We start from the raw sequence: 88193 nt of genomic DNA on the forward strand, positions 1-88193 counted from the left end.
AACGAGTCGCTGTGATCGGCGCTGGTCTCGGTCATCTCGTCTCTCTCTCCACGTGACCATGGGCCCGCGATCCCCGCTGTCGTCCGGTCGACACCGTCCGGGCTCCTTGTTGTCGTCTCGACAGTAGTCAACGCGGCCCGCCCCTAGCGACCACTCGACCCGCCTCGAGGAGATCGCCCGAAAACCGGGCGTGTCGCCTCGGCGTCCGGACGCGCCTCGGTCGCCGGTCGGTTTCCGTCGTGTTGCCCGCCGGAGAACTCGTGAGCAATACGGCGCGAGCGGATGACATCCCGGTCCCGGGTGGTTAACCTCCGAGAAAGGAAACCGATCGAGTGCGCTCGGGGGTCACGGGGCGCACCCGGTTGCTCCGCTCCATGCCGAAATCGGGAGAGCGCGTTGATATTTCACAAAGCATCCGCGTTGACGGCGGCGGTTCTGCTCGCCGCGGGCCTCGGGCTGTCGGCCTGTTCGTCGGACGATTCCGTCGACGCGGGCGTCTTCACGACCTACGCGGGCGAACCGCAGAATCCGCTGGTACCGACCAATACCAACGAGAACATGGGCGGTCGCGTGGTCGACCGTCTCTTCGCGGGACTGAAGTACTACGACAACAAGGGCGAAGCCCACGACGAGGTGGCCGAGTCGATCAGCACCACCGATCGCAAGAACTATCGGATCGTTCTGAAGCCGGACTGGAAGTTCACCGACGGTTCGCCCGTCACCGCGAAATCCTTCGTGGACGCGTGGAATTACGGCGCGTTGAGCACCAACGCCCAGTTGCAGAGCTACGTCTTCACCCCCATCGTGGGATTCGACGAAGTGTCGGCCGCCAACCCTGCCGTGCAGACCATGTCGGGGCTGAAGGTCGTCGACGACCGCACGTTCACCGTCGAGTTGAAACAGCCCTCCATCGATTTCGAGACCGCGCTCGGGTACGCGCCGTTCTATCCGCTGCCCGAGGTCGCGTTCAAGGATATGAAGGCGTTCGGCGAGAACCCGATCGGCAACGGCCCCTACGCTTTCGCCGCCGACGGCGCGTGGGAGCACAACGTCAAGATCGACCTGAAGGCCAACCCCGACTATCGCGGCGGCCGACCCGCGAAGAACGATGGCCTGCGGTTCGTGATGTACCAATCCCTCGACACGGCCTATTCGGATCTGCTCGCGGGCAATCTCGACACCCTCGACACCATTCCCGACAGCGCCCTGACCACCTACCAGGCCGATCTCGGTGACCGCGCGATCCTCGCCGACACCGCCCAGAACCAGCACATCGGCGTCCAACCCACCGTCCCGCATTTCGGCGGGGAGGAAGGACTGCTGCGTCGCCGGGCGATCTCGATGGCGATCAACCGGGAACAGATCTCCCAGACCATCTTCAACGGCACCAGGACGCCCGCGCGTGATTTCACCGCGAGCACGCTGCCCGGATTCAACGGCAATCTGCCGGGCTCGGAAGTGCTGCGCTACAACCCGGACGAGGCCAAGCGACTGTGGGCCCAGGCCGACGCCATCGCACCCTGGTCGGGCCGCTACGAGATCGCCTACAACTCCGACGGCGGGCATCAGGCCTGGATCGAAGCGGTCGCCAACAGCGTCAAGAACACCCTCGGCATCGACGCGATCGGCGCGCCCTACCCGACCTTCAAGAACATCCGCGACCTGATCAATTCCGAGACCATCGGGAAATCGTTCCGCTACGGCTGGCAGGGCGACTACCCGACCATGCTGCAATTCCTGACCTCCCAGTACTACAGCTACTCCGAGACCAACAACGTCGGATACGACAGTCCGGCCTTCGACCGACTGCTCGATGCCGCACTGGCCGCGCCCAGCCTCGAGGAATCGCATCGGATCGTCGGGGAGGCGCAGGCCCTGTTGCTGCGCGATATGGCCGATATCCCGGTGCTGGATTATCGGGCCGCCGCGGGCCGCTCGGATCGGGTGACCAAGGCCGAACTGTCCTGGAACGGACTGTTCGACTTCGAGAACATCGAGAAGTAGCCGCCGAGTCGGGAGGGCATATGGCCTGGTACGTCCTGCGGCGTCTGCTCCAGATGATCCCGGTCTTCCTCGGGGCGACGCTGCTCATCTACGCACTGGTCTTCCTCGTCCCCGGCGATCCGATCGCCGCGTTGGCGGGCGACAAACCGATGACGCCCGCCGTGGAGGCGCAACTGCGGGCGCGCTACCACTTGGACGAACCGTTCTTCGTGCAGTACCTGCTGTACCTGAAAGGGATTCTCACCTTCGATTTCGGTACCGCGTTCTCGGGGCGGCCGGTGAGCGAGGAATTGGCGCGCGCCTTTCCCGTCACCATCAAACTCTCGCTGCTCGCGGTCCTGATCGAGGGCGTCTTCGGTGTGTTCTTCGGCCTGGTGGCCGGACTGCGCAAGGGACGGCTCTTCGATTCGACCCTGCTGGTCGTCAGCCTGGTCATCATCGCCGTGCCGGTCTTCGTCGTCGGCTTCCTCGCCCAATTCCTGTTGGGCGTGAAATGGGGGATCGCGCCGGTCACCGTCACCGGGAACGCGAGTCTGTCCGAACTGATCGTTCCCGCGTTCGTGCTCGGCTCGCTGTCGTTCGCCTACGTCCTGCGGTTGACGCGCAATTCGGTGGCCGAGAACATGTCCGCCGACTACGTGCGCACCGCCACCGCGAAAGGACTGAGCCGCAGGCGCGTGGTCACCGTCCACATCCTGCGCAATTCCATGATCCCGGTGGTCACCTTCCTCGGCGCGGACCTGGGCGCGTTGATCGGCGGCGCGATCGTCACCGAGGGCATCTTCAACATTCCCGGCGTCGGCGGCACGCTGTTCCAGGCCATCAAACGCGGGGAACCGCCGACGGTGGTCTCCTTCGTCACCGTGCTGGTGGTGATCTTCCTGGTCGCGAACCTGGTCGTCGACCTGCTCTACGCCGCACTCGACCCGAGGATTCGCTATGCCTGAACTCGGCGAGGAGCCGCGCCCGCGTCAGGAGCATTTCGTCGCCCCGCCGGAGGAGGTGGCGGTTTTGGCGACCGACCGCGTCGTGGACACCGGCGCGCCCACGTCGCTGTGGCGGGAGGCGTGGCTGCGCCTGCGCCGCAACCCGATCTTCGTCGTCGCGGCGCTGCTGATCCTGGTCGTGTTCGCCGTGGTGCTGTGGCCCGGATTGTTCACCGACCTCGACCCGCGCTACTGCCACGGCGATTTCAGCATGGACCCGCGCGGTCCCGGACACCCCTTCGGGTTCGACAAACAGGGCTGTGACATCTACGCGCGCACCGTCCACGGCGCGCGCGCCTCGGTGCTGTGCGGACTCGGCGCGGCGACGCTGTTCCTGGTCATCGGCGGCACACTCGGCGCGGTGGCCGGGTTCTACGGCGGCATCCTGGACTCCGTCGTCTCCCGCGTCGCGGAGATCTTCTTCGCCGTCCCGCTCATGCTCGCCGCGATCGTGCTCATGCAACTGCTCGACCAGCGCACGATCTGGACCGTCGTGCTGATCCTGGCCTCCTTCACCTGGCCGCAGGCCGCGCGCATCGCCCGCGCGGCCGTGATCGAGGCCAAGAACAGCGAATATGTCACCGCCGCGACGGCACTGGGCGTCTCCCGGTTCCGCGTCCTGCTGCGGCACGTCCTGCCCAACGCGGCCGGACCGCTGATCGTGGTGACCACCATCTGGCTCGGCGCGTTCATCGTCACCGAGGCGACGCTGTCCTACCTCGGCGTCGGCCTGCCGCGCACGATCGTCTCCTGGGGTTCCGACATCAGCACCAACCAGGTCCAATTGCGCGGCGGCTCACCGATCCTGTTCTACCCGGCCGCCGCGCTGGCCCTGACCGTGTTCGGCTTCATCCTGCTCGGCGACGCCCTGCGCGACGCGCTCGACCCGAAGGCGAGGAAGCGGTGACCCAGCGCCCCCTGCTCGAGATCGACGACCTCACCGTGTGTTTCGGTTCCGGAGCCGACCGGGTGCCCGCGGTGCGCGGCGTCGGGCTCACCGTCTATCCCGGCCAGACCGTCGCGATCGTGGGGGAGTCCGGGTCCGGCAAGACCACCACCGCCCACGCGATCATCGACCTGCTGCCCGCGGGCGGCGCGGTCACCGGCGGGTCCATCCGCTTCGACGGCCGCGACCTCACCGAGGTCACCGCCAAGGAGATGGTCTCGGTACGCGGCCGGGAGATCGGACTCGTCCCGCAGGACCCGATGTCGAACCTGAACCCGGTGTGGAAGATCGGGTTCCAGATCACCGAGGCGCTGCGCGCGCACGGCATCGCCACCGGCCGCGCGGCCCGGCAGCGCGCGGTGGAACTGCTGGTCGAGGCCGGAATGCCGGACGCGGAACGCCGCGTCGACCAGTACCCGCACGAATTCTCCGGCGGGATGCGCCAGCGCGCGCTCATCGCCATCGGCCTGGCCTGCCGTCCGCGCCTGCTCATCGCCGACGAACCCACCTCGGCGCTCGACGTCACCGTGCAACGGCAGATCCTCGACCACCTCGACGGCCTGACCACCGACCTCGGCACCGCCGTCCTGCTCATCACCCACGATCTCGGGTTGGCCGCCGAACGGGCCGAACACGTCGTGGTCATGTACCGGGGGCAGGTCGTGGAATCCGGTCCGGCGCGCGAGATCCTGCGCGACCCGCGCCATGCCTACACGCGCAAACTCGTGGGCTCGGCCCCGTCGCTGGCCTCGCAGCGCATGTCCGCGGTGCGCGAACGGATCACGGTGCGCGAGCGGGCCGTCCGGGTGGCCGAAGCGGAGGCGGTGTCCGATGCCGATGCCGACGTGCTCGTCGCCCGGAATCTGACCAAGGTGTTTCGCATCCGAGGCAGCGTCCCGTGGAAGTCCACCGACTTCACCGCCGTCGACGACGTCTCCTTCCGACTGCGCCGCGGCACCACCACCGCGATCGTCGGCGAGTCCGGCTCCGGGAAGTCCACCGTCGCGCGGATGCTGCTCGGGCTGCTCGAGCCCACCTCGGGGTCGGCCGAATTCGACGGGCGCGCGATCGCGAGCCTGGATCGCAAGGGCACGTTGGGTTTTCGTCGTCGCGTGCAACCGGTGTTCCAGGACCCTTACGGATCGCTGGACCCGCTGTATTCGATCTACCGGACCATCGAGGAACCGCTGCGCACCCACGGCATCGGCAACGCCGAGCAGCGCCGCGCCACCGTGGCCGACCTGTTGGAGAAGGTGTCGCTGCCCGCCTCGGTGATGCGCCGCTATCCGCACGAACTGTCCGGCGGCCAGCGGCAGCGGGTAGCGGTCGCACGCGCTCTGGCCCTCGCGCCCGAGGTCGTGATCTGCGACGAAGCCGTCTCCGCGCTCGACGTGCTGGTCCAGGCCCAGATCCTGACCCTGCTCAATGACTTGCAGGCCGAACTCGGGCTGTCCTACGTCTTCATCTCCCACGATCTCGCCGTCGTCCGGCAGATCGCCGACGACGTGCTGGTCATGCAGTCGGGGCGGGTCGTGGAGGCCGCGAGCACCGCCGAGGTCTTCGACTCCCCGCGCGAGGACTACACCCGGCGACTGCTCGACGCGATCCCCGGGCGCGACCTGTCGCGGAGTTGACCTCGCGCGGCGGCTAGCCTCGTATCCCGTGACCGACCCGCTGCAACCCCTGGTCGACCTGCCCGGCGTCCGTGACGCCGCCGACCGCGCCCGCGACGCGCTGGCCGCCGTGCACCGGCACAAGGCCAACCGGCGCGGGTGGCCGACCACCGCCGCCGAGGCCGCGGTGCGGGCCGCGCGCTCCTCGGCCGCCATCGACGGCGGCAGCACCGACATCCCCGCCGACGGACGGGTCGAGGACCCGCTTCTGGCCGGGTCGCTGCGGGTGGGTCAAGCGCTCGATGGCGACGCCCTGCGCAACCTCGTCGCGGTGTGGCAGCGCGCGCCCTTGCAGGCGTTGGCCCGGTTGCACCTGCTCGCCGCCGCCGACCTCGTCACCGACGAACAACTGCTGGGCAGGCCGCGCGCCGACGCCGGAGTCTCGCAACGGCTGGATCTGCTGGCCCAGACCGTGCTGGCCAGTACGGCGCCCGCGCCGGTCGTAGCGGCCGTCGTGCACGGTGAACTGTTGGCGCTGCGCCCGTTCGGCGCCGGTGACGGCATCGTCGCGCGGGCGGCCTCGCGCCTGGTCACGGTGGCCAGCGGACTCGACCCGCACTCGCTGGGCGTGCCCGAGGTGTTCTGGCTGCGCAGGCGTCAGGCGTACCTGGACGCGGCCGCGGGCTTCGCCACGGGGGACGCCGACGCGGTGGGGGGCTGGACGATCCTGTGCTGCGGGGCGCTCGAGGACGGGGCGCGGGAGGCGACCTCCATCGCCGACTCCGCCACCGGTTAGGGCCCGGACACATCGAAGCGGGCGGCGTTGTCGTCGACGACCTCACCGCCCGCTAGCACGGATCACCCGGTTACCAAGCGTGCTGTGTGGGTTGTGGTTCTCGGCCTCGGCGATTCTCCGAACTCCGCCGGTTGCTCCCCGCAACCTGTGCGAGGCTCTCGCCGCCGGAACTCGGATCTCGCAGGCCCACAACGCTTCTGCCCTTGTCGCGGCGTGCTCCGCGTGGGTGCCTGGTGTCCGTGCTGGGAAGGGTGGGTCGGGAGACGAAACCTTCTCTTCCGGTCTTGCCCTGGCCTTCCGTCCTTCCGTAGCTACCTTTCTACACTGTGACGGGCCTCACTTCAACCCCTGGTCAGACCCGGAAAACACGGCGTGTCCATCGGTGTTTCGTGGTTCAATGCCCGCGCGCGCAAAATTCTCCGGGAGGCCGGCTACCGTAGGGCATCCGAGGTCTCGCGGCGGCTGTCCCTCAACGCCTTCCGCGCAACAGTCGGTAGGTCAGCGCACCCGCCAGGATTGCGCTCACGCCCAGCGCGGCCGTCGCCGCCACCGTCGTCGTCGAGGGAGCCTGGAACCGCGACCACAGCGACACCGGGTTGGAGAACGTGAGGACGGGCCACCCCCGTGCCGTCGCCTCGCGGCGCAACCCCCGGTCCGGATTCACCGCCGTCGGATGCCCCACCGCGCTCAGCATCGGCACGTCGGTCACCGAGTCGGAGTAGGCGTAGCAGCGCGAGAGGTCGTAACCCTCACTGGCCGCCAGCTTTTCGATCGCGGTGACCTTGCCTTCGCCGTAGCAGTAGAACTCGACTCCGCCGGTGTACTTGCCGTCGCGCACCACCATGCGCGTGGCCGCCGTGTGGGCCGCGCCCAGCGCCTCGGCGATCGGCCCGACGATCTCCTCGCCCGAGGCCGAGACGATCACGACGTCGTGGCCGCGGATGCGATGATCGGCGATCAGATCCGCGGCCTCCGCGTAGATCAGCGGGTCGACCAATTCGTGCAAGGTCTCGGCCACAATGGATTTCACCTGCTCGACGTCCCACCCCGCGCACAGGTTCGTCAGGTTGGCGCGCATGCGCTCCATCTGGTCGTGGTCGGCCCCGGAGAGCATGTAGAGGAAGTGCGCGTAACTGCTCTCCAGCACCGCGCGGCGATTGATGAGGCCCTGCGCGAAGAAGGGCTTGCTGAACACGTAGGCGCTCGATTTCGCGATCACCGTCTTGTCCAGGTCGAAGAACGCGGCGACGCGTGCGCCCTCGCGCGGCCCGCCGTCGAAGCTGTCCCGCGCGGTGATCCGCGCGGTCCGTTCCGGTGCCGTTTCGTGGTCGCCCTCACCCGTCACGCGTCCAAGGATAGGCGGTCGCGGCCCACCCGCTCGCCGCACGCGCGACGGGCCCGGATCGCCGGGTTCCACAGCCGGCTCCCAGGAGTTTGCCGGCGAGACGCCGGGCCGGTGGCGACGACAAACTCCTCCCGCGACAGACTTGCGTTGTGGGCGGGAGATGGGTGTAGTATTGCTGGCACCTGGACATAGTCCAGGCGCGTTCAGCCCGACCCCCCGGGGCTGAACCCGACGGCCCCAGCCTCCTCCCCCCCCGGCTGGGGCCGTCCTCTATTTCGAAGACTTCCGGGCCCGTTCTCCGGTCCTGATTCATCCACACCCCGCGAGTTATCCACATTCGGCATATCGGCCCTGTCGCCGTCTCTCGCGGTCGATCAGGCTGACCTGCATGGATCCCCAACCGGAGCGGATGGGCGGCTTACGGCCCGTTCTCGTGCTGATCGGCGATACGCGACTGCGCGAAGAGGTGCGCCGCATCGCCGCCGCGGCCGAACGCGAACTGCTCGAATCCAAGCCTCCCGCGGGCCGGCACAGCTGGGCCACGGCACCCCTGGTGATCCTCGACACAACCGCCGCGGCCGTCGGGGCCGAGGCCGGATACCTGCGCCGGACGGGTGTCGTCCTGGTGACCGAGGGGGAGCCCGAACTGTCCGATTGGCGGGCCGCGGCGGCCGTCGGAGCCGAGGCGGTGATCGCGCTGCCCGGTGCCGCGGTGGCCCTCATCGAGAAGTTTGCTGAGCACGGTGAGAGCCGCGCGGGCGGCGGTGTCGTGATCGCTGTCGCCGGTGCCTGCGGCGGCGCCGGAGCCTCGGTGCTCGCGGCCGCCACGGCCCTGCGCTCGGCCGCCGAACGCTTCCGCGCGCACACCCTTTTGGTCGACGGCGCACCGCTCGGCGGCGGCCTCGACCTGCTGCTCGGCCTGGAAAACACCGCAGGCCCGCGCTGGTCGGACCTGGTCGTCGACGAGGGCAGGGTCTCCGCGTCCGCCCTGCACGACGCGCTGCCCTCGGCCGCGTCCGGCCTGGCCGTCCTCGCCTGCGGGCGCGGCGGTGCCGGTCGATTGCCGGGCGAGCTCACCCCCGCCGCGGTGCATGCCGTCCTCGAAGCAGGCCGTGCCGCAGGCGATCTCGTCATCTGCGACGTCTCGGGGGAGCGCGGAGCGCACGCCGACCGGATGATCGACAGCGCCGATCTGGTCGTGCTCGTGGTGCAGGCGCGGCTGCGGGCGGTCGCCGCCGCGGGTGCGGTCGCGGCGCATCTGCGCCATCGAAATCCCAATCAGGGCTTGGTCGTCCGGGGTCCGGCCCCCGGCGGCCTGCGCGGCGCCGAGGTGGCCGACCTGCTCGACCTGCCGCTGTTGGCCGCCGTCCGCGCCGAGGCCGGTCTCGCGGCCCGCCTCGAACGCGGGGGCCTCACCCTGCGTCGCGGTCCGCTGCGCGACGCCGCCGACGCGGTGTTGTCCGTGGTCAGCCCCACCGCGGTCGGGAGCAGCCGATGAATCGGGTAACCACGCTGCGCGCGAACGGATTCGAGAGCGCAAGGGGTGTGACGAAGAACGCACCCGAGGTTGCCGGGCCGCCGAAACCGGTCTTCGGGCACGGCTGCCGAGGCTGCCGGAACCGCTTCGCGGGCGTCCGCGAGGTCGGCCGGTGAGCACCGTCGTCACCGCCGAACTCCTCGACCGGGTCCGCGAACGCCTCGCGGGCGGCGACACCGATCCCGACCCGGCCCGTGTCGCCGCCGCCCTGCGCGCCGAAGCGGGCGGCGTCCTCGGCGACACCGACCTGCTGCACGCGCTGCGCACCTTGCAGACCGAGATGACGGGCGCGGGCGTCCTCGAACCCCTGCTGCACGATCCCGCCGTCGCCGACGTACTCGTCACCGGGCCGGAAGCCGTGTGGATCGATCGCGGGCGCGGCGTGGAGCGCACCGGCGTCACCTTCCCCGACGAAGCGGCGGTCCGCCGCCTCGCCCAGCGCCTCGCCCTCGCCGCCGGACGCCGCCTCGACGACGCGCAACCCTGGGTCGACGGTCGACTCCCGGGAAATGAAGCGGCACTCGGCGATTCGTTCGGCGTGCGATTGCACGCGGTGCTCGCGCCGATCGCCCACGGCGGCACCTGCCTGTCACTGCGCGTCCTGCGCCCCGCCACCCAGGGGCTCACCGCCCTGTGCGCGTCCGGTTCCATCCCCGCCGACACCGCCCGCCTGCTGCGCGACATCGTCCGCGCCCGAGCGGCTTTCCTCGTCTCCGGAGGCACCGGATCGGGAAAGACAACCCTCCTGTCCGCCCTGCTCGCCGAAGTCGGCCCCGCCGAACGCCTCATCTGCGTCGAGGACGCCGCCGAACTCGCACCCCCGCATCCGCACGTCGTGCGCCTGGTCGCCCGCACCGCGAACGTCGAGGGCGCGGGCGCGGTCACCGTCCGCGACTTGGTCCGCCAAGCCCTGCGCATGCGTCCGGACCGCATCGTCGTCGGCGAAGTCCGCGGCGCCGAGGTCGTCGACCTGCTCACCGCCCTCAACACGGGTCACGACGGCGGCGCCTGCACCGTCCACGCCAACTCGCCTCGCGAAGTCCCCGCCCGCCTCGAAGCCCTCGCCGCCCTCGGCGGTATGGACGCGCGCGCCCTGCACAGCCAACTCGCCGCAGCGATCCAAGTGGTCCTGCACGTCCACCGCACACCCTCCGGTTCTCGAGCCCTGCGCGAAATCGGTCTCCTCGAGAGGGAACCCGACGGCTCTATCCGCGTCGTCCCCGCCTGGCGGGCCGACAACACACCCGCCCCTGCGGCATCCGCCCTGGAATCGCTTCTCGCCGAACGGATTAACCCGTGACGGCGCGGACGGTAGAGACGACGACGCGGACAGCGTGCCGAACAGGCCGTGTATCAGCCGTAGCCGGGCCGATCCGGCGTCGGGTCGCTGAGGGCAGCCCCGTGTGGCGTCGGGGTCAGCCATCGCACCGCGCATCGGTCGACGTGTTGTCCCGGTTCGGCCGGACTGTCCGCATCGAGAGGACGATCCTGCGCGGCCTCGCCGGGGTCGTCGCTGCGCGGTCGGACTTCCCAGGTCATCGACCGGAGTCGTGTCGTCAGGTCGTGCGTGAGAGGAACCGGGAGTGAGCGGGCTCATGGCATTGCCGCTGGTGGCGGTCGCGCTGCTCGTCGCACCACGTGGCCTCGCCGAACGACGCCGTGAGCACCTGCTCGGCGGGGTCCGCGCTCGGCGGCGGATATCGCGCCGCACCACCTTCGCGGTGGCGGCGGCCGTCGGTGGGGCAGTGGCCGCCACGTCGGGCGCTGGCGCGCTGATCGCGGCCGCGATCCTGGCCGCCACGATCACGGTGCGCGTCCGCCGGGTCCGCGCCGACGGTGCGTGGACGACCGAGAGCGCCCACCTCCTGGAAGCCCTGGAAACCGTCATCGGGGAACTCCGCGTAGGCGCGCACCCCAGCGCCGCCGCCCTGACGGCGGCCCACGAGACGGCCGGTGACGCCGCCCGTGGCTTCGCGATCGCCGCCGCCCGTGGCAGGCTCGGCGGCCGTGCCGCCGACGGCCTCCGCAGCCCCGATTCGGTGGTCGCGACCGAACTCGGCCGCGTCGCCGACGCCTGGCTGGTCGCCGACGACCACGGCCTCGCCCTGGCCGAACTCCTCACCGCCGCCCGTACCGACCTCACCGGTCGCATCCGATTCCGCACCCGCACCACCGCGGCCCTCGCGGGTCCACGCGCCACCGCCACGGTCCTGGCCGGACTTCCCCTGCTCGGGATCGGCCTGGGCCAACTCATGGGCGCGAACCCGATCGCGGTCCTCTTCGGGCAGGGCGTGGGCACGGTCCTCCTCCCGCTCGGGGTGGGCTTGGCCTGCGCGGGCCTGCTGTGGACGGACGCCATCACGCGAAAGGTCCTGCGATGAACCGCCTCGCCGGCTCGAAGGTTCGCGCGTGTCGACCGCCGGACACGCGATGGCCGTCCCGTAGGTCCGCGATGGTCGCGCACCCCGACCGCCGGGCCACCGCGCGATCGCCTCGAACGAACGGAACCAAGGCGCTTCGACGGAGCGCCGACCGACCCCTGCCACCGGACGGAGGTATCGGTGCCTACGGCGACATGGGCACTCGCGCTGGTCGTAGCCGCTCTGCTGGTCGTGCCCGCGCGTGCGTCAGCGTTGCGCAGGATCTCTCGCCCGCCCGACAGCGATCCCTCCGACCGTGTAGTGCCGGCAACCGAGGAACCGGACCCGCTGGCCACGGCGGCAGTCCTCGATCTGCTCGCGGCCTGTCTGCGCGCCGGTATGCCGATGGCGAGCGCGGCCCGGGCGGTCGCGCGCGGCGCGCCGGAGCCACTGCGCGGCTCACTCGCGCGCGCCGCCGACCTGCTGTCGCTCGGCACGGACCCGGCGGACGCCTGGTCGCACGTCGCCCGCGAAGTGCGCGGCGCACCTGGCGCGGGCGAGGTCGAATCCCTGGCTCGGATGGCCCGCCGCTCCGCGCGGTCCGGCTCGTCGCTGGCCACGGGAGTGAGCGAACTGGCCGACCAGCACCGAGCCGCAATCCGGGACCGAACGGCGGCGCGGGCCGAACGGGCGGGAGTTCTGATCAGCGGCCCCCTCGGCCTCTGTTTCCTCCCGGCCTTTCTCTGCCTGGGCATCGTCCCGGTGGTGATCGGCCTGGCGGGCCGCGTACTCGGCGGCGGACTGCTGTGACCGACGAACGAACTCGCTCGCGCGGACCGTCCGCGCGAGCCCGAACAGGAGAGGGACGCGGTGCGAATGCAGGTGGGGAACTGGAGAACCGCACAACCGACACGACCGAAGACCCCGACCATCTCGGTACCGGCCCGTGCCGACGACAACCCGCAGGAGGACCAACTGCCACGCCCCCGCACCCCGGAAGCCGACGTCACCCGAGCCCCGAACCCTCCGGCCACGACATCGGCGGCTTCCGGTCCGCCGAGTACGTCGGTGCCACCGGCACACGAGGACGAGAGTGGGGACTCGATGTCACCGGCAAACCCGACCGACACCGGCGAGAGGCAAGCGACGCCGGCAGTCTCCGATCCTTCGCTGATCTCGGCACCGCATCCGTCGGCCGAGGGTGGAGATGCGGCGTCGAAGACGCGGGCGAGCGCTGCCGCAACGGCGGGGAGATCGACGGGTGCGGCGGCGGCCCTGGGTACACCGAGGGGGAGGGCTGTGGTGACGGTGCGTGTGACGTGCTCGGCCGACGTGTCGGTCGCGGGGACCTGCTCGCGGGAACGAGCGCGGCGGCGTGTCGCACGGATACCGACCGGGTGCGAGATGTCGGTCTGTCGGGCGATCGCCGTGCTTCTGGTACTCGTGTCGCGGTGGGTGCCTCTGGAGAGGGCGAGGCTGCGCTCGGCGAAGTTCGTGATTCGATTGCGGCGTGCGGCGCGCTCGGCTTCGCGTTGCGGAGTTCGTGCGACTTCGGCACGGGGGAGTTTCTCGTTCTCGGCCCGGATACGCCTGCCGCTGTGCGAGATTCGCCGGCGGTTGATGCGGTTCGGGCCGGACGAGTCCGGCATGAGCACGGCGGAATACGCGATCGGCACCATCGCGGCGGCGGCGTTCGGGGCGGTGCTCTACGGCGTGGTCACCGGGGACTCGATCGTGGACGCGTTGACGAAGATCATCGACAAAGCGCTCTCCACCAGCGTCTGAGCGGCGACAAACATCGTTGTAGTACAACGGTTCTCGTGGGTGACGGTGGTGCCGTGACGGTGGAGGCGGCGATCGCGGTCGCGGCGATCGTCGTCGCCGTCGTCTGCTGTCTGGGTGCGCTCCTCGCGGTGTCGGCGCAGATCCGCTGCGTCGACGCCGCGAGGGAAGCGGCCAGACTCGGTGCGCGCGGCGACGAGTCCTCAGCTGTCGCGGCTGCCCGCGCCGTCGCACCGAAAGGGGCCGAGGTCACCTTGCGCGGGGAGGGCAACCGCGTAGTCGCGTCCGTCACCGCCGACACCCCACTGCTACCACTCCTGGAGCTCAGGGCCGACGCGGTGGCGGTCCGGGAACCGGGTGTGCGATGAGTCGCGCGCCCGAGAGTCAGTCGTCCGAGGTCCACGTGCCCCTCCCGAAGCTGTCACCACCCCCGCGAGTGTCCACCTCGCCTTCCGGCCCGCCCAGAAACCAGATGTCCTCACCGCACGCCCCCCGCGAGCGAATCGCTGGGGGTCGCGCCGCCCCCAGTCGGACCGCTGGCAGCCGAGTATTGGCTGGTCGGCCCGATCCCAATGGCGCTGTTGATGGTCGAGCCCTCAGAAGACGAACTGCTCATGTCCGCGTCGCTGCCGGTAGGACTGCGGACGACCGGTTCGCCGATGCCCAGGTGGTCCAGGTGCCCGGAACGCTGACCGCGGAAGCGGGATGCAGAAGGCGTGTTGCCGCAGATCGGGTCGTCGGAAGGCTGATCGCCGACGATCGCGCGCGTCGGAGCCGAGTCGCTGGAGGCTGGACCGCCGCAGGTCGGCTGGTCGGAAACGTGCTCGCCGGTGGTCGGGTCGGCGGAAGGTCGGCCGTCGAGGGCCGGGCCGCCACTGGCCGGGATGTCGGAGATCGGAGCGCCGAGGATCGGGCTCGTGAGAGCGGTGTCGCGACGGTGTTCGGGTGTCTGGCGTTGATCGCGTTGCTCGCCGTGACGGCGATGTTCGTTCAGGTCGGTGCGGTGGTGGTAGCGCGGCATCGTGCGCAGTCCGTGGCGGACTTGGGGGCGTTGGCGGTGGCTGGTGCGTTGACCTCGGGGGTGGCCGCCGGGTGTGCCGAAGGGGAGACGCTGGTGCGGTCGGCGGGGATGCGGATTCGCGCGTGTGCGGTGGCGGAGTGGGATGCCACGGTGATTGTCGAAGGCGATGTACCAATTGGGCTGCTGGGTGCGCGGACTGTCCGCGCGGTTGCCCGAGCGGGCCCTGTCGAGGATGAACACTGACCGGCTCGTACACGCACTCACCAGTGTTAGTTCCAGCCGGGGCAATCGGTAATTCGGATGGTCGGATAATTTCGGTATCGCATCAATTCGCGAAACGCGGAAGGGAATGTGCCTGCGGTATCCGCGCAGGTCGTGTTAAAGGTTATGGCAATACATCAGTTAACATGAATAGATTCCTCTTTAATCGTCACACCCGCGCACCCGCTTCATGGACAAAAGTCCAGGTCGGGCCGCCTCGGGCGCAGCTCCCCGAGTCGGCCGACGGGGGTGCGGCGAGGTCGGACGGTCACGCGCTGAGTTCCGGGCCTCGGCCTGGGGAAACGTCGGACGCGGCGAGTTCGGCGAGTACCGCGCCCAACAGGCGGGCGGCACCGGCCTTGTCGAGCGGCGAGTTGCCGTTGCCGCACTTGGGGGACTGCACGCAGGACGGGCACCCGGTCGCGCAGGCGCAGGATTCGATGGCTTCCGCGGTGGCGGCCAACCAGCGCCGGAGCTGCGCGAATCCCCGTTCGGCGAAACCCGCGCCGCCCGGTTGACCGTCGTAGACGAAGACGGTGGGCAGTCCGGTGTCGGGATGTTCGGCGGTGGACACGCCGCCGATATCCCACCGGTCACACGTCGCGACCAGCGGTAGCAGGCCGATCGCGGCGTGCTCGGCGGCGTGCAGCGCGCCCGCGACCTGCGGCGCGGCGATACCGGCGGCGGCGAGCAGTTCGGGGGTGACGGTATAGAGGACGGCTCTGGTCGGGAGGGTGTGGGCGGGCAGGTCGAGTTCGACGAGGTCCAAGACCTCGCCGGTCACCAGGGTGCGGAGGTAGCTGACGGCCTGCGTGGTCACGCTGACCTGGGCCAACGCGCAGGTCAGCGTGCCGTGTCGCTGTTCTTCGGTGATCGCGTCGACGGTGAGGGAGGTGAGCTGACGCGCGCTGGTGGTCCAGCCGGGGTCGTGGGCGTGCACGAAGGCGACGCCGTCCTCGAGGTCGAGTTCGTCCACCACATAGGTGTCGCCTTGGTGCAGGTGGACCGCGCCCGAGTGCAGTGTCGCGCGGGCGCGGCCCGCGTCGGCGGTGCCGAGCAGGCGGCCGGTCTCGGCGTCCACGATGGCGACCGGCGTGCCGATCCCCCCTCGCACGTCGACGGCGTCGTGGGGGTGGGTCTCGGCGGTCACGTACCAGCGTCCCGCACCTCCCGGGCCGTTCGCGCGTCGCCGGATCAGGCCCTGACCAGCCAGATCCTCCAGGGTCGCGCGCGCGCCGAACGCGTCGACCTCGGTGTCGGTGAGCGGGTGTTCCATGGCCGCGCACAGCAGTTGCGGCCCCAGGACGTAGGGATTGTGCGGGTCGGTGATGGTGGCTTCGACGGGTTTGTCCAGCAGGGCCTCGGGGTGGTGCACGAGGTAGGTGTCGAGCGGATCGTCCCTGGCCACGAGCAGGACCAGCGAGCCTTGGGTGCGTCGTCCGGCCCGTCCGGCCTGCTGCCAGAAGGAGGCGACGGTGCCGGGGAATCCGGAGATGACCACCGCGTCGAGTCCGGCGATGTCGACGCCCAGTTCCAGCGCGTTGGTGGCGGCCGCGCCGAGCAGCGAGCCCTCCGACAAGGCGGTTTCCAGTTCCCTGCGGTCCTCGGCCAGGTAGCCGCCCCGATAGGCGGCGACCCGCTCGCCGAGCAGCGGATCGACCTCGGTGAGCCGGCGTCGGGCCTCCATCGCCGTGAGTTCGGCGGCCCGCCGGGAGCGCACGAAGGTCAGCGTCCGCGCCCCTTCCTGGACCAGGTCGGCCATGATCCGCGCGGACTCGGTGGTCGCCGAGCGGCGGACAGGTGCGCCGTTCTCGCCGGTCAGCGCCTCGATCAGGGGCGGTTCCCACAGGGCGATGGTCCGCGCGCCGCGCGGTGAGCCGTCCTCGGTGACCGCGACGCACGGCGCGCCGATCAGTCGGGACGCCGAGTCGGCGGGGTCGGCGCTGGTGGCCGAGCAGAGCACGAAGGTGGGGTCGGCCCCGTAGCGGGCGGCGACCCGCCGCAGCCTGCGCAGCACCATGGCGACGTGGGAGCCGAAGACGCCCCGGTAGGCGTGGCATTCGTCGACGACCACGTAGCGCAGGCCGCGCAGCAGCCGCGCCCAGCGCTGGTGGGATCGCAGGATGCCCAGGTGCAGCATGTCGGGATTGGTGAAGATCCAGCGCGCGTTGGCGCGTATCCATTGGCGGATCTCGGCGGGGGTGTCGCCGTCGTAGGTGGCCGGATGGATATCGCGTAGCGGGCCTTCGTGGGTGAGGGCTCCGATCGCCCGCAACTGGTCGGCGCCGAGGGCCTTGGTCGGGGCTATGTACAGCGCCGTGGCTTTGGGGTCGTCGAGCAGTGCGGTGGTGACGGGGAGTTGGTAGGCCAGTGACTTGCCGGATGCTGTCCCGGTGCTGACGACGACGTGCTGCCCGCTCGCCGCCAGGTCGGCGGCGCGGGTCTGGTGGGTCCAAGGGGCGGCGATCCCCGTGTCGCGGACCGCGTCGACCACTTCGTCGGCGACCCAATCCGGCCAGGTGGTCACCATCGCGGGTCGGGCGGGCAGGTCGAGGACATGGGTGAGTCCGGTGCTGTCGGCGGGCAGTCCGTCCAGGACACGATCGAGCAACGATCGCCCGTAGCCGAGAGGGTTGCTGGGGTCGGCGACGCCGTTCCGGTCGGTCGGATTCACCGCGCGTGGACCTCGATGAGCTCGGAATGTGTGAAACGTGGGTGCCCGAGTCGCACAACCCGACATTTCGATACCCAATAGCGACCTGGGTCACAGCCTGATTGCTGAACGTTCACTCGGTTATCCAGCGGCAAACGAACCTGAAGTCTGGATTCTGGCATTGTCTCCCTTACTTGCGCATTCGCAAGATCAAGTTTTTTGCAAATTGTCGGTAACTCGACTGTTGAATTGCGCGAAGACATGGTTCACTGGTTCCTGGTCGCAAGCTTCTGTGTTCGAGGGACGGATCCAAAGTCCAAACCGTCAGCAGGATCGATGTTGCGAACGGTGTGCTCGGTGCTTTCCTGCAGGGGGAACCAACAGTACAACGGTCGGAACGGGCCCGGTGGACGAACCCAGTTGTCCGCCGTTCCGGTAGAAAAGAGAAGGAACAGAATGGCACAGGGAACTGTGAAGTGGTTCAACGCGGAGAAGGGGTTCGGCTTCATCGCGCCCGAGGACGGGTCCGCTGACGTCTTCGTCCACTACTCCGAGATCCAGGGGTCGGGTTTCCGCACCCTCGAGGAGAACCAGAAGGTCGAGTTCGAGGTCGGTCAGGGCACGAAGGGCCCGCAGGCCACCGGAGTTCGCGCACTCTCCTGAGTGACGCAACGATTCAGCTCGTCCCTCACCACCGGTCACGGCGGTGAGGGACGAGCTATATCTGGGGTAGGGGCATCCGCTACACGCCGCGGCTGATCACGCCCTTCGGCGAGTGTGGCAGGCGACACTGCATACTGAACGACGGTGAACACGTACGCTCAGTGGTTCGGGTCGCGAGAACTCGACCGCAACCAGCGTCAAGGTATAAACGTGTCTGGTGGCGAGACAAGCGTTCGCCGCTGCTCACCCCAGCCGCGCACCCGGCGCACACGCGTCGCGCGGGTCGAGAAGGAAAGGTGTATTCGCCGGTGGCAACACGAGACCGCGGTGCAGCCGACCAGGGCCGTCCCCTGCGTCGTCTCGTGATCGTCGAGTCCCCGACCAAGGCTCGCAAGATCGCCCCCTACCTGGGCCGCAACTACACGGTCGAGGCGTCGGTCGGTCATATCCGTGACCTGCCGCGCGGGGCGGCCGATGTGCCCGCCAAGTACAAGGGGCAGTCCTGGGCGCGTCTGGGCGTCGACGTCGACAACGACTTCGAGCCCATCTATGTCGTGAGCCCGGACAAGAAGGCCAAGGTCACCGAGCTCAAGAGTCTGCTCAAGGACGCCGACGAGCTCTATCTCGCCACCGACCCCGACCGTGAGGGCGAGGCGATCGCGTGGCATCTGCTCGAGACGCTCAAACCCAAGGTGCCGGTCCGCCGGATGGTGTTCCACGAGATCACCGAGCCGGCCATCCAGGCCGCCGCCGCCGACACCAGGGAACTCGATCCCGATCTGGTCGACGCGCAGGAGACCCGCCGCATCCTGGACCGCCTCTACGGTTACGAGGTCAGTCCGGTGCTGTGGAAGAAGGTCATGCCGCGGTTGTCGGCGGGCCGGGTGCAGTCGGTGGCCACCAGGGTGATCGTGCAACGCGAACGCGAGCGCATGGCGTTCCGTTCGGCCGAGTACTGGGACATCGCCGCCAAACTCGACGCGGGCACCGGCGAGCAGACCGACGCCACCAATCCGCGGACCTTCGGCGCGCGCCTGGTCAATGTGGACGGCGCGCGGGTCGCCTCCGGTCGTGATTTCGGGTCCGACGGCAGGTTGAAGTCCGCGTCGGGCGTGGTCGTCCTCGATGAGGCGCACGCGCGCAGGCTCGCCGAAGCGCTCGACGGCGCTGATCTGGTCGTGTCCTCCGCGGAGGCCAAGCCGTATACGCGCAAGCCGTATCCGCCGTTCATGACCTCGACGTTGCAGCAGGAGGCCGGACGCAAACTGCGTTTCACCTCCGAGCGCACGATGCGGGTGGCGCAGCGGTTGTACGAGAACGGCTACATCACCTACATGCGTACCGACTCGACCACGCTGTCGGAGTCGGCCATCGCGGCCGCGCGGTCGCAGGCCACCCAGTTGTACGGGGCGGAATACGTTTCGCCGAGTCCGCGGCAGTACACCCGCAAGGTGAAGAACGCCCAGGAGGCGCACGAGGCGATCCGCCCGTCGGGCGACACCTTCCAGACGCCGGGCCAATTGCATTCGCGCCTGGACAACGACGAGTTCCGGCTCTACGAGCTGATCTGGCAGCGCACCGTCGCCTCGCAGATGGCCGACGCGCGCGGCACGACGCTGACGCTGCGGATCACCGGCGTCGCGGGCACCGGCGAGGAGTGCGTGTTCTCCGCGTCCGGTCGCACGATCACTTTCCCCGGCTTCCTCAAGGCATATGTGGAGAGCGTCGACGAGGAGGCGGGCGGCCAGTCCGACGACGCGGAATCCCGCCTGCCCGCGTTGGAGCAGGGTCAGGGCGTCACCGCCGTCGAGTTGAACCCCGACGGGCACAGCACGAATCCGCCCGCCCGCTACACCGAGGCGTCGCTGATCAAGACGTTGGAGGAGCTCGGGATCGGGCGTCCGTCCACCTATTCCTCGATCATCAAGACGATCCTGGATCGCGGCTACGTCTACAAACGCGGCAGCGCGTTGGTGCCGTCGTGGGTGGCCTTCGCCGTGGTGGGTCTGTTGGAGGCGTATTTCGGCCGGCTGGTCGACTTCGATTTCACCGCCGCGATGGAGGACGATCTCGACGCCATCGCGGGCGGTCGCGAACAGCGCGGAAACTGGCTGTCCAGCTTCTATTTCGGCGGTGAGCACGGCGTCGAGGGGTCGGTCGCGCGGTCTGGCGGGCTGAAGAAGATGGTCGGCGACCAACTCGACGACATCGACGCCCGCGAGATCAACTCGATCAAACTGTTCAGCGACGCCGAGGGGCGCGACGTGGTGGTCCGGGTGGGTCGCTACGGCCCGTACCTGGAGCGGATGGTCACCAATCCCGATGACCCGGAAGGTGATTCGATCTCGCAGCGGGCCAACCTGCCCGATGATCTGCCGCCGGACGAGCTGACCAACGAGGTCGCCGAGAAGCTGTTCGCCACGCCGCAGGAGGGCCGCAGGCTCGGCGCCGATCCGGCGACCGGGCACGAGATCGTCGCCAAGGAGGGCCGTTTCGGCCCCTACGTGACCGAGATCCTGCCCGAACCCGCCGCCGAGGAGCAGCCGCCCGCGAAGAAGACCGCCAAGAAGGCGGCCGCGCCGAAACCGCGCACCGGGTCGCTGTTCAAGTCGATGGACCTGGAGACGATCACCCTCGACGACGCGCTGAAACTGCTGTCGCTGCCGCGTGTCGTCGGCGCCGATCCCGCTTCCGGCGAGGAGATCACCGCGCAGAACGGCCGCTACGGGCCCTACCTGAAGAAGGGCACCGATTCGCGGTCGCTGACTGCCGAGGACCAGATCTTCACGGTGACGTTGGACGAGGCGCTCAAGATCTACGCCGAACCCAAACGGCGCGGTCGGCAGGCGGCCGGCGCCGCGCCGCTGCGCGAACTCGGGAACGACGCGGCCACCGGTAAGCCGATGGTGATCAAGGACGGTCGATTCGGTCCCTACGTCACCGACGGCGAGACCAACGCCAGCCTCCGCAAGGGCGACGAAGTCGAATCCATCACCGACGCGCGCGCTTCGGAACTGCTCGCCGATCGCCGCGCCCGCGGACCGGTGAAGAAGACCGCCAAAAAGACGCCCGCGAAGAAGACCGCGGCGAAGAAGACGGCCGCCAAGAAAACGCCGGCCAAGAAGACCCCCGCGAAGAAGACGGTCGCGAAGAAGTCCTGATCGTCGGTGGTGTCGGTGCGGGCGGTTAGGGTGTAGCGCGTGGCGGGAGTCTTCGATCGGTTGGTCGGCCAGGATGCGGTCGAGTCCGAACTGACGGCTGCCGCGATAGCGGCGCGCGCGGGTGTCGTCGAAGGCGCGATGACGCATTCGTGGCTGTTCACCGGCCCGCCCGGCTCGGGTCGATCCGTCGCGGCGCTGTGCTTCGCAGCCGCCTTGCAATGCACCGATCCGGGCACGCCCGGCTGCGGACGCTGTCACGCGTGCACCACCACGATGGCCGGCACCCACGGTGACGTGCGCCGCGTCGTCCCCGAAGGTCTGTCGATCAGCACCAAGGAGATGCGCGGCATCGTGCAGATCGCCGCCCGCAGGCCCAGTACCGGGCGGTGGCAGGTGGTCGTCATCGAAGACGCCGACCGGTTGACCGAAGCCGCGGGCAATGTCCTGCTGAAAGTGGTGGAGGAACCGCCGGACCGCACCGTCTTCCTGCTGTGCGCGCCGTCGGTCGACCCCGAGGACATCTCGATCACCCTGCGGTCGCGGTGCAGGCACGTCCACTTGGTGACGCCGTCGACCGACGCGATCGCCCGCGTCCTGCGCGAACGTGACCACCTCGACGAGAAGACCGCCGGGTGGGCCGCCTCCATCAGCGGCGGACACGTCGGTCGCGCCCGCCGCCTGGCCACCGACGAGGAAGCACGGATGCGTCGTCAGCGCGCGCTGGCCCTCGTCGGCGCGGTCGCCAAACCCGGCGCGGCCTACGCCGCCGCCGACGAACTGGTGAAGTCCGCCGACGAAGAAGCCAAACTGATGAGCGCGGCCCGCGACGAACGCGAACGCGAGGAACTGGCCACCGCGATGGGCGCGGGCGGCACCGGCAAGGGGGCCGCCGGTGCCACCCGAGGCTCCGCGGGCGTCCTCAAGGACCTCGAGCGTCGCCAGAAATCCCGCGCCACCCGCACCGGCCGCGACGCCCTCGACCGCGCCCTCATCGACGTCGCCGGCGTCTACCGCGACGCCCTCGCCGTCCGCTTCGGCGCGTCCCGCAACGGATCCGGCGTCCCGCTCACCCACCCCGACCTCACCGACCAGATCCACGACCTCGCCGACCGCGTCGCCCCCGAAGGTCTGCTGCGCTCCATCGACGCCGTCCTGGCCTGCCGCGAAGCCCTCGATCTCAACGTCAAACCCCGCTTCGCCCTCGCCGCCATGGTCGCCGCCCTCATCGCCGCCCGAACCTCCTGACCACCCGTTTTCGCGTTCGGCCCCCCGAGACGATAGACTCGCGTGGCCGAAAGGCACGCCGCCTTAGCTCAGTCGGTAGAGCGCTTCACTCGTAATGAAAAGGTCGGGGGTTCGATTCCCCCAGGCGGCTCCACGAAACGTCCAGGTCAGGGGTGGTTCCGGGACACCGAAACCACCCGCCGGTCATCATCGGTGTCATCAGCACCGGTTGTGTGCCATCATCGGTGTCATCAGCCGCTTTCAGGTCGTGTTTCCCGACGACCGAGAGGTTCGGCATGTCTTCCACTCCCCGGCCGCGTAAGCGCGCCGATGGTTCCATCGCCTGGCAGGTTCCGTTCTACTTCTACGACGTCGACGGCAAGCGTCGGCAGTCCTCGGAGACCTTCGACGAGTACGACGAGGCCCAGTGGTGGGCCGACCTGATCGACCGGATCGGGATCGAGGAAGCGGTCAAGGTCGTCGAGACCCGGCGCGAGACCGGGTCGGATGTGATGTTGCTCTCCACATGGCTCGAGCGCTACATCGATCGGATGGTCGGCGTCCAGGATGACGGGCGTCGCAAGTATCGACGGTTCATCGTCAACGACATCCTCCCGTTCTACGGGGAGCGAGCCCGATTGGACGCGGTCACCCAGGACACCGACGCGGCGTGGATCGTGTTCCTCGAACAGGACAAAGGCAACGCCCCCAAGACGATCAGCAACAAGCACGGGTTCCTCAGCGCCGCGCTGCGCGCGGCGACCGAACAGCGGCCGACGCCGCTGTTGCCCTTCAACCCCTGCGCCGGAGTCCGGTTGCCGCGACACGATCAGTCCGAGATCGACATCTTCGACAACGACGAGTGGGAATTGTTCGAGCACCTGCTGCTGCCGCGGTGGCGGCCCCAGGCCGAGTTCGGGCTCGTGTCGATGGCCCGGCCGAGCGAGGTCGCGGCGTTGCTGGTGCGCGATGTCGACCCCGAGACGGGGTCGGTGCGCATCGCGAAGGCGTACAAGGACGGCGGCAGCCGTCTCAAACTCGGCAAACCGAAGTCCAGCCGCGGCATCCGCACCCTCAGCATCCCGCTCGAGACCCTCGGTCGACTGGACCTGGACCGCCCGGGGAACGCGTTGCTGTTCCAGACCGGGGAACAGACCCCGGTCACTGCGTCGCACTTCTATAAGAACGCCTGGCAGCCCGCGTTGCGCCGCCTCGACGGCCTGGCGCGGCGCGACTTCACGCTGTTCACCAAGAAGGCGCTGTGGCGAGGGCTGCCGGCAGAGGAACTGATGGCCGTCTACGGTCCAGCGATCCGGCGGATGAGCGGCAAACGGCTGTCTCCCTACACGCTGCGCCACACCGGGATCAGCTGGAAGCTCCAGGACGGTGTACCGCTGTTCGTGGTCTCCCGCGACGCCGGCCACGAATCGGTCACCACCACCGACCGCCGGTACGGCCACAACGACCGCGCCGCCAGCCGCTCCGCCGCCGCGGTCATCGCCGGCCGGCTGCCCCGGGTGCGGGCCGAGATGCTCGCGCTCGCCGCCTGACCTCGTCCCCTTCACCTGACGAACCGATTCCATTCCGTTTCATTCCATTTCGTGTCAGCGGATTGAAACGGAATGGAATGGAAAGGATTCCGATGTCGAACGCCGTGGCACCGAACGCCACCGCTTCGTCGCAGGGACGCTGCCAGTTTCCCGGCTGCGGCACCCCGCTGCCCGCTCGGACCCCCGGGCGGCGCGGCGCGCCCCGCCGATATTGCGACGATACGAATCACACCGCTCAGAAGGCCATGCGGGTACTGCGCGAGGCCACCGGCGCCGAGGTGGCGGTCCTACACCCGGGGCCTCGTCCGATCACGGAAGGCGCGCACACGCTCGCGGGGCTGCTGGACCGCTACAGCGAACTGCGCGGCGAACTGGCCACCGTCGCCGGTGACGTCGCCGATCTGTTCGCCCGACTCACCGATCCGGCCGCTGTCGACCGCGAGGTCGACGAGATCCGCCGCCAGGCCGACCATCGGATCGCCGAGGCCGAACACGCGTGCGCCGAGGCCGAACAAGCCCGCGCGATGATGGCTGAACGACTCTCCCGCGCAGTCGAAGTCGAAGGACTCGCCCTGGCCACCGCCCGAGAAGCCCGTACCGCAACCAGAGACGCGATCCTGCGAGCCAACGCCGTCGAGCGAGACGCCGCCAACCGGATCGCCGCCGCCGAACGCGAACGCGACCGGGCCGAGCAGGACGCGGCGGAGGAAGTAGCCGAGGCACGCGCCGAGGTGGAGGCCGCGCTGCTGGCCCAAGCGCGGGCCGAAGGCGAACGTGATGTCGTCGCGGCCGAGAACCGCGCCCTGATCGCCGAGACCACCGGTCTGCGCGCACTTCTCGACACCGAACGCGCCGAACACCAGAGCCGGATCGAATACCGGGACATCGAATACGGCCGCGCGATCACCGCTGCCCATGTCCTGGCCAGCCGCACCGCCCGCGAACACCGCGACCAGCTCAGCGATCTCATCGAGCGATGCACCCCTGATCCGGGCATCGGCGCGCGGGCAACGCCGGACCGGCCGGACGCGGAGGGCGGCGGGACGTAGACTGCGGACGTCATCGACCCCGCGGAGACCCGCACGACTCCATGAGCGGGGTCGACGGAGAGTCCCGAGTGGCGGATCCGCGACGATGAAACGACGCGACGATCGCGCGGTCGGACTCGACAGCCGTGCCCTTGACGGAGTACAGGATTTCCGGTGCCAGCGGACGCCGGGGCCGACAGGGGGCGCTGCGCGCGGTGGTTCGCTCCGAGAATGCTCGGCCATATATTCGGTCGCGGTGCTCGCGCCGCGGCTGGAAGAATCGAGGAATGCGTCCTCGGCCTGTCACCTACCGGGAGTTCTCCCACGCCGTTCGTCGGTACCATCGGGATCGACTGCTGGAGAAGGTCGCTCAGGTGAGCGCCGGACTCGACGAGATGAATCCAGCGACGCTGACGGCGCGTCGGCGGAGCCCTGTCCGCCAGTTCGCCCTCTCGATGATCGCACGTACGGCACTGGCCGAGGGCATGATCTACCGCGCCGACGAGCCCGTCGACGATCGTCGACTCGTCGGCCTGTGCGTTCTGGCCGGTAACGCGGACCATCCGGATATTCCTGCGGTCGGTGTGCTGGCCAGCGCGGGAATGAGGCGGATGGTGTACCGACTTCAGACGCAGCAACAGCCGTTCACCACCTACGGACTGGAAGACCTGACCCGGTCGCTGGGCCTGTTCGTCTTCCACGAACCCGGCATCACCGGTTTGCCGACCGCAGAGGACTGGGAACGTGTCCTCGGCGTCCCGCTGCCGGTGTACATGCAGGCCGTGTTCGTGCTGCATGCCATCGCCGCGATGGACGGGGGCTGGATCTCCGATGAGGCCCTCGAGCTGGCCGATTCACTCGACGCCTTTCCTGGTGCCGATCTGGACGCGGTGCACAAGATCATCCGCGACCACCTCGTCACCGATGACGCCGAACTACAGCGACGAGCCAAAGACGGCGAGCGTGAAGGCACCGAAATGTGGGCCGACAACCCTTTGCTCGCGACGCCGTTGATCCGTCGCCCCGGCGGTTTCCTCGTCCCGAACAGCCCGCACCTGATGGACAAGATCAAACCACGCGGGCTGTACTTCACGGGCATGTTCGCCTTCGTCAGCGACAAACCCAGCCGCAGCCGGTATCTCGGGGCGATCGGCACGTCGCTGGAGGCGCACGTCGGCAAGACACTGAGGCTGCTCGAACCGAACGGCGCGATCGTCTACTCCGAGATCACCTACGGGCCCGCCAGCGAGCGGAAGAAGACCGTCGACTATCTCGTCGTTTTCGACGACCTCGTGCTCCTGGTCGAAGTGAAAACCGCGCACGCGGACGCGAGCGCTCGCCGCGGGGACGACGCCGGACTGAAGAAACTGATCAAGGAGAGCATCCAGGAAGGGCGCGATCAGATCGACGTCACCGCGTCGGTGATCCGCGAGCGGGTTCCCGAACTGCTGTGTATCCCCGATGACCGAGAGATCCGCGGGCTTGTGGTGACACTCGATGGCATCCCTTCCATCGACACCTACCTTTTCGACGGAATGCTGCGAGCCAATGAGGTGGAATCATCCACGGTGAGCGCCCACGACCTGGAATGGATGATCGCGACCCTCGCCGCCCAGAAGGTCGACGCCGGGCCGCAACTGCTGGCGGCGCTGACCTTCGACGATCCGACACCGCCGTGGCTCGGCCGCGCCGTAGCCGGTCTTACCCCGGTCAACAATCCGGTCAGCGAAGACTACTGGGATCTGTGGCAGGAGATGTGCCCTATTCCCAAGCCGCTGTAGCCTGACCGAGCACCTGCCTCACTGGCGGCATGGAAAGCGCGGGCGGACGCGGCGGAAGTCGTCGCCGACATGGCCAGGTGCCTCGACCACGCCACGGAACTCGAAGCCCTAGCGCTGGCTGCTGCCGAGGAAGCCGACACCATCGCGGAGTCCGCGACTGACGCTGCGGGAATGTCGAGGATGAAGCGGCGCAACGGATCACTACGGCAGAGGACGAGCGCGACGCGATCTACGCCGAAGCGGAATCGTCCCTGACCGGGATGCGTCGCCACGTCGAAGAGGCTCGCTCGGCGCACCCCGTGGCTGTTGCGGATCCTCATATCCGTTGCGAGCGTACTGATTTGATGCCAGTTGCTCCGGGCCGAAAATTCCTTGGAGTTCGTGTAAACACATTGGCTGTGTGCGGCCACTACCTGATCGAACAGCCGAGGCATCCAGTCTCGGTGACGATCCGGGAAGTTGAGGTCCGTGAGAACAGTGGAGTTGATGGTGGCCGGTGTGGTGATCGTCGGTGTGCGGAACCTGACGCGGTTGAGGTATAAAGCGAGGTGGATCGACCGCGCGTACCGCGCGGGGGCACGGGCGGCGCGAACCACGGCGCGTGCGCGATGACGGATGAACAGGAACCGGCGGACTCCGACGGGATGGATTTCTTCGGCACCGAGGGCTCCCGCACTGAAGATGTTGCGTGGCAGCAGGGTTGCACGGACTTTGCCGCCTTCTATGCCGAATACCAGCCCCGACTTCTGGGATTCGTTCGGAAACTGGCGCGCGCCAACGAATTCAGCGACTCGGCGTTGGACGTAGAAGGGGTCGTGCAGGACACCTTCGAAGAGGCGTGGCGCACATGGCACAGGATCGACGCTCCGCAGAAATGGATCTTCACCGTCGCCCGGAGAAAAGCGCTGTCGCAAGCGCACAGACACCGCCTCTCCGAACTGAAACTGCGGCAAGGGTTGTCCCTGCGGCGTGAGCACCCGGACCCGGTCCATGCCCGAGTCGTGGAGTCCGAGATCCTGCGAGCCATCCAGGAACTGCCGAAGAGACAGAAGACCGCGACCTACCTCGGCCGAGTGGAGGAATGGACCGCCGTCGAGATCGCGGTACTACTGGCCATCGCTCCGGAGACAGTCAGGACACACATCTTCCGCGGAACGCACACTGTCCGCGACGGATTGTCCGCCGCGGAAGCGATCGGGAAGGTCGGTGGTCCTCCTCGACAGGACGAAGAGTTCGAGGCCGAGTTGGTTTCGGTCCAGTTCGACGCCGCGAGAGCGGTCGGGTACGGCAATGGTCTTCCTCGACAGGACGAAGAGTTCGAGGCGGAGTTGGTCTCGGTCCGAGCTCGGCCCGGACCACGCGCCACTCGTTTCGCCGCTGGATACGGGCTGCGCCTGTGGTCGCTCGTGGTGCTGGTCTCGGTGGCGATTCTGGCGGCCTACCTTCTCGGCGGCATGCAGTTCCTCGTCTCGGGGGGCGCTGCGATCGGCATTCTGGTACTGGCAGTGGGCGCAACCGAGTGGTCGAGGAGGTGGCGAGACCGCCGCAAGTAGCCGTATTCCACACACCACAGCAACAGTCATGTCCGACAGGCCGTAGTACGTTTCTGTGGTGAGCGCGGCGGTGTATCCGGCACGATTCGCCGGCCCGCCGCGTGGGGAGCGGATATTCCCGACGTCCGGGAATCCGCACGTTGATAGCTGGACTTCCCCCGCCAACCAGGGCGAAGTCGCAACACGCCCGAGGTGCAATTCTTGCGACACGCCGAAGTGGTGAATTACTCCCATGTGAGTCGACTGGCAACCTGCACTTGACCTGGTCGAATAGCGTGTTGCTGGGGCGATTTTCCCTGGTTATGCACATCTCCTGCACCTGTCGACATCGGCTGCGCCCAAGTTATCCACAGGTCTGTACACAGGCGTGTTTGTCAATGTCGACATGATCTGATGCAGTCTTCTCACCCGCCCGACTACCGCTCCGAGTTCAATCCATCGCGGATGCGGATGGGTGCGGCCCCTGCCTGTTGCACCAGGCAGAGGCCGCGGTGAACCAACGGCCCGCTCCACAAGTCAACGAGAGGACACGAAGGCGCCCATGAGCGTAACGCCAACCAACGGACACAAGGACCCCGATCCGGCCGAGCCCCCGAACCCTGAGACGCGGCACGCAGTCATCGCAGTTGTCACCGCAGTCTGGCTGGCCGTCGTCGCCGGACTGCTGATCGACTGGCCGACGGCCGTCACGGTGCTCGTTTCCGTCCTGGGAGTATTCGCCCGGAGCGGGTTCACTCCCGAACCGTGAACACTGCGTGGCGGTGCCGGAAGTCACGAGCGTGCTGGTACCGCCACTCCTTCCTGCAACAGGCACAACTACACGACGATGGTGCCGTCGCGAATCGTCACTGAAGCGTGAGTCGCTTCTCGTCACGAGACATTTCAGTAGACATTGGGTCCCTCCTTCCAGTCGAGACCTTCGACATTGGACTCGACCGTGCCGTGGTCGACCCAGCAGGACACGGTGAACAAGCCACGCCCGACTGCGTCCCGCTGCCAGTAATCCAGCCCATCGCTGTCACTCCCCATCAGTGCGGCCACCGCAGATCCGTCCACGTCACGTCGAAAGTGCCGGTCATGCTGAATAACTCGTCATTGATCGAGTAACGCAACGCTGTGATTTCGAGCGTCGATCGCCCTGTCGGCCAACTCACCTCCGGTTCCCCATCGGCATCGGTGCCCACATGAGCGGTGATCTCGTCACGCAGGCGTGTGTAGATCGCCTGGACCACAGCGTGTCCAGGTGCCAGCAACGCGGTATCGGAGTTCCCCGTGAGTAACTGGAGCAGGTCTCGGACTCGTCGACCGGCGTTGTCGAGGGTCACCGACAAGTGGTCGTGCTCGTCGAATGCCCCGTCCTCCAGGTCCTCGGTTGTTTCGAATTCGATGACGCGAAGGCGGGGCTCCAAGAGCGGCGTGAAGTTCTGAAGCGCGTGGTTGGTGGCGGGGTCGGCCAGATCGGCGGTGGTCACAGCCGTGAGTGCATTGACAACCTTGCTGTTGACCTTGAGCGACTCCACGAAGCGTGTGACCGCGTCGGACTTGGCCTCTGCTCGCCGCAAGCTTTTCATGAGACGTGGCGCGTGATTCAGGATGCTGGTCGGCCGCGGCGGCGGGCATGCGCAGGTCGAACGCGGCACGACGGATACCGTCGAAGCGCAAGGACGACCGATACGCCCATCGTCAACGCGAAGAGGACGAGTCTTGAACACCAACGGTTGGCCGGTCCCACTTGACGCTGGATGCTGCGGCCTTCGCTGCACCTCGACATGTCAGGAAGTCGGGCAGTACGGACTGACCGCGACTTGCTGGGCTGGCGAGGTTTCACAATGTCGCTGATACCACCGATGGTCGTGTACAACAATCAGGACTGCGAGAACTGCAAAAAAGGCACAAATACCGAGAAGGCCACCGAAAGGCTCTGGTGCGGAGAAGCAGAAGAAAACTATTGCTGCGATCGCTGAGATAAATGCCATAACACCGGCGAATATGTGAGCGGCCAAAATTAATCCGGTGCCGAGATCGTATCGTTGGGTAACGAAACTGAAAGACACTCCGAGTGTTACCAGCGATAACAGGCCGCACATGAAGCACGCCAGATGCGTCGTGAGTGCACTCTGCTTCCCGCTCTCACCTCTGCCGACGCGTGCCGCCTCTCGAAATGGGGGCCTTGCTGGACTTGCTGGGGTGCGGGCGGCAGGGGTACCTGCGTTGGCGCCAGCTCGAGGCTGAAACGCCTTCCATACCGAACCGAGCGAGGTGGCAAATAGTCCCGAGACGACCCCCAATAGGATAGAGGCGGCGACATTGTCCTTCACCATTGGACTGTCCTGCACATAGAAACAAATAACAGCCATTACCAGGCTAAAAAGACAAAAGGCCACTGCGGAAGGGCGGTTCATCAAATCTCCTGCGGCAAGGGTGACAGATCACGTCCACGATAGATGGCCGGCCTAGCTCGCTGTCAGCTTCCGGATAAAGCCGTGTGCTGCTCGGCCGGAAGTTCGCAGAATGTTGCCTGCGGTGCGACTCGTGACTATCCTCGAACGCATGTTCGAGGAATGGACCGACCGGTTTGATCCGCCCTCGTACCATGTAGTCGATCCGCCGCGTCGGGTGATCATCGATCTCGGTCAGCTGGTCATGGCTCCGAAGCGGTTCGTCGGAAGTGTATCGCTACGTGTGCGCAACGGAGGTTTGTCTCTGGCGGGTCCGGTGCCAGGTCACCTGCACGCCTGGGCGCGCACATCGACCGGCGGCTGGATCGCGCTGGTGTCGTGTGTAGTCACGACCGGAAATCGACAAGGGCGGCTCCGAGTGCAGCAGTGGTGTTCGGAAGAGGCTGTATGCCTGCCGTCCGATGATCCGGGGACAGGCTGACAATCGCGGACCTGCGAGGACGGGTAAGGCAGTGCGTGTGTTGTGTCACACATTCGGGCCAGCGGCGCCGTCGCGGATCTATGCCCCAGGCTTACCTCGTGTCCTGAATGCTCAGTGCGGAGCGGATCTGTCTCGATACCTGTCGGCGTAAGCGTCCGGATGTCGCGCCCGCCTAGTCAGTCGCTATGTCGGAGCGTTACAGTTGGCTCTGTCGGGCGCGGGACGGGTGTCTGTCGGCTTTAAGTATGGGAGTCGTTGTGACCGTTGATCTTTCGTGCCCGCCCTGGTGTGAATCGCACCGGGCGCGGGATACGAACCATCCCAGCGCGGGCTTCGTCCATTATGGACCGGAATTGGTACTGGACATTGCCGAAGTGGTAGTTATCGGTGTGGTCCGTCGTATCTCGATTCGAGTGGTCGCTCGCGATCAGGGCGAATCACGTCGGTGTTTCATTGAATTGGTGGATCCCCACGGAGTCGGCGTAGCGTTGACCGCCGGTGAAGCTCGGCGGATTGTGCAGATGCTGATGGACGCCGCAGACCTGCGGCTGACGTCCGCGGAGGGGGAATGCCCGCCGTGGTGTCTGGAGCACAACGACCCCGATCCGGACGATCCTGACGACGAGCGCGTGCATCGTGGCCTCTTCCAGGCGATGGTCGTCGCCGGCATACACGAGCCCCGTGTCGCGGTCGGGGTGCAGGTGCGTGCGTTCGACGAGGAATACGAGCGCGAGGTCTGTTTGGAGATCCTTGTGAAATCGGTGTCCACCGAGCTGCTGGGGGCGGAAGCCTGCAAGATCGCTGCCAACCTGCTCGACTGCGTGGACCTGGCCGAATTGGTGGAAGTCGTGTAGGAAGAACGCCCACTTCTGCGCCGCCGGTCGCGATTACCTTTCTCGGTCTGACGCGATTTTTCGGTGGCCGTGCCACTATGGTCGACATGGCCGCCGGGACGGATTGGCAGAAGCTTGTGGACGACCTCAAGGAAGTCGTAGTCGAGGTGGTATCGCCCGAACAAGAGCCAGGTCGCCGTGTCCCCGGCGTATGCCTCTTCGACTGACGAAAACGCCGCTGCGCCACGCTTCGGCATCGCCGCGAACAGTGATCAGTCGGGGTTCTCACACTGCGGTCGATAGGGCGGCATCGAGTTGGTGGCGAAGTGCTTGAACATCGTCAATGTCGGGGTGGCGGAGGCATGCGTCGTGTAGTTGTCCGAGTGCGTGGTTGACGCGGTCGGAGTGAATGTCGTCGAGGGCTTGAAGTGCGTGCTGGCCGAGTGTGACGGCGTGGTGGGGGTCGTCGCGTGCCATGACGAGGGTGGCGAGGTTGGCGGCGGCGAGGGCTTTGCCGCGGGAGTATCCGGCGGGGAATTGGGCGAGCGCGTCGTTGAGGCGGGTGTGTGCGTGTTGGAAGTCGCCTGCTCCGTGGGTGGACAGGTAGAGCAGTGCGCGGCCGTTGTCGCGGTGCAGGTGTGCGGGGGTGTAGTAGGCGATCCAGTCGGGTGTGCGTCCGTCGTCGACGGTGAAGGTGTCCTCGGCGTGGTGGACGGCGGTGAGGCAGTCGTGGCCGCGGTGGGCGCCGAGGGCGCCGAGGGCGCGGGCGTGGCGTGTGTGGGCGATCGCGCGCAGTCGTGTGGGGAGCAGGTCGGCGCGGACGAGGGCCATTTCGGCGTAGGTGAGGGCGTCGTCGGGGCGGTTGCGGTGCACGGCGAGGTTGGCCAGCCCGGTGAGCGCTTTGGTGTGTAGTTCGAGGTCTCCTGCGGCGTTGGCGCATTGCACGGCCCAGGCGAAGGCGTGGTGGGCGGGGGTGTGGAGTCCGGCGTCGAAGGCGACCCCGGCGGTGGTGTCGGCGAGTTCGGCCAGCGCGCGCAGGTAGTCGCGGCGGACGCCGTCGCTGGGGAATCGCGCGTGGACGGTGTCGGTGGTGCGGGTGAGGACGGCCAGGGCGTCACGGGCCGACAGTTCTCCGCCGAAGGCATGGTCCTGGCGTGCCAGGGCGCGGGCGCGTTTGCGGATCCGCTCGACGTCGCCGACACCGAGACGGCGGCTGGTCGCCGCGGCGGGTGCGGGTGTGCTGGCGGCGAGGGCAGCGAAGGCGCCGGTCATCAGTTGCAGGAATTGTTGTCGCTGCACGGGGTCATCTCCCACATCGGGTGAGGGGTGTCGCTGGGAAACGCTACCCGGATCCACGGCCACACCCTGGTTCGTCTCCACGATATGGGTTGGCGGCGGATCGAAGTGGGAGAAGAGGGATCCGGTGTCGAGTGCGGAGTCGAAACGTGCCCGCTGGTGCTCATCGAGGTGTTGCAGGGCGTCGTCGAGTGCGGTGGCGCTGGCGCCGCGCACGGCCGGGGTGGCGATGTTCTCCCATTTGCGGATGGTGTGCACCGAGTAGTTCAGGCAGGCCGCGAACTGTTTCTGGGTGAGCCGTAACGCCGCCTCACGCAAGGCTTTGACTTCCCGGCTGGTCCACTCGGCGCGCACGTGACCCCCTCGCTTCCGGGTCCAACCGTATTGCAACCGTGCGAGTTTCGTAGCGGAACCGTATCGCCGTCGTCGCCCGGGAGTGTACGACTTCGTGGTCGCCGTCGGCACTGGAACACCAGAGGGGCCTGCGAGCAAGCTGGAATACACGATCCGCAGGGAACCGCAAGGCGGAACCTCGGACGAATCACGTTGAGGTGTACCGCTTTCGGTCACAACACCATGAACGAAGGAGCGTCTGTCATGACGTCTGATATGGCGATGTCGGTGTGTCCACGGGGCTATCCGTTCGGACAGACCCACACAGTGGACCTCGAACCGGACTATCGCGAGGGCGGTCCGGTGAGCTCGGTGGTGCTGCCCAGCGGCGCGCGGGGATGGCTGGTCACCGACCACGCGCTGGCGCGGCAAGTGCTGGCCGATCCGCGCTTCTCGCGGGAGCAGGCGAACCGGCCGCACGTGGCCCGGTTGTCGACCGAGATCCTGCCCGCGGCAGCAATTCTGGCCACCGACGCGCCCCGCCACACCGCGCTGCGGCGACGGATCGCCCCGCTGTTCGCGCCGGCGCGCGTCGCGGCCATGGAACCAGCGATCACGGACCTGGCACATCGGCTGGTGGACGGGCTGGTCGGGGACGGAGAGCCCGCCGATGTCGTGGCCGGTTTCGTCGAGCCGTTCGCGGCGGCGGTGGTGTGCGAGATATTCGGTGTCCCTACCGGTTTCCGTGACGAGGTGTTCAGCCTCGGGGACGCGCTGACCGCGCGGGAGGCGACCCCGCAATCGTTGGCCCTGGCTCGTGCGGAGTGCGAACAGCTGGTGCGCGCGCTCGCGGCGCACAGCCCGCAGGGGTTGATGTCGTTGGTGGAGGCCGATACCGAACTCGATGACGAGGTGGTGAATCTGGTGATCGCGTGCCTGATCGGGGGTCGTGGTTCGCCGACGGTGTTCTTGTCGAGTGCGTTGTTCACGCTGCTGCGCGAGCCCCGCCACTACCGGCAGTTGGTGGACGCGCCCGCCTCGATCGAGGCGGGCGTGGAAGAACTGCTGCGGTTCGTGCCGGTCGGTGTCGGCGGTGGGTTCACCCGGGTCGCGACCGAGGACACACGACTGGGTCCGGTGCTGGTGCGCGCCGGGGACGCGGTGATCCCCGCGATGCACGCGGCCGGACGTGACCCGCAGGTCTTCACCGATCCCGACACCCTGGACCTGGGGCGCGGGACGAAGCTGGCGCATCTGGCCTTCGGGCACGGCGCCCACTACTGCGTGGGCGCGGGACTGGCCCGGCTGCAAGCACGGATCGCCCTGCACACCCTCACCACGAGGATGCCCGGTCTGCGGCTGGCCGACCCCGGCGATCGCGGTCGATGGCGGGCGGGCCGGGTCGTGCGTTCGCTTCAGCGGTTGGACGTGGCATGGACGTGAGACTGCTCATCGATCCCGCCCGCTGCACCGGGACCGGAGTGTGCCTGTCGATCTCCCCGCGACTGCGCCTGGTCGGCGACCTGGCGACCTGCGCGGGCGGCATCGACCCCGCGACGGCGGCTGACGCGGCGGCGTGCTGCCCGAATCAGGCGATCACCGTCGCCGAGCCCGCCGTCGCCGAGCTCGAGCCGGGCGTGCCGATCGTGACGTTGGGGCCGGAAGGGACCGACGCCCACGCCGAGGCCGGTTGTCACAGCGGCGATGTCCGGTTGGTGGCCTCGTTCGCCGACGCGATGGCCGCCGCCGCGCGCGACGGGCAGGTGCGCGCGCTGATCGCGGCCGGATATCTGGCCTTCGACGAGGCCGGGCGTGTGCGTGACTCCTGGGTCGATCAGCACTTCACCCACACCGGTGTGCTCGAGTTGCTGGCCTGCTGGCAGAGCCCGACCAAACCGATGTGCCTGGCGGTCCGCGCCGACCTGGGCCACGACGCGGTGATCGCCACGGTGGCCACCCATGCGGCCACCCGGTTCTTCGCCCGCCGCTACGCCCCCGCCGCACGGCAGGTGATGGTCGAGGCGAAACCGCTGGCCGCCCACGCCGCCGCGCGCGGGCAGGTCCAGGCGTGTATCGCCTCGGTCGATGTCGTGGCCCGCTACCACCAACTCGAGGTCCGCGCCGAATTCGCGCCCACGATGGTATGGATGCTCTACGGCAAGCGAGCAGCGTGATGACCGAGAACTCCACGGTGGCGCTGCTGGGTGCCGGGATCATGGCCAACACGGTCGCCCACGTCCTACACGAACGTGATGTCGCGCTGCGTCGCTACAACCGCACCACCAGCGCGATCACAGGACCGGGATGCGTGTGCGCCAGCCCGGCACAGGCCGCCGACGGGGCATCGGTCGTGTGGTCGTTCGTCCACGACGACGACGCCAGCCGTAGCGTCTGGGCGGGACGCGACGGTGCGCTCGCCGTCGCCGAAGGTGCGGTGGTGATCGAAAGTTCCACTCTCTCGGTCGGATACGCCGACCAGTGGAGTGAGACCGCGAAGCGAGCGGGGGCACGGCCGGTCTACGCGGCGGTGACCGGCAGCCGTGCCGGAGTCGAGAACGCCGGATTGATTGCCTTCACCGCGGGTTCGCGCGCCGACCGCGCGGCGGCGGATCCGATCCTGCGCGTGATCACCGCCGAAGTCCTGGCCTTCGACAGCGCCGGGCAGGCCGCCACGGTCAAACTGCTCAACAACGCCGTGGCCGCGGTCATCCTCACCGGTCTCGCCGAAACCCTCGCCACCGCACGATCACTGGGACTCGACACCGCCGCACTGGTGCGGGTGTGGTCGCGTCACGGCTGGGCCGCGCCGGTGGCCAGCGGCTACGGCACGGCGATGATCACCGGCCAGCACCAGTTGCGCGACTGCTCCCTGGCGGTGATCGCCAAGGACCTGCGCTACACCCTCGACACCACCGACCCAGCGGCGGCACCGCTGATCGCCGCGGCCACGCGACGATTCGAGGCCGCCATCGCGGCCGGACTCGGAGGCCAGGAGATGTCGGCGATTATCCAGGCATACGAGGCCACCGGGTGAGCGCATACGACGACTGGTTCACGCACACCGCGACCATCCCCGCAGCGGCCCGCGCGCAGGTCAACGCGGACCTGCACGAGTACATGGCGACGGTGCGCGAATGCGCGCGCACCCATCTCGGTGACGCCGCGACGGTCTGCGTGTCCGGGTCATTGGCCAGGGGCGAGCCCGCGATCCGTCGGCGCGGGGACGAGTTCGGGCTGAGTTCGGATGTGGATCTCGTCGCGGTCGTCGACGACCCCGACCGCGACGCGCTCTGGGTGGAGAAGTTCCTGTCGGCGTTGCGGGAACAGCGTCCCGATGTCGAGTCCACCGTGTTCACCGTCGCCCGCGAGAACCTGTCGCGGGTGGCGGGCCGCTTCGGCGCCGACCTGGCCCACGCCGCGTTCGCGCCGCTCGCGGGCCGCGCTGCGGCCGGGGTGGCGCTGCCGCGGATCGGGCGGCGTGAAGGGCTGGAAGGACTCGTCCACGAACTCGCGCGCATCTACTGTCCCGACAGCGCTCCCGCGGCGACACCATGGCACACCAAGACCGCCCTGGAAGCGCTGCGCGCGCTGAGCACCCGTGATCGACCCGGACCCCAGCGATACAGCACGCTCCCCGACGACCCGGCGCTCGCGGGGCTCGTCGACCGCGACCGAACCACGGCGCTCGTCACCGCACGCGAACACACCACTCCCCTCCCGATCACCGCTACCGAGGTCTACCAGCTCGTGCTCGCCGCGGCGTGCCGGGTGTTCGGTGTCGCGACCGGAGAACACGAACTGATCGAGGCCCTGCACCACCCACCGGCCGCGATGCACGTGCTGGACGGATTCCAGCGCGCGGTCCTGGCCGCCACGATCCTCATCTACGGCCCGCCCGCGCTACGCCGCCCGGCCGCCGCCGGACTGCATCTAACCGCCGCGGCGATCGACCGCGACACCCTCCTCACCGCCCATCCGTCACACCAGGCACTGACCCGGCTGTCGCCGATGGACTTCGCGCACGGGATCGAGCACCCGAATACCGTGGTGCGCCTTCACCTTCAAGGCATTCGCCGCGACTACTACCACTGGCTGGGAGCACACAACTTCGGTGCCCCGGTCGAGAACTATCGCGGCCCGGCGCCGCGGGGAGAAGGCGATCATGGATGACTGGCCCGACTGGATACAAGCACTGCCCCAGATCGCGACCGGCGCCTCGGGTGGGCGCGGGTACCTGATCGCCGGCCCGCATGGCCAGGTGGTGCTGTGGTCGTTTCCCGTCGAGGCGCGGGTGCCGACCCACGCCCACGGGCCCCAGATCGGTGTCGTGCTCACGGGGCAGGTGGACCTGACCACCGACACCACCACCCGAACCTTCACGGCCGGGCAGCACTTCGGCCTCGACGACCAGATCCCCCATTCCGCGGTCGTCGCGGCGGGGACGCGGGTGATCGAAGTCTTCGCCGATCCCGACCGCCACACACCGACGGATCCGCCGCGATGAGCGTGCGTGTCCTGCACGCCGACCAAGTCCTCACCGGAAGCGGGGCAGCACTGCGGTCCGGATCGGTCGTAGTCGACGGCGCCCACATCGCCTGGGTCGGACCCACCGACCACCTGCCGTCGGACTGGCGACACCCCGAGATCGAGCAGATCCCGCTCCCCGACGCCACCCTGCTCCCCGGACTCGTCGACGCCCACGTCCACCTCGCCTTCGAGGCCACGGCCCCGGCCGAGACCCCGCCCACCGGCCAGGCCGCCGCGCCGTCGGCGGAGGACAGGGCCATCGCCGCTGCCCGGCAGTTGGTGCGCGCGGGCGTGACGACGGTGCGTGACCTCGGTGCGCCTGGCCACCTCGACCTCACCTCGCCCGCCGCGTCCGGCTTGCCGTGGCCACGGGTGCTCGCGGCGGGAATCCCGTTGACCGTGCCGGGCGGGCACTGCGCCGCGTTCGGCGGCGCGGTCACTACCACCGCCGACATCGAACGCGTGATCGCCGCCAACGCCGCGCGCGGCGCGCGCTGGATCAAGGTCATGGTGACCGGCGGATTCACCACCAGCGCAGGCGCCTCCCCGTACACGGCGCAGTTCACCGACGCCCAGCTCGCCGCCATCGTCGCCACCGCCGCCGAGCATGGGCTGCCGGTGGCCGCGCATGCCCACGCCACGGTCGGTATCGCCGCGGCGGTGCGCGCCGGAGTGGACTCCCTCGAGCACTGCACCTGGATGAGCGCCGAGGGCTTCGACCTCGACCACGGCCTGATCGCCGAGATCGCCGACCGGCGGATCCCGGTGTGTCCCAGCATCAACCACCTCGCGCGCGCCGCCTCCGGGCGGTTGCCGTGGCCGGTGCGCCGCCACCAACTTCAGACGATGCTCGACGCCGGAGTCCAGCTGATCCCGGGCACCGACTCCGGCATCCCGCACACACCGCACGGCTGCTACCCGAGCTCCCTGGCCGCCTACACCGACCTCGGGCTCACCCCGGGCGAGACCATCGACATGGCGACCCGCCGCAACGCCTACGCGCTCGGGATCGGGCACCGCACCGGTAGTCTCGCCGCCGGAATGGTCGCCGACCTGCTCGCGGTCCCCGGCGACCCCACCCGCGATCTGGACCTGCTCGATACCCCGGTCCTGGTCGCCGCCGCCGGAGAACTCCATCACCCCGACAGCACCGCCGAGGAGCACCACTCATGAGCAACCCCGGCCCCACCCTGGCCTCCGAATACGCCGACACCAGCCCGCTACAGGTCCGCATCGACACCCACGCCCGCCACAGCGAACACCCCGACGACCCCATCACCCACGTCTTGGACGCCCTCGAGCTGACCGGCGGTGAAGACCTTGCCGATATCGGGTGCGGCGACGGCCGCTTCCTGGCCCACCTCGCCCGGTCCGGGCACCGTGGCCGGTTGGTCGGGGTGGACAATTCCCCCGCGATGGTCACCGCCACCGCCGTCGTGCCGGGGGTCGAGGCCGTGCTCGCCGAAGCCGCCGCACTGCTGTTCGCCGACGACGAGTTCGACCGCACCACCGCCCGGCACATGCTCTACCACGTCCCCGACCCCGCTGCGGCCCTGCGCGAATTCGCGCGCGTCACCCGGCCAGGGGGACGGGTGAGCGTCACTGTCAATCATCACGCGACCGCGGCATGCACCCGGGAACTGATCACCGACTGCGCCCGGCCCTACGGCCTGCGACCAGCCGAGCACATGACCAACGGAGTCGACTCCACGACGCTGCCCGACCTGATGAAAACGACCATCGGCGAACCCCAGATCCAGGTCTTCGACAACGCGCTGGTCTTCGACAACGCGCCACCGCTGATCCGGTTCGCCGAGGCCCTGTTCTCCTTCTGCGGCATCGACACCGCGAGCCCGCACCGCGCCGAGATCCTCGACGCGGTCACCACCGAAATCCGCGACTGGTTCGCCAGCCACCCCGGCCGCGTCTGGCGCGATCCCAAGGGATATATCGTCGCTACCGCCATCATCGAATAACACTGCCCGGAAAGGCAATCCACGCCTGTGAAGCTGCTCGTCACCGGCGGCGCCGGCTACATCGGATCGGTCGTCACCCACCAACTCCTCGCCGCCGGACACGACGTCGAGATCATCGACGACCTGTCCACCGGCCACGCCGACACCCTGCCCGCCGCCGCGACCTTCCACCACATGCGCGTCCACGACGTCGCCGACATCCTCACCCCCACCGCCGGTTTCGACGGAGTCCTGCACTTCGCGGCCAGTATCGAAGTCGCCGAATCGGTCCGCGACCCCGAGAAATACTGGGCCAACAACATCGAAGGCAGCCTCGCGCTGCTGCGCGCCATCCGCACCGCCGCAACCCCGCGACTGATCTTCTCCTCCACCGGCAGCATGTACACCGGCGACGGCACCACCGCCTTCGACGAAACCGCCGAAGTCCGCCCCAACAACCCCTACGCCGCCACCAAAGCCACCGTCGACCAACTCATCGCCGGAGAATGCGGCGCCACCACCCTCGGCGCCACATGCCTGCGCTACTTCAACGCCTCCGGCGCCGTCCTCACCCCCGACGGAACCCACCTCGGCGAACGCCACGACCCCGAATCACACCTGATCCCCATCCTGCTGCAAGCCGCCAGCGGAGACCGCCCTGAATTCACCCTCTACGGCGACGACTATCCCACCAGCGACGGCACCTGCGTCCGCGATTACATCCACGTCGCCGACCTCGCCACCGCCCACCTGCTCGCCCTGGAAGCCACCCGGCCCGGCCGCCACGAGATCTACAACCTCGGCAACGGCAACGGCTTCACCAACCGCCAAGTCCTCGACACCGTCCGTGAAATCACCGGCACCGACTTCCCCGTCCACACCCGAGACAGACGCCCCGGCGACCCCGCCATCTGCATCGCCTCCAGCACCAAAGCCCACCACCAACTCGGATGGGAACCCCAACACCCCGACCTGACCACCATCATCAGCGACGCCTGGCAATTCCATCGGGCTGCCCGAGTCACGACACCCTGATCAGATCCAGGGATCGGCATCGAGCGAGCGACTGCATCGCATGCGGCAGCTGGCCGCGGTACGAGTCAGGTGTACTGGCTCCATGGGCCGTGTTCGTCTCCGGACAGGATGCCTTCGACTCGCTGTCGCAGACGCGCCGCATGATCCGGAGAGGTGCCTGCGCGGCGGAGCGGGCCGCTTACTTGGACCAGATCCCGCATTCGGCGGAGCACCTGGAATCCACGGGAGTCGTCGCGCAGGTCGTAGCCGTACTCGTCGATGAAATTCTCGACCCATTCCTGATCTCGTCCGAAGCGTATCGCGGCGTGCCAGGTCGGGATCAGGTCTACCTCGAGCGGGCCGATGCTGGCCCAATCCCAATCCCCGAGGATGGGACGGACTGCGGAACCGGTGTCGTGCCAGAGTAGATTGCCCGCCCAGGCGTCACCGTGCAGCAGACCGTCGCCGAGGGGCCATTCGAGATCGGTGATGTCTTGGCGAACGGCGTACACCATGTCGAGCAACCGATGCCGTTCGTCCACACCGAGGTGGTCGGTCTCAGTGTTCGGATCGGTGAGTGCGGAGTGCAGAGATTCGAGCGGAACCCACTGTGGGAGTTCGACGTGGGTTGGCACTGCCGTGGAATGAAGTGTGCGGAGCAGTGTTCCGAGCTCGCGGGAAGTCGGCGACGGTTGTCCTGTGGGCTGCGGATAGTAGACCCAGAAGCTGACGTCGTGGCCGTCGACGATGATCGGGGTTGCGTGCGGAAGGGGCGTAGTGGTGCCGAAGCCGGCGTCGGCGAGTGACAGGGTGAGGGCTCTGGTTCGCTGGGCCCGCGGAAGGTCTGCGGCACCGGTGGAAATTCGGGCGACCGCGTTGTGCTCCGGCAGGACGAATACAGCGTTGCTGGAGTGATGGATGAGCCGTGCTCCGGCTGTGCTCAGCCCGTGTGCTGTGCAGGCTGTGTAAAGGCTCGAATGGAGACTGGCAGTTGTGGTCATTGTCCGGTCGGCGCCATAGCCTCGGCGAAGTCGTGCTCGACCTGTCGAACCAGCTCTCGTTCGGAGTGCGCGGCGAGCTGACGGCGGACGGTATTGATCGCGTCGAGTCCGCGACTGCTCACGACAGTGCTGGCTGCGGGCAATGCCTCGATAAGGATCTGCGCGGCTTGGTCGACGTCGGCTTGACGTGGATGGGCCATGTGGGAGCCAGCAAGGGTTGACGAGGCGAGGACGTAGCGGCGTTCCATCTCGCCAGTGGACGCCAAGACGAGGGGTGCGTGGTGTTGTACCAGCTCGAATTGGCCGCTGTCGCTAGCGACGTACATCGCCTCGGCGGCGAGCTGTTCGTGGGTGAAGAATCGAATCCAGGGGGGCTCGTCGTTGGGCCGAGCGCGGTCGAGTTGGCGTTCGGCGGCCACGAGTGCCTGGACGGCTGGGCCGCGGTCGCCGGCAAGGGCGTGTGCCCGCGCCAGCAGAGCGCTGCTGCGAGCGATGGTCGATGGTGAGCCGGATTGGCGGGCTGTTCCCACAGCTGTCTCGGCAAGGGTGACCGCGTCGGCTGGGTGGCCGGTGTGGTGCGCCTGCATGGCCATGTCGCTGAATATATGCGCTCCGAGCGCGAGGTTGTCAGCAGACTTGGCCAACGCGAGGGCGGTGCGGAACCACGCTCGTGCAGATGTGTGCCGGGAGGTGTCGAAGGACATGAACCCGGCCAGGTCAGCGAGACGTGCACTGACGGTGTGCAACTCGGTGGCGATCGTCGCGTCGTAGGTTCCGTGCAGTGCGGGCGTGACAGTGCTGGTCAGGAATTGTGTCAGGGCGTCGCGCGCGTAGCCGCCACCGAGATGGCGATCGGCGGTGGTCAGGGTGTTGCACATCGACCACATGATGTCGATGTCGGCTTGTCCGACGCGCCTTCTACTCGCGCCACGAGGAACTTCTGGGGTGTCGCCGGCTTCCCAGTCCCGCAGGAGCTCGGGCAACGGCAATGCTGCCCATGGGTTGCCCGGTAGTACTGCCTCAGCATCGGCCGTGGTGTCGATGCTGGGGTTGGTAGCGGCTTGTTCTATGCGCCGCCACATCCGCTCGAGTGCGCCTTGGGTGTTCAGTGCCGTGTCTAAGCGCTGCGCGAGCTCTAGGTGGCAAATCCGCTGAGCCTTCTCGATTTTGCCGATGAGGGAACCGCTATCGGTGGTCAGTGCGCCGAGGGCCGTCTGTGAGAGTCCGCGCAGGAGCCGCCAGTGCCGTAGTTCCGCCCCGAACACCTGGTGCGGTGTTTCAACGATCAACTCACGCATCTGCTGTGGCATCCATTGGTCCCTTGGATTCGGTGCCCGATGCGGACAGATTTGTGTCCGCATCGAAGGTCTACACCAAGACTAGAGCGCCGCGCAGACTGATCTGAAGCGACGAGCCGAATAGTTACTCGGACTGATTACGCAGGGGGATTTCGTCGATTCGCGACCGAATCGACCGAGGTAGGAGGCTCTGATGGACAGTTTGTCGAAGCCGATTCGGCACACCAGAGTTCCCGGAATTCTTCAATCTGCGGGATTTGAGCCTTTTTCATCGGCCGTTGAAACTGTGGTCGCCGTGCAGTTTCGCACGTGTGCAGATGTCGCGGACTGGCGATGTCCGATGTGTGGACACTCTGTCCAGTCGCGATCAAATTCCTGTCGTCGGTGTGGCATCAAGGTTAGTTGTGGCACAACGGAATCCGGTGTCGTCGTCGAGCATGAGCCGGTCGGCGTCGTTGAAGGCCGCGGCTGCGGCGGCTTCGAGCAGGGAGTGGAAGCTCGAGCCTTTGAGTTCGTATCGGCCGAGGGCGGTTTCGGTGGACAGCCATTCCCAGACGTTGCCCGCGAGGTCGTAGACGCCGTAGGGGCTGACGCCGGATTTGTAGCGGTCGACGGGGGTGGTGGTGCCGATGGTGCGGTCGCGTTTGCAGTTGCATTTCGCTGGGGTGGCTTGGTCGCCCCACGGCCAGGTCGCGCCGCGGGTGCCGCGTGCGGCTTTTTCCCATTCATGGGCGGTGGGGAGGCGTTTTCCGGCCCAGCGTGCGTAGGCGCTGGCGTCGTCGTGGGTGACCCACACGACGGGGTGATTGTTGATCTCCGGGGGTGGGTGGCGGCCGGTCCAGTGTTGCGGCGGTGGGTGGCCGATGGCGCCGACGAACAGGGCGTAGTCGCCGTTGGTGACCGGGTAGGTGTCGATCCAGTAGTCGGGCAGCCATACGGGTTGGTCGAGTGGTCCGGACAGGTAGACGCTGTCGGGGATGCGGGTCATCCATCGTCCGTCGACGGGATGTCGGGCGCGGTCGGGCTGGACGAGGTCTTCGTCCTCGGGGGCTTCGGTGATGGCCTCGGCCGGTACCAACTGGACGAAGCGGGCGAGTTCGTCGGCGCTGAGTCGTTTGAGCGAGGTGTCGAGGGCGGCTTGGTTGACCGGGCGCGGCTCGATCTCGGCGCCCTTGGCCTCCCAGAGGGACACGCCGCGTGGGCTGACTCCCAGGTAGGCGGCGAAGTCGAGCAACGACATGCGCAGCGCGCGGCGCAGCGCCGTCACTTCGGCGCCGGTCCAGGGCTTCACCAGGCTGATCATTTCCGCGTCTACCCCTTCTCCTTGCGGTGGCGTATCAGCCTAGTGGCCTCCTGGCGCGGGGTGAGACTAGATCCGCTGTGGCGGAATGGATTCGTACTGAGCGCGCAGCTTCTCGACCACTTCGTGTTCGGGCCAGTGGTGCTCGTCGATGCTGATCACCGGCCGGACCCCGGTCGCGGCGTTGGTCGCTACGGCTCCGGCGTAGTCGGGGAGCTGGGTGAGGGTGACGTGCTCGGTGAGGACTTCTTCGTCACGGACCTGGTTGAGCAGTCGCATGGTGGTGCCGACGAGCACTTCGGCGTGCGGCCACACCAACTGGCCGTCGCGGCGGACGAAAGCGATGTTGCTGGTGCCGATCTCGGTGATCGTGCCGTCCGGCTCGGTGAACACGACGTCGTCGAATCCGGCGCGCTGGGCCAGTGCGCGCTGGTGCAGGGCACCGAAGAGTCCGACGTGTTTGACCCGCGGCAGATCTCGCGAATACACGACCGGTTGCAGACGCAGCGGGCCAGCGGTCGCGGACGGCGCGGACCGCATGGTGATCAGCACGTGCGGTTCGGCCGCGTCGCCGGGCCGGGCGAGGGTGAGCGCCGGATCGTAGATGGTCACCCGCACGACCAGAGGCGCGGCGGCACCGCGGATGGCGTGGCGGACGTATTCGCGGACACGCTCGGTGTCCAGGTCGGCGGCGAAGACGGTTTGACAGTCGCGGCGGAGGCGGTCCATGTGCAGGTTCAGGCCGCGTACCGCGCCGCCTTGCTCGACCCGCATCGAGGTGAAGTGTCCGTAGCCGACCAGCGCCAGCGACGCGAGATCGTCGGCGGTGACCGGGACGCCGTTGAGTTCTGTCATGCCGCCCAGTTTTCCACCCATCCACCGTCGTGCGGCAGTGGGCTACTGCGGAAGTGCAGTGATGTTGCAGTGCGGTGCGGCGCTAGTGCAGTTCCCCATTCGGTGGGGTGTGCCGATGCTGAGGTGCATGAATTCCGCACTCGCCGTGGATTATCGCGCATTCACCGATGCCGCAGACCCAGGTGCGGAGCCTTCGTCGGGCGCTGAGCGCCTTTCCCTGTGCCGTCGTCGAGGACGGCTGTCTTGATCCCAACCGTACGAGGAATTCAGACCATGATCACCCTAGAGCAACAGGCCGTCGATGAAGAGACCGACATCGCCGCGGCCGAGCGGATGAGCGAGCAGTACCGCGACGAGCACGACTTCGACACCACGGTCAGCAAGCAGGGACGCATCCTGCTGCGCACCGGCGTGGTGGAGGCCATTCAGATGCCCCGCGCCCTCGGGGTCCGGGTTCTCGAGGCGCTGGACAAGCAGGGCGTTGCGACCCCGGTCGTGGAGAACTGGAGAACCGATTTCCTGACCTTCCTGACGAGTGCGGCACCGGCGGGTGACCAGCGGCCGGTGCACCTGATGCAGCGAGCATCGACGCCGGAGGTCCCCGCGCCGACGCTGGAGGTCGCCGTGGGCCTGTTCCAGGTGGCGGCGATCCGCACGGTCGGCGGCACGGAGCTGCCGTTGCCCGGCCCGGACGACCCTGTGCGCGCCTGGTTGCGGCGACCAACCGGCCGACTGGCGGAATTCAACCCGTTGGCCAAGCTGACCGTGGACATCGGTGCGGCCGTGCGGCAGCAGGAGGGCCGCCGGTGACGGCCCCGACTCAGGCTCGATGCCCGTTCGGTCCGGGGGCGGCGGTCGACGGCGAGGAGCGGGTGTCGCTGTATTCGGAGGAATTCGCCGCTGATCCACTCGCCGCGTACCGGGAGATGCGCGCGCAGTACGGGTCGCTGGTGCCGGTGTGGTTGGCGCCGGGGGTAGCGGCCACGTTGGTGGTCGGTTATCGGACCGCGCTGCGGGTCATGCACGACGAGGAGCATTTCCCGGCGGCCCCGTCGCGATGGGAGGAAACCGCCGACCCGAGCAGTTCGGTATTCGAGGTGTTGCGGGGGCGGCGCAACGGACTGCGCACGGCCGGACCCGACCACAAACGGTATCGGGGCGCGATCAACGACGCGCTGACCGGGATCGACCGGTTCAGGGTGGAGAGGATCATCGATGACCATGCCCAGCTGCTGATCAACACCTTCTGTGAGGTGGGTCGGGCGGATCTGCGCGGTCAATACGCCTACCCGCTGACGTTCTGGGTGATGTGCGGGCTGTTGGGCCTGGCACCGGAGGACGCGCATTCGGCGTGGGCGCAGATGGCGGCCATGCTCGACGGCGACGCCGAGGCAGGCCCGCGGTTCGGGGAGGCGCTGTATAAGGCCGTGCAGGCCAAACGCGCCGCGCCCGGCGATGACGTGATATCGCGGCTGATCGAGCATCCAGCGGGCCTCGATGATGTCGAGGTCGTCGAACAGACCGCGCTGTTGCTGGGTCCGGGCACGGAGCCGACGTGCAATCTGATCACCAACGCGGTGCTGCTGACCCTGCGCGACGAACGGTTCGGCGGCGATGTGCACGGCGGATCACTCTCGGTCCGGGACGCGATCGCCGAGGTGCTTTTCACCGACACCCCGCTACCGAACTTCGGGGCCACCTATCCACCGCAACCGCTGTTGATCGAGGACGTGTGGCTTCCTGCGCACCAGCCGGTGCTGATCAGTTACGCCGCCTGCAACACCGATCCCGCCGTCGACCAGCAGGGGATCGATCGGGACGGCAACCACTCTCACCTGTCCTGGGGCGCCGGGGCACACGCATGCCCGACACGGGCACGCGACATCGCCGGAATCATCGTCGCCCGCGCCGTCGAGCTGCTGATCGACGCCATTCCCGATCTCACCTTCGCCGCCGAGGCACCGACGTGGCGCCCCGGACCCTTCCACCGCGCCCTGGCCGCGCTTCCGGTCACCTTCCAGCCCTGCCCACCCATGAATCTGGCGATGCCGCCGATGCACCCGAAGGAGAACTCCCGATGACACTGCACACCGACCTCCCGCCGATCGTGCTGACCGGCGCCGACTGGCCGGAGGAACTGGAGCGATCGCGGGAGCGCGGTCCGATCGCGCGCGTCGAGCTGCCCGGCGGGGTGCTGGCCTGGTCGGTGACCGACACGGCCGTCTTGCGGGCATTGATGAAGGACCCGCGGATCTCCAAGGACGCGCACCAGCACTGGCCCGCGCTGCGCGACGGCGAGATCACCCCGGCATGGGCGATGTACGGGTGGGTCGCGGTACGCAGCATGCTCACCGTGGACGGCGAGGACCACACACGACTGCGCCGGGTGGTCACACCGGCGTTCACCCCGCGCCGGATCGAGGCGATGCGACCGGGAATCGAGGCGATCACCGCCGAGTTGATCGAGGGCCTGTCCGCGATGCCGATCGGTGAAACGGTCGACCTGCGTGCGCTTTTCGTCAACGAGGTCCCGATCCGGGTGATCTGCGAACTCATGGGTGTGCCCGCCAGCCCGGCCGCGGCGCTGTGCGCGTGCACCACCAAGATCCTCGACATCACCCTGACCCCGGCGCAGGCCGAAGCCAACCTGGGCGAGATGTATCAGGTGCTGGCCGAGCTGATCGCCTTCAAGGCGGACCACCGCGGCGAGGACGTCACCAGCACCCTGCTGGAGGCGTACGCCCGCGACGAGTTGTCGGACAAGGAACTCGCCGACACGCTCATGCTGCTGATCGTGGCCGGATACGAGACCACGACCCACCTGCTCGATCAGGCGATCGTGGCCCTGCTGCGCGACCGCACGCTGCTGTCGAACGCGATGGCCGGAGAGTTCACGTGGGGGGCGGTGGTGGAGGAAGTCCTGCGCCTCCAGCCGCCGCTGCCCCTGATGCCGTTCCGGTTCGCGGTCACCGACATCGATCTCGGTGACGGCTTCGTGATCAAGGCGGGCGACGTCGTGCTGGTCAACCTGGCCGCGGTAGGCCGTGACCCCAACCTGCACCGCACCCCGGAGCGGTTCGACCCCACCCGTGCCGAAGGTGGGCACCTGGCCTTCGGGCACGGCCCGCACTTCTGCGTCGGGGCACCGTTGGCGCGCCTGGAAGCGACGGTCGCGCTCCCGGCGCTGTTCGCCGCGTTCCCGGACATGGAACTCGCCGCCGACCCGCAAGACCTCGCTCCTATCGCGAGCCTCGTGGTCAATGGCCACCTCCGCCTGCCGGTCACCCTGGGCGCCCGCACGCACGCCGCCCCGCGACCGGCATGAGCACGCCACCGCCGGCGGAGGCGCAGCCATTGCCGGAGAGCGAAAACAGCGACATCGACTACCCGCGAGTCGAGGCGATCATTGCGGAGATGACCGCCCAATTCGGCCGCGACTACACCATGACGTTCGCTCGGGCATTCGAGGCTGCCAACCACGAGAAGGATTTGGCGCGCTACTCGAGCGAACTCGAAGCCGCGGTGGAGATTCTGATACTCGCGGGCTGGACCCGGAAGCAGAGCCAGGCCATAGCGCTCGGCCACGCGACTTCGGTGTACAACGCGATCGGCGAAGACCTGCAAGACCATGTCGACGCGGGCGGCACCCTGCCGGGTCAGTCCGACCGGGAACGAGTCGGCGCGAGCGCGACTCCGAACCACACCACCACATCGGCAGACTCGAACAGCACTGCGGCGCAGCATGTTCGGTGGACCGGTGGCGGCCTCACGCGCGGAGCGCGGCAATGACCGCGGCGGTGCTCACTCGTCCCGCAGGGGGAGTCTCCGAGGACCATCATGAACGTCGCGGGTCGAGCGCGGGGTTCGTGCTCAGCGGCGTGCAGGTCGCTGTGCTGCGGGAACTCGAGGGCGCCGAGGCGGGCTGCCGTTCCGCCGATGTCGCGGCGGCGACCGCCGGAGGGCGGTCGATGCCGGTGGCGCGCGCGCTCACCACGTTGCAGGCGCGGCATCTGGTCCGAGGGCAGCATCAGAGCTGGGCTGATGGTGCGTGGGTGTGGTCGCTGACACCGCTGGGACAGCAGACGCTGCGAACGATGCGGGTCCTCGACGGGATGAGCGCTGTCGTCGAGATACCTCCGGCGGGCCGGGCGTGCTGATGACGAATCCGGGCAAGCCGGTGCCGACGCGCGCCGAGAAGCAACGCGAAACCCGAGAGCGCCTGGTGACCGCGGCGGTCGAGCTGTTCTTCGTGCAGGGGTTCGAGGCGACCACCGTCGAGGCGATCGCAGCGCGCGCCGGCTTCACGCATGGCGCGGTGTTCTCGAACTTCTCGGGCAAGGACGAGCTGGGCGCGGCGGTCCTGGACCACGTGTACGGAGGTGTGATCAAGCGCCTGGGCCTGGTGCGCGTCGACACCGCCGACCAGCTGATCTCGGTCGTGTCGACGTGGGCGTTCCTGGCGGCCACGCGAACGAGCTGGATCGAGCTCGAATTCTCACCCAAACCGCCGATACCCGCACCCGCACGCGCGATCCCGCTCACACAACTGGTCACAGCACTCGGCGATTGGCTCGCCGACGCGGCCGAGCGGATCGGCGCGCCGCCCACCGACTGCGAGGTGACCGTCTCGCTGGTGGTGTGCGTGCTGCTGGGACTGGTGACCCAGCACCCGGAACCGGCCGACATCACCGTCGAGATGGTGCGCAGCTACATCGAACTCGCGTTGACCGACATCGTCGGTCCGCGACGACACGCTCCACCACCACCCACGCCGCAGCGGTCACCGTGCTGACCGTCGACGGCCAGGCCCGAGCCCGCCGCACGCGCTGACTCCGATCCCACCTACCCGTAGTACGCACTGATAGAGGAGAACTCCGTTGACAACCATCGTCGACCCTTCCGCCGCCGCGACAGCGATTTCCGACCCGCCCGCCCTCGATGGCCTGGTGGTCGTGAATACCGACATAGCTTACGACCCAGACGATTTCGTGACCGTGATCCTCGCGGCGCGCCTGATTCCGGCGGGCCAGCTGGTGGTGGTGACCGCCGATGAGGTCGGCGGACAGCGCGCGCTGTTCGCGCGCCGGGTGCTGGATTCGCTCGACCGCGCCGAGGTGCCGGTCATCGAGGGCATCGACCTCGGGGGCAAGCGGCGGCTTCTGGTCGATCCGGGTCAGGAGATCCCCGACTACATCCGCCCGCCGGCCGAGGAACGCGAAGACCGCCTCAACCGGCTCACCGAATCCCTCACCGGCATCATCGAGGCCGCGCCGGGCCCGGTCCGGTGGGTTGGCTGCGGGCCGATGGCCGAACTGGCGGCACTACTCACCGCCGCACCGGAATACGCCGAGCAGTTGATCGTCACCCAAATGGGAGGCTGGCTCACCGACTACCGGGATCCGCAGCGCGCGTCCCACAATTTCCACACCTGCATCGGCTCGGCGGCCCTGGCCCTGCGGATACTGCCACACCCGATCCTGGTGATGTCCGAGCACACCAACCACCCCAAGATCCGGGTGGTCGAGGACTGGCCGCTCGTGGACGCACTCGACGCACCGGACGCTCCGGAGTGGGCGCGGTGGCTGGCCACGCACCTGCGCCGCTGGTTCGCCATCAAAGACGGATCGTGGATGCACGACCCGCTGACCTTGAGCGCGGCGCTGGGGCTGCCGTTCGTGACATTCGCCGAGGAACGCATCCGCATCGGCGACGACACACGACTGTATCGCGATCAGGACGGGCGCCCGATGCGGGTCTCGGCCGAAGTCGACTACGACGCCTTCCTGCGGTGGATGCACCGGTGGGTGATGTCGTGGTGAGCGCTCCGGACGCGGAAGGCGAGATCCGGTGAGCAGGGGAGTGGGGTCGGCTGCGGTGGCGAGCGACCCGCTCGACCCGTCGCGCGCCCAGTGCGGGCGGGTGCATGACGTGCTGCTCGGCGTCGGCAAGGATTCGTACTGGACGGATCTGCAAGTCGGCGAACAACTCGTCGCCGACGTGCCCGAATTCGCACCCGCGGCGCAGGCGGCCCGCATGTTCTTGGCCAGAGCCGTGCACGACCTGGCCGTCGAGGGCGTCGCTCAGTTCGTCGAGCTCGGCTCGGGGTACCCGTGCCCGCCGAATCTGCACGAGATCGCCCGCCGCGTGCGTCCGTCCGCGCGCACGATCTATGTCGACAGCGACCCGGTGGTGGCCGCCCACGGGCGCGCATTGCTCGCCGGAGAGCAAACGTTGTTCATCGGCGCCGACATCACCGACACCGACACGATCGTGAAAGAACTCACCGAGACGATCGATCCTGGCCTGCCGGTGGCGATCTGCCTCGGATTCGTCGCCGAGTTCATTCCCGATCCCCGGACCGTCATCACCGCGCTCACCGCGATCCTTGCGCCCGGGTCGTGGGTGGTGCTCAGCCACGTCACCACCGACGACGACACCGGCGCGGTCACCCGCGCGACCGACATCTACCAGGCCAACGGGATCGACTTCCGGCCCCGCCCGCGCGAGGACATCGCCACGATCCTGTCCGGCTGTGACCTGTGGGAGCCGGGGTTGGTGCCCGTACACCGCTGGCGTCCGGACGCGGATCGGGCCGGGTTGGACGAGGCGGAGTTCGGGTGGGGCAGCCCGAACGGCGAATTCTGCCTGGCGGCGGTGGGGAGGCTGCGGTGACCACGGGACGTTCCCCTTCGCACCCCGAAGGCGATCAGCCGGTCTCGGTGCCATCACCGTCTGACGAGGCAGCGCATCGCCGCCGGTTCGCGGGCAGGACCTTGGACTGCCCGGACGTGTTGATCGTCAACGACGGCTATCTCAAGGCGACGTGGCCGTTCCTGGCCGATCGCCTCCGCGAGGGCCTGGTGGGGACCGATCACACCTTGCTGTGGGAGACCGTGCCCGCAAGCTCGCATCTGCGCGATATCCGCGGCGTCGATGATGTTCGGGCGTTGGTGCTGATCGGCGTCGAGCCCGAACCGGCCGACCTCGCGGCCCTGTCGCGACTGGCTGTGGTCGCCGGTGTCGGCGGTGTCGGCTCGGCCGTCGCCGCGGAGCTGGCGGCACGCGGAATTGCCTATGTCGACGGGTCGCGCGGGCACACCGACTCGCGCGCGGAGCACGCCATCGCCCTGGTGCTGGCCGCGCTGCGGTCGCTCCCGTCCTGGCACACGACGATGGCCGTGGAAGGGCCGCGTGCGTGGCCGCTGCCGAGCTGGCAGTACAGCGACCATCCCGGCCTCGTGAACGGCACTCTGCGCGGCAAGACGGTGGCCGTGGTCGGACTGGGGCCGCTGGGAGCACGGGTCGCCGAACTGTGTGCCGCGTTCGGGGCGACGGTGGCGGTAGCGGATCCCGACGCTGATGAGATCGATGTCGCGGTCAGCGGTGCCCAGCGCATCGACCTCGAGCACGTCAGCGCAGCCGACATCGTCGTGGTCACCGAGGGCACGCCGCGGTCGCGGCTGACCGCGGCGGTGCTCGACCGGCTCCGGGCGGGGTCGCTGGTGGTCACACTCGACGCCGCGGGAATCGACCTGGCGGCCCTGCGGGAGCGGGTGCTGCGCGGCGAATTGGCCTGGGCGACCGACGTGTACGAGACCGTCCCGGTGCCCCTCGATGATCCGATCCTCGGCCGCGACAACGTCGTGCACACCCCCGGCATCGCCGGACGCACCCGCGAAGCCAACCACGGCGTCGCCGATGTCCTGGTCGAGAACATCGCCCGCGTCCTGCGCGGCGGCCAACCGTGGCCCTGGGACCGCCTACCATTCGCGCGCCCGATACCGGTGGAGGAATCGGCATCGAGCGACGGCGCGACGCAGGCATAGACGTGCAATCCCGCCCGAGATAGGAGCTGCGGTGATCATCTGGCTCAACGGCCCGTACGGGGTCGGAAAGACCGAAAGTGCCGATGCGCTGGTCGAGGCCGATCCGACATGGCACCGGTTCGACCCGGAAAAGGTCGGTTTCCTGGTTCTGTCCCAGTTGCAGGACTTTGGCTACGACGACTTCCAGCACCTCTCGGCGTGGCGGAAGCTGACGCCGTTGGCCGTCGACGTGATCGCCCGAGAAACCAGACAGGACTTGGTGGTCCCCCAGACGGTGCTGACTGAGCGGTACTGGCTCGAGATCGCCGCAGGCATCCGGACGCTCGGTCACCAGTTGCACCACGTCCTGATCGAGGCTTCGCCCGACACGGTGCGGCGGCGGATCACCGAGGACGCGACCCTGCATCGCGCGGCCGGCTGGCGCCTTGAGCACCTGCCCGACTACCTCGACGCCCGATCCGGCTGGTTGACCACCGAAACCGAACTGGTCATCGACAGCTCGGATCTCAACCCGCGTGCGGTCGCACAGACCATCTCGGCGGCAGCGCGTGTCTGGGTAGAACAGGACCGGACGTGAACAGGGCCTTCCCGGTGGATACCGAGCAGCAAGTGCTGGTGCAGTGCGACCGATACCGCCGATCGTGTCGTCTCGATCGTGCGATCGTCAGCGACTACCGCGCTGCGCCGGACCGTGCCCGATGCGCGAATCGGCCTTGCTCCCGACCCCCGAGGGCTTGCCATCGACGGCCCCCGCGTCCTGCCGATCCCGCGGTGAGGGAGAACCCTTGTGCTCGATCCGACGACCCTCGACCGCGCGACGGTGCCGAGCGCGGAGGCCATCCACGCCCGCCACAGCCGACACCGGGTGCGCGGGCTGAGCCTTCCACAGTTGCGCATGTTGTTGGCCTTGTGGTACGCGGTGAATCCCTGCACCACAGCAGATCTGAACACACGAGGGCCGATGGGCGCGACCGTGCGCACACTCGACAGCCTCCAGAACAGGAAGCTCGTCCGCTCGAGGACGACGCCCGACCCGGACGGCGGCCAGACGGTCTACGACCTCACCGACGCCACACACGCCTTCGTGTCCGGCCTGGTCGTCGATACCCCGACGACACCACCGGACAGCAGAGAACTTCCGGAGACGTCCACTGCGGCGCCCAGGGGCACGGCGGCAGCGGAGGGACGCCTCGCGCCGGTATCGAGCCCGTCGACACAGATCCGCGAGGAGCTGGACTTCTTCGAGCGGTGTCCGCAGTGCGGGTACGCGGCCACCGCGACGCGCATGACCCGCGAACACGGTGGCGTGCAGGAGATCTCGCTGCATCCGACCTGCGGCCTGCCATGTGGATGGCGCGGACTCGTGCGCAGATTCCGCGCGCCGGTACCGCGCCGGTAGTCGGCCGCTACGCGCTGTGGCACCGGGATCCGGCACGAGCCGAGTACGGGAAACCGATAGGTATGGGGATGGCCGACGAAGAAGGCTGGGATGGCTCCGGCCCGATCCAGCGATTCCGCACGCGGTTGCTGGACTGGGAGTCGGTGTCGGTAACTCAGCTCACCGAGTTGGGAGGGCTGCGGTGAAACAGCCGAAGCTCGGCAATACCGATCCCGCGGTGCAGCCGCTGTCGGGGGCGGGTGGCACGGGCCGTTCTCCAGGTCGACGCTGCGGTCGGAGCAGCGGGGACGGCGGCCGATCATCGCAGTCGGGATGGGTGCTGATCGATCTCACCGTCGAGGAACCTGCCCGCCAGGCCGAGGACTTCTTGCGTAAGACGGCACGGGAGTGGGGCGTGGCCGGTGCCGTCTGTGAGGAAATGGCGGAGACCGGCCTCGACCTGGTGCGGTGTCTGCTTGCCTACAGCGCCAGCCATCGCGGGTACGGCGGCGAAGCGAGCCCCATCGCCACTCTGCGAGTGCGGGGCACCTCGCCGGGGATAGCCGTGGTCGAGATCTGGGATGCGCGCATACCGGTGGCACCGCTCCAGCGCCGCGCCAATGGCCAGCGATACCGGCCGCCGCGCCTTCATCGACCGCTGTATCGGTTCTACCGGGTCGCGCGCCTGCGGATCGGCCGACGAGGCCGCCCATCGGCCGCACGCTGAACCATAGACGGGGCGGCGGCGCCCCCGCGGAGCGCCTGTCGGTCGTACGGATCAGCGCGGGATGGCATTGTCGATGAACCGTAGACGGCCGATAGGCTGTGCGGAATTCCTGTTTCACGTCGCATTTCATTCGGATGGAGAACCTGTAGTGGCACCCAAGTCGAAGGTGGACACCGTCGCCAACCTCGCCAAGCGTCGGGGTCTGGTGTACCCGTGTGGTGAGATCTACGGCGGTACCAAGTCGGCGTGGGACTACGGTCCGCTCGGGGTGGAGTTGAAGGAGAACATCAAGCGGCAGTGGTGGCGGTCGATGGTCACCGGCCGTGAGGATGTGGTCGGCCTGGATTCCTCGGTGATCCTGCCGCCGCAGGTGTGGGAAGCGGCCGGGCATGTGCAGACCTTCACCGATCCGCTGGTGGAGTGCCTGCAATGTCACCACCGCCACCGCCAGGACCACTTGCAGGAGGCGTACGCCGCCAAGCACAAGGTCGATGACCCTGATTCGGTGTCGATGGAGGTGGTGGCGTGCCCGGACTGCGGCACGGTCGGGCGCTGGACCGAGCCGCGTAACTTCTCGGGCCTGCTCAAGACCCATCTGGGGCCGGTGGAGACCGAGGAGGGGATGCACTACCTGCGCCCGGAGACCGCGCAGGGGATCTTCATCAACTTCGCCAACGTGGTGACGACCTCGCGGATGAAGCTGCCCTTCGGAATCGGGCAGATCGGCAAGAGCTTCCGCAACGAGATCACCCCGGGCAATTTCATCTTCCGCACTCGCGAGTTCGAGCAGATGGAGATGGAGTACTTCGTCAAGCCCGGTGAGGAAGCCCAGTGGCACAAGTACTGGATCGATACCCGGCTGGCCTGGTACACCGATCTGGGAATCGACCCGGACAACCTGCGGCTGTTCGAGCATCCGAAGGAGAAGTTGTCGCACTACTCGGCCGGGACCACCGACATCGAGTACCGGTTCGGGTTCGCCGGAAGCGAGTGGGGTGAGCTGGAAGGCATCGCCAGCCGCACGAACTTCGACCTGACCGCGCATTCGCAGGCGTCGGGCACCGAGCTGGCCTATTACGACCAGAGCACAAACTCCCACTACATCCCGTATGTGATCGAGCCGGCCGCGGGCCTGACCCGCTCGCTGATGGCGTTCCTGGTCGACGCCTACGCCGAGGACCAGGCGCCCAACGCCAAGGGCGGTGTCGATACCCGCACGGTGCTGCGCCTGGATCGGCGGCTGGCGCCGGTGAAGGTGGCGGTGTTCCCGCTCTCGCGCCATGGGGATCTGTCGCCGAAGGCCAAAGACCTCGCCGCGCAACTGCGGCGCACGACCGGATGGAACATCGACTACGACGACGCCGGTCAGATCGGCAAACGGTACCGCCGCCAGGACGAGATCGGCACACCGTTCTGCGTGACCATCGACTTCGATAGCCTCGACGACCAGGCCGTCACGGTGCGTGAACGCGACACCATGAGCCAGGAACGGGTGGCGTTGGGACAGGTGGAGACCTACCTGCACGCCCAGCTGATCGGCGTGTAGCGCTTCGTCAACCCCGCAGGGTCCCGCAAGGCCCGAAGACAGGAATAATTCCTGTCTTCGGGTCGGCGGGGCCCTTTTTCGGTTACAGCGGCCGAGAAGTGGTCCTAGCGTTGGGTTTTCACCCCTTTCGACGAGAACGGGAAGGAGGGATACCCCATGGAAGACACGACTGTGACCATCGAGGCGCAGGACGCCGACACGAGCGGGCAGGAGGAATACACGCCTCCGTCGGTCGAGACGACCGAGAACCTGCCGCCGCAGTGCTCGTTCTGATCGGGATCGTGGTTCGCACGGTGGAGACGCGGCGCGCGGATGTCTCGTCCCGCCGTCTCCACCGTGATCGGACTGTTCAACGGCGACAACGCTATTCGCCGACATCACCATCATCTCCGGCACTCCCGGTCAGCGCGGCCGACGCCGCGTGCGGGTCTGGCCGCAAGGGGGATCCATCATGGTTTCCGTGTTACCGGCCGCAGCCACGGATCTGCGCCGCCGATTCACCTACCGGCCCGATATCGGGCTGCTCTACGACGCCCGCCACGGTCTCGAACACCGTCTCGACCACACGGCCGCCGCGTTCGTCGAAGCCACCTTCGACACCTCCACCGACGACCCGGTCAGCGTGCTGGCGGCACGGTTCTCTGCGGACTCCTCGGTATTGGCGACCGATCTGGCCGGGTTCTGGTCGGGTCTGCTCGAGGCCGGGGACCGGCCGCATTCGCGTCGACGCAGCGGCGCGCCGCCGGAGTGGGCCGCCAAGGATCTGGATTTCCCGCTGGCGTTGGAGGTGGAGATCACCCGGGTCTGCAACTGGCACTGCGACTTCTGCTACAACGTGTGGAAAGTACCCGACGACTACGGCCAGCGCGGCACCTCGGTCAGCGCGTCGGCGCCGGGCGCGCACATGAGCATCGAGGTCGCGCGGTCGGTGATCGAGCAGGCCGCGGCCGGGGGATGTCTGCGGATGCGGTTCTCCGGCGGGGAACCGACCCTGCACCCGGACTGCCGCGACATCATCGCCACCGCCGCCGAGGCGGGCATGGACGTGGAGCTGTTCACCAACGGCGTGCGCCTGACCGATTCCGAAGCCGCGCGGCTGGCCGGTCTCGGGCTGCGGGTCGCGTTGCTGAGCGTGCACGGCCTCGATGCCACCCACACCGCGATGGCCCGCAACCCCGCCGCCGCGTCGCAGGCATGGCGCGGGATGGCGGCGGCGGTCGGAGCCGGGCTGCGCACGGTTGCGGAAACCCTTGTCTGCGAGGACAACCTGGATCAGATGCCGGAGCTGACGCGACGGTTGATCGAGATCGGCGTGCACGATGTGTCGTTCATGCCGTATGTGCCCTTCGGGAAACTGGATCCGCGGCGGCCGGTGGCGTTGCGGCGGCTGGCGCAGGTGATCGACGAATGCCGCGCCGACCTGGAGGCGTTGCGGGTCACGGTGCCGTGCGCGCCGAAGCACTGCCTCGAATCCGATCCGACGCCGATCACGGCCCCGGTGCGGCCGGAGTTCGACCGCCATTGCGCGGCGGGGCTGTTGTGGGCCTCGGTCAGCGTCGACGGCCGGCTGCGGCACTGCCCGCACTCGGCGGTCTACGCCGGACCGATCCAGGAAGGGATCGCGGGGTTGTGGCGCACCCGGATGGTGCCCACGGTCCGCGCGGCGCTGGCCCCGACCGGAGCCTGCGGTGGATGCGGGCAGCTCTCGGCGTGCGGCGGCGGCTGCCACCTGGGCAAGATCACCAGCTACGGCACCGGCACGGGGAACGAGGGTCGAACGCTGCTGCCGTTGAGCCCGGCGGGCACGGCGACCGGTCAGGGGTGCGGGCGATGACGACCACCGAACACGTCGACGAACGCGCCCGACGACTGCTCGACCGGCTGCACCTGGTCGGTGACGATGTCCTGGCCGATCGGGTGTCGGGGCGGAAGATGGTGCTCAACAGCACATCTCGTGTGTTCTGGGAGACCGTGGGCCGGTGGGGGACCGGTCCGGACGCGGTGGGGGTGATCGCCGAGCGGTTCGCGATTCCGCGTGAGCGCGCGGCGGCCGATTTCGCGGCGTTCCTCGAGGAGATCGATCAGGGGCAGCGGTGTGTGGGCAGCATCCTGCCGGGGCGCGACCACGCGGTGCTGGAGCCGACCGCGGCCTGCAACGGCCAGTGCCCGCACTGCTACCACGGCACCCGCAACGAGCACTGGCCGCCCGAGCGCATCGGCGACATCCTCGCCGCCGTGCGCGCCGAAGGTGTGGCCTCGGTGTCGGTCACGGGCGGGGAGGTGTTCTCCGCCCACTACATCGACCGTTTCTTCGAACTCGCCGCGACCCTGCGCGCCGAGGGCATCACCCTGGCCTCGGTCTCGACCAATGCCACCTTCCTCACCGAGGAGATCCGCGACCGGATCATCGCCGAGGTCGACCCGGCCACGGTGTTCCGGATCTCGCTGGATGCGCTGCGCTCGGACCTGCTCGACCGGATCCGCCCCGGCTACCGCAACCTGGCCGACCCCTACGCCCCCATCGGCGACCTGGCCGCCGCCGGATACGGCCTGGTGTTCACCACTAACCTGTGGTCACAGCCGGTCGGCGAGATCATCGAGATCGCCGAGCACCTGCGCCGCTACGCGCGGGTGCAGGCGTGGAACGTGCGCTTGGCCGTCCCGGTGCACCACGGCGACGGGGACCGCACCCGCACCGCCGCCCGCAAACGCCAGCTGTTCGGGGTCCGCCCGGATGTGCGGTTGCCGCTGCGTCACTACGCCGCGATCCTGGCCCGCCACGCCGAAACCCCGTTCCCGTTTCCCGTGCGGATGGGCAATTACCTGGCCACGAGCCTGCTCGCCCACCCGCACGCCCTGACCGCGATGACCGCCGGGCATCCCTGTCGCGAGGACGAGCACCTGGCCACGGTGAAAGCGACCGGCCAGATCACTCAATGCCCGATCCTGACCGAACTCGCCCCCGAGCTCACCGCCGGTTCGATCCTGGACGACACCGGTATCGGATTCACCGATCGGCTGCCGCTGGCCGGGCTGCACACCGACGACATGGAATGCGCGCGATGCCCGCTGCTGGCGGTGTGCGGGGGCGGCTGCCGGTTGTATCCGATGGCCTACGACACCGGGCTGCTCGGCTGCGACGAACCCGCCCGCGCCCTGCTGTCCTGGATCCTGGCCGACCCCACCGAACTGCTGCGCACCCACTGGCCCGCCTACCACGCCAGGATGCGGGAGCTGGTCGGCGACGCCGACATCGCCGCGCTGTTCGACCGGCACGCCGCCGGATGGGACCGGTGAGGCCGCGGTGAGCGCCGAGGTCGTGGTGTTCATGGGCGTCATCCACACCCCCTACCAGCAGGTCGGCGACTGCCCGCGACAGCCCTGGACCCGGCCTGCGCTCTCCACGATCGAGCTGGACCCCGACTTCGCCGACACCGTCGAGGGCTTGAGCGCCGGAGTCCGCGCCCACGTGCTGTGGTGGGCGCACGCCGCTGACCGAACCGTGACCCGGCGGCGCCAGGCCGCCGACGGGCCGCCGCTGGGGGTGTTCGCCGCCCGCGGTGTAGACCGACCCAACCCGATCGGGCTCACCCTCATCGACATCGTCGACGTCGACGGCCCACGCATCACAGTGCGCGGGATGGACTGCGTCACCGACACCCCGCTGATCGACATTAAACCCGCCATCGACCTGCCCACCACCCAATAGGAGACCCATCGTGACGGCCACCTCCCAGGCCATCGCCGAGACCAGCGCGCACGTCGGCGACCACGGCTACGCGATCGTCCCCGCGGTGTTCACCCCCGCCGAAGCCGCGCGGATCGCCGAGATCGCCATGACCGTGAGCACCCATGAAATGCGGCACAGCCGGGACGGGTTCACCGTCGACCGCAGCGCCGACGGCACGGCCGAAGCGCCCCGCAAGATCGACTACCCGTTCCAGAAACACGCCGAGTTCCGCGCATTCGTCCTCGACCCCCGCCTGACCGAGCTGGCGGCGGCGGTCCTCGGTGGCCCCGCGCACCTGATGCGCGACCAACTGTTCTGCAAACCACCGGGTTTCGGCTCCGCCAAGCCCTACCACCAGGAAAACGCCTCACTCGGCTACGAGCCGCCCGAGGCGATGATCGTCACCTGGATCGCCCTCGACGACGCCACCGCCGACAACGGCTGCCTGCGGGTGATCGACGGCTCCCACCACACCCTGTGGCCCCACCAGGCCCAGCCCGGCGCCATCTACAATCACCTGCCCCCGGCCGAGGCGATCGACCTCGATCGCGAAGTCCTGCTCCCGGTCCCCGCCGGTGCGGTCGTGGTCCTGCACTCCCAGGTCCTGCACTACTCCGCTCCCAACCCCAGCCCGCACTGGCGCCGCGCCTATACCGCCCACTGGGTCACCGCCGCCGCCACCTGCACCACCGCCGCCGCGCGCTACGGCTACAGCCACACCACCGGAGGCGACAACCAGCTCATCCACCGCGCCCCCTGATCACTCAGCCCGAAAGAGCGTCCATGACAACCACGTCCGCTGCTCTGGCCATCGCTATCGAGCACTACTGGGAACACGGCTGGGTCGTCATCCCCGACGTCTACACCCGCGCCGAGACCACCGCCATCGCCGAACTGGCCGAAGAACTCGCCTGGCGCGAATACCAGACCAGCGACCAGCACACGCCGCTCGTGGTCGACACCGCCGACGGCATCACCGAACCCAGAAAACTGGACTGGGCCTTCCCCAAACACCCAGCCTTCCGCACCTTCGTGCTCGACCACCGGCTCACCGGACTCGTCGCGGCCCTCCTCGGCCAACCCGGATACCTGCTGCGCGATCAGGTCTTCCTCAAACCCGCGCGCGTCGGCTCGGTCAAACCGTGGCATCAGGACCAGCCCCACCTCCACTGCGACCCTGCCGACCAGGTAATCGCCGCCTGGATCGCCCTCGATGACGCCACCCTCGACAACGGCTGCCTGCGCTACATCGACGCCTCCCACCACGGACCGCTGCTCGACCACCACCCGATGCCCGGCGCCGCACACAACGCCATCCTCGCCCCCGAACAGGCACGCGCCCACGTCGACTGGAACCGTCGCGTCCCCGCCCCGGCCGCAGCGGGTAGCGTCGTGCTGCACCATCCCCTCACGCTGCACAGCTCCCGCCCGAACCGATCCCCACACCCTCGTCGCGCCTACTCCACCCACTGGGCCGCCAAGACCGTGACCTGCACCGATCACACCCTCGAATGGGCCTACAGCACCACCCTCGGCGCAGGCCGCCACCGATTCAGCGCGCCCTGATAGCTCCGGCAGCGCACCGTCACGTGCCGCATCGCGAGGCTTCGATCCGCACAAGGCAGTCGTCACGAACCTGAAATCGTTTCCCGGCACGACGCGCTCAACCTCGCAGATGGCCGGGACTCGCGGACAACCGGTCGACGATTCCGTCATCGATCCTGGGGTGGAATGTATCGGCGGTGGCGGGTTCGCTTGGGCGTGCGTGGAGTTTTCGGCCGAGCACGGTTCGTCGGCTGTGGCGGAGGTTGGCGTTTGGCTGGGCGTGATGATGGGGGGCGGGAGGCTTCGATCGCGGCGTCAATGTCGCTGGCTGTGAGGAACCAGGTCCGGCCAGCTTTGTGGCCCGGAAAGCGTCCGCTTTTGAGTTGTTGGATGTACCAGCGTTCGGATTTCCTCAGTGCGCGGGCTCCGGCGGATACCGGATAGGTCTGCTCATGAGTTTCCTCGGACGGGGGGCGGTGGGGATCGGGTGCGGGGGTGGGAGAGTTTACGGTCATGGATAGATCCTGTATCCGGCAATTTCTCGATGGCTGCGGCAGCGGATTCCGTTGCCTTCTCAATCTTCTGGAGATGAGTCACGGCGATGTCACAGCGTCCCGAGGTTGCTGACGGGGGTATCGGCAACCTCGGGGCGGGTTATATGCCGGTGTGGGGTAGCGCTGAGCTTGATCAATAAGACCCGGCGGTCGGCTGAACTCGAAGTGAGGTCACCGGCGTGTCGTTGTGCGTGTCGAAAGTTTTCTATCCGTCGGTTTCTCGGTGCGTGGCTTCCTCGGGGGAGGGTCTGGGCGACAGGATGAGCAGTAGGACGGACTGCGACTGGTTGGAGATGGTCAGGCTGTAGGCGACGGGCTGGCTGGTGACGGGGTGGATGGCGTGCATCAGGGCGCTGGGGTCGCGCCCGTAAGCGGCGCTTACGTTCTGGATCCAGGTGGCCCGGAATTCGGTGTTGGGTCCCAGGTGGCGGTAGACCGCCCGGGTCTGTTCGGCGTTGCGGAAGATCCCGGTTATGGCTCGGATCGAGGCCGTTGCGTGGGCGAGTTCGTAGGCTCGATCGGTCAGGATCGGTTTGGTGTGGGCGCTGAACATCCAGATGGGGATGGACCCGCTGCGCTCGAGTCCGGGTGTCGCTTCCCGGAACTTCTCGTTGCAGGCCAACACGTTCCAGACGGGGTCGATGTAGGCGGCGAGCTCGCCTCGTCGGTTCAGGTCGTCGAGATGGGCCATGAGCGCAGGGTTGCCGGTGACGGTTCTGGCGAGTACCGCGGTGGGTTCGAGATCGACTGCCGCGACGCGTAATTCGCGCAGGTGGCGGGCGAGAGTGGAGTCGAGTCGGTAGCCGAGGATGATCAACTCCAGCAGCTCCACGCCGGGAGTTCGGCGGTCGCGTTCGATGTCTCGGAGGTAGCTTCGGCTGATCTTGAGCAGCATGACTGCGGCTTGGTCGCGGGTGTAGCCGCGTTCTTCACGGATTCGGCGGCAGGTGTTGCCGAGAGTGGGGACACGCGGTGGTAGTGCGTGTCGGGATCCGGGTGATCTGCGTTGTTCGGGATCACGGGTCATGGGAGTGGAATCCCCCTCCTCGAAAGTCTTCCACGGCAGGATGGGCAGAGGTTATGGTGATCTGTTGGCCCCCAGGTTGATGTTTCGTTCCTACCAGATGGGGTACCGCCCGGCAAGGGCATGGATGATCACATCATCCGAACCGGTTGCCCTGCGGATGCGAGCGCGAGGGCGGATTTCGATCTGAGCGGCGCTGTGGCGGACCGGATTCCGGAGAAAATTTTGGTGGTGCAAATTTGCATACCTTCGCCAGCAAACCAGCAGTTCAGATAGCGAATAGCAAAGGTATGCAGTTTTCGGTACCGCAAACTGCATACCTGAAAACCCTGGTTTTCCAGCGTTTCCGGGCGTTTCGTTGAATGTGCGAGGTCGACAGCGGCCCCGCAGAGAATCCGAAAGTCGCTGAGAGGAACGCCACGTGGATCCCTTCGCAATTCTGGGCTACATCAACGCCGGACTGGCGCTGCTGTCGAACGGCCTGAACGTCGCAGCGCAGGCCCTGAGCCTGATCTTGCCCTTCATCTGAATCATCTGACCGAGATGACCTGAGAAGCGGTCTCCCACAGCGGATCTCCTCCGCTGTGGGAGCAGGCCGCCGGAATTCCTAGGTCGCCTCGCGCGCCACCTGCAAACTCCCGCATCGCTCACCCTCACTGGGAAGGCTTATTTCGTCATGCCCTCATCCGGGAACCCACCGCTGCAACGCCATCCGATCGACTACCACCCCATGCCGATTCCGGGCAACCGTGCCGCCCGCCGAGCGCGGCACGCCCCGCGAACCTCACGCACCGCCCGCGTCACCCTCAGTGCGGTGGTCCCGGTCGCGATGCTGATCGCGACCGCGGGCATCGTGCAGGCCGCCGAGCCGCTGACCGCGATCGCCGATCAACCGGGCGTCACCGGCCCCGCACAGCCCGGGACCACCGCCCCGCCCCCGCCGCCCGCGCCGGACCCCGCGCCCGAAGCGGCACCGCCGGAACCCGCCCCCGCCCCGGCGCCACCGGTGTATTACGCCCAGCCACCGCAGGTGCGCAACGCGCCGACGCGTCCGGCGCCGGCGGTGGACGAGCCGGTGGAACCGATCCGGATCGAGGACCTGCACCTACCCGAACCCGTCGAGCCGGTCGCACCGGTCGAGGTCCCCGCCGATGTCATCCGGATCGGGCAGTGGGAGACCGCGCGGCCCGGCTGGCTGGACGAACCGTGCGCGGAGGCGATCAACGACTTCTCCGCAGGGGTGGAGGCGCAGCTGGCGACCGCGCTGGACTCGGTCGGCATCCCGGCCGGGCGCTCGGACCGGGTGTCGGGGTCGACCCTGGCCGGCGCCGGGATCGGTGGCGCGGCCGGTGCCATCGCCCTCGGAGCGCCCGCCGCGGCGGCCGGTGCGGTCGCCGGGGGACTGATCGGGGGCACGGTCGGCGGGATCGCCGGTGCCGCGCTGGGCACCATCGTGCCGGTCCCGGTAGTCGGTGAGGTGACCTCCGGGGTCGCCGGTACCGCCCTCGGTGCGGCGGCCGGTGCCCTCGCCGGTGCGGTGGTGGCCGGTGTCCCCGCCGCGGCCCTGGGCGCGGTCGCCGCCGGAACCGTCGGGGCGGGATTCGGCGCCGGAGTGGGGGTCGGCCAGTGAACGCGACGACCTCGACCACCCGCCGACTCGCCGCCGTCGCGGTCGCCGCCACGGCCGTGGCGGCCGGGGTGACGCTGGCCTCGGTTCCCGCTTCGGCGGTGCCGATCGGTCCTGGCTGCCCGGCACTGTATGTGCTGGGTGTGCAGGGCACGGGCCAGTCCTCCCCTAGCGCGGACCCGCTCGCCGACACTGGGGTCGTCGGCGCGCTCATCGCCCCGGTGCTCTCGGCCGCGCCGGGCCTGGTCCAGCGTTCCTACATCCCCTACGGCGCCGGTTTCGGCGGGATCGTGCCCGGGGGAGGACCCGACCCGTACGCGGTGTCGGTGACCGACGCCCGCAACCAGCTCGACGCCGCCGCGACCCAGATCGCCGACACCTGCCCGAACACCCTCATCGCCGGGATCGGGTATTCCCAAGGTGCGCAAGCGGTTTCCGATTTCGCCGCCGACATCGGAGCCGGTGTCGGGCCGGTCGGGGCGGACCGGATCGCCGGTGTCGCGCTCTACGCCAACCCGGATCGCCCGGTCGGTGCCCCGGTTCTGCCGGGACGGCCCGGACAGGTCGTGCCCGATCCCGCGCCGGGCACCAGCGGTGCGGCGGTGTCGCAGGTCGCGCTCACCAACCCGGTTGCCGGTGGCGGCGGGATCGCGGGCGCGGTCTCCTACGGCGAGCTGACCGGCCGTGTCGCCGACATCTGCACCGACGGTGACCTGGCCTGCTCGGCGCCGGACCGCGCCGCGTTCCTACGAGTCGGCGCCGAGATCGCCGCGCAAGCCGACCTGCGCAACCCGATCGCCGCGCTGGGCACTCTGAGCGGTCTGTTGCAGGCCGCGCTCGGTGACGCGTGGAACACGGTGTTGCTCGATGACTTCTACGTCGACGGCGCGGATGTGGACTACCGGCCCCAGCAGGGCCTGGCCGATCGGCTCGTCGAGGCCGCCGACCCGCGCACCCCGGTGCCGGACGGGCGCGCCGCGACGGCGCGCTGGGATGCGATCACCGCTACCGTCATCGCGAATCCTGTTGTGCTGCTGCCGAAGCTGGCCGCGCAGTTGTCGGGGGCGTGGGGGCAGCTGGTCGCCGACAACTCGGATCTGGTGAATCCGGCGGTGCTGTTGCGCTACGTCGACACCATCGCCGCCCACAACGGCTACGCCACCAACGGCCAACTCGGCACGGGGGTGGCGTGGATGGTCGCCCTGGCCCACGACCTCGCAGGACGGTAACCCATGACCACCCGCACCAACACCGCAGCCGACGAGTTCTACACACCGATCCCCGACGACTTCACCGCGCCCGTCGGCGTCCTGCTCCGCACACGCGACGCGGAGATCCCGGCAGGGACCGGGGCCGGGCACGCGTGGCAGGTCGTGTACTCCACCCGCACCGCCTTCCACGCCCCACTCCCGGCTTCCGGACTGGTGCTGGCTCCCGCCGACACCGTCGCGAACGACGGGTCGACACTGGCGTATTGCCCGGTCTTCGGGGGACTCGGGCAACACACGGCTCCGTCACAGCGCCTCGGCGAAGCGGCCGTCGCGGATGTGGCGGCGGCGTTGGCGCAGGGCTGGATCGTCGTGGTCCCCGACGGGCAAGGCGTGGGCATGACCGGATTGGGGGCCTACCCGTTCCTGTCCGGGGCCGCCGCCGCGCACACCGTGCTCGACCTGGCCCGCGCCGTCACCGGCTCCACCGAAATCGGCGGCGAGTCGGGGGCCTGCGCGGTCTGGGGATACGCCGACGGCGGGCGCGCCGCGGTCCTGGCCGCCGAAACCCAGCCCGCCTACGCCCCCGACCTAGACTTGCGGGGCGTCGCCGCCGGTGCGGTGGTCGCCAACCCGCGCGCTCTGGTCGCCGATCTCGACGCCGGGCCGTGGGCCGGGCTGGTCTTCGCGGGCATGGTCGGCTTGGCCCGCGCCTACAGCCACCTGCCCGTCACCCATCTGCTCACCGAGAACGGACGCCGCGGGCTCGCCCACGCCCAGACCCTGACCCTCGAGCAACTGCTCGACACCTACCGCGACATCCCCCTCGGTACGTGGTGTGAGCGCCGCGAACCCTGGAACGACCCGCTGTGGCGCTATGTCCTGGCCGCCGAGACCGCCGCCCTGCACGCCCCCGACGTGCCGGTGCACCTCTACCACGGCACCGAAGACGAACTCATCCCCATCGCGCACAGCCGCGCCCTGTTCGCCGAATACCGCGCCCTCGGCGTGGATCTGAGCTGGCGCGAATACGACACCGACCACACCCGCACCGCCACGGTCGGAGCCCGCGAAGCACTGACGCGGCTGCGCGGGTTCCTGCTGCGCCGCCGCACACCGCCCGCGGCCACCGTCCCCCGACCACCGGCCACCTGAATCGTGTCGGCCCGCCCCGGCCCCTCGTCCCGGGGCGGGCAGGCACTCCCTACCGAGGTGAAATCTCATGCACAGCAACCGCATACTCTCCCGCCGCCCACTCCGTAGTGCGGTGATCGCTCTGCTCATCGGCACCGCCGCCGTCAACGTCACCGTGACGGTCTCGGCCGACCCCGGTGTACGGATCGACGGTGCTTGCCCGGCGCTGTACGTGCTCGGTGTTCAGGGCGGCGAAGAGGGCGATGTCGCCACCGGCAGCGACACCGGCGCACTCGGGCAGGTATTCGGGCCGCTGACCGCCGCGGCGGGACAAGCCGTGCAACGAGCCTACATCCCGTACGGCCAGAATTCCGAGGGCGCCACCCTGGCCTACGACGACGCAATCACCTCCGCGGCCGACCAGCTCGAACAGGCCGCCGCGAGTGTGGAAACCCGCTGCCCGACTACGCGCCTGGCGGTCGCGGGCTACGCCCACGGCGCCGCGGCGGCAGCCCGCTTCGCCACCCGCGTCGGCGCAGGCGACAGCACGGTCAGTGCGGAGAAGGTGGCAGCGGTCGCGCTGCTGGCCAACCCCGCCCGCGCCGTCGGCGCGGCCACGTTGCCCGGCCGCCCGCAGACCAACACCCCCTCGGCCGCGCCGGGCACCACCGGCACCCATGTCTCCACGATCGCCCTGCTCGACTCGAGGGTGACCGGAGGTGGGATCACGGCCGCGGCCACCGGCTCCACCGGCTACGGCGCATTGACCGGCAGGGTCGCCGATCTGTGTGTCGGCGGCGACGCCACCTGCGACACCACACCCGGTAGCCCGCTGGCGACGACGGTGGCCAACATCGCGGCACGGTCGGACACCCGCGATCCGATCGCGGCGATCTCCACCATCGCCACCGCCCTGTCCACGACCGTGTTCACCACCGCGGTCGGCGTCGTCAACGACGACCTGTCGGGCACCAGCCTGGACCAGCTGTCCTACCAGCCCGCCAAACCCCTCGGGCAGCGCCTGGCCGAAGCCTCCGCTCCCACCGCGACCGCACCGAGCCAGGCCGATGCGCTCTCGGCGCTGTTCAAACTCGGCACGATCGGGCTCAACGCCGCGATCTCGGTCGCGCGCACGGTGCTCACCCCGGCGACGGTGGCCGAGCTGGCGACCGTCGGCATGGCCGACCCCCTCGCGGCGGTCGGGGTCCTGGGGGCCAAGCTCGCCGCCGCGGTGGTGCAGCTCGTGCCGCCGCAGACCGCCAGCCGGTGGGTCAACGAGGCGTTCGACGCGATCACCAGCACCGTGACCGCTCCCGATCAGCTCTACACCCTGGCGGGGTCGGCCCAGTACAGCGACACCACCGGCCGCCACGGCTCCTACACCGAGGTGCCCGCCACCGGCACCGGCGAATCCGCCCTGCGCACTGTATCGGCCTGGTTCACCGCCATCGCCCGCGACCTGGCGAGCACCACGCCGACCACCCCGGCCACGGTGCCGATGACGCGAACGCCGTCGGTCATCGCGCCCTCCCGGCCGAGTTCCCCGCCCGCGAGCACGAGTTCCGTGGGTCCGTCGAGCCGATGACCCACCCCAGACCCCTTCGGGCGGAAGCCGGATTCAGCAGACGCTACCCCGCTGGTCTGCTGATCCTCCCCGGAACTTCCGCCCGGAGGGCCCACCCCCGCACCCACGACCCGAGGAGGTGACACACACCGATGGCGGACACCGAGATCGACAGCCCCCACGGGAGCGGATGGCTCGACAAGTCGAGACACACCGTCCTGCAACCTGTTCCGGACGACCGCGGAAGCGCCGACGGTGACGATCACGCGTGGCGGTGGCTGGACCGTCCCGCCGAGGACCCGCCACCACCCCGCGAACGCCGGACTGTCCGGCCCACGGCGCGTCTGCGCTGGCTCGGCATCGCGGCGGGACTTGCTGTGGTCGCCGCCGTCGCGACCATCCTCGCCGTATTCCGGTCCGGCGCCACCGAACCCGACACCGCGGTGGCGCATTCCGCCGTGCTGGCCGCCCCGCCCACCACGTCCGCGACACCGGCGCCGGCGTGCACCGGGTTGAGCGGTGAGGTGGTCACCGACGGTGCCGGGGATCGCCGCTCGCTGTCCGGGGTGGTCGCGGCGTTCGAATACGCGTACTACCAGCTCCGTGACGCCGCCGCCGCGCTCGGGCTGGTCGCCCCCGAGGCCGGACTCGTGTTCGACGCCTTGGCCGTCGGGATCGCCTCGATCCCGACGGGGAGCACGCACTGCGTGGCGATCAGCCCGATCGCGCCGACGACCGCCGAAGTGCATCTGGTCGAGCGCCATCCCGACGGAACCCGCATCGACTACTTGCAACTGATCAACGTCCGCCCCGCCGACCAGGCCGGTGGCGATCTGGTGATCTCCAACATCCAGAAGCGAGGATGAGGATGACCGCCGCGCACCGCCTCGCCGACACCACGCGACCACCCGGCCCACCACGGCTGGACCCGGACACGATTGCCGCTCCCGACCCGCAGCACCGCGCCGCGGTCCGTGAACAGCCCCTGGCTACGACGGGCGCGCACCCACCGCTGTTCGCGGTGCTCGGCGCGCACGGCGGTGCTGCCGCTTCCACGCTGGCGCGCTGGTGGGCGCCGGCCGCCGACACCGGCCCGGCGTGGCCCGCCTCGACCGAGACCACCCAACGCGTAGTCGTGGCCGCGCGCTTGTGCACGCCCGGTCTGACCGCCGCGGCCGACCGACTACGGGAATGGCACGCCGGACTGACTCCGGACGGGGTGCAGGTGATCGGGCTGGTCCTGACCCCGATACGGCCGGGCAAGGTGCCCGCGGTGGTGCGCCGCTACCGGGCGCTGGTCACCGACCTGGCCGCGGCCGTCTACGACATCGGCTGGCACGACCAACTCCTCGAGATCGAACTCGGCGAGCTGGCCGAATTCAGCCCTTTCGATCCGCCGCCTCCGCGCCGCGCTGGGCTGCGCCACGCGGTTCCCGCCGACGTGCATCGCGCCGGAACTCAGATCATCACCCGCCTGTCCGCGACCCACAGATCCGTTGCGGCACCACCTAATTCGGAGACGACATGACCCTCGTCGCATTGGCTACCGAGGTCGCCTCGACCGTGCTGGCCCAGGAAATCAAGATCACGCCCACCACGCCGCCCGGCTCGAACCTGATCATCAACCTGGTCAACTACCTGGCCTGGCTGGTCAGCTTGGCCGGGATCGCCGCCCTGATCTACGCGGGCGGCAAATTTGGTTGGGAGCGCTGGCACGGCGGCAGTGTCGAGTCGCCGAAGATCATTGCCGCGGCGATGTTCGGCGGCATCCTGGCTACCAGCGCCGGACCGATCATGAACGCCGTCGTTACCGGAGCCTCCTGATGGGCCCCAACGTCGTTTATGCATTCGTGCAACAGGATTGGATGCCGTGGGCGGCCTCGCCGTCCGGGCGCACGATCCTGCCCCAGCAGGTGCTGCAACCGCTGCTGCAACTGCTGGGGTACCTCGCCTGGTGCGTGCTGCTGCTGTGCATCGCCCGAGTGATCTGGGTGGGTGGGCTCCTGGCCATCCGCACCTACCGCGAGGAGAGCGTCGAAGGACTGCTCGGTGCCCTGCTCGGCGCGGCCCTACTCGGTTCCGCCAGCTCCGTCGCCCTCGCCGTGATCCCCCGGTGGTGACTGCCATGCCTACCGATCCGAATCACGCGCGCTCCGAACGCCTTCCACGATGGGCAGTCGCCGCCGTGCTGGCGTTCGCCGGCCCGCTGACCGCCGCCGCGCTGTTCGCCTGCGGCACCGGTGCTCCCAGCGAACCCGCCGAGGTCCCGGCCGCGGTCGACACCGCCGCACCGCCGACCGGCCTGCACTGGCAGTCCTTCCAGGGCGTCGACCTCCCGGTCACCGACCAAGGCCCACACCGCATCGACGGCGCGGTCGCCACCGGATACGAGCACTCACCCGCGGGCGCGGCGGTCGCTGCGACACAGGCGACGGTGCGGTCCTCGATCGCCACCGACACCCAATGGCCGGACATCGGTGCTCGCATGCTCGCCCCCGGCGCGGGCCGCGACAGTTGGGCGACCGCGCGAGCACAACTCTCGATCACCGACCCCGTCGCCGAGGGCGCCCCGCGCCTGCTCGGCTACGTCGTCACCCGCTACAGCCCCGAGGCAGTCGAGGTCGAGATCTACAGCCTGCACCCGGACAACTCGCTCACCCGCAACCATGCCGCCGTGGCCTGGCAGTACGGCGACTGGCGCCTGGCCCTGCCCGACCCCGCCCACGACCCGGCGCCGCCGGTCACCGCCGTCGCTGTGCCGCCACCCGATCTCGTCGTCTTCCCGCCACGCTGAAAGCGAGCCGTCCGCATGCGAATTCCTCGACTGCTGATCATCCTCATGACCGCCATCGTCGTGGTCGTCATCGTCGTGTTCGTCGTCACCATCACCCGCGACGACGAACCCGCCCCGCCCGAGCCACGGACACCCCGCCCAGACGCGAGCGCCACCGAGCCGCACCCGAGTGCCACCGCAACCCTGGGGCCGACCGCGGACCTGTTCGGCAACCGACTCGACATCGCCTCCAGCGACTCCGGTACCGCTCTGGTACAGGAACCAGCCCGCCGTGCCGACCCGAGCCAGCCGGACTACCTGGTACGCGCGCCCGCGGGGATGGCATGGCAACGCGGCTGGGGCGGAGCGGCGCTGCCGGTCTCGATCAGCGACGGCCCCACCACGATCACCGACGGCATCGCCTCGGGCTTCGGGCGCACACCCCAAGGCGCGGGACTCGCCGCCGCCGACGCACTCGGGCGCGCGCTGGCCGCGCCCGATCCCACCTGGCGCCAAGTACTCGCGACTCGCTATCGCGGCGGTGGCCAGGCACTGGTCGACCGGTTCGCGCGCTCGCGGGCGCGCACTCCCGAGGCCGCCCGCTACGTCACCGTCCCCGACGGCGTGCGGATCGCGCAGGGCTACAGCCCCGACTACGCGGTCGTCGAATTCGCCATCCGTGACGGGCTCGGCTACCGGATCGCGCGCTGGCCGATGGCCTGGGCCGACGGCGACTGGCGCGTCGCGGTGCCCACCGAGATCGAAACCCTTTGGGGACCAGGCACCTACGTCGACTCACTGACCGGATTCGGCAGCTGGAGGACAGCGGCATGAACCACAGCATCGTCATCGCAGCACCGCCCGGCGGCGTGCGCGAACAGCTGCCGACACCCATGGTCTGCGACATCCCGCTCGGCCCTCAGCAGGTGTGCGACCAGGTCGGCCAGGTCGCGACCCGCGCGGTCGGCTCGGCCTGGGACGACATGGTCGATCGCCTCATGGACGGGTTCACCAGAGGCGTGCGGATGGCGATGGGTTGGTGGACTGATCTGCCGTCTCCAGTGTTGACCGGTCCCGGTGGCCAGCCGGGCGCGGCGCTGACCGCGGTCCGCGAGTTTAGTGGCGGGATCCAGGTGGTGTTCCTCATCGCCGGGATCATGTTCGCCGCCGCCCGTCTGGCGCTGGCCAAACGCGGCGGGCTGGCAGGCGAAGCCCAGGAAAGCTTCCTGATGCTGGTACGCGCCTCCTTCACCTCGATGGCGTTCGCGGTCCTGGTCACCACCGGTACCCGCGCTGGCGATGAGTTCTCGAACTGGGTGATCTTCACCGCCAGCGACGGCGACTGGGCGCGAGCGGTCGAGCGGTTCGGGCAGGTGAACGAGCAGACCAAATCGACTCTGGGCACAGGGATCTTGTTCGTGGTCGGGCTACTCGGATTGATCAGCACCCTGATCCAGCTGGTCATGCTGGTGATCCGCCAAGCCCTGCTGATCCTGGTCGTGGCAGTCATCCCCCTAGCAGCGGCAGCCTCGGGCACCGGGCCGGGATCGCAGTCCTACAAGAGGCTGATGTCCTGGTCGCTGGCGTTCGTGCTCTACAAACCCGTCGGCGCCCTCGTCTACGCCATCGCCTTCACGGTCATGGGCGACGAGAACCAGACCGACCCGCAGCAGGTGCTGCTCGGATTGATCCTGCTGGTGATGAGCGTGATCGTGCTCCCGGCCCTGGTCCGGCTGGTCGCTCCGGCGGTCGCAACGCTGGGCGGGGGCGGTGGCGCGAGCGCGGTGCTGGCCGGTGGCGCGGCCGGTGTCGCGATGGGCTCGACCGGCGGTGGCGGTAGCGCGCGCAAGGTCAGCGAAGGTGAGAACGCGCCCAGCGGAGCAGGATCCGGTGACGGCCCCGGCGGCGGTGCACCGCCCGGCGGCGGTGGAGGCGGCGGCGGGGGCAGGCCCCTGGGCGGTGGTACGGGCAGCGACTCCGGCACGGCGTCGACAGCCGATACCGGCAGCGCGCCTTCGAGTGGATCCGGGACGGGATCTCCAGCGCGGTCGACCTCGCCGAATGCGAACTCGTCGGCAGGGGCGGGCGCGGAGTCCGGGGGCGGTGCCGATGGCGGTGGGGCAGGCGGCGGTGCCGCGGGTGGAGTTGCTGGTGCGGCGGTGATGGCGGCGCAGCAGGTCAAGGCCGCGGGCGAGCAGGGCGTTGCCGCGGTCGAGTCGCAGACCCGTGACGCCGCCGACGGGGGCTGGAATCCGGATTCGCTGACCCCGGCGGAGGTGCGGCGATGACCGCGCGGATGTACGGGCGGTGGGAACGCCCCCGCAGCGCAGGGTTTTTCGGGTTCACGTGGGGTGTGTCGATGTTCGGTCTCGGGCTGGTGATCACGATCATGGCCGGATTCCTGATCACCCGCTCGCTCAGCGTCGCCGCCGTCTTGGTGGTCGTGGCCGCGTTGGTGTTCGCGCCGTTGGCGGTCACGATCAACGGCCGCACGGGGTGGGAGCTGCTGGCGTTGCGTATCCAGTTCGCCGCCGCGCGCTCGCGCGGGGAACACCTCTACAAAGCGGGGCGCTTCGCACGCATCCCCGGCATCGCGAAACTACCCGGGCTGCTGGCGGATTCGAGGCTCTCGGAGTACGAGACGGCGGGCGGGCGCAGGTTCGCGATGCTGCACATCCGCCGCAGCGACCACTACACCGTCGTGCTGCGGGTCGTCCCGCGCGGCAAGGAGCTGGTCGATCAACCCCAGATCGACGCCTGGGTCGAGGGATTCGGCCAGTTCCTGGCGACCCAGAGCCGGGGCGGGGAAGTCGTGGCCATTACCGCGGTCCTGGACAACGTGGTCGAGACCCGGCTGCGTCAAGCCCGTGAGGTCACTCGGCTGGTGCGCGAGCAAGCTCCGGAGTTCGCGCGGGCGGTGATGCGCGAGGCCGCCGCTGACCTGGGCGGCGTCGGGGTGCGCATCGAGGCCCGCATCGCGATCACCTACCGCGCCATCGGCAAAGGCCGTGTCCGCCGTGACGAGGCCGAGCAGGCCCGTGAGATCGGGCAACGCCTGCAAGGCGTGCTGTCCCAACTCGCCCGCGCCGGCCTGCCCGCCACCCCGCTCCAGGCGTGGGAAGTCCTCGCCCTGGTCCGCAGCCGCTACGACCTCGCCTCCCAACGCGACGTCGAAGCCGCTGGCGCGTCGCTGGTGGAGACCCAGTCCTGGGATTCGGTCGGCCCGGTCGCCCACCTCGATCGCTGGGATCACTACGTCCACGACGGCGCCCGCTCGATCACCTGGGAGATGGACGCCGCGCCGCGCGGCGCGGTCATGGAAACCGTCCTCGAAGAACTCCTACGCCCGCGCGCGGACGTGCCCCGCAAACGCGTGGCCCTGGTGTATCGGCTGCACTCGGCCGCCGAAGCCACCTCCCTGGTCGACTCGGACTTCCGTGACGCGATCGCGGCCGAGCAGACCGAACGCGGTATCGCTTCCGCGTCGGCGCGGATCCGGGTCGGCAACACCAGCGCCGCCCGCGAGGAACAGGCGCGCGGTGCGGGCTTGACCCGGTTCGGGGCGTTGGTGACGGTGACCGATCATCTCGACGGGGACCTGCCCGGGATCGAGGCGTCGGTCAAGGCGATGAGTGCGGCGTCGCGGTTGAGCGTGCGCCGCTGCTACGGCTCCCAAGCCGCGGCCTTCGCCGCCAGCCTGGGAATCGGGTTGATCTTGCCGGAGCACGCGTCCATTTCCAAGCGGGTCAGCGCATGACCAGCGAGAACAGCATCCGGCGTGATCGGCGGCGCCACGAGACCGTCGCGGGGGTGCGGATGCTCACCGCGACCGCGCGCGCGGCGACCGAAGCCGCTGCCGCCCGGCCCGGACCGCGCGGTTGGTGGGCGCGGCTGGCGATATCGAGCGATGATCATCGCCGGGCCACCGCCGCCCGCCGCACCGACACCGCGGGTGCCGGGGATGGCTTCGACCGATCGCCCGCGCAGCTCACCGACCGCGGCTACCGCGGGCCGGGCGGCGGCCGAGCCGCCGTCGTCCCCACCACCCCGGAATGGCGCGCCACCACCGTCCAGGTCGCCGGACTGTGGCCCTTCTCCGTCGGCGCCAGCGCACCCACGGTCGGCACACCGGTCGGCTCGCACTACATCACCGGCGCCCCTGTCCATTTCGACCCGATGTCGTGGTTCCTGAGAGGATTCATCACCGCGCCGATCGCTTTCGTGTTGGCGCTCAACGGATTCGGAAAATCATCGCTCATCCGGCGGATGGTGACCGGCGCGGTGGCGGCGGGGGAGACCGTGCTGTGCATGGGCGACACCAAACCCGACTACCGCGACCTCGTCGAGCACCTGGGTGGGCAGGTCGTCGATGTCGGCTACGGCCACGGCACGCTCAATCCTCTCGACGTCGGCGCGCTGGGGTCGATCGTGGACCGGCTCACCGATCCCGACCAGCGCCGCCAGGTCACCGCCCGGGTGGAAGCCGGACAGGTCAACATCGTCGCCGGTCTCATCGAACTCGTGCGCGGATCCCGTGTCGCCGACTACGAAGAAGTTCTCATCGCCGCCGGGCTGCGCGAACTCTACAGCCCCGTACACGAATTCACCTACGAGCGGCCACCGCTGATCGAAGACCTCCTCGCCGTGATCTCGACCGGGGGTGAGCAGATGCGGCGTTTCGCCGAAGAAGACGACGACACCGCCTACCGCGGTTCCACCAAAACCCTGCGCCGATCCCTACGGGCGCTGGTGGAGGGTCCGTTCGGGGCGATCTTCAACGGCCCCACCACCACCCGCCTGAATCTGGCGAGTCCGGCGGTGTGCGTGGACGTCTCACGCATCCCCGAGGGCGACACCAAACTCCTGGCAGCGGTGTTGATGGTGTGCTGGTCGGAGGGTTTCGGCGCGGTCGCCGCCGCGCACGCCCTCTCCGACGCCGGACTCGCCCCGCCGCGCACCTTCGAAGTCGTGATGGACGAGATCTGGCGCGTCCTCGGGGTCGGGGAATTCATGGTCGACCGCGTCGACGCCCTGACCCGACTCAACCGCACCCTAGGGACCGGGCTGATCATGTGCAGCCACACCATCAAAGACCTCGCCGCCTTCGATTCCGCCGCCGCGCAAGCCAAAGCGCTCGGATTCTTCGAACGCGCCCGCGCGAAGATCATCGGCCCGGTCGGCCCCGAGGAGATCGATCGCATCAGAGCCGCGGTCGGCATCACCGACACCGAGAAACTCCTGGTCACTTCCTGGGCGGCGCCGCGTCCGCCCACCGATGACGACCTCGATCCCGGGCAACGCGAAACCCCTCCCGGCACAGGCTGCTTCCTGCTCAAGACGGGTGAAGCCGCCGAGCCCGGTGTCGCCTTCCGGATGACGTTCACCCCGACCGAGCGGGCCAGCCAGGTCCACAACACGAATCGTCGTTTCGATCTGGATACCGAATCGAGCGGGCGATGACCAGCGGAAATGATGATGAACGCGACCTCGAGAACGACCGCCGCCGCGGCGATCCTACTACCGATCGCCTTGCTGGTCCTGTTACTCGGGGTGATCGCCGCCGACCCCCGCACCTCCTGCGCCACGCCACTGGGCGTCTCGGCGGGCGGTCCGACCGGGCAGACGGTCGCGGGGATGACCGAAGCCCAATTGCGGTTGGCGCGCGACGGGGTCGTTATCGGCAAGCAACGGCTGATGCCCGAATCGGTGATCATCGCCGAACTGGCCGCTCAAGGGGTGGAGTCCGGGTTCCGGAATCTCGCGAATCCGTCGGTGCCGGAATCGCTGAGCTTCCCCAACGACGGCCTCGGCCACGACCACGACTCGATCGGACCGCACCAACTCCGGGCGAGCGTGTGGGGGTCGGTCGGCATCGCCCAGTTGATGAACCCCGTCTACCAGATCAACTGGTTCTACGACCGCGCCGAACAATCCGGCGCGGCTGCGCAACACCTCTCACCCGCGGAGTTGGCCCAGCACATCGAACGCTCGGCGCCCAACGCCTACGCCGGGCAGATCGAACTCGCGCGCGAGCTGTATCAACGCTTCGCCGACATCGACCCCCGCACAGCATCATCCGTGGTGGGTGCGGCGCCGACAGGGTGTGGTTCGGGGGTCGGGTCGACGTTGAGCCCGGCCGAGGCCAGCGCGTTCGGGCGCGCGGTGATCGAGCACGGCTCCCGGTGGATCGGGACCCCGTACGTGTGGGGCGGCGGGGACATCAACGGCCCTACCAACGGCGGTGTGGACTGTTCCGGCTTGACGCTGTACGCGATCTATCACGCCTCGGGCGGTCGGATCCGGCTGCCGCACTACACCCAGGCCCAACAGGACCATCCCAGCGCGGTGGTGGTCCCGTTCGCGCAACGACAGCCGGGCGATTTGATCTTCTTCACCTCTCCCGGCGATACGGATTCTCATCACGTCGGGATCTATCTGGGCCCCGACGAGCAGGGACGCGACCAGCTCCTGCACGCGCCGCAATCCGGGCAGACGGTCACGACCACCCTTCTCAGCGGATTCGCCGGGGAGCGGATGGACGTGCGCCGCTACGAGATTCGCGACCCGGTGGGAGTGTCATGACCGCTCACGTCCGGTCGCCGATCTCGCAAGGATCGTATCCCGCGCCGAGGGGGGCTGGCCGGCATGGCTGAATTCTCCCATTCCTACAGCGCGCCGCGACGCTATCGCGACCGCGATCCGGATGAGTTCGCGATGCGCCTGGATTTCGCCCTCTCGACAGTGTTCACACGCACCCTCGAAGACAGCGAGATCGACAGCGAGTTGGCCGAGCGCATCGAGGACCGCATCGGTGAGATCGGGCAGCGGTGGCGCGAGCACAACCGCCTCGCCGGGGACTGGGGCTATCTCGTCGACGCCTTCGCCGATTGGCGGGCACGCCCGGACACGATGGCCCGGTTCATGGACCGGGTCAGTGCCGACCGTGCCGAGGGCTACGACGTGATGACTCCCGTTCAACTGCGCAGCCAGCTCCAAGCCCGCGCCATGGCGGGGCACAGCCCGACCTTCACCCGCGACGAAATCGACGCCGCGTCCACGACACCGGGCGCTACGGCCTGGACCGAGGCCAGCGCCGCCATCGACGCCGCGCTCGTAACCGAGCCCGACACCCCCACGACCGTCGATTCCTCGACCGAGGACCTCGGCGAGCAGGACGCCGCAGCGACACCGGACCCGGCGGAGGTCGAACCGTGAACGAGCACAGCGACCGACCGCAGCCCCGGGCCGCGATGACCCTGCGCGAGATCCAACAGCTGGTCACCGCCAACCTCGCGTTTCTTCGTCGCACGACGCGCGCCCTGGATCTGGAACGGTTCGCGGTCGAGCACGGCCTCGATGATCCGCCCGCGTTCGAGAACTTCGTGCGCGCACTGCGGGTCACGGCGGGGATCGACTACGAGGCCGTGCGCGCGCTCAACGCCGCGCGCAAAGCCCTGGATCCGATCTTCGCCGTGCGCGCCGCGCACGGGCCTCGACTGCTGCTGTGGTGCGCGGGCACCCGCAGCCTGTTCACCGTCGTCGCCCCGGGCGGCCACGTCATCTGGCGCGACCGCCACCCACCGGAGGCCGCGGTGGACAGCATGGTCCGGGCCGCCGAATCCGCCGCGCACCAAGCGATCCGGGTCGCCGGACAGACCTGCGGGCAGTGGGGAGTCGACGCCGCGGCCCTTCGCCTGGTCGTGGCGCGCAGTCACGGCATGGACCTGGTCGGGCTCCACGGCGCCGCGCTGGCGGCGAATCTACTGCTCGACATCGTCACCGACCCCGCAGGTAATCCCGCCGCGCGCGCGAACACAGCCCCGTGCGTGGCCTGGCGGGGCAGCGAACTACTCGCCCTCACCGACCCCGACCGGGAGCAGTCATGAACAGTCGAAACACGACAGCGGCACTGACCGCCCTGGTCGCGCTCACCGCGACAGCATGCGCCACCCAGACCCCCGCCGACCCGAACGCTTTCGAGACCGGTTGCGGTGCAGCTAGTTTCGCCGCGCCGTTCGAGTACGTCGATCCGTGTGACGCCGAGCAGGTCCTCACCGCGGCGGTCACGGCGGTCTTCGGCTACCGGCCCGACGTGCACGCCGACCCACGCGACGCGCTGGACACCGCGCGACCCGTGCTCGACGACCGGTTCGCGGCCGATGCCGCCGCGAGCGCGTTGGTGTGGAGCCCGGTTACCGCCGCGGTCTGGCAGCAGTGGCGATCCGAGCGGGTCCCGGTCGAAACCAGCGCGCGCATGCTGCCCGATGACCACCCACCCGACACCGCCACCCGGGTGGCGCGGGTCGTGCGCGTCGACATCGCCGCGCCCGTCTCCGATCCGGAGGTGTTCGCGGTGTATGCCACCGCGACCCGGGCAGGGTCGTCGATGGCGTGGCGGTTGTCGGGTTTGCAGGTGCGCGCATGAGCGGCGACCCGGTCGAGGAAGGCGGCCAGCAGGTCCGCCAAGGCTTCGTACAGGCTCTGCAAACCGCGCACACCACCGCGGCGTTGATGCGTGGACGCGGCACCGAAGGCCGCTCGGCCACCGAACATCGCCAGCGCGTCCAACAAGCCGAGCAGCGCGAGCTGCGTTCGATCCGTGAGCACAACGTCCGGGTGGGCGTCGCGATCGACAAAGCCAGGACGGACTGGAAGATCGGTCAAGCCCGCGTCGACGAGATCAAAGGCCGCACCAGCCACAACAAGGACGCGCACGAACTCGGTGAGACCGAGACCCGGGCACGCATGGGGCGCGCCGACAGGGATCTGGCACGACGCGACAAGGCCGGTGAGCAGGAGCACACCCACAACCAGGAGATCCACGACAGGAAGACCAAGGCATACGACCGTCGCGAGGAACGCGCCGACGAAGTGCACGGTCTCGACGTCGAGTACAAGCGGCTACTGATCGATATCCGCAGGCGCGCGGCCGGTTTCACCGACACCCTCACCAACCAGGGCAGCGAGGGGCAGGCCGAGGCGTCAACGGCGGCGTTCGCCGCCGCCGACGCCAACCGGGACCTGTCCGACGAACACGACGCCGACGCCGACGCTTTCGCTCAGCGCTTCGCCGAGGACACCGGCCACGAGTTCACCGACGACGGGGTCTTCACCGCCGCGGCCCTGCCCGCTACCGCCGACGATGCCGTCATCGACGTCGAATTCTTCGACATCGACCCCGACACCCCGGAGGCCACCGGCAGCGACGGGCCGGCCACCGATCCCGGTGAGCCCATCGAACCGGAATACCCGGGGTCGAGCTCGAGCTCGGCGGATGCGGTGACAGGGCTGACCGAGGAGCTGACCGCCGAGACGCGCTTGTCGCACGTGGCCGAGCCGTTCATGGATTCCGAACTCGCGCCCGACCGCGGGGTGGGTGCGTTGGTCGCCGACGCCGTGGACGCCGCCGTCGGCGGCGACATCGGCGACGGACCGCAACCGGGGGACGAGGCGGGCATCGATCCGAGTGCCGAGTGGTTCGGTCCGGACCCGGAGTGGGATCAGCGGTTCGGGCCGGAGCCGGAGCGTGGCCTATGACCGCGACGAGGAGCCGGTAATGGACACCCCGACCGGCCTGCAAGCCCACCTGCTCCGAGGTATCCAGAACCTGGCCTTGGACAACGAACGTCGCCGGCCCCGCCCGGCCGAGAGCGGCGAGCTCGCCCCCGTCGATGAGCAGTGGGGCATCGGGCAACGCTCCCTGGACCAGCTCGAGCAGGTCGCTCTCGGCATCGGGGTGCCGAAGGCGTGGATCGACTACGCGCGCGCGTCCGGGCAACGCGGCACGCGCTGGCAGGCAGGTCGGCCGATGCTGGGTTCCGGTCACGTCGACCGCGACGAGTTGATCACCGGCCTGGGCCGGGAGGTGCGCGGCCTCCAGGACATGGCCGGGCTCGGTGCGGTCTTCACCGAACGCGGCATCGACGCCGATGTCACCGCTCGTTTCCGCCGGATGATGGGCATGACCTGGCAGCGTCTGGGCGCGACCGCGCACGCCCTGGGAGTGACGACCGAAGAACGCCATCAGGTCTGGGCGCGTGGGCAGCACCATTGGTCCACCGTGGTCGCCGAGCGAGTCCGCGACGCCGACCTCAAGGCGTTGGCCCGGGTCTGGAACGGGATCGTTTCCGCCGACTTCAGCGCGGCGACCATTCCCGTGGTCGTGCTGCAAGCCGCCGGGATCACCGCCGCCGACGCCTCGGCAGCGATGCCGACCTCCCCCGACGACATGGTCACCGAGGTCACCGAAGCCCTCGCTCTGCTCGACGACCGCGCTACCACCGACCCCGCCCTCGACCGCACCGCCGCCGCGATCGCGACCGCGGTGGAAACCGACCCGGCCACACCCGACACCGACACCGACCCCGATACCGGGCCGGCCGACCAACACCCTCTGACCCCGTCCTACCCCGACCCGAGCGAGGGAGCCGAACCATGACGACATCGACATCGACACCTGCGAAACCGGTTGTGCCAGAGAGTGAACAGAGAGGACGTCACGGATGAGTAGACCCGAGGATATCGCGGACCTGGCGGGGTGGAAGGCCGGGTTGTTGGCCCGGATCCAGGAACGCGGCACCGAGCACGCGCGGCTGTTGTTTCGGGGATATCCGGACTACAAGCCCGGATTCGAGCGCGGCGACGTCGCGATCGCGACCTGGCGAGCGCACCTGCGTGACCTGGAGGCCGAACAACAGGAACTGATCGTGCGCGCCGGCGCGTCCGGAATCCCGGACACGGCGATCACCGCGGCGATCGACAACGGGGCGGCCGGTAGGCGGTGGGGCGAGAGCGTGACCGACCCGCCGACCACCCGCCACGGCGAGGACCCGACCCGAGCGCGCATGATCGCGGCGATCGCCGAGGACGTGTGGACGTTGGAACACATGGCCGTCATCGCCCTCGAGCGTGAACACCGCGGGGTCGGCAACCAGACCGATAGCGCCGGACACCAGCAGTACCTGATCAACATGGATCTGCTGTGGGACCGGGTCGACTCGGTCGCCGCGCTGGCCGAGCTGAGCGAGACCGAACGCGAGCAACTCTGGGGCCGTGACATCCACGGCTGGGATCGCCTGGTGGACTACACCGTCGACGGCTACGACGACCTCGAACTCGAACAGCTATGGCGCACCCACGCCTGGGCGGGAATCGCCTGGGACGTGCACCGCGGCGTCGAGAACATGGGCGCCGACGCCGCACGGTCGCAGGTCCCCGACGCCGACCGGCCGCCGAGACCGCAGGTACTGCTTGATCACGCACGCGAGGCCGTGACCGCCGCCGCCGACGCCGAGGCGATCGGGCACGCGCTGACGGTCAGCGGGCCCGAGGCACGCGAGGAGCGGTGGATCCTCGGCATGGACCACCCACCCGAGGTCGGATTCGACGGCGGAGTCGAACCATGAGCGGGCGGCGATCATGAGCACACCGCCCCCGCCGCCCCGGGCCCGTGAGACGGTCGTGCAGTGGCAGGCACAACTGCTGACCCAGATCCGGCTGCTCACCGCCGAGCACACCCGCATCCTCGGTGAGGGCTGGGAGGGCTTCGAGCCCCTGGACCCCGGCGGTGACGCCGAATCCGCCTGGCGCGCGCATCTGGACGCGCTGACCGGCGAACGCGAACGCGCGGAGCAGACCGCGCTGACCGCGGGGGTGCGCCAGGACTGGATCGCGGACGCGGTCGCGCTCGGGGAGAACAGCGCCCTGCCGCGCGTGGACGCCCTGTCGCGACAGGACTCCATGCCCTGGCGCGACGACGCCGCCCAATCGTTCTTCATGGACATGCTCGGGCTGGACCTGTGGCACCTGGAACGCATGGCCGCGTTGGCGGCCGAACGCGGCGACCGCATCGCGACCGGACGGTGGAGCTACGGGGCGAACCCGGACTCGGAAAAGACGTTCGCCCAGAACATGGCGTTGCGCCACGAACGCGTCGTCGCCCTGGCACACGCCGCGCAGATCACCGAGAACGAGGCCGCCACGTTGTGGGGCGACGCCGCCGAACCGTATCGGCGTGACCACGCCGTGCGACTGGAAATCCGAGACGAACTCAGCGTGGTCCAAGCATGGAATTCCTACTCCACACCCTCCACCGAGATGGCGATCCCGCCGTATGTGCCGCTCGACCCGGCTACCGGCACCCCAATCGCCGGCGCGCACGCGCTGCCGCCGACACCCCAACAGATGATCGCCGCCGCCGCCGCGACATTGCGCGCCGAATTCATCGACGCCGCACTCATCGACACCGCCGACGCCACCGCCGCGCTCGGCGCCATCTCCGCCGCCGTCGACGACGCGCTGCCCACCGACACCACCGGGCTCGACACCGCCACCGATCCCGGGCCGGAGCCGGAGAACGACGGCGGATACCGCTACGACTACGGCACCGACCCCTGACCCGTTGATCGACCCTCGCGTTTCGTTGATGCCGCCGGTCACGGGTACTGGCCGCGACATCGAACCCACCCCGGGGACACCGCATTCCTCTCTTTCACGAGGCTGCCGATGTCCATTCCGTACCAACCACACCACCACCCGCCGCGACCGGCTGACCGTCTGCTGGGGCGGTGCCGATGAGCTGGGCGCAGTCGCAGCCTGGGTCCCCCACCGATCCCGGCTACTACCACGATGCCGCCGACGACCGCGAAGCCCGGCTGCGCGCCGATTTCGCCCTCCACCACTACCTGAGCGAGATCGCTCCCTTCGGCGAAACATCCGAGCAGGTCGCTGAACTCACCGAGCGAGCCCGACTGCTGGCACTCCGGTGGGCCGATCCGGGCGATGTCGAAGCCCACGAGTTGTGGACGCAATTGGATGCCGCCACCCGCGCGTGGCAGTCCCACCCGGAAACCACCCGCACCGCCTACGTCCGCGTCGCCGCGGCCCACGCCGACGGTGACGAGGTCGTCGACGACCTCACCTTGCGCAGCCTGCGCCAGGCGGCGGTGTTGACCGGCCGCGTCGAGCCCGACATCACCGGCTCGGCGCAGGACAGTGCCCGCTCCCGCCCCCAGGACCGGGCCAACGTTATCGAACTACGCCCCGGCAACGCCGTCGACCGCGCACTCGGCGGACGTGGCCCCGAGGTCTCGATGGCCGAGATCGACGCGCTCATCGCCACCACCGACGACCTGCTCGACGCCGAAGAACTCGACGGCGATCTCGATACCGGCACCGACCGACGCAGCGTGGACCGGGCTGCGGCGCTGCGGCGGGTGCAGGACCTCTCGGCCGAGCACACCCGCACCAGCGAACGCTTCGCCGACCTGCCCAACCACGACCAAGCCCTCATCGAGCGCCTGGAAGAACTTCTCGACCAGACCCGCCAAGCACGCGGCGACGCGGCGCTGGCCGGGGCCGACCCGGAACAAATTCATCGCGCCTACCTGGCCGGACGGGACGGCACCTACGCCCACGCCACCACCGAGGCCGACCCGACCGCCCACATCGACGCCGCCGTCGCCGCCGCCCTCGGCGACGCCGACGGCATCGATCCACCCGACCCTGAACCCGAACCCGGTGTCGACGTCGACGTCGAGCCCGAACCGTCCCGAGACATCGGAGCGTCGCTGTGAAAACACCTGTCCACCAACAGATCACCGATCCTTATCCAGGAGTGCGCGCATGATCGCGACACGAGAGACCCGTCGACGGACCAAGAGCGGAGTCGGCGAGGAAACCACGATGCTGCTGCTGTTCCTCGCGGCACTCGCACTCGCGGGCACCGCGTGGGCGGCATTGTCGGTGGGCCGGTGGTGGGCCGGGTTACCGGTCACCGGGAACCCGGCCGCCGCCCTGCTGGCCGTGGTGCTCGGCAACACCGGGTGGCCGTGGCAGGCCACACTCGTGGCCGTTGTCCTCTACGGCCTCGAAGCGGGCGTGCTCGTGGCCGGGTGGCGGCTGCTGCGCACACTGCACGAGATCGATGCGGCGGCGCGGACCATGCAGCGCCCCAACCAGATCCGTATCGCCCGCGCTCGCGACAACGCCGCGGCTAATCAGCGGTTGCTGGCCGACGCGCCCGAGGACGTGCAGCAACTGAAAGGCCCGCCGCTGGGGCGCACCGTGGTCGGCGGGGTCGAGTTGTTCGTGCCCACGGAGTTGGGGGTGACGATCGCGGCCGGTACCCGCACCGGCAAGACGATGGCCTGGGCGATTCCGGCGGTGCTGGCGGCGTGGGGGCCGTGCCTGGCCACCAGCAACAAACCCGATCTCTACCGCCACACCGTGGGCGGCCGTGAGGAACGCGGCCGGGTGTGGGTGACGGATCTGCAAGGGGTGACCGGTACCGCGGTGTGCGGGTTCTGGGTGAACCTGCTGACCCAGGTCGCCGGGCTCCCGGCGGCGCGCAAGCTGGCGGGGTTCTTCGTCTCCGCGTCCTCGGGCACCGCGGCTCAGGCCGCGAATGCCAAGGTGGACAGCTATTTCGATGGCGGGGCCCAAGAGTTGCTGGCTCTCTACATCCTGGCCGCCGCTCGTGCGGGCGGAGATCTGCTGCACGTGGCCGAGTGGCTCGGCAAGGACCAGGATCCGACCCCGGCGCTGATCCTGGACGCCCACGGCCAGCGCCGCCCGGCCGACCGTATCCGCGAGTCCCAGGCCCTGTACGCCCGCCAGCGCGACGGGCTCTACGACATGGCGAGACGGTTCTTGAACGTCCTCGCCGATGCCGACTACGCGCAGATGGTCACCCCGCCCGCGCGCACGCACCTGCGCGTGCGGGAAGCCAAGGCGAAGGTCGTGATCGAGAAGAAGATCCAGTCGCGCACGCACGAGTTGCCGGAATTCAAGCCGGTCGATTTCGTCGAATCCACCGACACCGTGTACGCGCTGTCGATGGCCGGACCCGACGGCGCCACCCCGCTCACCTCGGCACTGGTCGGGCAGATCATCGAAGCCGCCCTCACTGCGGCCCGCGCCCGGCCTGACGGGCGGCTGGCGGTGCCGCTGCTCGGTGTGCTCGACGAAGCCGCCAACTGTGCCCGCATCTCGGAGCTGCCCTCCTACTACACCTACGCCGGGGGCTGCGGAATCATCCTCATGACGATCCTGCAAGTCCTCGAACAGGGCGAAGACCTCTGGGGCGCAAGCGGACTCAAGACGATGCGCGCCCAGAGCATCGAGGTCTACGGCGGCGGTATCGCCGCGGTGGACTACCTCCAGCACTGGTCGCAGATGGCCGGACAGCACGATGTCGCCGACCGCTCCCGCAGCCGCGGCCAGGGCGGCACCAACCGCACCCTGTCGTGGCGGGCCGAACCCATCCTCGAAGTCTCCGCGCTCGCCGCGCTGCCGAAAGACCGCGCCCTGGTGCGACTGCCAGGCCACGGACCGGTGCTCGTGGAGAAGGTGTGGTGGCAGGACACCGACTACGCGCCGGTCATCCGCCGATCGCTGAAGGAATTCGCCACCAGCGGCCAGTCCGTCGTCGTTGTCGCACCCGACGACGGTGACGACGATCCGAGCGTTTCGGGCGGGGCGGGGGACCAGTGATGAGCACTCCGAATCCGCCTGCGGCACCGGCCGCGAAAACGGCGCGGGCACGCAAGCCCTCGTATCCGCATTTCGTGGCCTTCGCCGAGAAATGGTTGCTGCCGTTGATCAGCGTGCGGATCTCGGGCGGCAACCGCGAGAACACCTACACCTGGTGTGCGCAGTGGTGGGCGCACCGGGCGGTCGCGGTCCGCGTCGCGCACCTGCACGCCGCGTTCGAAGCCTCCCGCGGCTCCGGCGTCAGCGCGTTCGTCACCGGCCACGTCGACCCGCACTTCCGGGTCATCCTCGACGCCGCGCAAGGCCCGCTGCACCGCTGCACCCCGACCGAGCACGTCACGACACCCTCGTTGCCGTTCGAACCCGTTCCCGCCGAACAACTCCCACGCATCATCCCGCGCGCCGACACCGACCCGGAGTCGGCGGCCGGGGCCGGTGCCGGTTCGGGGAGCGGCACCGGCGAGGACGGCGGCGCGAAAAAGAAGAAACCGCCGCCGCCGCGATTCAGC

84 protein-coding genes and 1 tRNA gene are annotated in these 88193 nt (G+C 68.8%); 73 read left to right on the forward strand and 12 right to left on the reverse strand.

The genetic code is table 11. The features are described from left to right. Positions 1 to 420: 420 nt before the first annotated feature. Genes ON30_RS01535 through ON30_RS01555 form a run of 5 tightly spaced genes read left to right on the forward strand, consistent with a single transcriptional unit; the run spans position 421 to position 6345 of the window. Positions 421 to 2004 carry a peptide ABC transporter substrate-binding protein gene (locus ON30_RS01535; protein WP_040703590.1) on the forward strand — a complete coding sequence of 528 codons (1584 nt, stop codon included), beginning with the start codon at positions 421 to 423 and terminating at the stop codon, positions 2002 to 2004. Between the two features lie 20 nt (positions 2005 to 2024). Then, positions 2025 to 2951: an ABC transporter permease gene (locus tag ON30_RS01540; protein ID WP_040703592.1), complete on the forward strand. Its 927-nt coding sequence runs from the start codon at positions 2025 to 2027 to the stop codon at positions 2949 to 2951. Next, positions 2944 to 3897: an ABC transporter permease gene (locus ON30_RS01545; RefSeq protein ID WP_040703594.1), complete on the forward strand. Its 954-nt coding sequence runs from the start codon at positions 2944 to 2946 to the stop codon at positions 3895 to 3897. The genes ON30_RS01540 and ON30_RS01545 overlap by 8 nt, the downstream gene beginning before the upstream one ends. Then, complete coding sequence (locus ON30_RS01550) at positions 3894 to 5570, forward strand: dipeptide ABC transporter ATP-binding protein (RefSeq protein WP_040703595.1); 1677 nt, start codon at positions 3894 to 3896, stop codon at positions 5568 to 5570. The genes ON30_RS01545 and ON30_RS01550 overlap by 4 nt, the downstream gene beginning before the upstream one ends. Before the next feature lie 28 nt (positions 5571 to 5598). Further along, entirely contained in the window at positions 5599 to 6345 is a 747-nt protein-coding gene (locus ON30_RS01555; protein WP_040703596.1) for a Fic family protein, read from the forward strand. 469 nt (positions 6346 to 6814) lie between these two features. Here the strand turns inward: ON30_RS01555 and ON30_RS01560 are convergent, their stop codons facing one another. Then, complete coding sequence (locus ON30_RS01560) at positions 6815 to 7642, reverse strand: HAD family hydrolase (protein ID WP_051028840.1); 828 nt, start codon at positions 7640 to 7642, stop codon at positions 6815 to 6817. 436 nt (positions 7643 to 8078) lie between these two features. Between ON30_RS01560 and ssd the strand changes: the two genes are divergently transcribed. The 6 genes from ssd (at position 8079) to ON30_RS01595 (ending at position 13737) form a co-directional block, all read left to right on the forward strand. After that, positions 8079 to 9188 (forward strand): septum site-determining protein Ssd, encoded by a 1110-nt coding sequence (gene ssd, locus ON30_RS01565; RefSeq protein WP_051028816.1) that lies wholly within the window; start codon positions 8079 to 8081, stop codon positions 9186 to 9188. A gap of 151 nt (positions 9189 to 9339) precedes the next feature. Further along, complete coding sequence (locus tag ON30_RS01570; RefSeq protein WP_040703598.1) at positions 9340 to 10527, forward strand: TadA family conjugal transfer-associated ATPase; 1188 nt, start codon at positions 9340 to 9342, stop codon at positions 10525 to 10527. A gap of 295 nt (positions 10528 to 10822) precedes the next feature. Beyond that, positions 10823 to 11608 carry a type II secretion system F family protein gene (locus ON30_RS01580; protein ID WP_040703600.1) on the forward strand — a complete coding sequence of 262 codons (786 nt, stop codon included), beginning with the start codon at positions 10823 to 10825 and terminating at the stop codon, positions 11606 to 11608. Positions 11609 to 11788: 180 nt separating this feature from the next. Next, entirely contained in the window at positions 11789 to 12397 is a 609-nt protein-coding gene (locus ON30_RS01585) for a type II secretion system F family protein (protein WP_040703601.1), read from the forward strand. A gap of 810 nt (positions 12398 to 13207) precedes the next feature. Further along, positions 13208 to 13372 carry a DUF4244 domain-containing protein gene (locus tag ON30_RS01590; RefSeq protein WP_083911081.1) on the forward strand — a complete coding sequence of 55 codons (165 nt, stop codon included), beginning with the start codon at positions 13208 to 13210 and terminating at the stop codon, positions 13370 to 13372. Between the two features lie 35 nt (positions 13373 to 13407). Further along, the gene (locus ON30_RS01595) at positions 13408 to 13737 is read left to right on the forward strand and encodes a TadE family type IV pilus minor pilin (RefSeq protein WP_040703602.1); all 330 of its coding nucleotides are present in this window, start codon (positions 13408 to 13410) and stop codon (positions 13735 to 13737) included. Positions 13738 to 13847: 110 nt separating this feature from the next. Here ON30_RS01595 and ON30_RS40820 read toward each other — a convergent pair whose 3' ends face one another. After that, positions 13848 to 14390, reverse strand: a complete 543-nt coding sequence (locus ON30_RS40820; protein ID WP_245553902.1) for a hypothetical protein — start codon at positions 14388 to 14390, stop codon at positions 13848 to 13850. Between ON30_RS40820 and ON30_RS40825 the strand changes: the two genes are divergently transcribed. Further along, positions 14343 to 14633, forward strand: a complete 291-nt coding sequence (locus ON30_RS40825; RefSeq protein ID WP_306307299.1) for an Rv3654c family TadE-like protein — start codon at positions 14343 to 14345, stop codon at positions 14631 to 14633. The two genes, ON30_RS40820 and ON30_RS40825, sit on opposite strands and share 48 nt — an antisense overlap. A 286-nt stretch (positions 14634 to 14919) precedes the next feature. Here ON30_RS40825 and sftH read toward each other — a convergent pair whose 3' ends face one another. Beyond that, a complete protein-coding gene (gene sftH, locus ON30_RS01605) occupies positions 14920 to 17262 on the reverse strand; it encodes a DEAD/DEAH box helicase (RefSeq protein WP_040703662.1) in 2343 nt (780 codons plus the stop codon). A 498-nt stretch (positions 17263 to 17760) separates the two neighbouring features. Between sftH and ON30_RS01610 the strand changes: the two genes are divergently transcribed. The 9 genes from ON30_RS01610 (at position 17761) to ON30_RS38700 (ending at position 29012) form a co-directional block, all read left to right on the forward strand. Further along, the gene (locus ON30_RS01610; RefSeq protein ID WP_011206895.1) at positions 17761 to 17967 is read left to right on the forward strand and encodes a cold-shock protein; all 207 of its coding nucleotides are present in this window, start codon (positions 17761 to 17763) and stop codon (positions 17965 to 17967) included. Between the two features lie 362 nt (positions 17968 to 18329). Beyond that, complete coding sequence (gene topA / locus ON30_RS01615; protein WP_245553901.1) at positions 18330 to 21128, forward strand: type I DNA topoisomerase; 2799 nt, start codon at positions 18330 to 18332, stop codon at positions 21126 to 21128. Between the two features lie 39 nt (positions 21129 to 21167). Further along, complete coding sequence (locus ON30_RS01620) at positions 21168 to 22373, forward strand: DNA polymerase III subunit delta' (RefSeq protein WP_040703604.1); 1206 nt, start codon at positions 21168 to 21170, stop codon at positions 22371 to 22373. 57 nt (positions 22374 to 22430) lie between these two features. Further along, positions 22431 to 22506: transfer RNA gene (locus ON30_RS01625), tRNA-Thr, on the forward strand. Positions 22507 to 22648: 142 nt separating this feature from the next. Next, positions 22649 to 23902 (forward strand): tyrosine-type recombinase/integrase, encoded by a 1254-nt coding sequence (locus tag ON30_RS01630; RefSeq protein ID WP_040703606.1) that lies wholly within the window; start codon positions 22649 to 22651, stop codon positions 23900 to 23902. A gap of 92 nt (positions 23903 to 23994) precedes the next feature. Further along, positions 23995 to 24951 (forward strand): hypothetical protein, encoded by a 957-nt coding sequence (locus tag ON30_RS01635; RefSeq protein WP_156371446.1) that lies wholly within the window; start codon positions 23995 to 23997, stop codon positions 24949 to 24951. A 353-nt stretch (positions 24952 to 25304) separates the two neighbouring features. Then, positions 25305 to 26711 carry a hypothetical protein gene (locus tag ON30_RS01640; RefSeq protein WP_157183574.1) on the forward strand — a complete coding sequence of 469 codons (1407 nt, stop codon included), beginning with the start codon at positions 25305 to 25307 and terminating at the stop codon, positions 26709 to 26711. Between the two features lie 608 nt (positions 26712 to 27319). Beyond that, positions 27320 to 28264, forward strand: a complete 945-nt coding sequence (locus tag ON30_RS35805; protein ID WP_051028817.1) for an RNA polymerase sigma factor — start codon at positions 27320 to 27322, stop codon at positions 28262 to 28264. A 541-nt stretch (positions 28265 to 28805) separates the two neighbouring features. Beyond that, on the forward strand, positions 28806 to 29012 hold the full coding sequence (locus ON30_RS38700; protein ID WP_054816805.1) for a hypothetical protein: 207 nt from the start codon (positions 28806 to 28808) through the stop codon (positions 29010 to 29012). A 134-nt stretch (positions 29013 to 29146) separates the two neighbouring features. Here the strand turns inward: ON30_RS38700 and ON30_RS38705 are convergent, their stop codons facing one another. The 3 genes from ON30_RS38705 to ON30_RS38710 form a co-directional block, all read right to left on the reverse strand. Further along, positions 29147 to 29305, reverse strand: coding sequence for a hypothetical protein (locus tag ON30_RS38705; protein WP_157183575.1), 159 nt, complete (start codon positions 29303 to 29305; stop codon positions 29147 to 29149). After that, complete coding sequence (locus ON30_RS01650) at positions 29293 to 29904, reverse strand: hypothetical protein (protein ID WP_156371444.1); 612 nt, start codon at positions 29902 to 29904, stop codon at positions 29293 to 29295. The genes ON30_RS38705 and ON30_RS01650 overlap by 13 nt, the downstream gene beginning before the upstream one ends. 132 nt (positions 29905 to 30036) lie before the next feature. Next, positions 30037 to 30666, reverse strand: a complete 630-nt coding sequence (locus ON30_RS38710; RefSeq protein WP_156371443.1) for a hypothetical protein — start codon at positions 30664 to 30666, stop codon at positions 30037 to 30039. Positions 30667 to 30814: 148 nt separating this feature from the next. On the opposite strand from ON30_RS38710, the gene ON30_RS37045 reads away from it, so the two are divergent. Next, positions 30815 to 31144 carry a hypothetical protein gene (locus ON30_RS37045; RefSeq protein ID WP_239476963.1) on the forward strand — a complete coding sequence of 110 codons (330 nt, stop codon included), beginning with the start codon at positions 30815 to 30817 and terminating at the stop codon, positions 31142 to 31144. A 257-nt stretch (positions 31145 to 31401) separates the two neighbouring features. Then, positions 31402 to 31998: a DUF6907 domain-containing protein gene (locus ON30_RS01655; RefSeq protein WP_156371442.1), complete on the forward strand. Its 597-nt coding sequence runs from the start codon at positions 31402 to 31404 to the stop codon at positions 31996 to 31998. Between the two features lie 264 nt (positions 31999 to 32262). On the opposite strand, the gene ON30_RS35810 is transcribed toward ON30_RS01655, so the two are convergent. Continuing rightward, positions 32263 to 33627: a helix-turn-helix domain-containing protein gene (locus ON30_RS35810; RefSeq protein ID WP_051028818.1), complete on the reverse strand. Its 1365-nt coding sequence runs from the start codon at positions 33625 to 33627 to the stop codon at positions 32263 to 32265. 243 nt (positions 33628 to 33870) lie between these two features. Between ON30_RS35810 and ON30_RS01670 the strand changes: the two genes are divergently transcribed. The 8 genes from ON30_RS01670 to galE are packed head-to-tail and all read left to right on the forward strand — an operon-like array spanning position 33871 to position 41123. Continuing rightward, positions 33871 to 35049 carry a cytochrome P450 gene (locus ON30_RS01670; protein WP_239476962.1) on the forward strand — a complete coding sequence of 393 codons (1179 nt, stop codon included), beginning with the start codon at positions 33871 to 33873 and terminating at the stop codon, positions 35047 to 35049. Then, positions 35040 to 35780 (forward strand): hypothetical protein, encoded by a 741-nt coding sequence (locus tag ON30_RS01675; protein ID WP_051028820.1) that lies wholly within the window; start codon positions 35040 to 35042, stop codon positions 35778 to 35780. Before ON30_RS01670 ends, ON30_RS01675 begins: the two co-directional genes overlap by 10 nt. Further along, positions 35780 to 36640 carry an NAD(P)-dependent oxidoreductase gene (locus ON30_RS35815; protein ID WP_051028821.1) on the forward strand — a complete coding sequence of 287 codons (861 nt, stop codon included), beginning with the start codon at positions 35780 to 35782 and terminating at the stop codon, positions 36638 to 36640. The genes ON30_RS01675 and ON30_RS35815 overlap by 1 nt, the downstream gene beginning before the upstream one ends. Further along, positions 36637 to 37776: a hypothetical protein gene (locus tag ON30_RS01685; RefSeq protein WP_040703616.1), complete on the forward strand. Its 1140-nt coding sequence runs from the start codon at positions 36637 to 36639 to the stop codon at positions 37774 to 37776. Before ON30_RS35815 ends, ON30_RS01685 begins: the two co-directional genes overlap by 4 nt. Next, positions 37769 to 38110, forward strand: coding sequence for a cupin domain-containing protein (locus ON30_RS01690; protein WP_040703617.1), 342 nt, complete (start codon positions 37769 to 37771; stop codon positions 38108 to 38110). Before ON30_RS01685 ends, ON30_RS01690 begins: the two co-directional genes overlap by 8 nt. Then, on the forward strand, positions 38107 to 39306 hold the full coding sequence (locus tag ON30_RS01695; protein ID WP_040703618.1) for an amidohydrolase family protein: 1200 nt from the start codon (positions 38107 to 38109) through the stop codon (positions 39304 to 39306). The genes ON30_RS01690 and ON30_RS01695 overlap by 4 nt, the downstream gene beginning before the upstream one ends. Further along, positions 39303 to 40109 carry a class I SAM-dependent methyltransferase gene (locus ON30_RS01700; RefSeq protein WP_040703620.1) on the forward strand — a complete coding sequence of 269 codons (807 nt, stop codon included), beginning with the start codon at positions 39303 to 39305 and terminating at the stop codon, positions 40107 to 40109. The genes ON30_RS01695 and ON30_RS01700 overlap by 4 nt, the downstream gene beginning before the upstream one ends. A 27-nt stretch (positions 40110 to 40136) precedes the next feature. After that, positions 40137 to 41123: a UDP-glucose 4-epimerase GalE gene (galE, locus tag ON30_RS01705; RefSeq protein WP_040703621.1), complete on the forward strand. Its 987-nt coding sequence runs from the start codon at positions 40137 to 40139 to the stop codon at positions 41121 to 41123. A gap of 65 nt (positions 41124 to 41188) precedes the next feature. On the opposite strand, the gene ON30_RS37050 is transcribed toward galE, so the two are convergent. From ON30_RS37050 to ON30_RS01725, 4 genes are all read right to left on the reverse strand, one after another. Continuing rightward, positions 41189 to 42103, reverse strand: coding sequence for a phosphotransferase (locus ON30_RS37050; RefSeq protein WP_063125124.1), 915 nt, complete (start codon positions 42101 to 42103; stop codon positions 41189 to 41191). Continuing rightward, the gene (locus ON30_RS35820) at positions 42100 to 43413 is read right to left on the reverse strand and encodes a helix-turn-helix domain-containing protein (protein WP_051028823.1); all 1314 of its coding nucleotides are present in this window, start codon (positions 43411 to 43413) and stop codon (positions 42100 to 42102) included. Before ON30_RS35820 ends, ON30_RS37050 begins: the two co-directional genes overlap by 4 nt. Positions 43414 to 43768: 355 nt before the next feature. Then, the gene (locus tag ON30_RS01720) at positions 43769 to 44704 is read right to left on the reverse strand and encodes an SUMF1/EgtB/PvdO family nonheme iron enzyme (RefSeq protein ID WP_204249194.1); all 936 of its coding nucleotides are present in this window, start codon (positions 44702 to 44704) and stop codon (positions 43769 to 43771) included. 66 nt (positions 44705 to 44770) lie between these two features. After that, positions 44771 to 45556, reverse strand: coding sequence for an aminotransferase class IV family protein (locus tag ON30_RS01725; RefSeq protein ID WP_040703623.1), 786 nt, complete (start codon positions 45554 to 45556; stop codon positions 44771 to 44773). Positions 45557 to 45829: 273 nt separating this feature from the next. Here ON30_RS01725 and ON30_RS01730 point away from each other — a divergent pair, with 273 nt between their 5' ends. The 18 genes from ON30_RS01730 (at position 45830) to ON30_RS35835 (ending at position 62329) form a co-directional block, all read left to right on the forward strand. Continuing rightward, positions 45830 to 46366, forward strand: a complete 537-nt coding sequence (locus tag ON30_RS01730; RefSeq protein WP_040703624.1) for a hypothetical protein — start codon at positions 45830 to 45832, stop codon at positions 46364 to 46366. Then, on the forward strand, positions 46363 to 47637 hold the full coding sequence (locus tag ON30_RS01735) for a cytochrome P450 family protein (RefSeq protein WP_051028824.1): 1275 nt from the start codon (positions 46363 to 46365) through the stop codon (positions 47635 to 47637). Before ON30_RS01730 ends, ON30_RS01735 begins: the two co-directional genes overlap by 4 nt. Further along, the gene (locus tag ON30_RS01740) at positions 47634 to 48881 is read left to right on the forward strand and encodes a cytochrome P450 family protein (protein WP_040703626.1); all 1248 of its coding nucleotides are present in this window, start codon (positions 47634 to 47636) and stop codon (positions 48879 to 48881) included. Before ON30_RS01735 ends, ON30_RS01740 begins: the two co-directional genes overlap by 4 nt. After that, complete coding sequence (locus ON30_RS01745) at positions 48878 to 49345, forward strand: hypothetical protein (protein ID WP_054816802.1); 468 nt, start codon at positions 48878 to 48880, stop codon at positions 49343 to 49345. The genes ON30_RS01740 and ON30_RS01745 overlap by 4 nt, the downstream gene beginning before the upstream one ends. Beyond that, positions 49342 to 49713, forward strand: a complete 372-nt coding sequence (locus ON30_RS01750) for a hypothetical protein (protein ID WP_040703629.1) — start codon at positions 49342 to 49344, stop codon at positions 49711 to 49713. The genes ON30_RS01745 and ON30_RS01750 overlap by 4 nt, the downstream gene beginning before the upstream one ends. Then, complete coding sequence (locus ON30_RS35825) at positions 49713 to 50348, forward strand: TetR/AcrR family transcriptional regulator (RefSeq protein ID WP_156371439.1); 636 nt, start codon at positions 49713 to 49715, stop codon at positions 50346 to 50348. The genes ON30_RS01750 and ON30_RS35825 overlap by 1 nt, the downstream gene beginning before the upstream one ends. An 85-nt stretch (positions 50349 to 50433) precedes the next feature. Further along, on the forward strand, positions 50434 to 51375 hold the full coding sequence (locus ON30_RS01760) for a nucleoside hydrolase (protein ID WP_083911084.1): 942 nt from the start codon (positions 50434 to 50436) through the stop codon (positions 51373 to 51375). 28 nt (positions 51376 to 51403) lie between these two features. Then, complete coding sequence (locus tag ON30_RS01765) at positions 51404 to 52228, forward strand: SAM-dependent methyltransferase (protein ID WP_082393615.1); 825 nt, start codon at positions 51404 to 51406, stop codon at positions 52226 to 52228. Positions 52229 to 52275: 47 nt separating this feature from the next. Then, entirely contained in the window at positions 52276 to 53382 is a 1107-nt protein-coding gene (locus tag ON30_RS01770; RefSeq protein ID WP_157183576.1) for an NAD(P)-dependent oxidoreductase, read from the forward strand. A 31-nt stretch (positions 53383 to 53413) separates the two neighbouring features. Continuing rightward, complete coding sequence (locus tag ON30_RS01775; RefSeq protein ID WP_051028829.1) at positions 53414 to 53959, forward strand: AAA family ATPase; 546 nt, start codon at positions 53414 to 53416, stop codon at positions 53957 to 53959. A 210-nt stretch (positions 53960 to 54169) separates the two neighbouring features. Further along, positions 54170 to 54781 (forward strand): hypothetical protein, encoded by a 612-nt coding sequence (locus ON30_RS01780; protein ID WP_040703631.1) that lies wholly within the window; start codon positions 54170 to 54172, stop codon positions 54779 to 54781. Between the two features lie 316 nt (positions 54782 to 55097). Continuing rightward, positions 55098 to 55487 (forward strand): hypothetical protein, encoded by a 390-nt coding sequence (locus ON30_RS01785; RefSeq protein ID WP_040703634.1) that lies wholly within the window; start codon positions 55098 to 55100, stop codon positions 55485 to 55487. Positions 55488 to 55635: 148 nt separating this feature from the next. Then, entirely contained in the window at positions 55636 to 57033 is a 1398-nt protein-coding gene (locus ON30_RS01790; protein ID WP_040703635.1) for a glycine--tRNA ligase, read from the forward strand. A 451-nt stretch (positions 57034 to 57484) separates the two neighbouring features. Continuing rightward, complete coding sequence (locus ON30_RS01795; protein ID WP_054816799.1) at positions 57485 to 58867, forward strand: radical SAM protein; 1383 nt, start codon at positions 57485 to 57487, stop codon at positions 58865 to 58867. Next, positions 58864 to 60330 carry a radical SAM protein gene (locus ON30_RS37055; RefSeq protein ID WP_162240403.1) on the forward strand — a complete coding sequence of 489 codons (1467 nt, stop codon included), beginning with the start codon at positions 58864 to 58866 and terminating at the stop codon, positions 60328 to 60330. The genes ON30_RS01795 and ON30_RS37055 overlap by 4 nt, the downstream gene beginning before the upstream one ends. Before the next feature lie 7 nt (positions 60331 to 60337). Next, complete coding sequence (locus ON30_RS01805) at positions 60338 to 60742, forward strand: SAM-dependent methyltransferase (protein WP_051028830.1); 405 nt, start codon at positions 60338 to 60340, stop codon at positions 60740 to 60742. 10 nt (positions 60743 to 60752) lie between these two features. Further along, the gene (locus ON30_RS35830; RefSeq protein ID WP_051028831.1) at positions 60753 to 61523 is read left to right on the forward strand and encodes a phytanoyl-CoA dioxygenase family protein; all 771 of its coding nucleotides are present in this window, start codon (positions 60753 to 60755) and stop codon (positions 61521 to 61523) included. 23 nt (positions 61524 to 61546) lie between these two features. Beyond that, positions 61547 to 62329: a phytanoyl-CoA dioxygenase family protein gene (locus tag ON30_RS35835; RefSeq protein WP_051028832.1), complete on the forward strand. Its 783-nt coding sequence runs from the start codon at positions 61547 to 61549 to the stop codon at positions 62327 to 62329. Between the two features lie 738 nt (positions 62330 to 63067). Here the strand turns inward: ON30_RS35835 and ON30_RS01825 are convergent. Further along, on the reverse strand, positions 63068 to 63889 hold the full coding sequence (locus ON30_RS01825; RefSeq protein ID WP_054816798.1) for a helix-turn-helix transcriptional regulator: 822 nt from the start codon (positions 63887 to 63889) through the stop codon (positions 63068 to 63070). 673 nt (positions 63890 to 64562) lie between these two features. On the opposite strand from ON30_RS01825, the gene ON30_RS38715 reads away from it, so the two are divergent. The 24 genes from ON30_RS38715 to ON30_RS35850 form a co-directional block, all read left to right on the forward strand. Then, positions 64563 to 65516, forward strand: coding sequence for a hypothetical protein (locus tag ON30_RS38715; RefSeq protein ID WP_156371436.1), 954 nt, complete (start codon positions 64563 to 64565; stop codon positions 65514 to 65516). Beyond that, positions 65513 to 66742, forward strand: a complete 1230-nt coding sequence (locus tag ON30_RS01835) for a cutinase family protein (RefSeq protein WP_239476960.1) — start codon at positions 65513 to 65515, stop codon at positions 66740 to 66742. The genes ON30_RS38715 and ON30_RS01835 overlap by 4 nt, the downstream gene beginning before the upstream one ends. A gap of 3 nt (positions 66743 to 66745) precedes the next feature. Then, positions 66746 to 67876, forward strand: a complete 1131-nt coding sequence (locus ON30_RS01840; RefSeq protein WP_040703643.1) for a lipase family protein — start codon at positions 66746 to 66748, stop codon at positions 67874 to 67876. Between the two features lie 112 nt (positions 67877 to 67988). Next, complete coding sequence (locus tag ON30_RS41650) at positions 67989 to 69440, forward strand: cutinase family protein (protein WP_040703689.1); 1452 nt, start codon at positions 67989 to 67991, stop codon at positions 69438 to 69440. Positions 69441 to 69571: 131 nt separating this feature from the next. Next, positions 69572 to 70285, forward strand: coding sequence for a DUF8176 domain-containing protein (locus ON30_RS01850; protein WP_040703644.1), 714 nt, complete (start codon positions 69572 to 69574; stop codon positions 70283 to 70285). Positions 70286 to 70287: 2 nt separating this feature from the next. Then, the gene (locus ON30_RS01855; RefSeq protein WP_051028833.1) at positions 70288 to 70947 is read left to right on the forward strand and encodes a hypothetical protein; all 660 of its coding nucleotides are present in this window, start codon (positions 70288 to 70290) and stop codon (positions 70945 to 70947) included. Beyond that, positions 70944 to 71243 carry a hypothetical protein gene (locus ON30_RS01860; protein ID WP_040703645.1) on the forward strand — a complete coding sequence of 100 codons (300 nt, stop codon included), beginning with the start codon at positions 70944 to 70946 and terminating at the stop codon, positions 71241 to 71243. Before ON30_RS01855 ends, ON30_RS01860 begins: the two co-directional genes overlap by 4 nt. Then, positions 71243 to 71539, forward strand: a complete 297-nt coding sequence (locus ON30_RS01865) for a hypothetical protein (protein ID WP_051028834.1) — start codon at positions 71243 to 71245, stop codon at positions 71537 to 71539. Before ON30_RS01860 ends, ON30_RS01865 begins: the two co-directional genes overlap by 1 nt. A gap of 5 nt (positions 71540 to 71544) precedes the next feature. Further along, positions 71545 to 72213: a DUF8175 domain-containg protein gene (locus ON30_RS01870; protein WP_239476958.1), complete on the forward strand. Its 669-nt coding sequence runs from the start codon at positions 71545 to 71547 to the stop codon at positions 72211 to 72213. A 15-nt stretch (positions 72214 to 72228) separates the two neighbouring features. After that, on the forward strand, positions 72229 to 73026 hold the full coding sequence (locus tag ON30_RS35840; protein WP_051028835.1) for a DUF8175 domain-containg protein: 798 nt from the start codon (positions 72229 to 72231) through the stop codon (positions 73024 to 73026). Further along, on the forward strand, positions 73023 to 74480 hold the full coding sequence (locus ON30_RS01880; protein ID WP_040703647.1) for a hypothetical protein: 1458 nt from the start codon (positions 73023 to 73025) through the stop codon (positions 74478 to 74480). Before ON30_RS35840 ends, ON30_RS01880 begins: the two co-directional genes overlap by 4 nt. Before the next feature lie 8 nt (positions 74481 to 74488). Further along, a complete protein-coding gene (locus ON30_RS01885) occupies positions 74489 to 75949 on the forward strand; it encodes an SCO6880 family protein (protein ID WP_339379017.1) in 1461 nt (486 codons plus the stop codon). Then, positions 75946 to 77652 carry a putative type IV secretion/conjugal transfer ATPase gene (locus ON30_RS01890; protein ID WP_040703651.1) on the forward strand — a complete coding sequence of 569 codons (1707 nt, stop codon included), beginning with the start codon at positions 75946 to 75948 and terminating at the stop codon, positions 77650 to 77652. The genes ON30_RS01885 and ON30_RS01890 overlap by 4 nt, the downstream gene beginning before the upstream one ends. A gap of 15 nt (positions 77653 to 77667) precedes the next feature. Continuing rightward, complete coding sequence (locus ON30_RS01895; RefSeq protein ID WP_239476956.1) at positions 77668 to 78774, forward strand: C40 family peptidase; 1107 nt, start codon at positions 77668 to 77670, stop codon at positions 78772 to 78774. Positions 78775 to 78837: 63 nt separating this feature from the next. After that, a complete protein-coding gene (locus ON30_RS01900) occupies positions 78838 to 79407 on the forward strand; it encodes a hypothetical protein (protein ID WP_040703652.1) in 570 nt (189 codons plus the stop codon). Beyond that, the gene (locus ON30_RS01905) at positions 79404 to 80078 is read left to right on the forward strand and encodes a hypothetical protein (protein WP_040703654.1); all 675 of its coding nucleotides are present in this window, start codon (positions 79404 to 79406) and stop codon (positions 80076 to 80078) included. Before ON30_RS01900 ends, ON30_RS01905 begins: the two co-directional genes overlap by 4 nt. After that, on the forward strand, positions 80075 to 80617 hold the full coding sequence (locus ON30_RS01910) for a hypothetical protein (RefSeq protein ID WP_040703655.1): 543 nt from the start codon (positions 80075 to 80077) through the stop codon (positions 80615 to 80617). Before ON30_RS01905 ends, ON30_RS01910 begins: the two co-directional genes overlap by 4 nt. After that, the gene (locus ON30_RS01915; protein WP_040703656.1) at positions 80614 to 81729 is read left to right on the forward strand and encodes a hypothetical protein; all 1116 of its coding nucleotides are present in this window, start codon (positions 80614 to 80616) and stop codon (positions 81727 to 81729) included. Before ON30_RS01910 ends, ON30_RS01915 begins: the two co-directional genes overlap by 4 nt. A gap of 19 nt (positions 81730 to 81748) precedes the next feature. Continuing rightward, on the forward strand, positions 81749 to 82630 hold the full coding sequence (locus tag ON30_RS01920) for a hypothetical protein (protein ID WP_156371435.1): 882 nt from the start codon (positions 81749 to 81751) through the stop codon (positions 82628 to 82630). A 64-nt stretch (positions 82631 to 82694) separates the two neighbouring features. Beyond that, the gene (locus tag ON30_RS01925; RefSeq protein ID WP_040703658.1) at positions 82695 to 83597 is read left to right on the forward strand and encodes a hypothetical protein; all 903 of its coding nucleotides are present in this window, start codon (positions 82695 to 82697) and stop codon (positions 83595 to 83597) included. A 13-nt stretch (positions 83598 to 83610) separates the two neighbouring features. After that, on the forward strand, positions 83611 to 84588 hold the full coding sequence (locus ON30_RS38720) for a hypothetical protein (RefSeq protein WP_040703659.1): 978 nt from the start codon (positions 83611 to 83613) through the stop codon (positions 84586 to 84588). A gap of 176 nt (positions 84589 to 84764) precedes the next feature. Further along, positions 84765 to 85766 carry a hypothetical protein gene (locus tag ON30_RS35845; protein ID WP_051028837.1) on the forward strand — a complete coding sequence of 334 codons (1002 nt, stop codon included), beginning with the start codon at positions 84765 to 84767 and terminating at the stop codon, positions 85764 to 85766. Between the two features lie 49 nt (positions 85767 to 85815). After that, entirely contained in the window at positions 85816 to 87684 is a 1869-nt protein-coding gene (locus ON30_RS01935) for a type IV secretory system conjugative DNA transfer family protein (protein WP_051028838.1), read from the forward strand. Further along, on the forward strand, positions 87684 to 88193 hold a 510-nt coding region (locus tag ON30_RS35850), incomplete at its 3' end, for a DUF4913 domain-containing protein (protein WP_157183577.1). The genes ON30_RS01935 and ON30_RS35850, both read left to right, overlap by 1 nt.

This window comes from Nocardia takedensis NBRC 100417, assembly GCF_000308695.1.
GTDB lineage: Bacteria > Actinomycetota > Actinomycetes > Mycobacteriales > Mycobacteriaceae > Nocardia > Nocardia takedensis.

Coding starts and splice junctions, on each gene's coding strand:
- ON30_RS01540 (WP_040703592.1), top strand. CDS start 2,025: ATGGCCTGGTACGTCCTGCGGCGTCTGCTCCAGATGATCCCGGTCTTC.
- ON30_RS01545 (WP_040703594.1), top strand. CDS start 2,944: ATGCCTGAACTCGGCGAGGAGCCGCGCCCGCGTCAGGAGCATTTCGTC.
- ssd (WP_051028816.1), top strand. CDS start 8,079: ATGGATCCCCAACCGGAGCGGATGGGCGGCTTACGGCCCGTTCTCGTG.
- ON30_RS01580 (WP_040703600.1), top strand. CDS start 10,823: ATGGCATTGCCGCTGGTGGCGGTCGCGCTGCTCGTCGCACCACGTGGC.
- ON30_RS01590 (WP_083911081.1), top strand. CDS start 13,208: ATGCGGTTCGGGCCGGACGAGTCCGGCATGAGCACGGCGGAATACGCG.
- ON30_RS40820 (WP_245553902.1), bottom strand. CDS start 14,390: ATGCCGCGCTACCACCACCGCACCGACCTGAACGAACATCGCCGTCAC.
- ON30_RS01610 (WP_011206895.1), top strand. CDS start 17,761: ATGGCACAGGGAACTGTGAAGTGGTTCAACGCGGAGAAGGGGTTCGGC.
- ON30_RS01630 (WP_040703606.1), top strand. CDS start 22,649: ATGTCTTCCACTCCCCGGCCGCGTAAGCGCGCCGATGGTTCCATCGCC.
- ON30_RS01635 (WP_156371446.1), top strand. CDS start 23,995: ATGTCGAACGCCGTGGCACCGAACGCCACCGCTTCGTCGCAGGGACGC.
- ON30_RS35805 (WP_051028817.1), top strand. CDS start 27,320: ATGACGGATGAACAGGAACCGGCGGACTCCGACGGGATGGATTTCTTC.
- ON30_RS38700 (WP_054816805.1), top strand. CDS start 28,806: ATGAGCGTAACGCCAACCAACGGACACAAGGACCCCGATCCGGCCGAG.
- ON30_RS38710 (WP_156371443.1), bottom strand. CDS start 30,666: ATGAACCGCCCTTCCGCAGTGGCCTTTTGTCTTTTTAGCCTGGTAATG.
- ON30_RS37045 (WP_239476963.1), top strand. CDS start 30,815: ATGTTCGAGGAATGGACCGACCGGTTTGATCCGCCCTCGTACCATGTA.
- ON30_RS01670 (WP_239476962.1), top strand. CDS start 33,871: ATGACGTCTGATATGGCGATGTCGGTGTGTCCACGGGGCTATCCGTTC.
- ON30_RS01675 (WP_051028820.1), top strand. CDS start 35,040: ATGGACGTGAGACTGCTCATCGATCCCGCCCGCTGCACCGGGACCGGA.
- ON30_RS35815 (WP_051028821.1), top strand. CDS start 35,780: ATGACCGAGAACTCCACGGTGGCGCTGCTGGGTGCCGGGATCATGGCC.
- ON30_RS01690 (WP_040703617.1), top strand. CDS start 37,769: ATGGATGACTGGCCCGACTGGATACAAGCACTGCCCCAGATCGCGACC.
- ON30_RS01695 (WP_040703618.1), top strand. CDS start 38,107: ATGAGCGTGCGTGTCCTGCACGCCGACCAAGTCCTCACCGGAAGCGGG.
- ON30_RS01700 (WP_040703620.1), top strand. CDS start 39,303: ATGAGCAACCCCGGCCCCACCCTGGCCTCCGAATACGCCGACACCAGC.
- ON30_RS37050 (WP_063125124.1), bottom strand. CDS start 42,103: ATGACCACAACTGCCAGTCTCCATTCGAGCCTTTACACAGCCTGCACA.
- ON30_RS35820 (WP_051028823.1), bottom strand. CDS start 43,413: ATGCCACAGCAGATGCGTGAGTTGATCGTTGAAACACCGCACCAGGTG.
- ON30_RS01720 (WP_204249194.1), bottom strand. CDS start 44,704: ATGATCAGCCTGGTGAAGCCCTGGACCGGCGCCGAAGTGACGGCGCTG.
- ON30_RS01725 (WP_040703623.1), bottom strand. CDS start 45,556: ATGACAGAACTCAACGGCGTCCCGGTCACCGCCGACGATCTCGCGTCG.
- ON30_RS01730 (WP_040703624.1), top strand. CDS start 45,830: ATGATCACCCTAGAGCAACAGGCCGTCGATGAAGAGACCGACATCGCC.
- ON30_RS01740 (WP_040703626.1), top strand. CDS start 47,634: ATGACACTGCACACCGACCTCCCGCCGATCGTGCTGACCGGCGCCGAC.
- ON30_RS01745 (WP_054816802.1), top strand. CDS start 48,878: ATGAGCACGCCACCGCCGGCGGAGGCGCAGCCATTGCCGGAGAGCGAA.
- ON30_RS01750 (WP_040703629.1), top strand. CDS start 49,342: ATGACCGCGGCGGTGCTCACTCGTCCCGCAGGGGGAGTCTCCGAGGAC.
- ON30_RS35825 (WP_156371439.1), top strand. CDS start 49,713: ATGACGAATCCGGGCAAGCCGGTGCCGACGCGCGCCGAGAAGCAACGC.
- ON30_RS01795 (WP_054816799.1), top strand. CDS start 57,485: ATGGTTTCCGTGTTACCGGCCGCAGCCACGGATCTGCGCCGCCGATTC.
- ON30_RS37055 (WP_162240403.1), top strand. CDS start 58,864: ATGACGACCACCGAACACGTCGACGAACGCGCCCGACGACTGCTCGAC.
- ON30_RS35835 (WP_051028832.1), top strand. CDS start 61,547: ATGACAACCACGTCCGCTGCTCTGGCCATCGCTATCGAGCACTACTGG.
- ON30_RS01825 (WP_054816798.1), bottom strand. CDS start 63,889: ATGACCCGTGATCCCGAACAACGCAGATCACCCGGATCCCGACACGCA.
- ON30_RS38715 (WP_156371436.1), top strand. CDS start 64,563: ATGCCCTCATCCGGGAACCCACCGCTGCAACGCCATCCGATCGACTAC.
- ON30_RS01840 (WP_040703643.1), top strand. CDS start 66,746: ATGACCACCCGCACCAACACCGCAGCCGACGAGTTCTACACACCGATC.
- ON30_RS01850 (WP_040703644.1), top strand. CDS start 69,572: ATGGCGGACACCGAGATCGACAGCCCCCACGGGAGCGGATGGCTCGAC.
- ON30_RS01855 (WP_051028833.1), top strand. CDS start 70,288: ATGACCGCCGCGCACCGCCTCGCCGACACCACGCGACCACCCGGCCCA.
- ON30_RS01860 (WP_040703645.1), top strand. CDS start 70,944: ATGACCCTCGTCGCATTGGCTACCGAGGTCGCCTCGACCGTGCTGGCC.
- ON30_RS01865 (WP_051028834.1), top strand. CDS start 71,243: ATGGGCCCCAACGTCGTTTATGCATTCGTGCAACAGGATTGGATGCCG.
- ON30_RS01870 (WP_239476958.1), top strand. CDS start 71,545: ATGCCTACCGATCCGAATCACGCGCGCTCCGAACGCCTTCCACGATGG.
- ON30_RS35840 (WP_051028835.1), top strand. CDS start 72,229: ATGCGAATTCCTCGACTGCTGATCATCCTCATGACCGCCATCGTCGTG.
- ON30_RS01880 (WP_040703647.1), top strand. CDS start 73,023: ATGAACCACAGCATCGTCATCGCAGCACCGCCCGGCGGCGTGCGCGAA.
- ON30_RS01885 (WP_339379017.1), top strand. CDS start 74,489: ATGTACGGGCGGTGGGAACGCCCCCGCAGCGCAGGGTTTTTCGGGTTC.
- ON30_RS01890 (WP_040703651.1), top strand. CDS start 75,946: ATGACCAGCGAGAACAGCATCCGGCGTGATCGGCGGCGCCACGAGACC.
- ON30_RS01895 (WP_239476956.1), top strand. CDS start 77,668: ATGAACGCGACCTCGAGAACGACCGCCGCCGCGGCGATCCTACTACCG.
- ON30_RS01900 (WP_040703652.1), top strand. CDS start 78,838: ATGGCTGAATTCTCCCATTCCTACAGCGCGCCGCGACGCTATCGCGAC.
- ON30_RS01910 (WP_040703655.1), top strand. CDS start 80,075: ATGAACAGTCGAAACACGACAGCGGCACTGACCGCCCTGGTCGCGCTC.
- ON30_RS01915 (WP_040703656.1), top strand. CDS start 80,614: ATGAGCGGCGACCCGGTCGAGGAAGGCGGCCAGCAGGTCCGCCAAGGC.
- ON30_RS01920 (WP_156371435.1), top strand. CDS start 81,749: ATGGACACCCCGACCGGCCTGCAAGCCCACCTGCTCCGAGGTATCCAG.
- ON30_RS01925 (WP_040703658.1), top strand. CDS start 82,695: ATGAGTAGACCCGAGGATATCGCGGACCTGGCGGGGTGGAAGGCCGGG.
- ON30_RS38720 (WP_040703659.1), top strand. CDS start 83,611: ATGAGCACACCGCCCCCGCCGCCCCGGGCCCGTGAGACGGTCGTGCAG.
- ON30_RS35845 (WP_051028837.1), top strand. CDS start 84,765: ATGAGCTGGGCGCAGTCGCAGCCTGGGTCCCCCACCGATCCCGGCTAC.
- ON30_RS01935 (WP_051028838.1), top strand. CDS start 85,816: ATGATCGCGACACGAGAGACCCGTCGACGGACCAAGAGCGGAGTCGGC.